At 41.3% G+C, this 115,343-nt stretch carries 101 protein-coding genes and 7 pseudogenes (1 of these 108 cut by a window edge); 52 read left to right on the top strand and 56 right to left on the bottom strand.

Going from position 1 to position 115,343, the window contains the following annotated elements; all coding sequences use genetic code 11:
• The first annotated feature begins 888 nt into the window (after positions 1–888).
• The 3 genes and pseudogenes from NSP_RS08585 to NSP_RS08575 form a co-directional block, all read left to right on the top strand.
• A pseudogene (locus NSP_RS08585) lies at positions 889–1,361 on the top strand (tetratricopeptide repeat protein).
• 237 nt (positions 1,362–1,598) lie between these two features.
• A complete protein-coding gene (locus NSP_RS08580; RefSeq protein WP_006197064.1) occupies positions 1,599–2,939 on the top strand; it encodes an FAD-binding oxidoreductase in 1,341 nt (446 codons plus the stop codon).
• Between the two features lie 11 nt (positions 2,940–2,950).
• Positions 2,951–3,214 (top strand): annotated as a pseudogene (locus NSP_RS08575) (RNA 3'-terminal phosphate cyclase); the annotation flags it as partial.
• A gap of 19 nt (positions 3,215–3,233) precedes the next feature.
• Here NSP_RS08575 and NSP_RS26785 read toward each other — a convergent pair.
• The 7 genes from NSP_RS26785 to NSP_RS08545 all read right to left on the bottom strand — a co-directional run bounded on the left by NSP_RS26785 (position 3,234) and on the right by NSP_RS08545 (position 9,833).
• The gene (locus NSP_RS26785; RefSeq protein ID WP_231859591.1) at positions 3,234–3,320 is read right to left on the bottom strand and encodes a BsuBI/PstI family type II restriction endonuclease; all 87 of its coding nucleotides are present in this window, start codon (positions 3,318–3,320) and stop codon (positions 3,234–3,236) included.
• Between the two features lie 17 nt (positions 3,321–3,337).
• On the bottom strand, positions 3,338–3,676 hold the full coding sequence (locus NSP_RS08570) for a BsuBI/PstI family type II restriction endonuclease (RefSeq protein ID WP_006197066.1): 339 nt from the start codon (positions 3,674–3,676) through the stop codon (positions 3,338–3,340).
• Positions 3,666–4,781 (bottom strand): DNA cytosine methyltransferase, encoded by a 1,116-nt coding sequence (locus tag NSP_RS08565; protein WP_006197067.1) that lies wholly within the window; start codon positions 4,779–4,781, stop codon positions 3,666–3,668. The genes NSP_RS08570 and NSP_RS08565 overlap by 11 nt, the downstream gene beginning before the upstream one ends.
• A 128-nt stretch (positions 4,782–4,909) precedes the next feature.
• A complete protein-coding gene (locus NSP_RS08560; RefSeq protein ID WP_006197068.1) occupies positions 4,910–5,950 on the bottom strand; it encodes an ABC transporter ATP-binding protein in 1,041 nt (346 codons plus the stop codon).
• A 34-nt stretch (positions 5,951–5,984) separates the two neighbouring features.
• Positions 5,985–7,604, bottom strand: a complete 1,620-nt coding sequence (locus tag NSP_RS08555; RefSeq protein WP_006197069.1) for an ABC transporter permease — start codon at positions 7,602–7,604, stop codon at positions 5,985–5,987.
• A gap of 3 nt (positions 7,605–7,607) precedes the next feature.
• Entirely contained in the window at positions 7,608–8,600 is a 993-nt protein-coding gene (locus NSP_RS08550) for an iron ABC transporter substrate-binding protein (protein WP_006197070.1), read from the bottom strand.
• Between the two features lie 183 nt (positions 8,601–8,783).
• Entirely contained in the window at positions 8,784–9,833 is a 1,050-nt protein-coding gene (locus tag NSP_RS08545) for an iron ABC transporter substrate-binding protein (protein WP_006197071.1), read from the bottom strand.
• Between the two features lie 615 nt (positions 9,834–10,448).
• Between NSP_RS08545 and NSP_RS23985 the strand changes: the two genes are divergently transcribed.
• The 4 genes from NSP_RS23985 to NSP_RS08525 all read left to right on the top strand — a co-directional run bounded on the left by NSP_RS23985 (position 10,449) and on the right by NSP_RS08525 (position 14,438).
• Positions 10,449–11,069, top strand: coding sequence for an alpha/beta hydrolase (locus NSP_RS23985; RefSeq protein WP_071839285.1), 621 nt, complete (start codon positions 10,449–10,451; stop codon positions 11,067–11,069).
• A 215-nt stretch (positions 11,070–11,284) separates the two neighbouring features.
• Positions 11,285–11,497, top strand: a complete 213-nt coding sequence (gene isiD / locus NSP_RS08535) for a protein IsiD (RefSeq protein WP_006197073.1) — start codon at positions 11,285–11,287, stop codon at positions 11,495–11,497.
• A gap of 67 nt (positions 11,498–11,564) precedes the next feature.
• Complete coding sequence (gene coaBC, locus NSP_RS08530; RefSeq protein WP_006197074.1) at positions 11,565–12,818, top strand: bifunctional phosphopantothenoylcysteine decarboxylase/phosphopantothenate--cysteine ligase CoaBC; 1,254 nt, start codon at positions 11,565–11,567, stop codon at positions 12,816–12,818.
• Positions 12,819–12,950: 132 nt separating this feature from the next.
• Positions 12,951–14,438, top strand: a complete 1,488-nt coding sequence (locus tag NSP_RS08525; RefSeq protein WP_042202381.1) for a site-2 protease family protein — start codon at positions 12,951–12,953, stop codon at positions 14,436–14,438.
• A 196-nt stretch (positions 14,439–14,634) separates the two neighbouring features.
• Here the strand turns inward: NSP_RS08525 and NSP_RS08520 are convergent, their stop codons facing one another.
• Positions 14,635–15,873 carry a glycoside hydrolase family 10-like protein gene (locus tag NSP_RS08520; RefSeq protein WP_373567420.1) on the bottom strand — a complete coding sequence of 413 codons (1,239 nt, stop codon included), beginning with the start codon at positions 15,871–15,873 and terminating at the stop codon, positions 14,635–14,637.
• A 362-nt stretch (positions 15,874–16,235) separates the two neighbouring features.
• Between NSP_RS08520 and NSP_RS08515 the strand changes: the two genes are divergently transcribed.
• Positions 16,236–16,958 (top strand): hypothetical protein, encoded by a 723-nt coding sequence (locus NSP_RS08515; protein ID WP_006197077.1) that lies wholly within the window; start codon positions 16,236–16,238, stop codon positions 16,956–16,958.
• A 210-nt stretch (positions 16,959–17,168) separates the two neighbouring features.
• A complete protein-coding gene (locus NSP_RS08510; RefSeq protein ID WP_006197078.1) occupies positions 17,169–17,783 on the top strand; it encodes a gamma-glutamylcyclotransferase family protein in 615 nt (204 codons plus the stop codon).
• Positions 17,784–18,234: 451 nt separating this feature from the next.
• Here NSP_RS08510 and NSP_RS08505 read toward each other — a convergent pair whose 3' ends face one another.
• On the bottom strand, positions 18,235–18,543 hold the full coding sequence (locus tag NSP_RS08505) for an RNA recognition motif domain-containing protein (protein ID WP_006197079.1): 309 nt from the start codon (positions 18,541–18,543) through the stop codon (positions 18,235–18,237).
• Positions 18,544–18,876: 333 nt separating this feature from the next.
• Between NSP_RS08505 and NSP_RS08500 the strand changes: the two genes are divergently transcribed.
• On the top strand, positions 18,877–20,163 hold the full coding sequence (locus NSP_RS08500) for an FAD-binding oxidoreductase (protein WP_006197080.1): 1,287 nt from the start codon (positions 18,877–18,879) through the stop codon (positions 20,161–20,163).
• Between the two features lie 290 nt (positions 20,164–20,453).
• Positions 20,454–21,809 carry a (Fe-S)-binding protein gene (locus NSP_RS08495; protein WP_006197081.1) on the top strand — a complete coding sequence of 452 codons (1,356 nt, stop codon included), beginning with the start codon at positions 20,454–20,456 and terminating at the stop codon, positions 21,807–21,809.
• Between the two features lie 269 nt (positions 21,810–22,078).
• Here the strand turns inward: NSP_RS08495 and NSP_RS08490 are convergent, their stop codons facing one another.
• From NSP_RS08490 to NSP_RS08480, 3 genes are all read right to left on the bottom strand, one after another.
• Complete coding sequence (locus NSP_RS08490; protein ID WP_006197082.1) at positions 22,079–24,226, bottom strand: pentapeptide repeat-containing protein; 2,148 nt, start codon at positions 24,224–24,226, stop codon at positions 22,079–22,081.
• 657 nt (positions 24,227–24,883) lie between these two features.
• Complete coding sequence (locus NSP_RS08485) at positions 24,884–26,299, bottom strand: alkaline phosphatase PhoX (RefSeq protein ID WP_006197083.1); 1,416 nt, start codon at positions 26,297–26,299, stop codon at positions 24,884–24,886.
• Positions 26,300–26,384: 85 nt separating this feature from the next.
• Entirely contained in the window at positions 26,385–26,516 is a 132-nt protein-coding gene (locus NSP_RS08480) for a hypothetical protein (RefSeq protein WP_006197084.1), read from the bottom strand.
• A gap of 306 nt (positions 26,517–26,822) precedes the next feature.
• Here NSP_RS08480 and NSP_RS08475 point away from each other — a divergent pair, with 306 nt between their 5' ends.
• On the top strand, positions 26,823–27,575 hold the full coding sequence (locus NSP_RS08475) for a response regulator transcription factor (protein WP_006197085.1): 753 nt from the start codon (positions 26,823–26,825) through the stop codon (positions 27,573–27,575).
• A gap of 250 nt (positions 27,576–27,825) precedes the next feature.
• On the opposite strand, the gene NSP_RS08470 is transcribed toward NSP_RS08475, so the two are convergent.
• From NSP_RS08470 to thrC, 8 genes are all read right to left on the bottom strand, one after another.
• Positions 27,826–28,779, bottom strand: a complete 954-nt coding sequence (locus NSP_RS08470) for a DNA polymerase III subunit delta' (protein ID WP_006197086.1) — start codon at positions 28,777–28,779, stop codon at positions 27,826–27,828.
• A gap of 205 nt (positions 28,780–28,984) precedes the next feature.
• Positions 28,985–30,160: a DNA double-strand break repair nuclease NurA gene (locus NSP_RS08465; protein ID WP_006197087.1), complete on the bottom strand. Its 1,176-nt coding sequence runs from the start codon at positions 30,158–30,160 to the stop codon at positions 28,985–28,987.
• Between the two features lie 427 nt (positions 30,161–30,587).
• The gene (locus tag NSP_RS08460) at positions 30,588–31,373 is read right to left on the bottom strand and encodes an HAD family hydrolase (RefSeq protein ID WP_006197088.1); all 786 of its coding nucleotides are present in this window, start codon (positions 31,371–31,373) and stop codon (positions 30,588–30,590) included.
• 540 nt (positions 31,374–31,913) lie between these two features.
• Positions 31,914–33,014: an RNA-guided endonuclease InsQ/TnpB family protein gene (locus NSP_RS08450; protein WP_017803983.1), complete on the bottom strand. Its 1,101-nt coding sequence runs from the start codon at positions 33,012–33,014 to the stop codon at positions 31,914–31,916.
• A complete protein-coding gene (locus NSP_RS08445) occupies positions 32,998–33,600 on the bottom strand; it encodes an IS607 family transposase (RefSeq protein ID WP_006195580.1) in 603 nt (200 codons plus the stop codon). The genes NSP_RS08450 and NSP_RS08445 overlap by 17 nt, the downstream gene beginning before the upstream one ends.
• 55 nt (positions 33,601–33,655) lie before the next feature.
• Positions 33,656–37,381 carry an nSTAND1 domain-containing NTPase gene (locus NSP_RS08440; RefSeq protein WP_006195581.1) on the bottom strand — a complete coding sequence of 1,242 codons (3,726 nt, stop codon included), beginning with the start codon at positions 37,379–37,381 and terminating at the stop codon, positions 33,656–33,658.
• 104 nt (positions 37,382–37,485) lie between these two features.
• Entirely contained in the window at positions 37,486–38,796 is a 1,311-nt protein-coding gene (locus NSP_RS08435) for an ATP-binding protein (protein WP_006195582.1), read from the bottom strand.
• 237 nt (positions 38,797–39,033) lie between these two features.
• Positions 39,034–40,125: a threonine synthase gene (thrC, locus tag NSP_RS08430; protein ID WP_006195583.1), complete on the bottom strand. Its 1,092-nt coding sequence runs from the start codon at positions 40,123–40,125 to the stop codon at positions 39,034–39,036.
• Between the two features lie 430 nt (positions 40,126–40,555).
• On the opposite strand from thrC, the gene NSP_RS08425 reads away from it, so the two are divergent.
• Positions 40,556–40,744, top strand: coding sequence for a hypothetical protein (locus NSP_RS08425; protein ID WP_006195584.1), 189 nt, complete (start codon positions 40,556–40,558; stop codon positions 40,742–40,744).
• A gap of 51 nt (positions 40,745–40,795) precedes the next feature.
• Here the strand turns inward: NSP_RS08425 and NSP_RS08420 are convergent, their stop codons facing one another.
• The gene (locus NSP_RS08420; protein ID WP_017803981.1) at positions 40,796–43,135 is read right to left on the bottom strand and encodes a hypothetical protein; all 2,340 of its coding nucleotides are present in this window, start codon (positions 43,133–43,135) and stop codon (positions 40,796–40,798) included.
• 1,561 nt (positions 43,136–44,696) lie between these two features.
• On the opposite strand from NSP_RS08420, the gene NSP_RS08415 reads away from it, so the two are divergent.
• The gene (locus tag NSP_RS08415) at positions 44,697–45,539 is read left to right on the top strand and encodes a lysophospholipid acyltransferase family protein (protein ID WP_006195590.1); all 843 of its coding nucleotides are present in this window, start codon (positions 44,697–44,699) and stop codon (positions 45,537–45,539) included.
• 252 nt (positions 45,540–45,791) lie between these two features.
• On the opposite strand, the gene NSP_RS08410 is transcribed toward NSP_RS08415, so the two are convergent.
• From NSP_RS08410 to NSP_RS08400, 3 genes are all read right to left on the bottom strand, one after another.
• The gene (locus NSP_RS08410) at positions 45,792–46,013 is read right to left on the bottom strand and encodes a BrnT family toxin (protein ID WP_006195591.1); all 222 of its coding nucleotides are present in this window, start codon (positions 46,011–46,013) and stop codon (positions 45,792–45,794) included.
• 102 nt (positions 46,014–46,115) lie between these two features.
• The gene (miaB, locus tag NSP_RS08405) at positions 46,116–47,480 is read right to left on the bottom strand and encodes a tRNA (N6-isopentenyl adenosine(37)-C2)-methylthiotransferase MiaB (protein ID WP_006195593.1); all 1,365 of its coding nucleotides are present in this window, start codon (positions 47,478–47,480) and stop codon (positions 46,116–46,118) included.
• 176 nt (positions 47,481–47,656) lie between these two features.
• On the bottom strand, positions 47,657–49,237 hold the full coding sequence (locus NSP_RS08400) for an energy transducer TonB (RefSeq protein ID WP_006195594.1): 1,581 nt from the start codon (positions 49,235–49,237) through the stop codon (positions 47,657–47,659).
• A 976-nt stretch (positions 49,238–50,213) separates the two neighbouring features.
• Here NSP_RS08400 and argZ point away from each other — a divergent pair.
• Entirely contained in the window at positions 50,214–52,325 is a 2,112-nt protein-coding gene (gene argZ, locus NSP_RS08395; RefSeq protein WP_006195596.1) for a bifunctional arginine dihydrolase/ornithine cyclodeaminase, read from the top strand.
• Positions 52,326–52,363: 38 nt separating this feature from the next.
• Positions 52,364–52,867, top strand: a complete 504-nt coding sequence (locus NSP_RS08390; RefSeq protein WP_006195597.1) for a DUF2085 domain-containing protein — start codon at positions 52,364–52,366, stop codon at positions 52,865–52,867.
• A 361-nt stretch (positions 52,868–53,228) separates the two neighbouring features.
• On the opposite strand, the pseudogene NSP_RS08385 reads toward NSP_RS08390, so the two are convergent.
• Together NSP_RS08385 and NSP_RS08380 are read right to left on the bottom strand one after the other, a co-directional pair.
• Positions 53,229–54,221: pseudogene (locus tag NSP_RS08385) on the bottom strand (SH3 domain-containing protein); the annotation flags it as partial.
• 120 nt (positions 54,222–54,341) lie between these two features.
• Positions 54,342–56,165 (bottom strand): N-acetylmuramoyl-L-alanine amidase, encoded by a 1,824-nt coding sequence (locus tag NSP_RS08380; protein ID WP_173403270.1) that lies wholly within the window; start codon positions 56,163–56,165, stop codon positions 54,342–54,344.
• A 90-nt stretch (positions 56,166–56,255) separates the two neighbouring features.
• Here NSP_RS08380 and NSP_RS08375 point away from each other — a divergent pair, with 90 nt between their 5' ends.
• Entirely contained in the window at positions 56,256–57,893 is a 1,638-nt protein-coding gene (locus NSP_RS08375) for a CTP synthase (RefSeq protein WP_006195601.1), read from the top strand.
• Between the two features lie 101 nt (positions 57,894–57,994).
• On the opposite strand, the gene NSP_RS08370 is transcribed toward NSP_RS08375, so the two are convergent.
• From NSP_RS08370 to NSP_RS08355, 4 genes are all read right to left on the bottom strand, one after another.
• Positions 57,995–58,399 carry a hypothetical protein gene (locus NSP_RS08370; RefSeq protein WP_006195604.1) on the bottom strand — a complete coding sequence of 135 codons (405 nt, stop codon included), beginning with the start codon at positions 58,397–58,399 and terminating at the stop codon, positions 57,995–57,997.
• Positions 58,400–58,409: 10 nt separating this feature from the next.
• Positions 58,410–59,294 carry an ROK family protein gene (locus NSP_RS08365; protein WP_006195605.1) on the bottom strand — a complete coding sequence of 295 codons (885 nt, stop codon included), beginning with the start codon at positions 59,292–59,294 and terminating at the stop codon, positions 58,410–58,412.
• Between the two features lie 102 nt (positions 59,295–59,396).
• Positions 59,397–59,600, bottom strand: a complete 204-nt coding sequence (locus tag NSP_RS08360; RefSeq protein ID WP_006195606.1) for a hypothetical protein — start codon at positions 59,598–59,600, stop codon at positions 59,397–59,399.
• 127 nt (positions 59,601–59,727) lie between these two features.
• Positions 59,728–60,624, bottom strand: coding sequence for an ABC transporter permease (locus NSP_RS08355; protein ID WP_006195608.1), 897 nt, complete (start codon positions 60,622–60,624; stop codon positions 59,728–59,730).
• Positions 60,625–60,681: 57 nt separating this feature from the next.
• Between NSP_RS08355 and NSP_RS08350 the strand changes: the two genes are divergently transcribed.
• The 3 genes from NSP_RS08350 to NSP_RS08340 all read left to right on the top strand — a co-directional run bounded on the left by NSP_RS08350 (position 60,682) and on the right by NSP_RS08340 (position 61,760).
• Positions 60,682–61,017, top strand: a complete 336-nt coding sequence (locus NSP_RS08350) for a XisI protein (protein WP_006195609.1) — start codon at positions 60,682–60,684, stop codon at positions 61,015–61,017.
• A gap of 93 nt (positions 61,018–61,110) precedes the next feature.
• A complete protein-coding gene (locus NSP_RS08345) occupies positions 61,111–61,350 on the top strand; it encodes a hypothetical protein (RefSeq protein ID WP_006195610.1) in 240 nt (79 codons plus the stop codon).
• Positions 61,347–61,760, top strand: coding sequence for a putative toxin-antitoxin system toxin component, PIN family (locus NSP_RS08340; RefSeq protein WP_006195612.1), 414 nt, complete (start codon positions 61,347–61,349; stop codon positions 61,758–61,760). The genes NSP_RS08345 and NSP_RS08340 overlap by 4 nt, the downstream gene beginning before the upstream one ends.
• 38 nt (positions 61,761–61,798) lie before the next feature.
• Here NSP_RS08340 and trxB read toward each other — a convergent pair whose 3' ends face one another.
• Both trxB and NSP_RS08330 read right to left on the bottom strand, forming a co-directional pair.
• Positions 61,799–63,166 (bottom strand): thioredoxin-disulfide reductase, encoded by a 1,368-nt coding sequence (gene trxB, locus NSP_RS08335; protein WP_006195613.1) that lies wholly within the window; start codon positions 63,164–63,166, stop codon positions 61,799–61,801.
• 254 nt (positions 63,167–63,420) lie between these two features.
• A complete protein-coding gene (locus tag NSP_RS08330) occupies positions 63,421–64,206 on the bottom strand; it encodes an Rpn family recombination-promoting nuclease/putative transposase (RefSeq protein WP_006195614.1) in 786 nt (261 codons plus the stop codon).
• A 296-nt stretch (positions 64,207–64,502) separates the two neighbouring features.
• On the opposite strand from NSP_RS08330, the gene NSP_RS08325 reads away from it, so the two are divergent.
• From NSP_RS08325 to NSP_RS08300, 7 genes are all read left to right on the top strand, one after another.
• Positions 64,503–65,828, top strand: coding sequence for a class I SAM-dependent methyltransferase (locus NSP_RS08325; protein WP_006195616.1), 1,326 nt, complete (start codon positions 64,503–64,505; stop codon positions 65,826–65,828).
• A 122-nt stretch (positions 65,829–65,950) separates the two neighbouring features.
• On the top strand, positions 65,951–67,273 hold the full coding sequence (locus NSP_RS08320; RefSeq protein ID WP_006195617.1) for a class I SAM-dependent methyltransferase: 1,323 nt from the start codon (positions 65,951–65,953) through the stop codon (positions 67,271–67,273).
• A 1,779-nt stretch (positions 67,274–69,052) separates the two neighbouring features.
• Positions 69,053–69,214 (top strand): hypothetical protein, encoded by a 162-nt coding sequence (locus tag NSP_RS26780; RefSeq protein ID WP_157133646.1) that lies wholly within the window; start codon positions 69,053–69,055, stop codon positions 69,212–69,214.
• A gap of 98 nt (positions 69,215–69,312) precedes the next feature.
• Complete coding sequence (locus tag NSP_RS08315; RefSeq protein WP_006195618.1) at positions 69,313–69,840, top strand: type IV pilin-like G/H family protein; 528 nt, start codon at positions 69,313–69,315, stop codon at positions 69,838–69,840.
• Positions 69,841–70,028: 188 nt separating this feature from the next.
• The gene (locus tag NSP_RS08310; RefSeq protein WP_006195619.1) at positions 70,029–72,218 is read left to right on the top strand and encodes an O-linked N-acetylglucosamine transferase, SPINDLY family protein; all 2,190 of its coding nucleotides are present in this window, start codon (positions 70,029–70,031) and stop codon (positions 72,216–72,218) included.
• 480 nt (positions 72,219–72,698) lie between these two features.
• Positions 72,699–72,884: a hypothetical protein gene (locus tag NSP_RS08305; RefSeq protein WP_017803979.1), complete on the top strand. Its 186-nt coding sequence runs from the start codon at positions 72,699–72,701 to the stop codon at positions 72,882–72,884.
• Positions 72,884–75,115: an O-linked N-acetylglucosamine transferase, SPINDLY family protein gene (locus NSP_RS08300; protein ID WP_006195621.1), complete on the top strand. Its 2,232-nt coding sequence runs from the start codon at positions 72,884–72,886 to the stop codon at positions 75,113–75,115. Before NSP_RS08305 ends, NSP_RS08300 begins: the two co-directional genes overlap by 1 nt.
• A 177-nt stretch (positions 75,116–75,292) precedes the next feature.
• Here the strand turns inward: NSP_RS08300 and NSP_RS08295 are convergent, their stop codons facing one another.
• The 3 genes from NSP_RS08295 to NSP_RS08285 all read right to left on the bottom strand — a co-directional run bounded on the left by NSP_RS08295 (position 75,293) and on the right by NSP_RS08285 (position 79,928).
• Positions 75,293–78,451: an FkbM family methyltransferase gene (locus NSP_RS08295; protein WP_006195622.1), complete on the bottom strand. Its 3,159-nt coding sequence runs from the start codon at positions 78,449–78,451 to the stop codon at positions 75,293–75,295.
• A 14-nt stretch (positions 78,452–78,465) separates the two neighbouring features.
• Entirely contained in the window at positions 78,466–79,407 is a 942-nt protein-coding gene (locus tag NSP_RS08290) for a class I SAM-dependent methyltransferase (RefSeq protein WP_006195623.1), read from the bottom strand.
• Positions 79,408–79,520: 113 nt separating this feature from the next.
• Entirely contained in the window at positions 79,521–79,928 is a 408-nt protein-coding gene (locus NSP_RS08285; RefSeq protein WP_017803978.1) for a tetratricopeptide repeat protein, read from the bottom strand.
• A 434-nt stretch (positions 79,929–80,362) separates the two neighbouring features.
• Between NSP_RS08285 and psb28 the strand changes: the two genes are divergently transcribed.
• Positions 80,363–80,701 (top strand): photosystem II reaction center protein Psb28, encoded by a 339-nt coding sequence (gene psb28 / locus NSP_RS08280; protein ID WP_017803977.1) that lies wholly within the window; start codon positions 80,363–80,365, stop codon positions 80,699–80,701.
• A 100-nt stretch (positions 80,702–80,801) separates the two neighbouring features.
• Positions 80,802–81,305 carry a MogA/MoaB family molybdenum cofactor biosynthesis protein gene (locus NSP_RS08275; protein WP_017803976.1) on the top strand — a complete coding sequence of 168 codons (504 nt, stop codon included), beginning with the start codon at positions 80,802–80,804 and terminating at the stop codon, positions 81,303–81,305.
• A 348-nt stretch (positions 81,306–81,653) separates the two neighbouring features.
• Here the strand turns inward: NSP_RS08275 and mraY are convergent, their stop codons facing one another.
• Positions 81,654–82,751 carry a phospho-N-acetylmuramoyl-pentapeptide-transferase gene (mraY, locus tag NSP_RS08270; protein WP_042201697.1) on the bottom strand — a complete coding sequence of 366 codons (1,098 nt, stop codon included), beginning with the start codon at positions 82,749–82,751 and terminating at the stop codon, positions 81,654–81,656.
• A gap of 117 nt (positions 82,752–82,868) precedes the next feature.
• Complete coding sequence (locus NSP_RS08265) at positions 82,869–83,108, bottom strand: DUF3134 domain-containing protein (RefSeq protein WP_006194697.1); 240 nt, start codon at positions 83,106–83,108, stop codon at positions 82,869–82,871.
• A 230-nt stretch (positions 83,109–83,338) separates the two neighbouring features.
• Here NSP_RS08265 and NSP_RS08260 point away from each other — a divergent pair, with 230 nt between their 5' ends.
• The 4 genes from NSP_RS08260 (at position 83,339) to ndhO (ending at position 85,816) form a co-directional block, all read left to right on the top strand.
• Entirely contained in the window at positions 83,339–83,923 is a 585-nt protein-coding gene (locus tag NSP_RS08260) for a PAP/fibrillin family protein (protein WP_006194699.1), read from the top strand.
• A gap of 244 nt (positions 83,924–84,167) precedes the next feature.
• A complete protein-coding gene (locus NSP_RS08255; protein WP_006194700.1) occupies positions 84,168–84,380 on the top strand; it encodes a photosystem I reaction center subunit IV in 213 nt (70 codons plus the stop codon).
• A 90-nt stretch (positions 84,381–84,470) separates the two neighbouring features.
• Positions 84,471–85,313, top strand: coding sequence for a DNA-formamidopyrimidine glycosylase (locus NSP_RS08250; RefSeq protein ID WP_006194701.1), 843 nt, complete (start codon positions 84,471–84,473; stop codon positions 85,311–85,313).
• Positions 85,314–85,600: 287 nt separating this feature from the next.
• Positions 85,601–85,816, top strand: coding sequence for an NAD(P)H-quinone oxidoreductase subunit O (ndhO, locus tag NSP_RS08245; RefSeq protein ID WP_006194702.1), 216 nt, complete (start codon positions 85,601–85,603; stop codon positions 85,814–85,816).
• A gap of 117 nt (positions 85,817–85,933) precedes the next feature.
• Here the strand turns inward: ndhO and NSP_RS08240 are convergent, their stop codons facing one another.
• Positions 85,934–86,161: a PIN domain-containing protein gene (locus NSP_RS08240; protein WP_006194703.1), complete on the bottom strand. Its 228-nt coding sequence runs from the start codon at positions 86,159–86,161 to the stop codon at positions 85,934–85,936.
• Positions 86,162–86,244: 83 nt separating this feature from the next.
• Here NSP_RS08240 and mdh point away from each other — a divergent pair, with 83 nt between their 5' ends.
• Positions 86,245–87,201, top strand: a complete 957-nt coding sequence (gene mdh, locus NSP_RS08235; RefSeq protein WP_006194704.1) for a malate dehydrogenase — start codon at positions 86,245–86,247, stop codon at positions 87,199–87,201.
• On the opposite strand, the gene phnE is transcribed toward mdh, so the two are convergent.
• From phnE to NSP_RS08220, 3 genes are all read right to left on the bottom strand, one after another.
• Positions 87,193–87,987 (bottom strand): phosphonate ABC transporter, permease protein PhnE, encoded by a 795-nt coding sequence (gene phnE / locus NSP_RS08230; RefSeq protein ID WP_006194705.1) that lies wholly within the window; start codon positions 87,985–87,987, stop codon positions 87,193–87,195. The two genes, mdh and phnE, sit on opposite strands and share 9 nt — an antisense overlap.
• Before the next feature lie 33 nt (positions 87,988–88,020).
• On the bottom strand, positions 88,021–88,764 hold the full coding sequence (locus tag NSP_RS08225) for a phosphonate ABC transporter ATP-binding protein (protein ID WP_006194706.1): 744 nt from the start codon (positions 88,762–88,764) through the stop codon (positions 88,021–88,023).
• Between the two features lie 323 nt (positions 88,765–89,087).
• Positions 89,088–90,062 carry a phosphate/phosphite/phosphonate ABC transporter substrate-binding protein gene (locus NSP_RS08220; protein WP_006194707.1) on the bottom strand — a complete coding sequence of 325 codons (975 nt, stop codon included), beginning with the start codon at positions 90,060–90,062 and terminating at the stop codon, positions 89,088–89,090.
• A gap of 288 nt (positions 90,063–90,350) precedes the next feature.
• Here NSP_RS08220 and NSP_RS08215 point away from each other — a divergent pair.
• The 4 genes and pseudogenes from NSP_RS08215 to NSP_RS23980 all read left to right on the top strand — a co-directional run.
• A pseudogene (locus NSP_RS08215) lies at positions 90,351–90,650 on the top strand (hypothetical protein); the annotation flags it as partial.
• A gap of 1 nt (position 90,651) precedes the next feature.
• Positions 90,652–91,098: pseudogene (locus NSP_RS08210) on the top strand (malate dehydrogenase); the annotation flags it as partial.
• 237 nt (positions 91,099–91,335) lie between these two features.
• Positions 91,336–91,593, top strand: coding sequence for a hypothetical protein (locus tag NSP_RS08205; RefSeq protein ID WP_231859555.1), 258 nt, complete (start codon positions 91,336–91,338; stop codon positions 91,591–91,593).
• 230 nt (positions 91,594–91,823) lie between these two features.
• Positions 91,824–92,009, top strand: a pseudogene (locus NSP_RS23980) (hypothetical protein); the annotation flags it as partial.
• A 50-nt stretch (positions 92,010–92,059) separates the two neighbouring features.
• On the opposite strand, the gene NSP_RS08195 reads toward NSP_RS23980, so the two are convergent.
• The 5 genes from NSP_RS08195 to NSP_RS08175 form a co-directional block, all read right to left on the bottom strand.
• Entirely contained in the window at positions 92,060–92,422 is a 363-nt protein-coding gene (locus NSP_RS08195) for a hypothetical protein (RefSeq protein WP_006194713.1), read from the bottom strand.
• On the bottom strand, positions 92,419–92,751 hold the full coding sequence (locus NSP_RS08190; protein WP_017803974.1) for a hypothetical protein: 333 nt from the start codon (positions 92,749–92,751) through the stop codon (positions 92,419–92,421). Before NSP_RS08190 ends, NSP_RS08195 begins: the two co-directional genes overlap by 4 nt.
• 184 nt (positions 92,752–92,935) lie before the next feature.
• Positions 92,936–94,522: a glucose-6-phosphate isomerase gene (locus NSP_RS08185; RefSeq protein ID WP_017803973.1), complete on the bottom strand. Its 1,587-nt coding sequence runs from the start codon at positions 94,520–94,522 to the stop codon at positions 92,936–92,938.
• A 144-nt stretch (positions 94,523–94,666) separates the two neighbouring features.
• Positions 94,667–94,924, bottom strand: coding sequence for a hypothetical protein (locus tag NSP_RS08180; RefSeq protein ID WP_006194716.1), 258 nt, complete (start codon positions 94,922–94,924; stop codon positions 94,667–94,669).
• Positions 94,925–94,985: 61 nt separating this feature from the next.
• Positions 94,986–95,183 (bottom strand): hypothetical protein, encoded by a 198-nt coding sequence (locus NSP_RS08175; protein ID WP_006194718.1) that lies wholly within the window; start codon positions 95,181–95,183, stop codon positions 94,986–94,988.
• A gap of 320 nt (positions 95,184–95,503) precedes the next feature.
• Here NSP_RS08175 and NSP_RS08170 point away from each other — a divergent pair, with 320 nt between their 5' ends.
• The 5 genes and pseudogenes from NSP_RS08170 to NSP_RS08150 all read left to right on the top strand — a co-directional run bounded on the left by NSP_RS08170 (position 95,504) and on the right by NSP_RS08150 (position 98,720).
• Positions 95,504–96,640: a branched-chain amino acid ABC transporter permease gene (locus NSP_RS08170; protein WP_006194719.1), complete on the top strand. Its 1,137-nt coding sequence runs from the start codon at positions 95,504–95,506 to the stop codon at positions 96,638–96,640.
• 151 nt (positions 96,641–96,791) lie between these two features.
• Positions 96,792–97,574: an ABC transporter ATP-binding protein gene (locus NSP_RS08165; protein WP_006194720.1), complete on the top strand. Its 783-nt coding sequence runs from the start codon at positions 96,792–96,794 to the stop codon at positions 97,572–97,574.
• Positions 97,575–97,736: 162 nt separating this feature from the next.
• Positions 97,737–97,928: pseudogene (locus NSP_RS08160) on the top strand (hypothetical protein); the annotation flags it as partial.
• Between the two features lie 94 nt (positions 97,929–98,022).
• Positions 98,023–98,340 (top strand): hypothetical protein, encoded by a 318-nt coding sequence (locus tag NSP_RS08155; protein ID WP_006194722.1) that lies wholly within the window; start codon positions 98,023–98,025, stop codon positions 98,338–98,340.
• On the top strand, positions 98,337–98,720 hold the full coding sequence (locus tag NSP_RS08150; protein ID WP_006194723.1) for a hypothetical protein: 384 nt from the start codon (positions 98,337–98,339) through the stop codon (positions 98,718–98,720). The genes NSP_RS08155 and NSP_RS08150 overlap by 4 nt, the downstream gene beginning before the upstream one ends.
• A 425-nt stretch (positions 98,721–99,145) precedes the next feature.
• Here NSP_RS08150 and NSP_RS08145 read toward each other — a convergent pair whose 3' ends face one another.
• Positions 99,146–99,682: a rhodanese-like domain-containing protein gene (locus NSP_RS08145; protein WP_006194724.1), complete on the bottom strand. Its 537-nt coding sequence runs from the start codon at positions 99,680–99,682 to the stop codon at positions 99,146–99,148.
• 239 nt (positions 99,683–99,921) lie between these two features.
• On the opposite strand from NSP_RS08145, the gene NSP_RS08140 reads away from it, so the two are divergent.
• Entirely contained in the window at positions 99,922–100,275 is a 354-nt protein-coding gene (locus tag NSP_RS08140; RefSeq protein WP_006194725.1) for an ArsR/SmtB family transcription factor, read from the top strand.
• Positions 100,276–100,302: 27 nt separating this feature from the next.
• Here NSP_RS08140 and NSP_RS08135 read toward each other — a convergent pair whose 3' ends face one another.
• Positions 100,303–101,589, bottom strand: coding sequence for a glutamyl-tRNA reductase (locus NSP_RS08135; protein ID WP_006194726.1), 1,287 nt, complete (start codon positions 101,587–101,589; stop codon positions 100,303–100,305).
• A 221-nt stretch (positions 101,590–101,810) separates the two neighbouring features.
• Complete coding sequence (glpX, locus tag NSP_RS08130) at positions 101,811–102,851, bottom strand: class II fructose-bisphosphatase (protein ID WP_006194727.1); 1,041 nt, start codon at positions 102,849–102,851, stop codon at positions 101,811–101,813.
• A gap of 299 nt (positions 102,852–103,150) precedes the next feature.
• Here glpX and grxC point away from each other — a divergent pair, with 299 nt between their 5' ends.
• The 3 genes from grxC to NSP_RS08115 all read left to right on the top strand — a co-directional run bounded on the left by grxC (position 103,151) and on the right by NSP_RS08115 (position 105,078).
• On the top strand, positions 103,151–103,465 hold the full coding sequence (grxC, locus tag NSP_RS08125) for a glutaredoxin 3 (RefSeq protein ID WP_006194728.1): 315 nt from the start codon (positions 103,151–103,153) through the stop codon (positions 103,463–103,465).
• A gap of 269 nt (positions 103,466–103,734) precedes the next feature.
• Positions 103,735–104,229, top strand: a complete 495-nt coding sequence (gene tadA, locus NSP_RS08120; protein ID WP_017803972.1) for a tRNA adenosine(34) deaminase TadA — start codon at positions 103,735–103,737, stop codon at positions 104,227–104,229.
• A gap of 96 nt (positions 104,230–104,325) precedes the next feature.
• Positions 104,326–105,078 (top strand): lysophospholipid acyltransferase family protein, encoded by a 753-nt coding sequence (locus tag NSP_RS08115; protein WP_006194731.1) that lies wholly within the window; start codon positions 104,326–104,328, stop codon positions 105,076–105,078.
• 307 nt (positions 105,079–105,385) lie between these two features.
• On the opposite strand, the gene NSP_RS08110 is transcribed toward NSP_RS08115, so the two are convergent.
• A complete protein-coding gene (locus NSP_RS08110; RefSeq protein ID WP_006194732.1) occupies positions 105,386–107,488 on the bottom strand; it encodes a S8 family serine peptidase in 2,103 nt (700 codons plus the stop codon).
• Between the two features lie 175 nt (positions 107,489–107,663).
• On the opposite strand from NSP_RS08110, the gene NSP_RS08105 reads away from it, so the two are divergent.
• The 3 genes from NSP_RS08105 (at position 107,664) to grxD (ending at position 109,179) form a co-directional block, all read left to right on the top strand.
• Positions 107,664–108,260 carry a hypothetical protein gene (locus tag NSP_RS08105; protein ID WP_006194733.1) on the top strand — a complete coding sequence of 199 codons (597 nt, stop codon included), beginning with the start codon at positions 107,664–107,666 and terminating at the stop codon, positions 108,258–108,260.
• 287 nt (positions 108,261–108,547) lie between these two features.
• Positions 108,548–108,805: a BolA family protein gene (locus tag NSP_RS08100; RefSeq protein WP_042201703.1), complete on the top strand. Its 258-nt coding sequence runs from the start codon at positions 108,548–108,550 to the stop codon at positions 108,803–108,805.
• Between the two features lie 50 nt (positions 108,806–108,855).
• Positions 108,856–109,179 (top strand): Grx4 family monothiol glutaredoxin, encoded by a 324-nt coding sequence (gene grxD / locus NSP_RS08095; protein ID WP_006194735.1) that lies wholly within the window; start codon positions 108,856–108,858, stop codon positions 109,177–109,179.
• 218 nt (positions 109,180–109,397) lie between these two features.
• On the opposite strand, the gene NSP_RS08090 is transcribed toward grxD, so the two are convergent.
• Positions 109,398–109,646: a DUF6761 family protein gene (locus NSP_RS08090; protein WP_006194736.1), complete on the bottom strand. Its 249-nt coding sequence runs from the start codon at positions 109,644–109,646 to the stop codon at positions 109,398–109,400.
• Between the two features lie 653 nt (positions 109,647–110,299).
• Between NSP_RS08090 and NSP_RS08085 the strand changes: the two genes are divergently transcribed.
• On the top strand, positions 110,300–111,070 hold the full coding sequence (locus tag NSP_RS08085; RefSeq protein ID WP_042201686.1) for a response regulator transcription factor: 771 nt from the start codon (positions 110,300–110,302) through the stop codon (positions 111,068–111,070).
• Between the two features lie 80 nt (positions 111,071–111,150).
• Here NSP_RS08085 and NSP_RS08080 read toward each other — a convergent pair whose 3' ends face one another.
• The 5 genes from NSP_RS08080 to NSP_RS08060 form a co-directional block, all read right to left on the bottom strand.
• A complete protein-coding gene (locus NSP_RS08080) occupies positions 111,151–111,921 on the bottom strand; it encodes an ABC transporter ATP-binding protein (protein WP_006194738.1) in 771 nt (256 codons plus the stop codon).
• 107 nt (positions 111,922–112,028) lie between these two features.
• Positions 112,029–112,589 carry a hypothetical protein gene (locus NSP_RS08075; RefSeq protein ID WP_006194740.1) on the bottom strand — a complete coding sequence of 187 codons (561 nt, stop codon included), beginning with the start codon at positions 112,587–112,589 and terminating at the stop codon, positions 112,029–112,031.
• A 234-nt stretch (positions 112,590–112,823) separates the two neighbouring features.
• Positions 112,824–113,594, bottom strand: coding sequence for a 1-(5-phosphoribosyl)-5-[(5-phosphoribosylamino)methylideneamino]imidazole-4-carboxamide isomerase (hisA, locus tag NSP_RS08070; RefSeq protein ID WP_006194741.1), 771 nt, complete (start codon positions 113,592–113,594; stop codon positions 112,824–112,826).
• A 121-nt stretch (positions 113,595–113,715) separates the two neighbouring features.
• Complete coding sequence (locus NSP_RS08065) at positions 113,716–114,009, bottom strand: DUF3593 domain-containing protein (protein ID WP_006194743.1); 294 nt, start codon at positions 114,007–114,009, stop codon at positions 113,716–113,718.
• Entirely contained in the window at positions 114,006–114,353 is a 348-nt protein-coding gene (locus NSP_RS08060) for a DUF2499 domain-containing protein (RefSeq protein WP_006194744.1), read from the bottom strand. The genes NSP_RS08065 and NSP_RS08060 overlap by 4 nt, the downstream gene beginning before the upstream one ends.
• A 35-nt stretch (positions 114,354–114,388) precedes the next feature.
• On the opposite strand from NSP_RS08060, the gene csaB reads away from it, so the two are divergent.
• On the top strand, positions 114,389–115,343 hold the 5' portion of the coding sequence (csaB, locus tag NSP_RS08055; protein ID WP_006194745.1) for a polysaccharide pyruvyl transferase CsaB. 68 nt of this gene lie beyond the right edge of the window; only the first 955 of its 1,023 coding nucleotides appear in the window; it begins with the start codon at positions 114,389–114,391; the stop codon falls past the right edge of the window.

Genomic DNA, 115,343 nt, shown 5'->3' with positions numbered 1-115,343 from the left:
GAGATTATAAAGTATGCAATTAGACTCGCCATTTTGACAGTAAAATATTGAGATAACGCTGTTTAAAACAATAGCATTATGTCTATTGGGATATTGATATATCAAAGGAAGTAGAAATAAGTCAAATATTTAGCTATTTAAATATTTTTTATACAATCAAATAATAATCAGTTCAAATTAATAATAAAAAAAATATTTTGAAAAACAAGTAAATTTAAGCAGTAAGGAAGAGCAAATTTAAAATAATTTTTAATTGATTTTCTGTGAAATGTATTTATAATATATCAAAAAAGTTTGAGTTTTTATCTCACTTAATGGCGATAGCGCAAGCGCTGACTTGTCAGTTCGCATATGCTATTAAGATTCGTCTCGCCAAAGACAGAGAAAAACCCAGAAGATTGCAGAGATATCTCTGGGTACATCTGCGTTAAATAATACATCTGTTATTTATACCAAATGATTGCGTACCACACAAGCGATCGCCTGCATTTTCTCATGCCCAAATCATATAGTCTTTAAGAGCTACAGTATATACGGCACAAAATGCCTAGAAGTGATCACAATATGCCTGAAAATGCTGTTTCGCTTTGGCATAGTCTTTGGTTGTTTTGTGATGTTTTTATGAACTATGAGTTACCAAGTATTTATCAACTGCTAATAGTTCCTTTTTGGTTTTAAAAGTTTGGTATCCTCATGATCAATCTCCGATAAATCTATAGATTTTTTGGCTACAGTATTGTTAATACAATTAATTTTACAGAAGTTGCTTAATACTTAATGAGGATGGCAAAAAATTAAAGATGTCTTTAAAAAAAGCAACGGAGATTTCCGGCAAAAGTTGATATTTTAAAACAAAGATATAAACAGATAATCACCCATCGGAAATTCATGGATTCTTTATCTATCAACTCGTTGCTTGAAGACTTGAAAAACCCGGAAGTAACAGTCAGAGAGCAAGCCACAAAGAAATTGTGGCGGATCTGGTTTCAGCAGAAGGGAATTTACGGGCTGGAAAGAATTGACCAGAGTCAAAAATTAGTGGATGCTGGGCAAATGACTGAAGCCGAAGCAATATTGACAGAACTGATAAAAGACCAACCAGATTTTGCCGAGGATCCTGGAATCGACGTGCTTTTCTCTACTACAGCATGGGTGAGTATAAACAATCTCTAGCAGACTGTCGGATGGTGATTCAGATTAACCCAGTACATTTTGGCGCACTTCATGGCATGGGCTTGTGTTACGCCGCGCTAAAACAGTATAGTCAAGCAATCACAGCTTTTAAACGGGCTTTAGAAATTCAGCCATTTTCCTTGGTAAATCAAAAATTAATTTTAGAATGTACACTCAGACTCAGCTAAATCAGTAGTAATACGAATTGATAATTTTAGATTTGAGATTTTGGATTCAAATTCCTGAAGACAAAGCGGTTCCAAAAATCCCCAAAAATATTATTTATATTAGGTAAATGGCATGACAGCGCTGTCAAAGACAAAAACTCAAGATGAAAAACGCAAAGGGGCGCGGAGGTTAGCGCAAAGGAGCGCAGAGTTAATATATCTTTGGCGTGTGTTTATTTAAAAAACAGGATGTGAACTATGGCGAAAGCATTAGAGACTCTGATTAACTCTCTCGCAGGCATAGAAATTATAACTGAACCCACTCAGGTGGCTAAATTATCCCAGGATTATCATACCTTTAGCCCGGTTCTAGTACCTAAGCTGGAGGGGAAAGTGGGGGATATTGTGGTGCGTCCTGCTAACGAGGATGAAGTAATCAAGGTTGCGGCGGCTTGTGTACAATGCAAAATACCTGTGACTGTAAGGGGTGCGGGTACTGGTAATTATGGGCAGTGTGTGCCTTTACATGGCGGCGTAATTTTAGATATGTCGAAGATGCAGGGGATACCTTGGGTAAAGCCAGGGGTGGCGCGGGTAGAAGCTGGGGTGAAGTTGGCAGCTATCGATAAAAAAGCGAGAGAAATCGGGTGGGAAATCCGTATGGCTCCTTCTACATACCGCACAGCGACAATTGGGGGATTTATTGCTGGTGGAAGTGGTGGTATTGGGTCAATACAATATGGGTTATTAGGCGATCGCGGTAATATTTTAGCCCTGCGAGTGGTAACTTTAGAAGATGAACCCCGTGCGATCGAATTACGTGGCGACGATGTACATAAAGTTACTCATGCTTGGGGAATTAATGGCATTATCACTGAAGCCGAAATTCCTTTAGGGCCTGCTTACCCTTGGGCAGAAGTTATTGTCACTTTTGAAGATTTTATGGCAGCAGCCAAGTTTGGGCAAGCCCTTGGTAATGCTGACGGCATGATTAAAAAACTGATTGCGGTATTCGCATCGCCTATTTCCCAATACTTTCATCCTCTGCAACAGTATATTCCTGAAGGTAGTCACTCAGTCTTGTTAATGCTGGCTGAACCCAGTTTACAGTTATTACCGGGTTTAGTGCAGCAATACGGTGGACAGATTACATATCAAAAACCAGTTGCAGAAAAAAGTATCAATTTGGGAGAATTTACTTGGAACCACACCACGCTTCACGCTCGGACTGTAGATACTTCAATTACTTATTTGCAAAGTATGTTTCCGGCTGATGCTAGTTTAGAACTGATAGAGCATATGTATCATTATTTTGGTGATGAAGTGATGATGCATTTAGAATTTTTTCGCGTCAATGGTCGGGTAATTCCTGGTGCTTTACAACTTGTGCGTTACAGCACAGAAGAACGCCTGAATGAAATTATTCGCTATCACGAAGCTAAGGGTGTATCTATTGCTAATCCCCACACATATATTATTGAAGATGGGGGTAGAAAAGTTATTGACCCTGAGCAGTTAAAGTTTAAAGAGATGGTTGACCCTTATGGGTTAATGAATCCTGGTAAGAGTAAGGTTTTAGAATTTGAAATTCCCAATTAAGAAATCACATTTTATACATAACCTCCGAAAACGTTGCAGAAATTGCCTGCAAACAGCTGTTAAGATTTCATCAAACTGGCGCACCAGTGGATGAACATTTAGCGGATCAATTATTATTGCCAGCAGTTTTAGCATCAGATGAAAGTCAGTATAGAGTGGCTGAGGTGAGTACAAATTTGACGACAAATGGCGCTATCATTGCACAGTTTGGGCTGGCGCAAATCACATTAGATGAAGAAGAAAAGATCGTGGTGGTTAAGCCTGGGGATAGGTAATCGCCAGGGATATATTTTTTTAGTATGGCCCTAGAAATCGTTCACAGTTGAAGTGAATTATATGAGTTGGTGCTTCTGCTACCCAAACTTCTGTCTCCCAAGAAATTTCGTTAATATTAGGACTTACGCAAGAACTCTCTGAAACCTTCTTAACTTCGTGTCCTTCGTGTCCTTCGTGGTTCGTTTTTCCATAATTTTGCGTAAGTCCTGAATATATCTTGCCATGTCACTGCGACGATCAAAAGCGGTGACGAATACAAGTCCTGCCGTGGAATTTCCAAATATGGCTTTTAGTTCATTGCGGCGTTTAGGATTTATCGGACCATGACTGGTAGTTGCTTCAATCAGTACCAGCCAATTCTTCTCTACAAAGTGAACCACAACATCAGGCATCTTTCCGTGTGCTTCAACTATTTTTTGCAGGGCTAGGATAGAATCAGGTGAATTGAGGTTATCCGGCATCCTTCACCACTCCTCGTTTACTTAACTTGCGGTTATTTCTGGCTGTGTTCTCCACAGCATTTATTCCCAGTTCTAGAGATAGCTGTACGTATTGAGTTGGTTGATGAAACTCTTGTGATAAATTCTGTTGATTCCTCTCTAAATAAGTTTTTACAGAATGCGCCAAAGCCTTTGCTAATAAAGGAGGCACAGCATTACCAATCTGGTTAAATTGATGATTTTCAGAACCTTGAAATTGGAACCAATCAGGAAAACTTTGCAGACGCGCACCCTCACGAACTGTGAGCCTTCTTCTCCGTCCATCTGGTAAACGTATTCGTAACATATCACCAGTGGGACTGGATAAATTTCTACAGGTTACTGTTCTAGCAGGTGTATCCAAATTAATATCTCTGGGATTAATACATTTAGAGGCTATCTCATACTTTTTAATATATTCATCCATGCTAGGAGTTAGAATTTTGGAATTAGGTGGTGCTAAATACGCTGATTTACCCAAAGCTTCACCAGCAGTATAAGGTGAATAAAAATGTGTTTTTTCAGGCCACTGCCAACTGCCTTTATGTGCAACACAAAACAGGCGTTCTCGTTTTTGAGGTACACCATAGTGGGCAGCATTTAAAATTTCCCATTCAACAATATAACCAATCTCTTGTAGAGCTAAAACTATTTCTTCAAAATATTTTTTATTACGAAACAGCATTCCCCGTACATTTTCAAATAAAGCTATTTGAGGACGATAACGCTCAACAGCAGAAATAAAAGTCGGAAAGCCATCACGGCTATCTTTTAAGCCTAATTGATGCCCACTGACACTAAAAGGTTGACAAGGTGGCCCACCAATTATCACTGCTGCTCCTTCAACTAAATTAGAGAATGGTGTTAAATTAACCTGATTACATACACCAAGCAGATTATGCTCATAGGTTGCGCGGGAATCTGCTAGAATTTCGTAACCAATTGTTTGAAAACCTGTAGCTTCAAAGCCCAGCGCCAGCCCACCACAACCACCAAATAAATCGATGACTAAATATTCACTATGATTTTTTTCAGGCAGTTGTAGTTCTGTTTCAATGAAATTAAGGTAAGGCAGTCTAAATTTCAAGGTTTCAATTAAGTTATCAAATAACCAGTATATAAGATAAATTTGTGGAAATTTGTTTCTCTCAGAAAGGACTTCAGATATCGAAGTAGGGCTGAAGCCCTAACTACAAACCTTTAATGTCCCAGAATCTATTGGGTAAAAACCTTCACAGTGTTACCTGGAACAGATACTTGAACTCGTGCGCCTATAGGTAGAGGGATATCATCTCTTGTGCGAGCATGAATTTCTTTCCCAGAGGCCGTTTTTAAACAATATAAATACTCGCGTCCTAAAAATCTGCGACTGTGGATAAATACAGGCGAATCCCTAGCTGCTTCTAATTTTAAACCTTCCTGGCGGATCATGATTTCGCCAGTATCGTTTGTGTAGTTAACTGGTAACTCAAAATTACCTACTTCGGTTTCCCAGATATTACCTTGACGACGGGCGGGAAGAAAGTTAGCCTGAGTCACAAATTCAGCAACAAATCTGGATGCTGGATGAGTGTAAATTTCTTCTGGTGTGCCTAATTGTTCTAAGTGTCCCTGCTTCATTACACCGACTATATCGGAAATAGCTAACGCTTCTTCTTGGTCATGGGTAACAAAAATAGCTGAAGTACCCGCCGCTTTCAGGATGTCTCGAATTTCTTCGCGCAACCGCAACCGCACTTGAATATCAAGGTTGCTTAAGGGTTCATCCAACAGCATCAATTGCGGTTGGGGTGCTAAGGCGCGGGCGAGGGCGACTCGTTGCTGTTGTCCACCTGAGAGTTCGTAAGGGTAACGCTTTTCTAAGCCTTGGAGGTTTACTAATTCAATGACTTCGCTAATACGTTTTTGGATTTGCTGTTTTGTGGAATGTCTCAACCCAAAGGCGACATTTTCGGCGACGTTCAAATGGGGAAACAAGGCGTAATCTTGAAAAACAATACCGATGTCACGCTGTTCGGCTGGAACAGAAACAGAACCCTGGGAAACTATTCTACCGCCAATTTCAATTTTTCCTGATTGCACGTTCTCAAAACCCGCAATCATTCGCAACAGCGTGGTTTTACCGCAACCAGATGGGCCGAGCAATCCCAATATATCCCCTTGTTGCAGCGTTAAGGAGACGTTCTCGACGGCGGGGGCGACATTTTGGGAAAACTGCTTGGTGACATTCTCTAATTGGACAATTGCTTGTTGCATAGTAGATAACAGGGGAAATAAGGCGATGAGTAAATTAAAATTTTGGTTGGGTTTCAGCGTTAGGTGTGACTTTCTCTTTTTTAACGTTTTCTTGAGATAACACCAATAAGGTGGAACCCATAGAAACGAGCAACATTGCTAGAGAAGAAGCCGCAGCGTCGGCAAAATCAACGTTTTCTGTGGCTTGCCAAATTTGTGTTGCTAAGGTGTTAAAGCCTATGGGTGCTAACAGCATTGTTGCAGGTAGTTCTTTAATGGCTGTGAGAAAGACCAAGACTGCACCACTAATTACACCAGGTCTGACGAGGGGTAAAGTCACTTCTCTGAGGGCTTGCCAAGGATTTCTGCCTAAGCTGCGTGCTGATTCTTCTAGCTGGGGGTTGACTTGTAAAAGGCTGGTGCGTATCGCTCCCACTGATTGGGGCAGAAATAAGACTAAATACGCAAATACCAACATTGGTAATGTTTGATATAGGAATGGTAAGTAGTTAGCACCAAAAAAGACTAAGGATAAAGCTACTACAATTCCTGGTACTCCAAAACTTATGTAAGAGCAGCGTTCTATGATGGCGGTGATTTTAGTGGGGAACCTGACTGATAAAATTGCTACTGGTAATGCAAATATTGTAGCGGCGATCGCAGCTAATCCGGCTCCCGAAATTGAGTTGAGTATACTGGGTAACAAGTTGGGGAAACTGTACCCTGTATTTAGTCCCCGAATTAGCCAAAATAAGGTAATTCCTACTGGTAACACTACACCGAAGCTAGTGATCAGTAAACAAAAGCCCAGCGCTGGCCATTTCCAAATTCCTAATTTAACAATTTTGGGCGGACGCAAAGACGCAGAACCACGACTGTAATATGCAGCACGCGATCGCACTCGATACTCTAACCATAAAATTAACAGTACCAGTGTCACTAACATTAAAGCTAACACTGCGGCTGTATTGCGGTTAAAGCTAGCTTTATATTGGATAAAAATTACTCGTGTAAAGGTATCAAACCGCATCAGCGACGGTGTGCCAAAGTCCCGCAACGAATACAAAGCTACCAACAACCCCCCGGCAATCATTGAGGGTTTCAATTGGGGTAAAACTACCTTAAAGAAGGTTTCCTTACTGCTATAACCCAAACTGCGCCCAGCTTCCTCTATCGAAGGGTCTATACCTTGTAACCCAGAACGGACACTGAGTAAGAGATAAGGATAAGTAAACAAGGTGATGGCTAAAACAGCCCCTGGAAAACCATAAATTGAAGGTAACTCTTCTACCCCCAAAGGTTGGAGCAATAACTGTAAAAAACTCCCCCTTGGTGCTAAGGTGGCAATTAAAGCAAAACTGCCCACATAGCTAGGAACGGCTAAGGGTAATGTTGTGGCGACTAACCAAAATTTACGTCCGGGTAAGTCTGTCCGCACAGTTAAAAATGCTAATGGTACAGCAATCAGTGTAGAAAATAAAGTCACTGTGGCCGCCATCGCCGCACTATTCAAGAAAACACCGATATTGCGGGGACGAGAAATTAATGCCCAAAACTCATCCCCACCAATACCTACTGCACGGATAACTAAGTATACTAACGGCAGGGTAATAGCCACTGCTACTACCGCCGCCGCTAAAATTAGAAATAATGGAGGGCGAACCGATGATTTCAACTCTTACAAAACTCCTGCCTGTTGTAGCAATTCTAACGTTCCTGGCAGATCATTCAAATTTGTCAGGTTAACGTTGGGTGTTTTAATCTGGTTCAGTGGTACTTGATTTACTGGCGCTGCTACTCCTGAAACTACGGGGTATTCATTAGTTTCTTTAGCAAAGTATGCTTGTGAACTCGGTCTGAGGAGGTAGCCAATAAATTTTTCTACTTCCGGTTTTTGCTTGGTGGAGTTCATAATTGCCACACCAGCAATGTTAAACATTGATGCTGCGTCTTGATTAGTGTAGTGAGCAGCTACAGGGAAGTTAGGATCAGTTTTTTTAAAGTTAGCTAAATAATAGTTATTTACCAAACCGATTTGAGCTTCTCCGCGTCCTAGGGCTTCTACTATCGCCGTGTTGTTGCGTAAATCTTTGACTCCATTAGCTTTCATCGCTTTCAGCCATTGCAGAGTTCTGGGTTCTCCCTCTAGTACCCGCATGGCGGTAACAAATGACTGAAATGAGCCGTTAGTTGGGGCCCAAGCTACTTTACCACGCCATTGTGGTTTTACTAAGTCCCAAACTGATTTTGGCAGTTGTTCCTTTTTGACTAAATTAGTGTTGTAATTAAGTGTCCGCGCCCGACCAGAAATACCTAGCCATTTGCCTTGGGGAGAGCGAAAGCGAGGATCTACTTGGTTGAGCAAGTTAGATGAAATTGGTAGGGTAAGATTTCGTCTTTCTAGCAAGCCTAAAGCGCCTGCATCTTGAGCAAAGTATAAGTCGGCGCGGCTATTTTTGCCTTCTTCCACTAGAGCGATCGCTAACTCAGCAGTATCACCATAACGCACTTGGATATTCATACCCAAGTCTTTCTTGGCTTGTTCGAGCAACGGCCCAATCAGTTTTTCCCCTCTACCTGAATAGATAGTCAGAGTTTTTGTTTGTGCATTTACACTTAGACCGATTCCCGAAGTGAGCATGAAAGCTAAAGCTCCAGCTGTTGCTTTCATTAATGACAATGGTTTCAATTTTACAGTCTGCATTTTTCTTTAATCAGGAATATTTAGCGATAGTTTCGCTATTTTTAATTATTACCATTAAGTGTTAGTAGTAAGCAAGAAAACTTCTCAAACTTTTCCAGATTTTGAAGTTTTGCCTGCATTACCTGACTAAGCTATACTGTTGATAGCAACTTAAATGATTGCTACTTCCTGCAATAATTTCAGTGTATTATCCAAATCATCGAGGTTACTCAAATCAATTTGTTTGTCTTGTTTGCGAATTTCGCTGAGTGATTTCAAACTCCCTTTGGGAGCAACTCCAGAAGCTAGAGGATACTCAAAGGTTTCACTAGCAAAGTAGTTTTGAGCATCTTCATTGAGCAAAAATTCGGCAAATCTTTGAGCAATATTTGGATTTTTCGCACTATTAAGAATTGCTACGCCTGCGACATTAACTAAAGATCCAATATCTTCAGTGAAATGATGCGCCACTGGAACATCAGGATTATCTTGTTTGATGCGTTCCAGATAGTAATGATTCACAAATCCTACAGCTATCTCACCACGGCTTAAAGCTTCTACTATTGATGTGTTGTTAGGATAAACCTTGGCATTATTAGCTTTGATACCTTCTAACCATTCCTTGGCTCTCTCCTCTCCCTCAGCAACTCTTAAGGCTGTGACAAAGGATTGAAACGAGCCATTTGTTGGGGCCCAACCAATTTTACCTTGCCATTTTGGGTCAGTAAAACCAAAAATAGATGATGGTAATTCCTCGGCTTTGACTAAATTTGTGTTGTAATCTACTGTACGCACTCTGCCTGTAACACCTACCCATTGTCCCTCTGGAGAACGGTAAGCACTATCTACCTTATTCAGCAGTGAGGTTGGTAACTCTACAGTTCTACCTGCTTTTTGTATAGCTCCGAGAGCGCCTGCATCTTGAGCAAAAAATACATCTGCGGGACTATTTGTACCTTCTTCCAAAATTGCTGATGCTAATTCAGCCGTATCACCATAACGGACTTGAACTTTAGTATTCGCTTGGGTCTCAAACTGCTTAATTAATTCACCGATTAGTTTCTCGTTGCGTCCTGAGTAAATTACTAATTCTTTTTCCAACTCTGTGGCGGTTTGTCCTAAATCTGTGGCGGTTGGATTAGAATTAGCATCACAAGCAACGGCTAACCCACCGCTAGCAGTTGCTATTCCTACTAAATAAACAAATTGGCGACGCTTCATACTTTTCTCCAAACAAAAACGCTGACATAATCTATTTGAGAAATAGATTTCCATGAACGGATAAACTGGCGTAATCACACAATTAGATAACAAGTGTGATTTTCTTACCAGTTTGATAATGTAAAAATCATTAATTTTGTGGTATTATTGATAATTTTTATAAATTAATTCCCAATATATACTTGACAGTAATTTCCATTAAATCAGAATTCTTGTGTAAAAGCAACAAAACCTAGATAAGTAAGTCGGCGATAAAAATTCAATGTACATGAAGAAATATAAATTGTTCGTAGGGTGTGTTATGCCGAAGGCTAACGCACCTTGAATTGTTGACACAAAAAGCCGAAGTTTTGACGGTGCGTTGCGCTGCGCGACAACACACCCTACATTAAAAGTTCTTAATATAGCTTGAAATATTAGTGCCGACTTACTTAATAATTTTTTTGTATTTAAAGTCTCTTATGGAACATTTGGTGACGAAAATATAGAGCCGTTGTATGCAACGGTGGTGTCAGACGCATATTTAATACCAAAACACAAAGACACAAAGAAGATTTTAGATGAGCTTTGTAGAGTTAAAATCTACTCTAAGAGCATAATTTTAGGAGTAGAACCCTGTCGTTACAATTTATTTCCCTTCCCCCTTCTAATTCTCAACCGCCCGCAGGTTTAATTGTCTGTTTACATGGTTGGGGATCTAATGCTGAAGATGCAGCATCTTTATCACCGTTTTTTAATTTACCTAATTACCAGTTTTTATTTCCCAATGCACCTTTTCCTTTTCCCCATTCCCCCACAGGTAGGGCATGGTATGACCTGAGACAGGAAAATATCTATGAAGGTTTGGCAGAAAGTCAGCAATTGCTGATAGATTGGTTGCAATCTTTGGAGAGTACTACTGGTGTGCCGATGTCGCGCACTATTTTGAGTGGTTTTTCTCAAGGTGGGGCGATGACCTTGGATGTCGGGTTAAAATTGCCTCTAGCCGGATTAGTTGTCATGAGTGGATATTTGCATCCTGATATAGTTACAACAACTCAGGGTGATTTTCCCCCGATGTTAATTATGCATGGTATATCCGATGAAGTTGTGCCACTGCAAGCTGCCTTAAAAACACGGGAATTTACAGAATCTTTGGGAATTACGGTAGATTACCATGAATTTCATCTGGGTCATGAAATTCGCCCAGAAATGTTAGATGTGCTACGCAATTTCGTGATAAATCTTATTGTCTAGGACAACAGGGCATAAAAGGCTTTTTTATGGCTTCTCCCCTGCGCCCGTTTTTCTTTTCTAGTCTGAAGTCCAAATGTTTTGCAAATTATGGTAAAAAAAATCCAAGTTTTTCGGAAATGTGCGCCCTCTAATGAGTAAGATAGATTGGGTGGCAGCGTCAAGCGCAACTCAAATCGTGCTGGGTGAGAATTCTGCATATGGGAGGGGCAAGGATTATGACAACTTTAAGCATTTCTAAGAAAGACATTTCTGCTATGACTACGGCAGATGTCCAAGAGTTGGCTAATCGTCTGGAAGAAGATGATTATAGCAATGCTTTTGAGGGTTTAAATGATTGGCATCTGTTGCGTGCGATCGCTTTTCAACGTCCTGAGTTAGTTGAACCCTATATCTATCTCTTGGATTTAGAAGCCTACGACGAAGCATAAGAATTTTAATTTTAACATTAGGAGTGAAAAGTTATTATTTTTAACTATTTACTCCTAACTTTTAACTATGTTGCATCTCCCACCCCAAACCCCAAACCGCAAAACCAGGGTGATTATTGCTGTCGGTGGTGGTATCGCCGCCTACAAGGTTTGTGAATTAGTTTCCACGCTGTTTAAAACTGGGGTAGAAATTCGCGTCATCCTCACCCCAGCAGCCCAACAATTTATCACGCCTTTAACTTTAGCTACCCTGTCTCGCCATTGTGCATACACAGATGATGATTTTTGGCAAGCAACTCATTCACGTCCCTTACATATTGAGTTGGGCGAATGGGCTGATTTGTTGGTAATTGCCCCTTTGACGGCTCATACATTAGCTAAGTTAGCTTATGGTATGGCTGACAATTTACTCACAAACACTGTGCTGGCTTCTACTTGTCCGGTGTTGTTAGCTCCCGCTATGAATACAGATATGTGGTTACAGTTGGCTGTGCAGCGCAATTGGCGACAACTGTTAACAGATAGCAGATATCATGGTATGATGACAGCATCGGGGTTATTGGCGTGCGATCGCATCGGTGCTGGGAGAATGGCAGAACCCCCGGAAATTTTAACTTATATTCAATCACTTTTACACACTGGCGGTAAACGAGATTTAATCGGTAAGAATGTATTAATTAGCGCTGGGGGAACCAGAGAATATCTTGATCCAGTGCGGTTTATTGGCAATCCTTCCACGGGGAAAATGGGACTGGCTTTAGCCCAAGCAGCACTGCATCGAGGCGCAAATGTGACGTTAGTGCATGGTTCAGCGACTTGGGATGTACCATTAGGAGTGCAAGCTATACCTGTGGTAAGTGCTGAAGAAATGCAGCAGGCAATGCAGTCATATTTACATAACGCTGATGTGATTATTATGTCTGCGGCTGTGGCAGATGTCAAGCCTAGAGACTATAGTACAGAAAAATTACCCAAGCGATCGCTTCCCCAATCTTTACCTTTAGAACCAGTAGCAGATATCATTGCTCAATTAGCACAACTCAAACAACCCCATCAGTTTTTAGTTGGGTTTGCAGCACAGACAGGGGATATTGTCACCCCAGCTATGGCTAAGTTGCAGAATAAGAATTTGGATATGATTGTTGCTAATCCTATTGATAAACCTGAGAGTGGTTTTGGTAGTGACAATAATCAGGCGATATTTTTAGATAAACTAGGAAATCAACGGGAAATTGCTTCTTGTTCTAAGTTGCAAATGGCGCATTATTTATTTGATTTTGTGGGTTTATCTCACGCAGAGGCGCAGAGGCGCGGAGTTTGAGAGTTTGAGAGTTTCGATGTTTTGCTCAGTGTCAAGGGACGGGTTTTGGGCAACGGAGTGTCTAGGATTAGGAGATAATGTCTGTAATACCTGACTATTCGGGCTTTGTTTTTCACAGCGAAGGGTTTGGAAATGTTTACCTCGTCAGAGATTCCCGTGATTGGGATAATTTTGTTAATTGCTTTGGGTATTTTAGGTTGGGGCTTTTATCGCGCTAGACCTTTTGGGAAACTGGGAATCTTAGCCTGGTTACAGTCGGTGGTATTAATTACTCCCTGGCTGCTATTTTTTGGTTTGTTTGCGGCAGGTATTTACATCAACATAGCTGGTATATTAATTTTAGTGCTGACATCTGCTGCTTTGTATGTCTTTTTAGGCAGACAGTTACGCGCCGCCGGACAAGATGCAATTATTAAGCAAAAAGCTACAGAAAGGCTAGCGGCTGATTCTTCACCAGCAGCAGACAATACTCCGCAAGTCGTATTGGCAGAACTGAAAGTTGAAGCATTACCAATTCCTGAAGAAGACTTAAGCGCTATTAAAAGTATTTTCGGGATTGATACGTTTTTTACCACAGAAACTATCTCCTATCAAGAAGGGGCGATTTTTAAAGGTAATATGCGGGGGGAACCAGAAGAGATTCACAACCGCTTAACTGCAAGTTTGCAAGCAAAATTAGGTGATAAATATCGACTGTTTTTAGTGGATAGCACAGAGGGTAAACCTGTAGTGATTGTTTTACCTAGCCGTAATGATCCACGTCCAATGTCATTACAGCAAAAATCCTTTGCGGTGATTCTGCTGATAGCAACTATCGCCACTTGTTTAGAAACTGCGGGATTATTGCTGAATTTTGATTTATTTTCCAATCCAGAGCGATTTGCAGCTGCTGTACCCATAGCTACTGGGATATTGGCAATTTTGGCAACTCATGAAATTGGACATTGGTTGCTGGCTCGTCGTCACCAAATCCGCCTCAGCTGGCCTTTCTTTTTACCGGCTGTGCAAATCGGTTCTTTTGGTGCAATTACTCGCTTTGAGTCTCTGTTACCCAACCGCAAGGTATTATTTGATATTGCTTTGGCAGGGCCAGCAGCAGGTGGTATCCTTTCTTTGTTAATGCTGCTCGTTGGTTTGCTACTTTCCCACCCAGGTAGTTTATTTCAATTACCCAATCAGTTTTTCCAAGGTTCAATTTTAGTCGGTAGCTTGGCGCGGGTTGTTCTGGGTTCAGCTTTACAATCATCTGTTGTCAGTGTCCATCCCCTGGTGGTGATTGGTTGGCTAGGTTTAGTGATTAATGCTTTGAATTTGATGCCAGCTGGACAATTAGATGGTGGTCGTATTGTACAGGCAATTTATGGCCGCAAAACCGCAGGACGAGCCACTGCTGCTACTTTAATTTTGCTGGGGTTAATTTCTCTGGGTAATTCTCTGGCTATTTATTGGGCGGTGGTGATTTTCTTTTTACAACGAGATTTAGAACGCCCGACTTTAAATGAAATCAGCGAACCTGATGATGCTAGGGCTGCTTTAGGTTTATTGGCGCTATTCTTAATGATTTCTACTCTCTTACCTTTAACTCCCGGTGTGGCGGGAAGGTTGGGAATTGGCGGATAAGTAGGGCGCTGGGGGGAAGAGGTTTCTATATCTTGATTACTGTATTAAGTTCTTTTTTTTAACGAACCGCCAAGTACGCCAAGTACGCCAAGTGAAGAAAGGGAAGGAAGAAATGCTTCAGTTAATTTTAGCTCTACTCCCCACTCCCCTGCTTCTTGACTCCCCCCTGCCCCCTGCCCCCTGCCCCCCTGCCTCTTTAAGGTTTCCAGCCTGTGAGTAAGTTGGGATAATTTGTTGGTGTGGGGAATATCTTTTTTAAGCCTGTTTGACGTTTTACGGGCTGTTCTTGGCTCAGGTTCCACAGGGTTTCGTAGAAGAAGAAGGAAACTCCGGCAAATTTGCGATCGCGTACTTTTTCTACTTGTGTTTTAATTTGTTCTATGGGGACGGTACGATTTTTTAACCCGGATAAAATGCCGATACTCACAGGAATATGGCTGCGGGCGGCTTTGACTTCTGGATACTCTAGTTCTTTGATAAATACGTTCAAATCATTGCGATATATCTGCAATACTAAGTCTTCTACCAGTCCCATTCTTTCCCATCTCTGCCAATCTGCTAGATAATATTCGTAGGAGAAACGCTGAGGGTTAGGCGCGACGGAAACTATACAATCTTTTTGATTGGCTTTGATGGCTGTAAATACCTGCTTCATAAAGTCGGTAATTTTGTTGGCTCTCCATCTCACCCATGCAGGATTTTTGGGGTCTTGTGGGGGCGCTTGTCCGCGATGTTCTTTTTTGTACAGGGCTACTGTATAGGCATCGTAGCCTAATTCTGATGGTAAGCCAAAATGATCATCAAATTGAATGCCGTCAATGTCGTAGTTGCTGACGATTTCAACGATTAAATCTTGGATAAATTTCTGTGCTTCTGGGTGAAAGGGATTTAACCACACCCGTTCATGTATGCCTTCTTTGACTATTTTACTACCATCGCTGCGACTGGTGAGCCATTGGGGACGATTTTTAGCTAAGAGGGAATCAGCTGGAGCCATGAAGCCAAATTCAAACCAGGGAATCACTTTTAAACCTTTTTCATGTCCCTCGGTGACAATTTCTTTGAGTATATCTCTCCCTTGTAGTCCGGGTTCGGGGTCGAGCGATCGCCCAATCACTTTGGCTGCTACTTTGCTAGGATATAATGTATATCCCCAATTCCACACTACAGGATATACTGTATTAAAGTTTAATTCATCTAAGCGTTGCAAGGCATTTTTTAGGCGATCGCGTTCAAATAATACGTTACTATCAATATTTGTTAACCACACGCCTCTTAATTCTGACTTTGGTATAGTCTGAGCGTTCAGGGGCAGCGATAGCATGACTGTAACGATCATACTCAAGGAAACTATCACGGCAAATAACGCCTGCTTTTGGCGGTGAACAAATTCACCCCCCATCAACTCCATACACCACTGGATCAATTTTTTCATAATCTGCTATGGATAGCCTAAAACATAATTCATGAATAGTGTATTAAAATATAAGTTCTATTATTCTGTGCTAGTAAGAATACTGGCTATTTTTTTGTTGATTTTTGTAATATCTGCTTTGTTGAGTTTAGGCTTTGATCTGCGAACTGACAAGCCAGCGCTGGCGCTATAGCGATTCCCACTTCAATAGGTACTACAAGAATTATTCGACCACAGATGAACACAGATGAACACAGATAAATCCGGATCTTTTGCAGACTAGTAAACGCTATATTGCTCTGTATAATTGCTGTGAAAATTTAGGAACAAATAACTAGTATACTAGGGTCTATCTAAACACTCATCACTATGGGAATTTTCTGATGAAGAGGACTCTAAAAAAGTATCCTATTACCTATCAAGGCAAAATGCTCACGGCTTTGATTTTGACTAGCATTTTATCTGTCGGTGGTGGGTTGACAATGACCAAAAGTGCCACGGCTGGTTTTCCAAACTTCACACTACAAAATCCTTTCGTAATCAATAACCAAAACAGTTTACCAGCTCAGGTAGCTAGCGCGGTGCGGCGAGATGTATTCATTCGCGAGAGAATTTCACCTAGCACACTAAAAATTGTTGATTATAGTCCAGAAACTTGGAGCAATGGTTGCTTGGACTTACCTCAACCCGATGAATTTTGCACCCAAGCTTTAGTTCCTGGTTGGCGAGTTGTAGTGTCTAATGGCGAAACAAACTGGATATATCACACCAATAGCAATGGGCGTTTGTTACGGTTAGCTGAAAAAAATACCGCCACAAATCCATCAACAAATCTACCTCAATCGGTAAAAAATGCGGTTTTGCAAGAGGCCTCTCAACGTTTAAATTTACCACCTTCTCAGTTAAACATCATCGCAGCTGAACAACGAACTTGGTCTGATGGCTGTTTGGGCTTAGGTGGTCCGGCTGAAATCTGTCTCCAAGCTTTAGTTGAAGGTTGGCGAGTCACGGTGGGTGCTGGTAACCAAACTTTGGTGTATCACACTAATGACACTGGTTCGGTAATCAGGTTAAATGAAGAAGCTAGTACAATTACTGGCAACTAATTACCCAAAGAATGTAGCGATCGCTCAATCAAGGTTAGTTAATCACTGATGAAAATTCGTCGGTGAAATTGTCGGTGCTGCTGTAACCACCTTTCAAACGAGGGTATTGCGGTTCTCAGACTTTAAACTACAGTTTATCTATCGGAATAGAGTTGTATTTTTGGGGAATTGGTGGTACAATACCTTTTATATAAATACTTCTAAAGATAGATGAGTCATCAAAGCGATCGCTCACACCATAATTGGGTACAATCTCAGAATCCTCCCAAGCCAGTTTTAAAACTGCAACAACAGCTACAAAAAGAGCCAACGTTTTACTATTTTGCTTATGGCTCTTGTATGTGTCCGGTAGATTTAAAGCGATCGCTTGGTGAAAGCACTCATCCTTATATTATCGGCCCAGCAATTTTAAAGAATTATCGCTTAGGGTTTTATTCCTATTCTCCCACTCGTCACTGTGGGGTTTTAGATGTGTTACCAGATCCCAACGCCAGCGTCAAAGGTGTACTGTATCAGCTACCCTGGCGATTGAGCGCATATCTGGATAAACGCGAAGGTGTTTCCCAAAGTTTATATCGTCGAGAAACAGTAGATATTCACTGCGAAAATCAGGTATACACAGCCGCTCGTACCTATATAGTAGTGAACAAGCTCGCAGAAGAACTCGCGCCTAATGACTGGTATTTTAACGTTGTCCTGCGGGGTGCTGTTACCTGTGGACTACCAGAGGAATATTGCTGGAACTTGTTTGATCATATGTACAAATTACAACAGCGTCATCAACAACAGCAAATTATGCGAACTGCTGAGCAAGTCCTAAGTTGACAATTTCATAGACAAAACTATACTTATATTGACAAAAATCAATATATATTTTAGGAAAAAATCAACTACTTGATATATAATACGGTGATATCAAGTATTGAATTGAGACTATTGCCGACGCGAAAACCAAGCAATGATGGTGGTAGTCTTTTTCAGAAACTTAATTGGAACACAATCGCGTCTGGCTAAGGCGTGAAAGTCTACTGAGGGATAACTGCTCCCATGCTCCCGTTGAAGTAGAAAGTAAAGTCTAGTTTTGTCTAGGTTTTATATAGCAGAAACCGCTATTACAACTTAGTCCTACGCTAAAAATCACATCCCACTCCTAGCACTGGCGTGAAGTTAAAAGGCTCATAAAAAAAACCTCAAACCGAGTCTGGCTTGAGGTTTTGAGATTATGACCTTTTTTAGTTCCAATATTTAGGAGATGAAAAAGTCTAATCTAGATTATTTAGTAACGGCTACGGAAATTACCGCCACCACCACTGCGATTACCACCGCCAAAGGAACCTCTATCTTCTCTGGGTTTCGCCTTATTTACTTTCAAGTCGCGTCCCATCCATTCAGCACCATCAAGAGCTTCGATAGCTGCTGTTTCTTCGTCATCTGTACCCATTTCTACAAAGCCAAAACCGCGCAGTTGTCCTGTTTCACGGTTAGTAGGTAGCTGTACGCGCTTTACAGAACCATATTCTGCAAACACAGCACTAAGAGTGTCTTGTGTAACTTCGTAAGATAGATTGCCTACGTAAACTGACATAGATTTTCTCCAAAATCGTAAGAGTGTAGAGATTTCGATTTCGGGGAAAAGTCTGTAAATACCAAAAGGAAGGAGCCTGTCAATACTAAAAACAAAAGCTGATCGCCGAATAAATTCTCACCCCCCCACTATGACACAAAGAAAAAGTGTCGGGGGGGAATGAATAAAAATTGTTATGAAAAGTCATAGAAGCAATTCAGAATTAAGTATGACATATTGCGCGATCGCCTGGGAACTTTTTTTTAATAGGAAAAAATAGACATCCCGTAAAGATGCAGCGCCTTTAGTGAAATTAACCAGTAAATTAGAATTAGGGACTCAAAAAAGAAACTGATGAACGCGATCGCCTCTTGTCTTGCATCTACGATTAACGAAGAAAATGCTATCTATCCTTGGGAAAACCTCGAACTCAGTCAGCAAAAACAGATCCAACAGGCGATCGCCTCTGCAAAACCGCCCAATTGTATCGTCTATCCCCGCACCCAAGCCCAACTAGCCGCCGTCATCGCCGAGGCGCACCGTCAGAACTGGCGCGTCCTCCCCTGTGGCAAAAGCAGTAAAATCAACTGGGGTGGTTTAGTCAAAAGCGCTGATATCGTAGTCAGCACAGAACGCATCAATCAACTAATCCAACACGCCGTTGGTGATTTAACCGTCACAGTCGAAGCCGGGATGCAGTTCTCCCATCTCCAGGAAATTTTAGCAAAATCGCGCCAATTTATCGCCCTTGACCCCAGCCGACCCGAATTAGCAACTATTGGCGGTATTGTCGCCACAGCAGATACAAATTCCCTCAGACAACGTTATGGTAGTGTCCGCGACCAGTTACTAGGGATTACTTTCGTCCGTGCTGATGGACAAATTGCCAAGGCTGGAGGGCGCGTTGTCAAAAATGTTGCCGGATACGATTTGATGAAGTTATTTACAGGGTCTTACAGCACACTAGGAGTAATTAGTCAAGTAACTTTCCGCGTGTATCCTCTAGCGGAAACATCTGGGACGGTAGTATTAACTGGTACAGCAGAAGCTATATCCCAAGCTGCAAATACTCTCCGCAGTTCCGCGTTAACACCCACCCAGGCTGATTTGCTCTCCACGCAACTAACTTCTAAGTTAGGCTTAAATCAGGGGTTGGGATTAATGGCGCGTTTCCAAAGTATTGGTGAAAGTGTCAAGGAACAGTCAAATCGATTGTTAGCCGTAGGAGAAAAGTTGGGTTTAGATGGGACAATTTATGTGAATGAACATGAAGGCTCTCTATGGCAAAGATTGCGAGAATTAATGGATGATTCGGTTACAGATTCTACAATTACCTGCAAAATAGGAGTATTACCGACTGCGGCTGTGGAGGTTTTGACTGAGGCGGAAATGGGTTTGATTCACCTGGCTAGTGGTTTGGGTTGGTTGCAATTTGAGGATAAAAATCAGGTTTTGAAAATGCGCGAGCAGTGTGAATCTAATAGAGGATTTTTAAGTATTTTAACAGCACCAAATCCGGTTAAGGAAGCAATGGATGTTTGGGGTTATTCTGGTAATTCTTTGCAGGTGATGCGCCAAATTAAGGCTCAGTTTGATAGTAAGAATATTTTAAGTAATGGTCGCTTTGTGGGTGGGATTTAAGATAATGTTTGAAAAGTCCTATTGTCGGGAGCAAAATATTATAGATCCCCCTAAATCCCCCTTAGAAAGGGGGACTTTGATTCCTGTTCCCCCCTTCTTAAGGGGGGCTAGGGGGGATCAAAACGTTATGACGCAACTTGAAAATACTTGTGTGTACACCGTAGCCTTCTTAAGGGGGGCTAGGGGGGATCAATAAGTGCTTAAAACACAGCCGACTACTTTTAAAAAAATTCTAAGAAACGAACCGCAAAGGACACGAAGGACACGAAGGAAGAGGGGAAGAGAATAAAATGCAAGTTTCTGATAGTTCTGTGAATGATACTGCTAAGATTAAGAATTTAAAGGGTTTTGATGTTAGTCAGCCACCTGATCCGAAGTTGATTGATAGTTGTGTACATTGTGGTTTTTGTCTGGCTACTTGTCCCAGTTATCGGGTAATTGGTAAGGAGATGGATTCTCCCAGGGGACGCATCTATTTAATGGATGCTATTAATAATGGTGAAATTGCTCTGAATACGGCAACTGTTCAACATTTTGATTCTTGTTTGGGTTGTCTGGCTTGTGTGAGTACTTGTCCTTCTGGTGTGCAGTATGATAAGTTGATTTCTGCGACTCGTCACCAAGTTGAACGCAATTATTCTCGCAGTTTACCAGATACGTTGATTCGGAAACTGATATTTTCTTTGTTTCCTAATCCTGATTTATTACGATTGTTTTTGTTTCCTTTGCTGGTTTATCAAAGGTTGGGTTTACCAAAGTTGGTGCGGGCTACAGGGTTACTGAAAAAAGTATCTCCCCGTTTGGCTGCAATGGAATCTATTTTACCAAAAATTACTCTTCAATCTTTTCAAGATAATTTACCTGATGTTATTCCCGCCCAAGGTGAGAAGCGTTACCGAGTTGGGGTAATTTTGGGATGTGTGCAACGGTTGTTTTTCTCTCCGATTAATGAAGCAACTGTACGGGTTTTAACTGCTAATGGTTGTGAGGTGGTAATTCCGAAGTCTCAAGGTTGTTGTGCTGCGCTTCCTGAACATCAAGGACAAACAGAACAGGCGAAAACTTTAGCTAGACAAATGATTGATAGTTTTGCTAATACCGATGTCGATTTTGTGATTATCAATGCGGCTGGTTGCGGTCATACTTTAAAAGAATACGGTCACATTTTACAAGATGACCCAGAATATAAAGAAAAGGCTGAGGCTTTTGCGGCTAAGGTCAAAGATGCTCAAGAGTTTTTAGTCAATGTAGGAATGACCGCCAAACTATCACCATTAACTGATAAACCTTTAAATTTAGTTTATCAAGATGCTTGTCATTTATTACATGGTCAAAAGATTAGTGTGCAACCGCGTCAGATGTTACGCCAAATTCCCGGAGTCAAGTTAAGCGAACCTCTAGACGCAGCTTTGTGTTGTGGTAGTGCTGGGGTTTATAATATGCTGCAACCAGAAGTTGCTGAGGAATTAGGACAGCAAAAGGTGCAGAATTTATTAAATACTGGTGCTGAGTTAATTGCTTCGGCTAATCCTGGTTGTACTTTGCAAATTACTAAACATCTGCAATTGCAAGGGAAAAGTATTTCAGTTATGCACCCAATGGAATTATTAGATTATTCAATTCGGGGCGTGAAATTGGATAAATAATCAACGCAATACCCATATTGTAGAGACGCGATGAATCGCGTCTTCATTCATCTTTAATAGGTATACTTGAACCCCACCCCCAACCCCCTCCCCGCAAGCGAGGCTACCGTGTACACACAAGTAGTGTCTGCAAGGGTTTCAAGCCTTTTAAACCCTTTAAATTGTCATTACGAGTGCAGCGATAGCGGAACGAAGTAATCGCATTGTCCTTGAGTTTTTGCGATTGCTTCGTCGTTCCTCCTCCCAATGACAGGTTTTCCGGTGCAATCCTAACTTAAGCCCAAAAGCTGAGAAATCAACGGCAAAAGCTTACTACATTCTTCAACTAACTTAGTTGCACTGGGTAAACTAGCAACTGTACCCTTCAAAATCTTCAAAGCCGTTTTCGCCGCCTTTTGCATAGCCCCCTCAACTTGCGGACTTTTCCCGGCTTCCGCCAAAGTCTTCACCTGTTCTAACGCCTCAGCTTTATCTTCTTCAGGTAAATTTTTCTCAGCCTCAATTGCTGCTTGCAATTGCGCCAACAATTCCTTAACTCCCGGTTTATCAGGTTTAGATGAACTTGGCAACTCATTAATAGTATTTGTGACAGTACCACTAATTTCACCTAAATTCAAAGCTTGTCCACTAGCATTAAAATCACCGCCAACACTGCCAATGTTAATCTTACGGCTGGCATCATTACTGTTAGTCATAGGTTTATTTTCTATTTTATTGTCAACTTTAACATTCATAGATTGATTCGCTAACGACATAATCATCTCTGGAATTTTTGCATTTTGTTTCCGAAGAAAATCTATATCCTCTTTTTGCATATTTAATAATGCCTTATATTTTTCCTCTGCTGCTTGCAGTCCCAATTGATAATAGTGTGTAAAATCACTATGAATCTTTTCTTTATCAGCACCATCAGGGACACCAACCTTAACAACGACTACCCCATCACCTTTATTTTCAATACTTTGTAAGCCTAATTTTGTGTCTTCATTTTGGTTCTGCACATTTTGAAAAGCATTAACAAAAGCCTTCCAATCAATGCCATCACGGAAAATCAAATCAACTGTATTTAAAACTTCTTCAAATAGCTTAGTAAATTCTCCTGGTTGAAAGTCGCCACTACTGGGACGGCGTTCGCGGTCATCGGTTCCAGGTTTGGGGTTTTCTAGAAGATAGACAAAGCGACAATCTACATTATTTAATTGAGTTGTACTTTCAATATTCCAAGCTTCTACACAAGCACCAGTCATTTTGGCGTTGGTGAAATTAGTACCCACAGCTTGAGCCAGAGTTAAATTTGCCCCATCTAAACAAGCTCCTTGGAAGGTGGTTTCCGTAATATCAACATCTTTAAGATTAGCATTGGTTAAGTCTGCACCTATAAGGTTTGCTCCTTTCAGGTTAGCGCCAAGATATGATTTATTTCTACCATTGCAGCTGACGAGTAAATTAAGAACATCTCGTTTAGCTAATATTGAATCTCCAACTCTGGCAAGATCGAGTTTTTTGACTTCATAAAACCGAGTGCGTGTGAGGTTGGCTTTTCTAAAATCTGTATTTCTGAGAATTGCACCACTAAAATCAGCATCAGTTAAATCAGCACTACGAAAGCTAGTTCCACCTGTCGCTGCAAAAGCTACAGCAAATGAGCGAACCCAAGCTTCTTTTCCATTTCCAGTGAGACTACGCCAGCCAATGTAAGCACTAAATAATGTAAAGGCTCCGGCTCCGGCTACGGCTACGGCTAGGGCTACGGCTCCGGCTACGGCTAGGGCTACGGCTACGGCTAGGGCTACGGCTCCGGCTACGGCTAGGGCTACGGCTCCGGCTACGGCTCCGGCTACGGCTACGGCTACGGCTACGGCTACGGCTACGGCTACGGCTACGGCTCCGGCTACGGCTCCGGCTCCGGCTACGGCTCCGGCTACGGCTAGGGCTACGGCTACGGCTCCGGCTCCGGCTACGGCTAGGGCTACGGCTACGGCTCCGGCTACGGCTACGGCTAGGGCTACGGCTCCGGCTAGGGCTACGGCTCCGGCTACGGCTACGGCTACGGCTACGGCTCCGGCTGTTAAACCCTTACGAAGGGTAATAAAACAAAAAACCAGCAGCACAATTAGGCAGACTATCCCCGCGATGAAGTCTTGAGTATTATCAGGGTGAAAAATATATGCTACCAATGCACCGAGGACGATGGAGAACAGCCCTGAAACTGCCGATAGCAGCCATGAGGCTATGAGCAACCCAATTGTCCAACGTCGCTGTAGTCCGGCTTTAGCATCAGTAAAATCCGCATTTTTAAGAGTCGCGTTGGTAAAATCTGCCCCGCGAATATCCGCCTTGCTAAAGTTGGCTCCAGTCAGGTCTTGACCTTTAAAAGAGTGACCTCGGAGATTTTGACCGGCATAGTTTGGCGGCATAATCTGGTCAGTATGAGGTTATTACTGAGATTATATACAACTTTGCTCTCTAATATTCTAGATTTTGTGAATATTTGCTGAAATAAACCAGATCCCCCACTTATCAAAGAAGTCGGGGATCTTTAGAGGATATCCAATACGGTTCGGTTAGCGTTTTAATCTTTTGAAGATCCCCCCAACCCCCCTTAAAAAGGGGGGCTTAGAACTCTTTTACCCCCTTTTTAAGGGGGTCGCCGTAGGCGGGGGGATCTTAACCGAACCGCATTTAGGGCTGGCTGAATAAATACGAAAACCTTACAGGTAAAGGATTTCAGGGAATTTGAAATTGAAAAAGTGCAAGCCTTTAGGCTGTGAGAACTTAAAAACCTTGCATTTAAATTTGATTCAAAGGAAAAATCGCTCCTATCCAACTCTTGAAACTGTTCCCTGTTCCCTGTTCCCTGTCTCCACCACAAGACTTTTTCAGCAAGCCCTATTTAGAGGACATCCAAGATCATCCAAAATTTTCTTGTGGTGCAGGCATATTGCCCGCTACGCTAGGGAAAAACCGGGTTATTGGAGATAAAAACCCGGCGTTTTAACTTCTTATTTAAGCTGGAATCGGTGTTTGAGGATTGTTAAAAACCACTTTGGGTTTCTCCTGTTTCCGATTTCATCCTATCTACGACGATTCCAGGGGCCAAAGATAGCAACTGTAATGCCGGGATTTTGAAGGTTCACAAACATTGTTCTACCGTCAGCAGAGAAGCAAGCACCAGCCAACTCACCGCTAGTGATATTGTTCATGGCAAACTGATAGACTTCACCCTTTTTGTTAACGCCTACAATATAGTCTGTTCCACTACCATCTTCGCAAAGGAAGAGGTCTCCAAAGGGAGCAACAGTGATGTTATCTGGAGCCTGTAAAAATGCCCCACTGGGAGAAGCTTCAACTACAAGTGTGATTTCTTCTCTAGCTGGGTTATAAGCCCAAACTTGACCATTACCTCTGGCGTTATCAGCAGAAGATACTGGCGGACCACCTTGAGAAGCAACAAAGTATACTAGTCCATTACCATACCAAGCTCCCTCACCTCGGAAGAAGATGGCTGCTCCCTTGCTTTGAGCTTCGTAGCGAACACCAACACCTGCGCTACTACTTTCTTCGTCTGGGTCGGGATTATCAATTTTGACCCACTCTACTGGCAATGTTTGACCAACCTTAACCAGTCCTGGCTGACCACCAAAATTAGGATTATTGATCGTATTGAGGGCAAAATTGTTCATACCTATCACCTTCAAGGCATACAAACTACCACCTTTCTCCAAATCACCGACTTTGGTAGGTCTAACGTTAGGCACAAACCGATAGAAGCAGCTATCACCACGGTCTTCGGTTTCGTAGACATAGCCAGTTTTGGGGTCTACAGCTACGGCTTCATGATTGAAGCGTCCCATTTCTCTCAGGGGAACTGGGTTGACTAAACCGCTATTGGGGTCGGCTATAACTTCAAAGTTGTAACCATGTCTGATGCTGCCGTTCAATGTTGTAGAGAAGGTTTCTTCGCAACTAATCCATGTGCGCCAGGGTGTAGGACCACCTGCACAGTTACGAATAGTTCCAGCCAAGGAGTTAAAGTGCTTGATGAGTCTACGGTCGGCTCCCACTACTAGTGTGCTGGTTCCACCTACAGCCTCTGTAGAGTATTTAATACCGCCTTGAACAGGATCTGAGGAGGAAGTACGTAACTCATGGTTGCGAACCAGGATTGTGGTGTTGTTGGCTCCTGGAAATGCAGCCATGCCATCATGACCTCTGGCTACTGTGAAGCCGTCGTCCATTGGCTGACCAGTAATTGAGAATGCGGTGTATTTAAAGGCACGAGGCAATTTCAAAATGGGTATTCCGCTTAAGTCAGCCGGAAGTTCAGCAGTGTTTAAAGGCAGTTTTTCCTGAAGTGACCCGTAGCCAGTGCTGGTAGGCATTTCACCACGGGCGACTTTTGCATAAAATGCTTCCAATGGTGACAGCATGGTCACGGTGGCTGCACTTGTGCCAGCTAAAGTTAAAAATTTACGTCTTGAGACTTCCATTGTGTTGCTTCCTTCTCTTTACGTGAATATGCGATCGCACGCTCAGAGATTATTAGACCAACGTTAATTATGGATAATCATTGGTTTAAGTTTCGGTTAGTGGAATTCCTAAGAGTCTCAAAAACCTTTCTTGCTCTAGATCACCTGTAATACCATTAGTGGCAATAATTGTATTATGAGCATTTTTGGGTATGGCAACCAAACTAAAAATTGGCATACCTGCCCACCAATCATAACTGCTTTATGATATGGCGGCTCTGAATGTGGAGTATGTTTCCCATAACGTTAACCCCACAAAGCAGCCTCAACAGTCATTGCCATCCCATTTTTGCGAAACAGGGGCGGATTGTAGGCAGAATAACACAACATATATGGAATTTAGAGTACCTTAGTTCTGGTTCCACCATCCTTTAGCTTTAAATTTATGCTAGATTTAAATGTTTTTTATAATCAAGATAGAAATCTTTGTATCTATCCAAGGTTCTTATTTATCCTTAATTAAGTAGTAATAATTTTTTAAATAATGCCCAGGATTCTTGTTATAGACGATGACGCGGCAATTTCAGAACTCGTTGCTGTGAATTTAGAAATGGCTGGCTACGATGTCAGCCAAGCTGAAGATGGTATCAAAGGTCAAGCGCTGGCGCTTCAGCTACAACCTGACTTGATTATGCTTGACCTGATGTTGCCCAGAGTAGACGGTTTTACAGTTTGCCAACGCCTACGGAGGGATGACCGCACAGCCGAGATTCCGGTGTTGATGCTGACGGCTTTAAGCCAAACTCAGAATAAAGTCGAAGGTTTCAATGCTGGTGCTGATGATTACCTCACCAAGCCTTTTGAAGTGGAAGAGATGTTAGCACGGGTGCGGGCATTGTTGCGACGTACTGACCGCATCCCCCAAGCTGCAAAACACAGTGAAATTCTCAACTATGGGAATTTGACTCTGGTTCCAGAACGTTTTGAGGCTATATGGTTCAATGAAACGGTGAAACTGACTCACCTGGAATTTGAGCTACTCCATTGTTTACTGCAACGCCACGGTCAGACAGTTTCCCCCAGCGAAATTCTGCGCGAAGTTTGGGGCTATGATCCAGATGATGACATTGAAACCATTCGAGTGCATATCCGCCACTTGAGAACTAAACTAGAACCAGACCCCCGTCACCCTCGCTATATCAAAACAGTCTATGGTGCGGGATATTGTTTAGAATTGCCCAGCTTACCTCAATCAAATGAGGGGGCTTCTGCATCATCATCATCCGTGGTTGAGTGAAATTTATCCGGGATTTCAGACATTTTTCAGGTAATCTACGCATCTGTACTTTGTTTCGCCACGTACCCTATGAGAAGGCCCCTACTCTACGAGAAGCAGCCTTTCAGAGTCCAGTGCGTTATCTCAAGTTACCATGAATAATGGTCAGTGATGAATCGAACATGATATGAATGGCCATCGACGGAATTCAAATATGCTTTTTCGGTAAACTTTTGTAGAGACGTTGTATGTAACGTCTCTACATTCTTTTTCAACTCAGATGCATCAACAAGGCGATGAATGTGCATTCCCACACTAGACGTGGTTGGGCGTAACAAAGTAAGGATTTCCGAGCTTTTTCTAATTTGTGTATAATTTCTGCTTTATGCCACTGTTGCCAGTAGGATTGTTGAAGATAATCGACTAACCATAGTTGTGCTTCTGTATCTAACTCTTGAGCAATTGTCTTGGCTAACTCTAAGGCTTGGCGGTAGGATGAAGGCACTTTGGTGACATCTTGGAGTAAGGTTTCAGGAATTATTTGTAATTGCTCATAGGATGCGATCGCACTGCCTGGGCTACCAGCTGCTATGCTCAATACTGCCGGATGCTGCAAAATTTCCTCATGTCCGGCTTGGGTGAGTACCTGAGTTAAAGACTGTGTGTCTAAGCGATAAAAAGGAATACGTTGACAGCGTGACACTAATGTGGGCAAAACCGACTCAGGAGATGGTGCAATCAAAATTACGGTGGCCTGTCCGGGTTCTTCTAAAGTTTTCAGCAAAGCATTAGCGGCTGATTCTGCCATTGTTTGGGCTGACTCCAGCACTACCACATTTCGCGGTGCTTCCAAGGGGGGACGGCCGAGAAACTCAGTAATTTCCCGTATCTGCTCTAGTCTAATTACAGGCGGTGCTTTCCGCTTGAGTTTTTTCTCTGCTGCTTCTGCTGCTGTGAGGCGTTTTCCCTCGTGTTGATATGTTGGTTGTACCCACCACAAATCAGGATGATTACCTTGACGCAAACGACTTTGTAAAGAAGCGATATTCCGTGTTTGGGCGGAAAATAACAATTCGACAAAACACCGCGCGGCTAGAGTTTTTCCCACACCATCTATCCCCACAAATAAATAAGCCGGGGCGACTCGGTTTTGTTTGACAGCTTGAGTGAGTAATTCTATGGCTTGTGACTGCCCTAAAAGTGGAGAAAATGGATCAATCGTCATTGGTCAATTGTAGATTGGCTTGTGCCTTGTGAGTGTTATTACTGTTGACAATCTCCGGAAGCCAAGATAATGAGATTATTGGTTGAACGAGTAGGGGCGGGTTTATAGATATGAGTAAACCCGCCCCTACAAAATTACTAAAGTGGCGGTTTTAAATCCCCCACCATACGCCTTGATAACTGATAACTGATAACTGTTCACTGATTTAAGCGATACTGCCGCGTTTTCTGGTTTCTTTGTAAGAAGTTCCCACATTTTTCAAGCCGGCTTTAATCATTTGTCTTTCTAATAGGGCGAAGAAACGAGTTTTATCACCCCCTCGTACTACTGCTTGATTATGGGCTTCGGCTATAGCTACAGGATAACCATAGCCTTTCTGTACTTGTGCTAGCATTAATCCCAATGCTTGGTTAAACATGGCTGTATCCTCAGCTACCCATGCAGGTACTTCTATCCGCGCAATTTCACTACCTACATGGACATGGCAAAAGTAGATGATTTGCTGTTCATAAAGTTCTAAAATCCGGTTATTACTCCGCCACAGTGGTCCCCGTTGTCCTGGTTGCAGTTGGTTTCCCCAAAGGGTAGTATCTCGTAAAGTGTCAAAAAGCTTACAAGGTACTTTGTCTAATTGATCTGGACAATAACTTTTACAATCGGGGGCGGGATGGGGACAAGCTAACAACCGTAGGAAGTTGGTACAATCAATGTTGCGAGAGGCGCTCAGATATCCCATCACGGGAATTTTCGCCTGGTTCAACTGTTGCCAAGCTTCGAGGATGGGGGGTAAAATGCGATCGCGTGCATCCATCGGCAGCTGTTCCAAAAACCAGTAAATTAAGGAACCATCTACCATTGCTAAAGCTGGTGCTTCCCCTTTCGCTGCACAAGCCAATTCTGCTAAAACTGTAGTTTCGGAAGCAGTGCGGCGATAACCCATCCATTCTTCGGTTTTAATTCCCCATTGCCGAGACACATATAAATCTTCTGGGCGATAAAATACCTCTGGTAAACTATCAAGTAGTGGTTGGCGATTTTGTCCATAGTGTAAAACGACTCTGCCAATATTCAACAGATAGCAATAAGCAATTTCATGATGGTTGGGCGCAATTTGAGAACCGTCGGTAGCGATGACTGTATGCACTTTCGGCGGGACGGGGATATCAATACAGGTTTCTAGTGGCTCAATTGGTGTAGCATTAGCAAAGAGAATGCGATCGCGCCATTGTTCCTGAGTATTAATTAAATCTTCTTGACGCTCATAAGCCTTTTGCAGGTGTTGTTGCGCCAATTCCAAACGCTGACGACTCGCAGCAGCTTCTAAGGTAAGATGCTCACTTAAACCCTGCATTTGTCTCGCCAATTTTGTTAAATCAAGCATAATTAAAACGCTAATTTATTGGTAATTTTTCTGTACGGGAATTGTATATTTAAAAATATTCAATTTGTTGGATGTATTAGGAAGGTATTTAAATACACTATAAATTTCAGGACTTACGCAAAAACCCTCTCAAACCCTTATTCCTCTGTGTCCTCTGCGTCTGGTGTGGTTCGTTATTCCGTAATTTGTGCGTAAGTCCTAAATTTTATAAATGATGGTGGGTTACGCTGATGCTAACCCACCCTACTGGCGTGACAAGCTTAAAATGTTGCAATATGTTTCTCTTGTGGAACAGGCAAGATGCCTGTTCTGGGGGGACCAGTAGCCCACCCCACAATATTTATGCTTATGCACTATTTTAGCCTTGTCACGCCACTACGTTCTTTGTGGTAGATGTCTAATATGTTCGCAATTTATTAGGGGTAAATTACAGCCACCCAGTGAAATCTTTAGTAAACTTAGGTAGATTTATTACCTGAATTCCTGGATCATCTTGGGCAGCTTTTCTTTCTGTTTGGGTATTATAGCCCCAGTCTGCCAAGAAAAGTTTGACATTTTCCAGGTCTGTTTGCTGTTGAACTAACTGTAATGTCTTGATTCTGTCTTCTACAAACCACAGACTAACTGGTTTTTTCTCGGCCTTCTGAATTAATTCTCGCAGAGTTTGGTATTTAGGGCGCTTAACTTCTTTGCCAAAAATCGCTGCTGGTGGTAAATTTACCCCTTCTCGTTGTAATAACTGCTGCACGAAGCGCCCTTCTTTGGTGGTGACAATGTATAATTTTGTTTCACTAGCAATGGTGAGTTTAATTTTTTCCAATACACCCGGATAAAATTTATGCAGACTTAGCCAACCGTCTAAATCTGTGGTAATCCATTCATCCCGCAAATTGTCTAGTGCTGTACCAATTGTTGGGGACTGGAGATTATGTTCTAATAAAATTTGCGGTGTAATTGTCGCCCACTCTTGAAGAATTTTTTCTTCAGAAATTTGATCTACCAAGGCTTTGATTAATACTGGCATTTCCCAGCCTGTTTCAATCACAGGTCTGAGACGATAAAATCTTAAGGGTAAATCATCTGGTGGTGTATCGTCTACGGGCGACCAAATTTGACAGTATGTGCGCCAGGCGACTTCAAAATATTCAATTAGTCCATCGCAAATTACTCCATCAAAGTCTAGGGCTAAAATTGTGGGACTACTGGCGGTCATTATGTTGCGGAATAAACTGCTTTTGTTAGATTAGCTGAGAAATTCACACGACGCAGTATTTTTTGTGAGGATTTTATAATTTATCCGTTGAGAAAAAAGTATGGTGACGTTACCCAAACTGATTTATTAATGGACTACAGACAAGCTTACCCAGTACCTCAATTTTTACCTAGTACAAGACGGCGTAAATAAACAGACCATTCAAAATCCCTGAAAAGCCCATTTTATAAGCTTTTTGACTTTTGACTTTTGACTTTTGACTTCCGCCTTGCGGTACTAGTTCCTGCGGACGAACAATTATAATGTCTGGCATCAGTCTAAAATCACTCGGATTAAAGGTGAGAATATGTGTAATTCCATGTGCTAGCATGACAGCAATTATACGAGCATCATGAGTCCGCTTCCGTTACATAAAACTTACTCAAACTTACCTATTTAGACTTTTCTATAATAGATAACTTGTACTAGATGGGGTTTGAAGTTTACTTTCTGCTTCATCCTGGTAATGTCGGCATTATCCAGTCCACAGACTAACACTGTCTAACTGACAGCTTTTGACAAATCAATTTTTGATAAATTGATAGCTGCGTTTAAATCTCTATCACACTCAAAACCGCAATTTTCACATTGAAAAACTCTTTCGTTAAGTGTGAGATTTTCTTTTTTAGTTCCGCAATTAGAACAAGTTTTAGAACTGGGATACCATCTATCAACCACGACAAGTTCAGAACTATACAATTCACACTTGTAGGTTAGTTGACGACGAAACTCATGAAATCCCATATCGGAGATTGCTTTTGCTAATTTCCTGTTTGCCAACATTCCAGATACGTTTAAATCTTCGATTACCACTTTGCCGTGGTTCTTGGCTAATAAAGTAGTAAGTTTGTGTAATGTATCTTTACGAATGTTGGCAATCTTCAGATGCAATTTAGCAATTTTTAGTTGTGCTTTTCTCCAATTGTTTGAATTGATAACTTTATTTCTGTTTAACCATTGCAACCTGCTTAATTTAGATTCATATTTTTTGTAAGACTTTGCACCTTCTATAATTTCACCTGTTGATAGAGTAGCTAAATTTTTTACACCTAAGTCTACTCCCACAACTTTGAGGTTTTTATTATCTTGTTTTTCTACATCAAATCTAAAACTAATAAACCATCTATTAGCCTTACGACTAATGGTTACTGATTTAATTTCTTTTTGAGGTAGTCTTTCATAACTTTGGAGAACTCCTATCTTCGGTACTTGTATTTTATTTGACTCTAAATTTTTGACACTACCCTCTAAGGTAAAGCTATCATGTTTACCCTTTCTCTTAAATTTAGGCACTCCTGATATTTTTTTAAAGCACCTATCCCATGCTGTTTTTAAAGCTCGTAGAGCTTCTTGTGGTGCTGATTTTGAACATTCGTAATACCAGGGATTTTCACTTTTTACTAATGCTACTAACCATTTATGTAAATCAATAGCAGTAGGAAATTTTATTTTGGAATTAGGATTTAACTTATTGTGCTCTAATATCTGTTTGGTAAGAGCTAATCCCCAATTCCAAGCATGACGAGCAACACCACAATGTTGAAGTAGTTGGGTACGCTGATGGTTATTGATTTTTAACTCAGTTTTAAAGCCGAACAGCAACTTCTTTCAACTCCTCTATAATTTTCTTGTTTTTGTGACTTCTAGATCCATACAGTCTGGCACTAAAAACTGTAATTATTTCTAAAACATCTTGAGCTAAGTCTTCTTCAAAAGTTGAGTCTTCAGTTCTATTGATAATTACTATTTCTGTTCCAAAATGTTCACACAAACTAAAAATTAATTCACTACCAAATCTCAATAGTCTATCTTTATGGGTTAAAACAAGACGTTCAAGTTTACTATCAACAATTAATCGGATTAATCTCTTTAATCCTTTTTTGCTGTAGTTTAAGCCTGAACCTAAGTCTTCTATAATTTCAAATTGCCAACCATTTTGAGCGCAAAATAATTCAACAACTTGCTTTTGTCTTTCTAGGTCTTCTTTTTGGTCATGGCTAGAAACTCGACAGTAACCAATGGTGTAAGATAAATCAGGCTTGATTCCTAACAATTGAGCTAAATCATATCTTCTATGACCACTAGCTGTTCTTTCGGGAATTAATTTACCTTCTGTTTCCCATCTTCTGAGTGTGGAAACACTTACACCTTTTAACTTTGCTGCTTCAGATATAGATAACTTACTCATATAACTACTATAGCATAGCATTTAAGTAGTTATGAGTAAGTATGGATAAATATTTCTAATCAGTTCCCAACCCTTTGAATTCTTGTAACAGTTGCCCCTCTAGAGTCCACAACCGCGCTGTCCGGTCATCGGATGCGGTGGCGATGGTTTTGCCGTCCGGGCTGAAACTCACACTCCTGACACCGCCCTGATGCCCATGAAATTGGTTACGTTCTTTAATATCACCCAGAATAGTATGCAACGCATAAATCGGGCTAATAGCTGGGTATTCATCCAGAGGGCGATTATCTTTAACTAAAGTTTTCAACTCTTTACCAGTTTTAACTGCTGTAACTAGCCCTGCTAACTGGGTAAACTCAAACTGTCTAATGGCATTAACTCCCGCCCGTTCTAATTCTGTTCCCTTTAGCGCTTCTTGTTGGGCTTCTTGCGCTAATTGTGCGGCTTGCTTTGCTGCTTGTTGTTCTAATTGCGCTTGTTGCAGAGTAATTTCTGCCTGTTTAATTTGAGATTCCGCTTGCTGTTGTTGTTGCTGTGCTTGTTGTGCTTTCTCATCAGCAGTTTTTACTCTGTCAGTAGCCGTTTTAATTCTGGCTTCCGCTTCGGCATTTTTCGCTTCTAATGCTGCGGCTTGCTGATTTACCTTATCTAAATCTGTTTTAGCAGCAGCTAGGTTTTGGGTAGCTTGGATATTTTCTTTTTGTGCGTCCTTAAACTTTGCTTCTGCATCCTTCTTCTTCAGTTCTAAATCTCGCGCTGTTCTTTGTAATTCTGCCTGTTTTCTTTCCGTCTCTTGCAAACTTTTAGTTGTTCGCTGATAATCACCTTCAGTTTTGGTTAACTTTCGTTCCGCCTCTTGTTGATTTTCATTAGCTTTCCTAGCTGCACTAACTTGATTAACTGCATAAACAGAAGCCATCCCTGCCAATACTAATAAAACCACTGACAAGCCAGAACTTCTGACTAATCTCTTCCGCCCTTCTCTAATCTTTGCTTCAGCTTCCAGGTTAGCAGCAGCTAATATTTGTTTAGCTTTTTGTTCCTGTTGTAAATTTGCTTCAGCTTGCAGACGCTGTTCCCGTTCCCTTGCCAATTCTGCTAAGATTTCATTCCCCTGTTGTTGACGAATAAAATAAACCAGATAATCATGCACCAATTGATATCTATCAGCCGGTGATTCTGGTAATAGAAACACTAAACCAGATTGCACAAAAATATCTAAGACCAAATCTAATCTCTTGGTTTCTCCGGCTAACTCTGCTGTTAACTCAGCCCTAGTTTTCAAAGGACGAGTGCCATTTTCATCAGTGAGTAAATATAAAATAAATCTGGCAGCACGTTCATTTTCTGCCCCACAATCTTTAATAACCGATTCTAAAAATCCTTCAACCAGATTTTCTTTAGTCCCAAAATCTTGATACTGTTTTAAAGTTGTAATTTTCTCAGTTTGCAACTGCATCCCCACAAGTTGCAACTCAATTGGGCGTACCTCTCCAATATTCCCCGCTAAATCCTGCACTAATTGCTCAATTAAAGCAGCTTCTAAAGAATATTGATTTCTTATTTCCTCTGCAATCAAACTTTCTGACCCAACCCCACCAGTTACAACAGTATTTTCATCCCTACTACTCCCCATTTTTAAGGGTGAAATTTGTCTTGAAGTCCCCCTTTCTAAGGGGGATTTAGGGGGATCAGATGCTTTACTTGTATACGGTAGCTTCGTAGAAGAGAGGTTTTGCTGAGTCAAAGTTTGAATAACAGTCTTAGCATCTTCTGGTGAAAAATTACCCAAATAATAGCGAATATTTTTAGCTAGAATATTATTATTAATTACCTTTAAATCAAACAGCCGTTCTAACTCTAATAAATAATGTAAATAATCTTCTCGTAAAGACAGAATCACCTTCAAAAAAGGAATATCTAAACAAATACGCAGAAACTCATAAAAACTGCGTCTATCACCTTGGTCTGGATAAACAAAGAAAAACTCTTCAAATTGGTCAAACATTAACACCGTTAACAGATTGCGTTCAGCATTTTTTCGTAACTCTGCCACAATAGCTGCTGAAGAATTTAGAGAACTAGCATTTAACGACTGAATATTTGATTTCAAGCACTGTCCCAACATTCCCACCCAATCTGTATAAACTCGCAACAAAATAGGTAAAACATCACGTCCCTCAATTGGTTTTTGTTGCAATGCAGGTATTAAACCACCTTGTAAAATTGAACTTTTCCCCACACCTGACTGACCATGAATTACAGTTAATTTATGCTCAGTCCCGCTAATTCTGTCCCGTAACCGCATCACATCTTGACTCCGACCAGAAGCGGCGATTTCTTGAGCCACACTACCTGTATTTTCTATTTGTAACTGTGCCGGATTTATGGCTTGTCGCTGGGGATTTAAATAAGACGCACCCACAAAAGCCCGAAACCCATATTGATGTTCAATTTGTAATTGTTCTTGCTTGAGATTAAAAGCTAAACGATATTCAGTTTTATCAAAATAGAGTAAACGCAATCTTTCTAAAATAGAGATATATAATTGCGGGTCATATTGCGGATTACTTGCAGATTTGGCAATTTCTAAATGCTCAATTGCGGCTGTAATTTCACCTAAACCCTGATCAGCACAAGCTAAAATAAATTGATATAAACTAAGTTCATAAGGTGCTAAACTAGAGATATCATTTAATATTTGCAGCCCTGTTTCTGCCAATTGTCTCGCATTTTGCCAGCGTGACTCTTGTACTGCTACCTCTGCCAAAAAGCCATAATCTTGTGCCAATTGTCGGGGAGTACCATATTCTTCATGTAGAGGCAGAGATTTATCAGCGAGAGTTTGTAAATCTGACCATGCTGTTAAATTCCGCAGCACTTCACCCAAATGATTAATATATTTTGCAACTAAATCTAGACGCTGTATTTGTGTAAAAATAAGTAAAGAATTTTGCAGATAATTTTTCGCAGTTTCCCAAGATATTTGATTATCTAAGGGATTAATTACAGCTTGCCGAGAATAAACAAAAGCAATATGAACTAAAACTATACCTTGGCGTTCTTTGAAATCATCACTTTCTTGCCATCCAGCCAAACTTTGCTGATAATATTTTAAAGCTGAATCAAGTTTGTCATAAAGATAATCATAAAACCCCAATACAAATTTTAGACTAGCGGTAATAGCAAAACTTAAAACTTCCCCACGCGTTTCTAAATCCTGAAGAGCAGATTTTAATTCCTGGCAAATTTGCGAAGTGGGACGCACATCATCAGTAAATACTTCATTAGTTTTTTGGTGTAAGAAATTAAATAACTCAGGGGTAGGAGTTTCAAATTCAATAATACTCGCCCAATTTTCTAAATCTGCGGCTAATCGAATCAACTTTTGCAGAGTTTGGTCATTCACCCACAACAAAATGGGGAAAGGAAATTGTTTTCTAAATTGCTCCCGCACTCGGTTAGCCGCAGTCAGAACCGTATCAATATCTTTAACTGATTCCAACCCAAAAACCATTAAAGCTGGTGGTTGTTCATCTCCCAGTTGTTCTTTAATAGCTGTGTAAAGAGTTTTGACGGATGTAGGTAAAGTAATTTCGCGAATTTGTACAGGAGATAATTGGTGCAGACTTTCAACCATCGTCTGACGCAAAACTGCATAATTACAGCGCAGTAAAATCAGTGAAAATTCACCCTCAGATAAGGTAATTGCTCTAACCAAAGTTTGCAATGATTGCTCATTCTTAACTTCTAAATTTTCCGGTTCATACTGATTACTCATATAATTCGTAATGCCTCTTTCAGAGGAGCTTCGCTAACGTAATTCGTAATTCGTATTTAGATCCCCGACTTCTCTAAGAAGTCGGGGATCTGGGTAACACGCGACTACTCTGATTTACCCTCCTCATTCGCTACCAAAATCGGATTGATATCAAACCAGGAACCATCCTCATTGCGATATTCAAATACAAACATACTGCGGAGCAAAAGTTCATATCTTTCATCACCTCTAAAGCTTTTGCATTCAGTCACCTCACTGAGTAATTCCCACTCATCTTCAGTAATAGCCAAACTTAGCTCATTACATCGTTGTTTAATTACACTTTCCACACACTTACGCGACAGGGGAGGGTCTTCTCTTTGCACACAGCGAAATAATAACATCAATAAGTTACGCAGATGACCCCCGCTAACTCGGCAAAGTCGCTCTAAACTATCAGCCTCTTCAAATACCTCAGTAATTAAATGCTGGCTTTGTTCCCAACTCACTCCAGGAAATGCTCTAGCCATGACCATCTCTTGCAGCAGTGTAATTCCTGGGAGAAAATCAGCCCCATCTGGTAACTTCACCGGTACCATTGGCAAAACTTTCGGGTCTACTCCAAACCGATTTGTTAACCTTCCTAAAGCGTTGGAAAAAATTAATACTAGGGGAATTGTGTACACAACATGACAATTTAACTGGTTTAGCTGTTCGCCACGTTCCACAAACAGATATTCTGGCTGGTAAAAGGAACCCCCTGGTTTTAAAGAATTATCTATGCGGTCAAGGTTATCAACTATCACCACCAGTCCTTCTTTACCTTGCTGCTTCAGTCGTTCTATGGCAGGTTTGAGCAATTCTTGGTTAATTGATTCTAAAATGCCGTTGGTGCGCGGTTCTAAATATTGCCGTAATTGCGATCGCAGTTTCGGACTATCTTTAGTTTTAGCTGTAATTTTGCCAATACCCACAGATAACTCGGCTTCTACGCCAATATCTAACGGAGTTTGGAGAATATCAACAATTTCTTTAAATAAATTTTGAAAATATCCCGGTTTGAGCTTAATTGTGACTGCTTCCAGACTGAGACTGACTTCTCTGGCTATGGCTAATAAAATATCTGTAATATCCACATCCGCCATATCCAGGCTATGGCTAGATTCAAAATAAACTACATGAAACCCCTGCTTTTCTAATTCTGTTTTCAGTCGCAGCAGTTCAGTAGATTTACCACAACCGATATGTCCTGTAAATAATTGACAGGTAGGTTCATCAGGTGAGAGACGGGTGATAGTCCGCCCTAGTTCTTCAATAATCTTGGCACCACGTACCTCAGAAAAATCAATATAATACTGTCTATCTTCAGGTTTGCTGACTACCAGTGTTTTGGCAGGGTTGCACGCCTTAAAAAATCTAGTTACATTCAGTTTCATGACAATTTAGCCGAATTCAGCCTGATACTACTGCCTTTTTCGTGATTATACAGTTGCTCAAGCTGATATTTCGGAATTTATCACCAAACTCGCAGATGTAAGCAGCAAAAAGTGATTAAAAATGTTAAGGGCGGGTTTATAGACATCATTCATCATTAACGGGGATATTGGTAAACCCGCCCCTACTTCCACTTTGTTTAAACCAATCTACTAAAACAGGGAACGAATTACGAATTATCAAAATCCCATTGCTTTGGCTACTGCACCCAATTCAGCATCAATGCCTTGTTTAAATTGGCTGTGACTGTGTTTAATTGCAGTATCTGGGTCTTTTAAACCATTACCTGTAAGGACACATACCACTGTCGCGCCTGTGGGAACTTGGTCTTTAACTTGCAATAAACCGGCTACAGATGCAGCGCTGGCGGGTTCACAGAAAATACCTTCTGATGATGCCAAAAGTCTATAAGCATCTAGAATTTCTTCGTCTGTAACGGCTTTGAAGCAACCAAGACTTGCAGATTGGGCGGCCATAGCTTTATCCCAACTCGCAGGGTTCCCAATGCGGATAGCGGTGGCGATGGTTTCAGGATGAGAAATTGGGTGTCCATTGACTAAGGGGGCTGCACCGGCGGCTTGGAATCCCATCATTCTAGGCAAGCGATCGCACTTTCCGGATTGATGGTATTGACAAAACCCCATCCAATATGCTGTGATATTTCCGGCATTACCCACGGGGATACACAACCAGTCGGGAGCATTACCCAAGGCATCGACAACTTCAAATGCTCCGGTTTTTTGCCCTTCCAAACGGTAGGGATTCACGGAATTAACTAAAGTAATAGGATAGCTTTCTGCCATTTCGCGGACAATTTCCAGCGCCCGGTCAAAATTGCCTTTAATTGCTAAAACTTCTGCACCATACAACAAAGCCTGTGCTAATTTACCCAGCGCCACATAACCATCGGGTATGAGTACAAAGGGCTTCATTCCACCACGTTTAGCATAAGCCGCAGCTGCTGCCGAGGTGTTGCCTGTACTGGCACAAATGACTGCTTTCGCCCCAGCTTCCTTCGCCTTGGTGATTGCCATCGTCATTCCCCGGTCTTTGAAGCTACCAGTAGGGTTAAGACCATCGTATTTTACAAAAACTTTGACTTGTCTGCCAATACGTTGTGCGATCGCCGGTACCGGAATCAAGGGAGTATTACCCTCTAATAAGGTGACAACAGGCGTTTTTTCGCTAACAGGCAAATACTCACGATAGGCTTCTATCAGTCCGGGCCAGGGTTGGCTATAAGATTTAGCAACAGACAAACTCACAGTCACAGGCTTTAAAAGTTTTTTAACTAAGGATTGGGGATGAGGGAGCGCTGCATTGACCAGGAAAAAAACTTAATTTCTCCTTTTTAGGTCTATTTTCTAGATTTTCCATTCTAGAAGAATATTATCTATCTTTAATGCTAACGTCTCACTGATAATTTTTATTTTATGTGGAATGCCAGCTTATGATCACTATTAACAGGAGTCAATGCTCCAACACATCATACCATCTTTTGGTCAATTCACCCTAGTCTGAGAGGGAACAAAGTATAAATTTCACGATGGAACACAGCCCACACAATTACCGTCACTTATGAATACACCAGTAACCTATGAGGTTATATGATTAAAAATATACAACTTTTTAACAAACCTTAAACATACATTAGTATAGTATTTACTATTGTGTGAGTTGAGTTGTGGAATTTAGTTAACAATGCCTACCTATTCATCTAGTGTTTCTGAACGCCACTCCCAGACTCTCTGGGTTAGCGATGTCACAAAGTCTTATTATCAAGATGACCAGCAAGCGAAACTTCAGCACCTGCAAGCAGAGGTAGATTCTCTATTGCAGCAATTGCAAAATCTCAAACAACAAAGGCTCTCGGATAATCACCCAGAATAATTAAATAATCGAGATTATGGCGATCGCCTGTAGTTGACATCAATTAGACTACTACTCAAAGCGTTGATTTTGATCTGACCAACGCTTGATACTGTAGTTATGGGCATTCTCTACTAACAATGCGAGAGATTGACTATCAGAAAGCCAGGCGATCGCTGTCAAGGATTGTTGAGAATAATTTTTAAAGTCCGTATAAATAACCTTACCACTATCCGATAAGATTAGGGTACGAGGACGGAACTGTTTTGGCTGTGATTTCTGGGTATCCAAAATGATATCCTGTAAAGAAGCGATCGCATCGGCTGAAATAGTCACCACCATTTCTGGCTGGGTATCATTGGTTAAATCAATCATTTGTAGAGGCCAGTTACCCAGTTGTGCTTGAATTTGCCAGAAGCTAGGAACATCACCAACCGGAAGCTGACCAGTTTCTTGTAAAGAACGCCACAAAATCGGCAGCATAGCCTCCACAGCACCGGGATTTTGTTGATACAGTGTGGAGAGGGTAATGGGAGAGGGTTGCACCCATTCCAGGGCGCTCTGGGTAACAGCTAAAGGTTTAGGTTGGAGAGGATGATTGTCATCATCAGGAATTTTGGGACTAGCCGCCAATAGCTGCAAAACCCCATTTTGCCACAGTACAGCTTTGATAGTCGCAGAAGTAATTTGCTGTTCTCCTTGTGAATTCCAGACAATAATCTGAATCTCTGAGTTGAGATTTATCCCCAAAGTTGTCCAAAAAAACTCGGCGGAGGAAGTATTGGGAGGTTGCAAATTCCTAAAAGGAGAACTCAACCAGCTTTTACCATCATGAAAAGCACTCACCTCTACCCGATACCAAACTTGGTTGTCTGTGAGAGTCAGGTCGGCGTTGCTATCTGGTTGCAACCATTCCGAAGAATTAATTTCAGTAATTGGTTGTACCGCACCTATAATTTGACTAGAATGATTCAGCGCTATTTCCGGCTTCACCACCTCCCCCTTCAGTTGTGGTAACAAACCTTGAACATAGCTAAGATGAGATGGAGTAATTTGTGGTTGAGACTTTAACCAAGAATTAGCACGTTCTTCTCCCCTCTGGGCTGCTAAAATTAAAGTTGCCCAAACTTGCACATCTTGTCGAGTGGGATTAACTCGCAACGCCGCCACTGTGCGATTCCACAAACGCCCTGTATCTGCTTTCAGTAGGCTGGCGATTTCTTGGGCATTTTGCAGCGATGCTTCAAATACCTGTAAAGCTTTTGCCCAACGACCATCAATTAATTCTGCCAATACTTGTTCACTAGGGCTAGCCGAACTCATATCTGCTTGGGCTTTGGTTAATTGGGAATGCAAGCGAATCACATCTAGTTGCGCTTGGGCTGCTGCGGGGAAATCTCCTTGATGCTGTTTTTGGATAAATTGCAGCCATTCAAAAGCAGGTGTCCATAATCCATTACGAGCGATTAATAAAGCATCTTGATAACCAGAATCCTCGAATGCTGGTGATTTTAGGGATATTTCAGCCAGTTGAATGGGGTTGAGATAAAAATTAGTCTCTTGGACTTGGTAAACGGTTAACTGGGGTTCTAAATCCACTGTTTGATCAATAACCAGTTCTTTCGCACCCCCACCAGTCACCTGCTCCCATTTGGGTAGTTGTCCATTGGGATTCTGCCAAGACAATAATTGTAGCAGGTTTTGGCGTTGAGGATTGTAATAGATAATATAACCGTAAGCGATCGCATTAGTTTCTTGTTGACGCTGACCCCACAAAGCCAACCACACCCCAGGTGAGACAACATCAGTCCCCAAAGATTGAATTTTAGTTAAGGGTAGACTAATATTATCATCTCGGTATAATAATGCCGCATTGATCAAGGATTCATCTGGCGCAGTGATGGATAGTTGAGTCGCTAGATAATAAGACTTTTCTGGTTGTGATTGAAATTCTACATCTTCTGCGCGCTGGTAAACTCTCAGTTCCACAATTTCTTGACAATCAGACTGACAATTGACACGCTGCTGAAAAATTGGTAATAAAAATGAGCCTTCCTCATTATCTAAGGGAATTGATTCCCCGGCTGTTTGTTGTGTACTCAGACCATCTTGAATTTGTTGGAGGCTTTGGGGATTTTCGCTTTTATTTAGAGGAATTTGCCCCCATTCTGGCAAAAATTCATTCATCCAGCCTAACTGTGCAGGATTGAATATGAAAAGAATGCTGAACCAGGTAAAAGCAATAATTAATCCAGCGCTGCTCAATAATAGCGCGATCGCTAGCGTTGACCACAGCCAACTGCGATATTGAGACTTTGGCCTGGGTTTTGCACAGACGCGTTTGTTCCCATTTCCATGAGACTGATTTCCTTGAGAAGATGGTGGCGTTGGCTTACGCGAGCGATTTGCCATTTTAGTTCTTAGTTAAGCCAGAAAAGACATTTGTGTGGAATATTGTTTCTTTTATAGTCCAGCTTTGCCAATCTTGCCTAAAATTTTTACATTACTTAGGTTACAGAATCCCATGAGCAGGGTTTGCTATTTAGAAAATAGTTATGCATTAGCAATATGTTATTTATTCTCATTATTGATGATTTGTAAAACTATTTTTATAGCTAAAAATAATAAAAGAGGTTTGGCTGATCACCAAACCTCACTATAAATCCAGTGCATAACAACATCCCGGATTAATTTACCTATTATCTTCCTACTTAGTCATCTTCCTATGGGATGTGTCCAAATGTCCTAAAAGCTGATAAGGCTGGATTTTGGTATTCCCAAATACATGAGCAAAACCAATCATATATCTGAAGATGGGGATATCTCAAAGTGTTGGTATTACTAGGAATTTTCTGTGATCCAGCAGTCATACAAAAGCATTTCTTCCAAATAATCAGCAAAATAAAAGACGGGTTTTATCCCGTCGATATAGCTTGAAAGAGGCAATACACCTTGGTATTTAGAATAGTCACAAAAATTAAATTTAATAGGTTGTTAGGAAAGCAGATTATCTCAACAAAAGAAACAGCTAATTAAGCTGAATTCCGTATTTTAATCATATTCAATCTCTGCACTGATCATGAATATATCACATAATAAATTTAATCACTTGCCATTTTGGCAGATAGTCAACAATAAAATTGGCGAATCAGCTCTTGTTATAAGTATAAGAATTAGAAGCTTTTTGATAATTTAGGCAATTTCACCAAATTTTTGGGGATAAAATTGTCAAAATCACATATTGTCAAAAATATGACAAAATTCTGGGCATATCTGTCATATAACCAAGCTCAGGGGTATATGTATGAAAAAAAAACTTAAATATAGTTATAATTTAGCTATAAGCCGAATAGAACAACCGTAGTTCGACCGAAATCAATTTTCTAGTCCAGACTATTGACCGAAAAACGAGACGCAAGCCCCTGACTTTAGGCATGGGGAGAAGGCGGTAAGAACTTTTAAGTTCCGTCAAACGATTGCGTGGCTTTAGCCACAGTGTTAAAATAGATTAGCGAGAAAACAAGTAGGAATAACCTTCAGCGCATTGAAGTATCCTAGTACGGAGCAATCCCGGCAACGGACATATCCGACTCGATTCGGAATAGTTAAAGGGCGAATAATGGCAGGATATGGAGCGTTCATCTTTAAAATATGAAGGACTCAGAAAGTATGCGCGAATGAGAGCAAAAGCTCTTTGAGTGAGTAGAGGGATACTTGAATGTCCCGTTGTCGCCTTTTTCAGGTAGGCAAGAATCCCCTGGCTTTAGACGTGGGGAGGTTCAAGGCTATATTTCGGGTTTGTGCAATTCCACTCTCCCTTTGTAGGTGAGGGCGGAAAAATCTGGCAATTTTACGCAAATTTCAATTTAAAGATGTTACCTAGACAAAGTAACATCTATGTGTTAATACTTTGCTACCTTAACTGGAACAAGCGCAATAGTCACATTTTAACTAATTCTGTTAATATTTTTAGATGTTACAAAAGAAACATAAAAGCGGAAAAAAACTCGGTTGGTCTTTAGATGAACGAGATCCCCAGTTCATCGAATCTCTGATGCCGTTTTTGAGCTTTTTATATCATTACTACTTTCGAGTTCAAACTAGTGGTTGGCATCATATACAACCCGACAAAAAAGTTCTCTTCGTTGGTTCTCACAATGGGGGACTAGCGGCTCCTGATATGTCAATGATCATGTACGACTGGTTCGGAAAATTTGGGGTTGAGAAACCTGTCTACGGTCTCATGCATCCCCATGTTTGGAAATTTACCCCAGAAATAGCCCAAATGGCGGCTAAGAGTGGAGCCGTAATCGCTCATCCAAAAATGGCTTACGCCGCTTTGCGTTCTGGGGCCAGCGTACTGGTGTATCCTGGGGGAGCAGAAGATGTCTTTCGACCGCATCATTTACGGAATCAAATTTATTTTGCCGGACGGCAAGGATTTATTAAGCTAGCGCTACGGGAAAATGTCCCGATTGTACCTGTAATTTCTACTGGCGCTCATGATACTCTGTTTGTGTTGGCTGACTTCTATAAAATTTTAAAGCAATTCCATGAATGGGGAATGCCGTGGTTATTTGGGATTGACCCGGTAGTTTTTCCGGTTTATTTGGGATTACCGTGGGGATTAGCAATTGGACCTCTTCCTAATATCCCATTGCCAATGCCTATTCAAACACGGGTATGTAAACCCATTGTATTTGAACGCTACGGTCGGGAGGCGGCAAGCGATCGCCATTATGTCCATGAATGCTATGAATTAGTTGCAAATCAGATGCAGGAAGAGTTAGACGAATTAGTTAAACTCAGTGCTTAGAGGATGTTTGAAAAGTCTGATTGTTGGTAGCAAAACATTCTAGATACCCCTAAATCCCCCTTAAAAAGGGGGACTTTGATTCTATAGCAACCGCCAAGGTTGTTAGGACATGGCAAAAGCCTAAAACCCAGTCACAGCGAGTCTTTCACTTTTGACTTTTGACTTTTGCTATAATTCCCCCCTTGAAAAGGGGAGGCTCAAGGGGATCTGCGAGTGCCTAAAATCACAGCCAACCACTTTTGAAACAGCCTCTTAGAGAATTTTATGAAAAAGGTGGATCAGTATTAACACTGCTTTCACCGTAACTAATTTATATAATCTACTGAAGCTAGTTTTTAGCGATCGCTCTTTAAGTAGGGTCATTTCACAAAATCGCGTTGCTCCCTTATCAAAGACAGTTTTAGCTTCTTCAAAACTGACATTGTGCTTCTTCAGGTTTATGGCTGCTTTTGACTCATCCCACTTGAACTCCATACCCAGATCATCTATAAGTCGTTAATTCAAACACTACGACTAAAGCAAGACTAATCCAATTTAAGGGTTCTAAGAACTGAAATAAACTTGCTTAATCTCAGATTACACTGGTACTGCTTGGCGCACTTCTACGGGTTCACCTGTTAAACTAAAAGCCCGAACTTCAGTAATTTTAACCTTGACAATTTGCCCTTTTAATTGGCTGATGTCGCCAGTAAAGAAAGTCAAACGATTACCGCCAGTGCGTCCCATGACTTGGGTGGGATCTTTGGAGTTTTGGTCTTCTACTAAGACATCTTCGATACGTCCCATGTAACGCTGCGATCGCTCGGATGCTTTGACGTTGACTAAATGGTTTAATCTTTGTAGGCGATCGCTTTTAACTTCTTCACTGAGTTGATTAGACCACAAAGCTGCTGGTGTACCAGGGCGCGGAGAATATGCGGCTGTATTCAACAAATCAAAGCCAATATCTTCTACCAACTTCAGAGTATTTTCAAACTGTGCTTCCGTCTCTCCAGGAAAGCCCACAATTGCATCCCCACTAATTGACGCATCAGGCATATAACGCCGAATGGTATCAATAATCCGGCGATATTTCTCGTGAGTATAACCCCGTGACATTGCTTTCAATAATTCATTATCCCCTGATTGAAACGGAATGTGAAAGTGTTCACACACCTTCGGCAACTCAGCACAAGCCTTAATTAATCTCTCCGTAAAATAACGGGGATGACTCGTGGCAAATCTTAACCGTTCAATCCCTGGAATATCATGGACATAATAAAGTAAATCAGTGAAATTATGCAAATGGCGACCTTCTGGAGTTGTCCCCGGCAAATCTCGACCGTAAGCGTCAATATTTTGACCGAGTAGGGTAATTTCTTTGTAACCTTGTCGCCCCAGTTCTTCCATTTCGGCACGTATGGCTTCTGGCGTGCGAGATTGTTCTACACCACGCACATTAGGAACCACACAATAGGTGCAGCGTTCATTACAGCCATAAATGATATTCACCCAAGCAGTCACACTGCTATCTCGTCGCGGTTGGGTGATATCTTCCATGATGTGAACCGACTCAGTAGCCACAACTTGATTACCATTTAAAACTGATGTCAGCAAATCTTGAAGACGGTTGGCGTGTTGTGGTCCCATTACCAAGTCTAATTCTGGCACGCGTCGTAACAGGGCTTCTCCTTCCTGTTGGGCAACACAACCAGCAACAATCAGCGTTAAACCAGGCTCTTCTTGCTTGCGTTTGGCTTGTCTACCGAGATAAGAATACACCTTGTGTTCGGCATTATCCCGAATCGTGCAAGTATTGTAGAGAATCAAATCTGCATCATTGGGGTCTTCCGACCATTCAAAGCCCATGTCTTCTAAAATGCCAGCCATGCGCTCTGAGTCGGCTTTATTCATTTGGCAACCGAAAGTAATAATGTGGTAGTGGCGATTAGAAGTGATCATGGGCGATTATGCTGAGTTAGCGTCACGTATATAAACTTTATTTCTATTCTATAACTCAGTTATCAGTTATCAGTTATCAGTTACCAGTTATCAGTTACTCAGGGCTACTAAAAGCCCCCGCATTTATGCGTGGGGAATGCGTTACCCCTATTTCCCCAGGTTGCATAACAGCTTATTTATTCCTCACTTGCTGGCTCAGATGGAGCTGCTTCGCGACTACGGCGTAATGAATTCCGCAACTGATTTTGACTAGAAGATGAAGTATTCGCTGGTGCTGCTGGTGCTGGTGCTGGTGCTGGTGTACTTGCTGTGGGACGCGGCCGCCGATTTGTGCTGGGTTGCGCTACTGGTGCTGGTTTTGGTGCTGGTGCAGAATTAGTAGAGGTTCTCTGACGCTGCACATTACGCAAAGAATTTCTGACTTTTGACTGGCTAGGAGTAGGAGTGGTCCTTGTTCCAGATGATGAACCTGTGGCGGTGTTTTGCTGGCGTGGTTGTCTAACTGGTGTTGCTGCTGCGGGTCTGGTGATTGGTGCTGCTGGCGCTGTTGGTGTAATTTCTCTTCTGGCTCTGACTGTAGGTTTGCTGGTGGTGTTGGTAGCAGGAGTATTTGGACTCGGTGTGGGTGTAGAACTAGATGCCGCTCTCTCGCGGCTTCTCTGTCTTGCTTGCTCTTGTTCTTTCTTTTTCCGTTCTTGGAGTTGGCGGTGTCGCCGTGAACCTTCAAGAGCAAAGTTTGTGGATATTGATACTCCCTGTCTGCCATTTTCTGAGGGTTTCAATTTCCAGTTACGGGCTTGTCTTAAGGTTTCTTTGTCTAATCTGCTGTTACCACTAGAGTTAACAATCCGCACATTAGTAACATTACCTTTTGCATCCGTATCAACAGCTACTTCTACTCTGCCTTCAATTCCTCGGCGTTTGGCAAACTCTGGATAGCTGGCACTGCACTGGGTACAAGCTGCACGACCATCACCTGAACCTCTGGAATTACCACCACTATTATTTTGTGGCTGTGTTTTAATCTGTGGTGTGCTGGGTGCAGTGGGTGCGACGGCTACAGGCGATCGCTGTACTCTTGTATTATTACTTATATTATTACTTATATTATTATTTGTTCCCGTACCTGAAGCTACTGTATTACTGCTTTGAGTGACTCTGGAATCTCTTAATCCACTTAAAGTTCCTCTGAGTCGTTCACTAGCTTGATTCGTCTGAGGAACTGCAATTGGTGATTCTGATGATCTTGTTGTTGAAGTCAACAGAGATTCTAACTTAGCTACAGATTCCTGGCGTGGGGGAGTTGTTGGTGGGGGTGGCTGAGAAACCGTTGGTTGAGTTGGCTGGGGAACCGGAGGAGCTTTCACACTCTCAACCTTTGGTGCTGGTGGAGTTACAGTTGGCTGCTGTTGTTGTGGCGCTACAGCAGGCTGGGAAAATGTTGGCTCAATTTTCACCGGTGTTATTGGTGTGACTCTACTCGTAACAATCTTGGTAGGTTCGGGTATTTTAATTTTTTCGGGAATTATTTCCGGCGGTTTTTCTGGTTTTTCCTCTGGAGGGTCTACCGGATCTAAAATTACTAACTCTATTGGTTCGTATTGTTCCTTCGGCACTCTCACCAACAAACTACCTATACCCGAAGCTAGTAAGGCGATGTGTAGCGTTAACGAGCTAATCAGACTATACATCAAGAAAGTCTTGAGAGCTTCAACTTCTTGGGAACGATGTTTGACGGTAATGCCGGAAAAGCTCATAGTCTATTGCTACCTATTCTCACTTATTTAGTTATACTAGAACGCATAAGCTAAAAATATCAAGTAAAAAATTTAAATTCTTTCGGTAATCCTACGAAAACCTGTTTTAGCCCACACTTCCCAGTCCATTCCTGAGCATCAGGCTTGTGTGCATATAGATTGTTTAGTTGAAATTATTTGTTATGTCATGAAATATAGATAATAATTATTCTTTTTTATAGACTGATATTTTATTTTAATTCCAGGACTTACGCAAAATCATGAAAAAACGAACCACAAAGAACGCGTTGGCGCTAGCCTCTCCCCTTCTCCCAAAGGGAGAGGCTAGCGCCAAGGGAGAAGGACACGAAGGAAAGAGGGTTGCAGAGAGTTATTGCGTAAGTCCTAAATTCTTCGCGAAGAAATATCAATTATTGTGATTTATCCTAAATTTACCAAAAAAATGGAAAAGCTAACGCGAAACCTAACCCCCTAACCCCCTTCCCTACCAGGGAAGGGGGAAAATTTAACGCCTCTCTCCTTGCAGGTTAAGGTGTATGCACAAGTCTAAAACCTTTGATTTGGGTAGGGTGCGTTATGGACTTTAGTCCTAACGCACCGAGAATCTAAGATGGTGCGTTGCGCTACGCGACAACACACCCTACACAAATGGAGTAATTCAATCATTTGTGTGTACACCGTGCTTCCTTGCAGGAGAGAGGAATGGAAGCTGGGTTTTCCAGTTACCGTTAAAATTGAGGTACACACAAGTCTAAAAACGTTTATTTGCATAGGTGCGTTAACCCATGCCATATTGACACATTAATATCTTTGGTATGCTTTATTTGTTTTAAGATAAGAATACAGAAGCACTGTCAATTGCAATAGTAAAGTTGAGTATTTTATCTAGCGGTTAATAGCTGGATACAAAAAATTAGCACCACAAAAAACTGTCTTTGAAGTAGGCTTGTAGCATCTCAACGCTTGTAATATTTTTATGACTTCCTTGATTCGCTTCTTGATGTGCGCCCCTGACCACTATGATGTAGACTATGTAATTAATCCCTGGATGGAAGGGAATATTCACAAGTCTTCGCGCGATCGCGCCGTAGAACAGTGGGAAAAACTCTACCACATCCTCAAACAACACGCCATTGTCGATTTAGTACCGCCCCAGATTGGTTGGCCTGACATGGTATTTACCGCCAACGCGGGTTTAGTCTTGGGACAAAATGTTGTCCTGAGTCGATTTCTCCACAAAGAACGTCAGGGAGAAGAACCTTTCTTCCAAAACTGGTTTGAGGAAAACGGTTACACGGTTAATTTACTCCCGAAAGATTTACCCTTTGAAGGTGCTGGAGATGCACTTTTAGATCGGGAAGGACGTTGGTTATGGGCTGGATATGGTTTTCGCTCAGAATTAGATTCTCACCCTTATTTAGCTAAATGGCTAGATATTGAGGTGCTATCCCTGCGGTTAATTGATGAGCGCTTCTATCACTTAGATACCTGCTTCTGTCCTTTAGCTAACGGCTATTTATTGTATTATCCCGGCGCTTTTGATGCTTATTCTAACCGCTTAATAGAAATGCGAGTTGCGCCAGAAAAGCGGATCGCAATTACCGAAGCTGATGCTGTCAACTTCGCCTGTAATACGGTGAATGTGGAAAGCATCGTGATTATGAACAAAGCCAGCAATGCTTTAAAAGCACGTTTAGCAGATGTTGGTTTCCAAGTCATTGAAACCCCACTGACAGAATTCCTCAAAGCCGGTGGTGCTGCTAAATGTCTCACACTGCGAGTCACAGAACCACTAGACGCAGAAATTCATGCTAATGTCTCGGTAGAAAGCCGCGTGATTCGCATGGAAGGTCATTTACTGGACTCTGGCTTGATTAACCGTGCTTTAGACTTGATTGTGGATACTGGCGGTAGTTTCCAAGTCATGAATTTTAACTTGGGAGAACAACGCCAAAGTACATCTGCGGCTGAGGTGCGAGTTTCAGCGCCTTCTCATGAGGTGATGGAAGAAATCATCTCGCAGTTAATTGATTTGGGTGCTGTCGATTTACCCCAAGATGAACGAGATGCTAAATTACAGCCTGTAATTCAAGCTGGGGTGGCTCCTGATGATTTCTATGTGAGTACGATTTATCCTACGGAAGTGCGGATTAATGGTGAATGGGTGCGGGTACAGAATCAGCGCATGGATGGCGCGATCGCCATTACTCAAACTCCCAATGGTTTAGTAGCTAAGTGTAAACTGTTACGTGACTTAGAAGTGGGCGACAAAGTAATTGTTGATGTACTCGGTATCCGTACTATCCGCAAAACTGAATCCCGCGAACATCGTAATGCTCAAGAATTTAGCTTTATGTCCTCTGGGGTTTCCAGTGAAAGACGTGTGGAACTTGTGGTGGAGCAAGTCGCTTGGGAATTACGTAAAATTAGGGATGCTGGCGGTAAAGTAGTTGTCACGGCGGGACCTGTAGTGATTCACACAGGCGGCGGCGAACATTTGGCGCAACTGATTCGGGAAGGATATGTACAGGCGCTCTTGGGTGGTAATGCGATCGCCGTCCATGACATAGAGCAAAATATGATGGGGACTTCCCTCGGTGTAGACATGAAGCGGGGTGTAGCCGTCCGTGGTGGGCATCGCCATCACCTCAAAGCCATCAATATTATCCGTCGTTATGGCAGCATTGCTAAGGCTGTGGAAGCGGGAGTAATTAAAAATGGCGTGATGTATGAGTGTGTCTCTAACAATGTGCCTTTTAGCCTGGCTGGTTCCATTCGGGATGATGGTCCTTTACCTGATACCCAAACGGATTTGATTAAGGCACAGGAGGAATACGCTAAACTAATTGAGGGTGCGGAGATGATTTTGATGTTGTCTTCCATGTTACACTCCATTGGGGTGGGAAATATGACTCCGGCAGGGGTGAAGATGGTCTGTGTAGATATTAATCCAGCTGTAGTTACTAAGTTAAGCGATCGCGGTTCTGTGGAATCGGTGGGTGTGGTGACTGATGTCGGTTTGTTCCTCAGTCTGTTGATTCAGCAGTTGGAAAAGTTGACAAGTCCATACATTGCTAGTGTAGGTTAAGAAATATTGCACGCAGAGGCGCAGAGGCGCAGAGAAGAATGAAGAGAGTAGTTTTTCAGGTTAATTGGGTGAGTTTTATTGCTGATTTCCTGTTGGTGGGGATGGTTTTTGGCCCCCCTATTGCTCCTTTTTTGGCTGCGTCTCATGTGTCTTTGCTGAGTAGGATTGCGGACATTATTTATTTCATGGGTAATCATGTCTGTCCGCAACCTAATATGGGTTTGGATTTAGCATCCCCGTTTATTATGGCTGTTTGTATGCGCTGCTATGGTACTGTTACGGGGTTGCTAGTTACTCGGTTGTTATATGGGGTAACTGGTGGTAAGGGTTTTTACTGGTTAAGTCAATATGGCTGGAATGGTGCAGCTTTGGCTAGTGTGTTAATGATGGCTTATCCTTTGGAATTGGCTGCTCAGGTTTTCGGGTTATGGGATTTTAATAATTATTTGGTGACACCCTTTGGGTTAATTACGGGTTTGGCTTGGGGTTTATTTACTATGCCGATTTTACACGGTTGGCAACAAGGTAAAATTGCTAACTAACTGTTTAGTTTGAACAACAACAGGCGATCGCATGGAAAGGGATATGAATATTCATGGAGAAAAATCACAAAAACAATAACAGATGTTGAATTTTTACCAACTTCAGAAGGTTTCTTAACCTGTAGAAATAGTCAAACTGTATTTGTAATATCTCACCATCCTGTAGCTCCTGGCTTAAAAAACGAATACTTCCATAACATTGGTAAATTAATAGCTACTAACCCAGCCTAAAATCCCAACTCTCTTACTCTCTGCGCCTCTGCGCCTCTGCGTGATAAAAATCATTTATTAAACCACTCCACAACACCCTCAGCCAAAACCCTCGCTAACCTCCTTTGTTCCTCAACATCCATCGCCAACTCAAAATCAGGGTAAAAGTTTTATCCCCCTGTTCTACCGTTACAGGTACAGGAACTTGCAGAGGAAAGACGATTTCTGTCGCTGTCGGTAATTCCCGCGAAATTATACTGCGAATCTTGGAGTGTGGTGGAATTGCGCCTGGAATCATCCGAGTTTCTTGACTATGAATCCAGCCTCCATAGTCTAAACGTAACCAATCACCTTCTTTTGCTGTCACAGATGCTCTCACACCTTGGGGTAAAGGCGTTAACCGTGAATCAGTGGTACTGGGGCCTGTGCGCGCCACACCAGCCTCGGCTATGATTTCTACTACTGGGAGTTTGGCTGGTGACAGGGTTTGAATCTGACCAGAACTGAATTGAGTTATTGTTTGATTATTGAGAGTTAATTGAAATTCCGGTTTTTCCCCATCTGATAATATTCCTAATGTCGTGCATCCCTGATATTTACCTGGGACAATTTGAGTGATGGGTTGATTTTTACCATCTATATATATGGCTGAATTACTGGGTAGAGATATTTGTTTTGGTTGCGGTGATAGCTTAACAGTTCGCTCTCCCAATCTTACGCTTAAATTAGCATTAGGAGAGGCGATGGCACTAAAACAAATCTTTTCTCCTGGTAGTCGAGAAATATCAAGTTTAGGAGTCAGGGAATCTTCGACAAAGGCTAATCCTTGGGGTATTTGTGGTTGATGATCAACTCTAGTTACCTGCATCTGAATTTCTTGATTTTGGTAACGTACAGTAAACAGATTTTCTCCCACTTCCAAAGGAAAGCTAGGGGCGAAATGTCCAGATTTACTGCGCTGAATGGGTTGATTATTAATTAAAACTTGTCCCGTTGGTGGTGCAGTCCCCAGGAGGAATATTTTATCTGTATTAGTTTCATGATTAGCTGGCGGATAAACCACCTTCAGCGTGTTTTCTTGCGCCCAAGCTACTGTGGGAGTTGTGAGAGAACCGAGAATGATTAATCCTAAAAGCGATCGCATGATTGGGGAATGGGGAGTGGGGAGTGGGGAGTAAAGAATTTTAGATTTTGGATTTGCAATTTTAGATTGCAGTCTAATCTAAAATCTAAAATCTAAAATCTAAAATTGATTGACCAATGACTACTGACTAATTTTAAACCACTCTACAACACCATCAGCCAAGGCTTTTGCTAACTTTTTCTGTTCTTGAGGATTTGTTAACCATTCAAATTCTTGGGGGTTAATCATAAAACCCAATTCCAATAAAACCGATGGTGCAGCTGTTGGACGTGTGAGGGCGAGATTATTCCAAAATACCCCATAAGAAGGTCTATTTAATTTTTGCACTAAATAATTGTGCATAAATATAGCTAGGCTATGAGCTTGGGGATGATACCAGAAAGTGCCGATTCCCTTGGTATTCTCCGCATCACCACTATCAGGTAAAGCATTGTAATGTATGGAAAGTGCGATCGCCGGTGCTTCTCGATCTATCATGGCCATGCGATCGCCTAGAGAAACATCAATATCAGTCTCCCTAGTCATGACTACTGTCGCCCCTAAATTCAGCAATTCATCGCGGAATAACTTGGATACGACTAAATTGACTTCTTTTTCTGTATATCCATTCGGACCCACTGCACCGGATTCTTTGCCACCATGTCCGGGATCGAGTAGAATCTTCATATCAGATAGTGGTTTTCCTCTTTCTCGCCCCATTGTTGGCGGATGACGCAAAGCTAAAACCAGGGCTGTATTCTCGTATCTCAGCTTATATCCCCACTGTTGAGCTTTTTTGAGGTTAAAGGTGTATTGTACCTGCCCTGGAGCTACCTGCTGCCAATCTAGACGAGAAATTAAAGGGTCATCATCTAAACGAATAGTATCTGTTTGGGCAGTAGTGTTGTAAAGTGTGAGAGTGAAATGATTATCGCTTTGTTGCACACTGACGGGTACTGGAACCTGTAGAGGGAAAACTATCTCTGTGGCACTAGGAAGTCGGCGATATCCGACACTGCGAATCGTTGTGCGTGGCGGAATAGCACCTGGTAAAACGCGAGTTTCCTGACTATTAATCCAACCGCCATAGTCAAGGCGCAACCATTCACCTTCACTCCCTGTCACCGAAGCCTGTGTACCTTTGGGTAGTGGGGTGAGTCGGGAATAATCGGTACTGGGGCCTGTACGCCCTACCCCTGCATCTACTATCACTTCCACAACTTGTAAGTTTGCAGGTGAGAGAATTTCAATTTTGCCAGTTCCTGGTTGAGTTATCGTCTTTCCGTTGAGTCTCAGTTGAAATTCCGGTTTCCCCAAATCTATGGTTTTAGCACCAGAAATGATGTTGTTACCCAAGTTGGGCGAAATAGGTTGTTGAACTGTGGTGCAACCTTGATACTTTCCTGGGATAAACTGGGCAGTAGGCTGGTTGTTTCCTGTGAGAGCCGCCGAATTACTTGGTAGACTTACTGTTTGAGGTTGGGGTGCAAGAGAAATAGTTTGATTTGCCAGTTTGACAGATACACTGGCATTAGGGGGTGCGATCGCACTAAAACAAATTAATTCTCCCGGTAGTCTGGCAATGTCGGCAGCTGGAGTGAGAGAATCTTTGCCAAAGGCTAACCCTTGAGGTAACTCAGGTTGTGTAGCCAGCCTTGTAACTTGAATTTCTAGTTGTTGATTTTGGTGACGGACAGTAAAGAGATTTTCTCCCAACTGCAAAGGAAAACTTGGAGCAAAATGGCCTGCTTGACTGCGGTTAATTGCCTTACCATTGATGAGAACCTTTCCATCGGGTGGCGCTGTACCAATCAAGAAGATTTTTTCTGCCCTTGTCTGGTGGCTGTTTCGAGGATAAACAACCAAAAGTGATGATAGCTCGCGTGGCGTAGCCATTCCTGCCCATGCTACTACAGAGGAGGTAACGATAAACCCTAATATTACTAATCCTAGAAGTTTTTTCACGACAACAGCACAAAAGATTTCACCACAGAAACTGTGGCACAATTACGGGATGTTTTTTGAGAAGTTGCTAAAAATTCAAATTACTATACTATGACTAAGTTTATTTTTGTAACTGGAGGTGTAGTTTCCAGTATTGGCAAGGGCATTGTAGCAGCAAGTCTGGGACGTTTACTCAAATCGCGCGATTATTCGGTGTCGATTTTGAAACTCGACCCTTATATTAATATCGATCCAGGTACAATGAGTCCTTTTCAGCATGGGGAAGTTTTTGTTACCGAAGACGGTGCTGAAACCGATTTGGACTTGGGACATTACGAACGCTTTACTGATACATCAATGTCGCGGTTAAACAGTGTTACCACTGGTTCAATTTACCAAGCGGTAATTAATAAAGAGCGACGCGGAGACTATAATGGCGGGACAGTACAGGTTATCCCCCATATCACTAACGAAATTAAAGAACGAATTCTCAGAGTTGCCCAAGATACGAATCCATCTGTATTAATTACGGAAATTGGCGGCACGGTGGGCGATATTGAATCACTGCCGTTTTTGGAAGCTATTCGCCAATTACGCAAGGAAGTGGGACGGCAAAATGTATTGTATATGCACGTTACCCTCATACCTTGGATAGCTTCGGCTGGGGAAATGAAAACCAAGCCCACTCAGCATTCTGTGAAGGAATTGAGATCAATTGGCATTCAACCAGATATTTTAGTCTGTCGGTGCGATCGCGCGATCCCTCTGGGCTTAAAACGCAAGTTATCAGAATTTTGCGATGTTCCCCAAGAATGTGTGATCACTGCCCAAGATGCCAGCAGTATTTATGAAGTACCCCTGATTGTAGAACGGGAAGGACTGGCAGAACAAGCATTAGATTTGCTGCAAATGGAACAACGCCAACCGAATTTGGTACAGTGGCAAACAATGGTAGAACGTTTATACAGTCCGAAATACACTGTAGAAATTGCCATTGTTGGGAAATATGTGCGATTAAGTGATGCTTATCTCTCTGTAGTTGAAGCCCTGCGTCATGCGGCTATTTCTACCTACGGGGATTTACGTTTGCGGTGGGTGAACTCCGAAGATTTAGAAAATGAATCAGCTGAAACTTATTTGGCCGGTGTTGATGGTATTTTAGTACCGGGAGGTTTTGGCATTCGGGGAGTCGATGGCAAAATTGCTGCGATTAAATATGCACGCGATCGCCAAATTCCCTTCTTAGGTTTATGCTTAGGAATGCAATGTTCCGTAATTGAATGGGCGAGAAACGTTGAAGGCTTAAACGGTGCGAACAGTGCCGAATTTGACCCGGAAACCAAGTATCCAGTCATTAACTTGTTACCAGAACAGCAGGATGTAGTTGATTTAGGCGGAACCATGCGATTAGGACTCTATCCTTGTCATCTTCTCCCTAACACTCTGGCTGCTAATCTTTATCAACAAGAAGTAGTTGACGAACGCCATCGGCATCGCTATGAGTTTAACAATAATTACCGTAATCTGTTGTTAGAGTCGGGTTATGTGATTAGTGGAACTTCTCCCGATGGACGTTTAGTGGAAATTGTGGAATTTCCCCAACATCCGTTCTTTTTAGCTTGTCAATTTCATCCAGAGTTCCATTCTCGTCCTAGCACTCCTCATCCTTTATTTAAAGGATTTATGGAAGCTTCGATTAACCGGACTCATTCAATATCTAACTTACCAACACCCGTGGAGGTTTCTTAAGCAATTCAAAACTCAAGAAGGTCGCTTTTTTGAGTTTTGAAACAGTACTAAGCAACATTAACTTAGGACTTGAGGATATTTTCCCTTATATATAGGGTGCATCATTGGGGAGTGTGGGAGGTTTGGGGAGTGTGGGAGGTTTGGGGAGTGTGGGAGGTTTGGGGAGAAGAGCGTAACTTCCCAATGACCAATGACCAATGACCAATGACTAATGACCAATGACCAATGACCAATGACCAATGACTAATGACTAATGACCAATGACCAATGACCAATGACCAATGACTAATGACCAATGACCAATGACCAATGACCAATGACCAATGACCAATGACCAATGACCAATGACCAATGACCAATGACCAATGACCAATGACCAATGACCAATGACCAATGACCAATGACCAATGACCAATGACCAATGACCAATGACCAATGACCAATGACCAATGACCAATGACCAATGACCAATGACCAATGACCAATGACCAATGACCAATGACCAATGACTAATGACTAATGACTAATGACTAATTTTGCTGCACCCACCATTCCCGCCGAATTGCCTAATTGTGCTGGTAAAATTTGTAAGCCGGCGCGAGATGTAAACATAACTCGCTGCTCAATTTCTGCTTTGACTGCGGGGAAAAAAAACTCAAAGCTAGCACTGATACCACCACCGAGAATAATGGCTTGGGGTGTTAATACATAAATCAAACTAGCTAAACCAATACCCAAATCCTTACCATATTCTTGCCAAAAAGTCAACGCCTTTATATCTCCGGCGGCGGCGAGTGCGCCTAATTCCGAGGGTTCCTTACCTGTGCGGCGACGAATTGCCGAAATTGAAGCATACTGTTCCAAAGAACCGGAATTGCCACTTTTACACATAAGTCCATCCGGGTTCAAGGTAATTAAACCCAGTTCCCCAGCAGCGCCTTGATGTCCCACAAACAGTTTACCATCCAAAATAATCGCACCACCAACCCCAGTTCCTAAAGTCAACAAAATCAGGTTATGAAAGTGGCGACCAGCACCCAACCAAGCTTCTGCTAAACCTGCACAATTGGCATCATTAGCAATAACCGTCGGTTTACCTGTTTTCGCTTCTAACCAGTCTGCTAAAGGCACATTTTGCCATCCCGGTAAGTTGATGGCAATTTGGGCAATGCGTCCGGTTTTATCAGCCGGACCAGGAGTACCCACACCAATAGCCACAGCTTGATTATATGGGTCAACTTGAGCGATCGCATCCACCATGACAGCTAGAACTGCTTCTGGTGTCGATGGTTGGGGAGTTGCTACAGTCAAACATTGTAAGCAAGAACCATCTTGTTTGAACCGTCCGAGCTTAATTGCGGTTCCCCCGACATCAATACCAATTACTTGTGAATTAACCACCTGAAAACATATAAAACAGACCTAACCGCTTCACTAAATCAAATACAGAACCTCACCCCCAACCCCTCTCCTTACCAAGGAGAGGGGAGAATACAAATTGTATTAGCTTTTTTGGGTTTTATTGCCCAAAAAATCTGATTTTTCTGATTCTTTGACAACAACCTGTGAACTCGTCGCCATTGCAGAATGAACACTCAATGGTAACTGCCAAGCTGTCATCGGTGTACCCCGTAACAAGCCGGACAACGCGACAGATAACATAAACCCGCCAGTAGCAGCCGCAATTAAAGAAATATTATCTTTCACTCTACTCTGTGTGTAATAACTTCAAACATATTTAAACGCAAAAACAGCCATTTTGATGCAATTAATGGCAAGTCTCAATCACCCACCATACACCTTGATAACTGATAACTGATAACTGTTCCCTGATTTATTTCCGCATTCTATTTTCGCGCCGTAATCGAGGATTGACAAACTCATTTAGCCCTTCACCCAGTAGTGATAACCCTACTACCATGAATGTCATTGCTAACCCAGGGAAGAGGGTAGTCCACCAAATACCTGTAGGTAAGGCTTCTAAAGCTTGTCTTAAATCATGTCCCCATTCTGGCACTTCTTCGGGAAGTCCTAGCCCCAAAAAGCCTAAACCGCCTAATACTAAAATTGCGTCGGCGGCGTTGAGGGTAAATAAGACGGGTACGCTTTGAATGACGTTAAAAAATAGATAGCGCGATAGTACCACCCAAGTAGAAGCACCCATTGCTTGAGCCGCTTCAATAAATACCTCAGTTTTAACGCTTACCGTGTGATTACGGACAACACGATAATATTGGGGAACGTAGGCAATGCTAATGGCGATCGCCGCATTGAAAATTCCTCTACCTACTACAAAAGCCAGTGTAACAGAAAGCAGAAGCCCTGGTAAGGTGTAGATGCTATCCATAATAAACAGCAACAGCTTATCTAATTTACCGCCGAGATAACCACTGACCATTCCCAACGGCACACCAATAAACATACTGAGTGATGTAGCTAAAATTACTACCTGCAATGCAGCCTGAGCGCCAAACAAAGTGCGAGAAAATACATCATGTCCCAAGCGACTCGTACCAAACCAATATTTAGCTGAGGGTGGTTCTTGAATGGGGTTAGACAGGAACTCTCTGGGGTTTTGCAACCATCCCCAAGCTTGTAACACGGGAGCGAAAAATGCCAGAAAGAGGAAAAATAGAGTAATGACTATCCCTATCAGCATTAATCTTTGGGAAAGATTAGGATTTTGGGCAAAACGTAAAAATTTCGGTAGCTGACGTTTAGTCATGGCCATGAGCGATCGCCTGCATAAAGCAAGATACAATTTTAATCGAAGCAGAGAATCTAAACGATGGATATCTTAGATAATTATCAACGCATCATCAAAGAGGTATTAGTACCCTACACACAAATTCCTTATTCCCATGCAGCCATTGAATGTAAAACAGTGTTTGATAGTGAGAATAACAGCTATTTACTGATAACTTTAGGCTGGGATGGTGTCAAACGCATTCACGGTTGCTTAGTTCATATTGACATAATTGATGGCAAAATTTGGGTGCAAAGGGATGATACAGAAGATGGTGTTACCTACGAATTAGTAGCCGCAGGTATTCCCAAAGATAAAATTGTCTTAGGATTTCACCCACCAAACGTGAGACAACATACCGGATATGCTGTGGCTTAAATTGCTCTCGTTGCTGCTTTGCGGTGAATACAGAGCTAGACTGAGAAAGAGGTGGGATTATGCCTAATTTTTTTTGGACTTAAGAGAAGAATTATGAACGCTTACAAAAAATACATCACCATAACAGATCCAAGGCAAGTAATATTATCTGATTTACCTTTTCAAGCAGGGCAGAGAGTAGAAATAATTATTTTAGCTGAGGATAACCCAAAAGCGGAAATCAGTAAGAAATTGAAAGATTTGTTTGATAAAACACAATCTAGCCCAGGACTACAAGATATTACAGAAACAGAAATAGAAGCAGAAATAGAAGCTTACAGACGAGGAGAATGAAAGTTGTTGTTGATACAAATGTTTTAGTTTCCGCCATTCTTAAAGGTAGAGTACCAAGAGCCGTTATTCAGTTTATTGTTGCTCATCCTGATTGGGAGTGGATAGTTTCTCAAGAAATTGTCAGGGAATATAAAGAAGTTTTAAGTCGCCGGAAGTTTAAGTTGACAGATGAAGTGATATCTGAATGGTTTGAAATCATCGATACCTTCATAACGCTCATTGATGTGAATGTAGAAATTGATTTTCCTAGAGATAGAAAAGATGCAAAGTTTTTAGCTTGTGCTGTAGCCGCAGAGGCGGATTTTTTGATTACTGGTGATTCTGATTTTAATCAGGCACAAACTTTGCTAAATACTACGATTATTTCTGTGTCTTTATTTAACAGCTTAGTTTGCCAAGAGGGAAAGTGAGTATGTAGTGCTATAGAGACAACCCACCTTCCCAACCTCTAAAGATAACGCTCAATTATCTGACGATACTCGCTTTTTTGCTTCACACCTTTGACTTCGTGCAGCAATTCCTGATTTTTAAAGAATTGCACCGTCGGTGTTCCTGTGACATTAGCATTTTCCGCAATATCTCGGTCTTGGTCGATATCAATTTCTACAAAGTGGATTTTACCCTCAAATTCATCTATGACTTTATTTAATATCGGCTTCAGGGTATGACAAGGACCACAACCAGGGGAAATGTATTTGACTATGATTAGGCGATCGCTTTCATGGAATAATTTTCTTAAAGCATAACCCCCCTCATGGCGAGTTCCCTGCAAATTAAATCCAGCCTCTGCTTCCGCTTCAGTTTTCTTCGCTGGGTGGGTTTCCAATTCATTCACAGATGTAGCTAACTGATGAAATTCCGTAATTAAACTCCTAGCAGATAACCAGCGTTCAGCCAACATCGCCGCCATACAGCCAGAACCAGCAGCCGTAACAGCTTGACGAAACTCATGATCCTGCACATCCCCAGCCGCAAACACACCTTCTACACTCGTTTCTACAGAATTATTTTTCGTGACAACGTAACCCACCTCATCCAATTCTAGTTGTCCTTGAAATAACCTAGTATTGGGAGTGTTACCAATAGCGTAAAATAAACCCTTAGCGTGGAGTTTACTTTCCTCCCCAGTTTGATTATTCCGCACCTTCACCCCAGCCATTTGACCATTACCGAAGATATCCACAGCTTCAGTATGCCAATGTACTTGAATTTTAGGATTACTTAAAACCCGGTCTTGCATAGCTTTAGAAGCCCGCATTTGTTCAGAACGCACCAGCAGATTTACCTTAGAACCGTATTTAGTCAAGTAAATAGACTCTTCCGCCGCCGAGTCCCCAGCACCAATAACAGCTAATTCTGCACCGTGAAAAATGGGAGTTGCACCGTCGCAAATTGCACAAGCAGAGATACCCCGACTCCAGAATTGATGTTCACTGGGTAAACCCAAACGCTTCGCAGTTGCACCAGTAGCTATAACTATACTATGGGTTTTGATTTCTCTTTCTTCAGAACGAACAATAAAAGGACGCTGACTCAAATCAACAGCAGTCACATCCTCAGTATATAACTCCGCCCCCCAGCGTTCAGCTTGCGCCTTCATATTATCCATCAGTTCCGGTCCCGTAATCCCTTGGGGGAACCCCGGAAAATTTTCCACCTCCGTCGTTGTCATCAATTGACCACCCGGTAAACCCCCCATTTCAAAACCTTCAAACACCACAGGTTTTAAATTTGCTCGTCCCGCATAGATAGCCGCCGTATAGCCTGCTGGACCAGAGCCAATAATTACTAAATTTTCTACAGTCGGGTTAGTCATAATAATTAATTGAACTCATAATGACTACGGTTAATATAGCATAATCAGCTCAGGAATGCGACAGAACCTCACCCCCAGCCCCTCTCCTTACTAAGGAGAGGGGAGCATGAGAAAACATGAGCTAAATTTTGTAGGGTGGGTTAGCGCAGCGTAACCCACCATTAATTATGACCAGGGGTGAGGTGGCACATATAAAGAACCTCACCCCCAGCCCCTCTGGTTGCTCAGGAGAAGGGAATACGAGAAAACATTCTCTATGACTGTTGTTGCAGATGTTTTCTAATGATTTCAGCATCTACTTCTAAAAATTCCGCTATTTCTTGAATGCTCATTCCTCTCTCAACACATTTTGAGGTTAATTTTAATTTTGTTTCTACTTCTGTCTTTTGTAAAAGACTTTGGTACAGTCGAGTATTTTTGAATTCATCTAAATCAAGCATGGCTTCAATTTCCTCTAAAGCGAGAGTGGGAAACTTATAAAATACAATGGCTTGGATAAATGCTAGCACTTTCTTTTGTAGATTTTCATCAGGTAAATTCTCCCTAGCCTGAGTGATTAGCTGTTGGGCTAAGTCAGGAGCTTTTTTAGGTGTTTCTACAAATAGTTTAGCAATTCCTATCCCCAAAGAAGATTCAGCTTGAGTAGAAAGTTCATTCAGATAAATGCAGCGTAGATGTTGTTCTATTAAAACCCGATAACGGGGATGAGGTGGGCTTTCATGAATGCGTTTATCGTAAATTACAATTGCATACCAATCTGAGTTAGCTGGTTGATATTGCCGAAAATAAACAAAAATTTCCCCAAAAAGCCGTTCGTAGAATTCTTCATCTTTGTAGGTTTGCAACTCCACAAAATATAAAGGTTCATTTTCAAATCCCTCCCGTGGGGAAAATACCCCATCTAACCGAAATGATTGTTGTTTCACTTCCGGTGCAGTGAATGTGTAAATATTAGGATTAGTATCAGGTTTTTCAATAAGTTCAAAAAATATTTGAGGTAGTTCCTTAATCAGTTCATAAAAGATTACATCTGTTTTCATTGATGCTAGTAATGGTCAACTTTGCAGCTTCTTCTATTTCAATACAAAATACAGGACTTTGCAAGTAAATAAAGCATACACCTTAATATCATAAATCTTGTGGGGTGGGCATCTTGCCCGCCCTTATGTACGTAGGCGGGGTTCATTCCTTTGTGATTCCCCGCATTATCTTCACCTATTGCTGTTGTGCTGTGTTAAAAATCTGAAATTTTGGGAATACTAAAACTGGTGTAAGCACCTAGCCCCGGCGAAAAATTAAATTCACACCCCAAAATTGAGCATCAGGAGAAAATCTCATGGTAAATATAGCATCTGACTTATTAGAAATCATGCGCCAGCGCTTTGATAGTTCTCCCTATCCCCGTCAACCTCTGGAGAAATCACCGAAAAATGAAACCGATAAACTGTATATTCATAGTTTAGTCAATGCTTATTACTTAAGAAACCAAAAAGTTATTGATACTCAAGGTAAACTGATTTTAGATGCTGGCTGTGGCAGTGGTTATAAATCTTTAATGTTGGCAGAAGCTAACCCAGGGGCGAAAATTGTCGGCTTTGATATTTCCCCAGAGTCCGTAAAATTAGCCAGAGAACGGTTAGATTATCATGGCTTTGACAATGCAGAATTTCATGTTTTAGCTTTGGAAGAATTGCCCAGCCTCAATCAACAATTTGATTATATTAACTGTGATGAGTTGTTGTATTTACTGCCTGATATAAATGTTGGTTTAAAAGCTATGCAAGCAGTTTTAAAACCAGATGGCATTATCCGCACTAATTTACATAGTGTATTCGGCAGAACTAATGTTTTCCGCGCCCAAAAAGCCTTCACACTCATGGGATTAATGGGGGGAACTCCCGGAGAATTGGAAGTGGAAATTGTCCGAGAAACCATCATGGCTTTGAAAAATGATGTGCAATTGAAAGCGAGAACTTGGCAACCTTTCTATGCTACCCCAGAGGGGGAAGAAAAGATTTTAATGAATTATTTATTGCAGGGAGATAAAGGTTACACCGTCCCGGAAATGTTCTCGGCTTTAGTAGACTCTCACCTAGAGTTTATCAGTATGCTCAACTGGCGACAGTGGCAATTACTCGATTTATTTCAACAACCAGATAATTTACCCAGTTTTCTGGCTATGAGTTTACCTGATATCTCTCAAGAAGAAAGCTTACATTTGTATGAACTGTTAAATCCTGTTAATCGACTGTTGGATTTTTGGTGTGGTCATCCTCAGCCGCCTTTAGATATTTTACCAGTTACAGAATGGACTGATGCCGATTGGCAAGGTGCTACAGTCCATCTTTGTCCCCAGTTAAAAACTCCCCAGTTTCAAGAACAACTCATTGCTTGTGTGCGAGAAGTTCGGCCATTTCCCCTTAGTCAACATTTATCCCTTGTCCCAGGGTCAATTAATATAGATAGTTCCACAGCATCTTGCTTAATACCATTGTTAGAGCAACCCCAGCCGATGATGGCTCTGGTAGAGCGTTGGCGACAATTTCGCCCCCTCGACCCTGTGACTTTACAGCCTACAGAGTTAGAAACAGCTTTTGAGATAGTGCAACAGCTGGTCATCCAGCTAGAAAGTTTTGGTTATCTCATGTTAGAGCGTGCATAATTCCTAATTTCTCCTTGACTGTGTTCAAAATTGCCACAGTAGGGAACAATACAACTATAACCACTGAGCTACAGCTAAAAATTCCATTCATCACCCATATTTGAGTATCAGGAGAACATCTCATGGTAGATATCGCATCTGATTTATTTGAAAAAATTCGCCAGCAGTTTGATAGTTCCCCCTATCCCCGCATTCCCCTGGAAAAATCACCTAAAACGCAACCTAAGCAACTTTATATTCATAGCTTAGTTAATGCTTATTACTTAAGAAACCAAAAAGTTATTGATAGTCCAGGCAAAGTGATTTTAGATGCTGGCTGTGGCAGTGGTTATAAATCTTTGATGTTGGCAGAAGCTAACCCAGGGGCGAAAATTTTCGGCGTGGATATCTCAGCCGAATCTGTAAAATTAGCGAGACAACGGTTAGAATATTATGGATTAGATAATGCAGAGTTTCATGTTTTATCTCTGGAAGATTTACCAAAACTCAATCAAAAATTTGATTATATTAACTGTGATGAACTGCTGTATCTTCTCCCTGATATAACTGTTGGTTTGAAAGCCATGCAAGCAGTTTTAAAGCCAGATGGGATTATTCGCACTAATTTACATAGCTCACTTCAGAGAGGCAATTATTTCCGCGCTCAAAAACTCTTCGCCATGATGGGATTAACGGAAGGAAACCCAGGAGAAATGGAAGTGGAAATTGTTAGCGAAACCATGAAGGCGTTGAAAGATAATGTGGAACTCAAAGCTAAAACATGGAAATCTAATTTTGAAAAGGAGGAGGGCGAAGAAATAATTTTAATGAATTATTTATTGCAAGGAGATAAAGGTTACACCGTCCCGGAAATGTTCTCGGCTTTGGCAGACTCTGACTTAGAGTTTATCAGTATGGTCAACTGGCGACAGTGGCAATTACTCGACTTATTCCAACAACCAGATAATTTACCCAGTTTTCTGGCTATGAGTTTACCTGATATCTCTCAAGAAGAAAGCTTACATTTGTATGAACTGTTCAATCCTGTTCATCGACTGTTGGATTTTTGGTGTGGTCATCCTCAGCCGCCTTTAGATATTCTACCAGTTACAGAATGGACTGATGCCGATTGGCAAGGTGCTACAGTCCATCTTTGTCCCCAGTTAAAAACTCCCCAATTTCAAGAACAACTCATTGCTTGTGTGCGAGAAGTTCGGGCATTTTCCATCAGTGAACATTTATCCCTTGTCTCAGGGTCAATTAATATAGATAGCTCCACAGCATCTTGCTTAATACCTTTATTAGAGCAACCCCAACCGATGATGTCTCTAGTAGAGCGTTGGCGACAATTTCGCCCCCTCGACCCTGTGACTTTACAGCCTACAGAGTTAGAAGTAGACTTCAATATAGTCAAACAGTTGCTCACCAGCTTAGAAAGCCTTGGTTATCTCATGTTAGAGCGTTAGGGATTTCCCAGAAATCAATTAACTATCCATATTGTGGGGTGGGCTTCTAGTCCCCCCTGATGTATTAACGAACATAAAGAACCTCACCCCCAGCCCCTCTCCTTAGCAAGGAGAGGGGAGCATGAGAAAACATGAGCTAAATTTTGTAGGGTGGGTTAGCGGAGCGTAACCCACCATTAATTATGACTGGGGGAAACCTGCTATATAAAACCTAGACAAAACTAGACTTTACTTTCTACTTCAACGGGAGCATGAGAGCAGTTATCCCTCAGTAGACTTTCACGCCTTAGCCAGACGCGATTGTGTTCCAATTAAGTTTCTGAAAAAGACTACCACCATCATTGCTTGGTTTTCGCGTCGGCAATAGTCTCAATTCAATACTTGATATCACCGTATTATATATCAAGTAGTTGATTTTTTCCTAAAATATATATTGATTTTTGTCAATATAAGTATAGTTTTGTCTATGAAATTGTCAACTTAGGACTTGCTCACCCAGCCCTTTACAATCACCCCTATCCTGAGTTTCCCCTGAAAAACTCCCCGCTCCTAAATTTTCCCTGAAAAACTCCCCGCTCCTAAATTTTCCCTGAAAATCACCCCGCTCCTAAATTTTCCCTGAAAAACTCCCCTCTCCTAAGTTTCCCCTGAAAAACTCCCCGCTCCTAAGTTTCCCCTGAAAAACTCCCCGCTCCTAAGTTTCCCCTGAAAAACTCCCCTCTCCTAAGTTTCCCCTGAAAAACTCCCCTCTCCTAAGTTTCCCCTGAAAAACTCCCCTCTCCTAAGTTTCCCCTGAAAATCACCCCGCTCCTAAGTTTCCCCTGAAAATCACCCCGCTCCTAAGTTTCCCCTGAAAAACTCCCCTCTCCTAAGTTTCCCCTGAAAAACTCCCCTCTCCTAAGTTTCCCCTGAAAAACTCCCCTCTCCTAAGTTTCCCCTGAAAAACTCCCCTCTCCTAAGTTTCCCCTGAAAATCACCCCTCTCCTAAGTTTCCCCTGAAAATCACCCCTCTCCTAAGTTTCCCCTGAAAAACTCCCCTCTCCTAAGTTTCCCCTGAAAATCACCCCTCTCCTAAGTTTCCCCTGAAAAACTCCCCGCTCCTAAGTTTCCCCTGAAAAACTCCCCGCTCCTAAGTTTCCCCTGAAAAACTCCCCGCTCCTAAGTTTCCCCTGAAAAACTCCCCGCTCCTAAGTTTCCCCTGAAAAACTCCCCGCTCCTAAGTTTCCCCTGAAAAACTCCCCTCTCCTAAGTTTCCCCTGAAAAACTCCCCTCTCCTAAGTTTCCCCTGAAAAACTCCCCTCTCCTAAGTTTCCCCTGAAAAACTCCCCTCTCCTTACTAAGGAGAGGGGCTGGGGGTGAGGTTCTTTATCTGTGTAGTTCTGAAAACATGGGAATAGGAAGCACCTAGCACCAACAAAATGGTAAATGTTGAGGTTATGGGAAACCCAACTTCTGATCTCCGATACAAAAAAGCTAACTAATGCTAACAAGAGCCAACTTTTTCTTCCTGCTTCACCCTAGAAGTGTCGGCACTGTCTAGTCCACAGGCTTTAAGATTGGGTGTATCTCACCCTACTATTGGTGTATTTAGGCTTGGTTATCACCTAAAATATGTATCAATAATAGCACTGCTTAGGGGCTGAAAGTCTGAAAATTTTCTAGAGACAGGCAGGTTTTTCAGTGAATCAGCATCTGTTATCTTTTGTTAGTAAAACACTAACTAGCTGTTAACCCCCTGAGAAAGGGAGAATTAAGGGGGGTAATTCCAGGATCTAAATATTGCTTGACGCACTACCCCCCATAACGGCGGCTTTACGCATCACGACTCGTCAAGTTGGGTTTCCTTCCTTGCTCCGCAACGCTGACGCGAAGAACCCAACCGACATTCATTGGTTTTGGCGGAAATTATTGAGCATTTCACTGCTGGAAACTGGAACCTAAAAAAAAATTTTTGCTGGGGGTGATATGAAATTGTTCAAGTGTGGGTAAGTTATATCTAGAAAGGGAAAACACTTTACATCACCGGGAAACTACCTACTATGAAAACTGAATTAAAAGCCAAGTTCCTCCAACACATCCTCAACAAAAAGAAAGACGAATCAGGTTTTACTCTGATTGAATTGTTGGTTGTAATCATCATCATTGGTATTCTTTCCGCTATCGCTCTACCTTCTTTCTTGAACCAAGCTGCAAAAGCTAAACAATCTGAAGCTAAGAGCTACGTTGGTGCAGTCAACAGAGCGCAACAAGCTTACCGAATTGAATATCCCACCTTTGCTTCTGATCTGGTGACTCTAGAGATTGGTACTCCTTCAGAGACTGTTAACTATAAGTATGCGATCGATGCACCAGTAGCAACCAATAGCGAAAAAGCTCTATTCACTGCACAAACTAAGGATACACAGTCTCTCAAGAGCTTTTCTGGTGGTGTTGTAATTCTCACCTCTGGACAAACTTCTGCTGCTGCTTGTCAGACAAAAGCCGTTGGTGATGCTCCTCCTACTGTAGACCTAGTGGGTGGTACAACCCCTGCTGCGTGTACTGGTGAATCCGAACCAATGAAGTAACATCTCATTCTTTGTTATTAAAAATGCTGGATGAATTGAAAAGCATTTGGCATTTTATATATAATTTTTTAGATAAAGTAGGGGTTAACAAGAGTTAATCCCTACATTGCTGTTTATTTTCAGCTTCTTTCAATTCAGGTTCACACTTCCTTGGTAATAAATTGTCAACAAGTTCCAGGTTTTTAATCATGACTACCCAGTTAGATAATCAAATTTCTGCAACTCAAACCTTATTAACTATTGAAGAATATGAACAAAATATTACTAAAAATCCCCAAGAACTTACTAATTATTGGTATTTAGGATTAGCCTTCTTATTAGAGAACAGAGAAGAAGAAGCCCAAATTACATGGATGACTCCATTTCTGGAACTAGGAGAACCAGAGTCAGAACAATGGTTGCAACAATTAACAGAAATTTTATTAAATGCGGCTCAAGAACAAGAGTCAAATTCTCACTATCAACTAGGCTGGGTAATTCGTCAACACCTCAGAGAATTTATCCCTGATGATATTAATAATCTTTTAAAAATAATCGAGCTAGATATTGACTTAAACATTGAGGATCTAGAACCAAATATTTATCAATTAATTGAAATTATATCTCAACTCACAGAACCCCCTGTTTTTGAGGAAAATTTATTAATTCTAGTGATTGAAAAGTTAGTTCATCTTAATCCAGTTAGTCCTCCACCTATTGTCGAGCAACTGGTAAAAGTATTTATTCCTTATTTATCAACTTCTCAAACTATTATTAAATTAATTACAGGAAAAGCAGAAGCCTATTATCGATGTTCTCAGTATCATATTTCCATTTATTTTGCTAAACTCGCCCTTGATTTAGAACCAGATAATTTAGAGCATATCAGCAAAATTATCCCGGCGCTGCAAAGTCTCAGAGGAGATTATCTCAAAGAGTCTATTGATTGGGCTGAAAAATATTTAGCACTTAGTCAAGAATCAATAGATCAAGTTATTGGTAGTCAACATTTACTGGAAGCATTATTAACTGCTTGTCAGAGTTGGGAAAAATCAAGAGAAATTTACCAAAAATATAAACTATTTTTATCTAAAGTTGTTACCAGTCAAAAAACCAGTGAAAAATTACTAGGAGTTTTATCAGTTGGTTCTTTTTTACTATACATGGAAGATAATCCACGAGAAAATAGATTAATTCGCAATGGATTAGCTGCTTTATGTCAACAACTGCTCTGGAAAAATTTTTCCACAGAAGTTAATACCTATCAAAAACGTTTTAACTCACCTCGTCCGTCTTTGAGTGAACGTCCTTTAAGAATAGGCTATTTATCAGAATGTTTTCGGAGTCATTCTGTGGGTTTCTTAGCTTGGTGGTTATTAAAGTATCATAATCGGCAGAAATTTGATATTTATTTATATTCTTTGCGCGAAAGTTCCCAAGATCCTTTACAACAAGCTTATCAAAGAGAATTTGCAGATCATTATCATCAAGAATCTCTCTCTATGCTAGGAACAGCAGACAAAATTAATCAAGATGAAATAGATATTTTAGTTGATTTAGATAGTTTAACTTCCTATGGTAGTTGTTGTATTCTAGCCTTTAAACCCGCCCCCATTCAAGTGAGTTGGTTAGGGTATGATGCAACAGGTTTCCCCACAGTTGATTATTTTATTGCTGATAACTATGTTTTACCAGAGTCAGCACAAGATTATTACACCGAAAAGATTTGGCGACTACCGCAAAACTATATTGGTATTGATGGTTTTGTTGTGGGAACACCAACTATCAGCAGAGAATCGTTAGATATTCCTGAAGATGCAATTGTTTATTTTAGTTCCCAAACCGGATTAAAACGTAATCCTCAGAATATCCGGTTACAAATGCAAATTATCAAACAAGTCCCTAATAGTTATTTTCTGCTCAAAAGTCATCGAACTAATCATCAAGATTTAAAAGACTTTATTACCCCAATAGCTGAAGCCGAAGGTGTAGACTTAGAATGTTTCAGATTTTTACCTTCTGTACCAACAGACACCGAACATCGCGCCAACTTAGCCATTGCAGATGTAGTATTAGATACCTATCCCTACAATGGTGCAACCACCACCCTAGAAACATTATGGATGGGTATCCCCTTAGTCACCAGAGTGGGAGAGCAATTTGCAGCCCGGAATAGTTATACCATGATGATGAATGTAGGAGTTACAGAAGGTTTAGCTAGGAGTGATGAGGAATATGTTGAGTGGGGTGTGAGGTTGGGTAAAGATGAAAAATTAAGACAACAAATAGCTTGGAAACTGCGACAGTCAAGACAAACCTCACCTTTATGGAATGGTAAGCAGTTTGCGCGGGAGATGGAGAAAGCATATCAGCAGATGTGGGAAAAATATGTTACGTGAATTACCTCACCCCCAACCCCTCTCCTTGTGAAGGAGAGGGGAGTTGATTTTCCGGTTTCCCTGCTTACTAAGGGGGGATTAAGGGGGGTTTTCTTTTCTTGTCTCCCTCCTTACTAAGGGGGGATTAAGGGGGGTTGATTTTCTTGTCTCCCTCCTTACTAAGGGGGGATTAAGGGGGGTAAAATTTCATGTAAATTACCGCTTACCACTTTAGATAAAAGTCATATTTCAATGTGTTTACCAGAGTCTATTACCTCACCCCCAACCCCTCTCCTTGTGAAGGAGAGGGGAGTTGATTTTCTTGTCTCCCTCCTTACTAAGGGGGGATTAAGGGGGGTTTTCTTTTCTTGTCTCCCTCCTTACTAAGGGGGGATTAAGGGGGGTAAAATTTCATGTAAATTACCGCTTACCACTTTAGATAAAAGTCATATTTCAATGTGTTTACCAGAGTCTATTACCTCACCCCCAACCCCTCTCCTTATGAAGGAGAGGGGAGTTGATTTTCCGGTTTCCCTCCTTACTAAGGGGGGATTAAGGGGGGTTGATTTTCCGGTTTCCCCTGAATGTGAAGATGAAGAGGATATTAAAGATGCAATAGCAGAATTAGAAGATGCAAAAATTAATGGTACTCTGACTTGGGAACAGTACAAACAAGAATTAAAATAATGAATCATCAATCTGTGAAAGTTGAACAAGGCTATCAATATATTCTCCAAGGTGATTATCTCACAGCAGCGAGTTACTTTGAAGAAGCCATTGCCACAGAACCACAAATTAAGGTTTATTATTGGTATTTGGGTTTATGTCTGCTGTTACAAGGTGAGGAAGAACAAGCGCCCCTCACCTGGTTGTTAGGTATGGGTGAAACTGATGATTTCCAGCAGATTGATTTGTGGACATGGGAACTGAGTCAAATATTGCTATCAGAAGCACAACGCCAAGAGCAATTACAGCAAAAGCAATTAGCTTGGACAATTCGCCAACATCTCAGAAGCATCAACCCCACAGATATTAATAATTTATTAGCTATTTTTCATTTAGCCCTGCAATTAGAAATATTAGATGATGAAGATTTTGTAGAGTTAAATATTCAGGAAGTTCTAGAATTAACTACTGAGAGTCAGGAAATCGAAGTTAATTTAATTGTCCAAGTTACACAAGATATTTTAGAATTTACACCCTTTGCCGACTATACCTTAGATTTACTGCAAATCTTCACCGATATCATCAAAAAACGCGGTGTTCAGGTGAGTGAGTTTCTTTATATTGTTATTTCTGGTGCTGTAAAAATCATGACTGTTTTTTCTGGAAATAGTTATGCAGCCCAGGTACTGAAAATTTTATTATCCATAGCTCCTGAAGAAGCAGAGATATGGTTGCAATTAACTACAGCATACAACAGGTCTAGACAATATGCTGAAGAAATTAATGCCGCCAGAAAGTTGATTTTATGTTCGGAAACTTTACCCAAACAAATATTTGCTAATGGCATATTAATTAGATCATTAATGAATTCTACAGGATATTGGGATGAAGCTTGTACAGCTATAAACAAACAGCAAGAACTGATTACGGAGGTGATTAAACAATTTCCTGTAATTCAGCAAAAAATTTCTGTGTTACGTCTGTTTAATTCTATCTTCTTTTTTCCCTATTTTCGAGACGAACCTGCTACCATCCGCCCTTTGCAAAATGATTTAATGAAGTTATATCGGCAAAATATAGAAATTTATGCCGAAAATATAATTAATCAATATCGTTGTCCGCCCGGTCATAATGCAGTAGCAAAGAAAGTTTTGAAAATTGGCTATATTTCTCATTGTTTGAGAGAGCATTCAGTAGGTTGGATTGCTCGCTGGTTATTTAATTATCATAATCGGGAAGAATTTCAAATTTATACTTATATACTTTTACCGACTGAAAATAACCATAATTTGCAAGAGTGGTTTAGAGAAAAATCTGACCAATCCTATAGTTATCAATTGTCACAAAAGTATGAAGCTGTGCAACAAATTCATGCAGATGGTATTGATATTTTAGTGGATTTAGATAGTTTAACTTTTGATTTTGTTGGGGAAATATTAGCCATTAAACCTGCGCCCATTCAAGTTACTTGGTTGGGTTGGGATGCTACGGGTTTATCAACTATTGACTATTTTATTGCTGACGAGTATGTGCTTCCCGAAAATGCTCAAGACTACTACCAAGAGAAAATTTGGCGTTTACCTCAAACCTACGTCGCTGTTGATGGCTTTGAGGTGAATACCCCAACCCTCAGAAGAGAACAATTAGATATACCTGAAGACGCTGTTGTTTATTTTGTGACTCAAAAAGGTTATAAACGTCACTTAGACCATGCAAAATTACAAATTGCAATTATCAAGGAAGTACCGAATAGTTATTTGCTGATTAAAGGAGAAGCTGATGAACAAGCTTCTGAGAAATTTTATCTCGATTTGGCAAAATCTCAAAATGTGGATTTTAATCGTTTCCGGTTTTTACCTTTGGTGTCATCAGAAGCCATTCATAGAGCCAATCTGAGCCTTGCGGATGTGGTGTTAGATACGTATCCCTATAATGGAGCCACCACCACTTTAGAAACGCTGTGGCGAGAAATTCCCTTAGTTACGAAAGTCGGACAACAATTTGCAGCCCGTAATAGTTATACCATGATGATTAATGCTGGGATTACAGAAGGTATAGCGTGGAGTGATGAGGAATATGTGGAATGGGGAGTACGTTTGGGTAAGGATGAAAATTTACGACAACAAATTTCTTGGAAATTAAGACAAGGTAAAAAAACTGCTCCTTTATGGAATGGTGAACAGTTTACCCGTGAGATGGAAAACGCATATCGCCAGATGTGGGAAATATATGTGAACGAGCATTCGGGATGAATTACCCCACCCCCAACCCCTCCCCTTGTAAAGGAGAGGGGAGTTAATTTTCTAGTTTCCCTCCTGACTAAGGAGGGATTAAGGGGGATTAAGGGGGGTAAAATGTCATGTAAATTACCCCACCCCCAACCCCTCACCTTGTCAAGGAGAGGGGAGTTAAAAGTATAGGTTTTTGTATCAGGATGGGATGAGGTTATCTATTGGCAAATTGTTTAAATTGCTAACTGGTGCTGATTTGAATGCAGTTGCATCTTCATGATTTAAAATTATTTTGCTATGAATGCGAGGTAATAAACATTGCCATTGCATATTTGCTAATTCTGGAATGAGGGAAATATTGATACTATCACTAATATCTAAATCTTCCATCATTAATAAATTCATGGCGACACTAGATAAAAACATTTCTGCATCCTCGGTAGCAATATTACCTACGTTAATAATCAGGGTAATTTTTTCACTTTCAGGATGAGTGGCTAATGTTTGAATTACCTGTTGTAACTCTAAGCCCAGTTCATCCTCTGGTTGCGTCCAATCTGGGAAAATGATATAGTTAATGTCCCTGAGATTCAAATACAGCAAAGTTGCATCAACTAAAGCTGTACTGACAATTTCCGCCATGTTTGTCCATGAGAACTTTTTAGCCTGTGCTAATCCGGCATTAATTAAAACATTTCTTAAACTGGGCTTTTGTACTTCACATAAAGCATCAGCTAATGCTATGACATCATCATCATTGACATATATTACTGCTTCTCCTCCAACTTCGGGAATTGAGGCGTTAGGACAAGTAATTACAGGACAAGCACAAGCCATTGCTTCAATTATCGGCATTCCAAACCCTTCATATTTGGAAGGATAAACCAGGGCTACAGCACCAGAATAAGCTAGTCTTAATTCTTCATCGGTTAATTGCAAGCTATGAAAAGTACAGCCTGCTGTATATTGTCGCCATTCTGGAGGTAATTGGCTACCTGCACCTGTGGCGACTATATCAAAACCTTGTTTATTGGCTAATTGGCTGAAGGCTTGGAAAAAGAGAATTGAGTTTTTATATCCTCGTAAACCACCTAAGAGAAAATAGGGTTTACTGATGCCATATTTATGTTTAAAGGTGTTGATTTCGTTTTGGGAAGCAGGAGAAAAATGATCAGCTACACCACAATGAGCAACATTAATTGATTCTAAGGGTATATCAGAGAAAAGTTTACTTAAGTCTTTAGCTGTATGTTCAGAAATAGAAATATAAGCAGAGGCGTGTTTAATTGCGTTATGTTTTTCACGCCACATAGGTTCATTTAAGTTACCTCCTAAGACTTCGGGTATCATGTCATAAGCCATGAATACGGAAGGGGTATCAATGGGGGTGGTGTAGTAGGTGGAAATAAATAATTTTGCTTGTTCTTCTTCACAGATTTGTTGAAGTATCTGTTTATCAGCTTCGCTATTATTATAGTCGTAGGGGTGAATTGTCCGATAGCGAATACCAGGAATTTTGGGTGCAGTATTGGCTCTATCTAAGACTAATATATGTTGAGCAAAATCGGTGTTTGCCCATTGTTCTAAGAGACTGCGCCAAACTCTAGCAATTCCTGTATTATATAGTTGGAAAAATACACCATCAATGAGAATAGTTGGTTTCAAGAAATTTATATTCTCTGACTGAACCGACTGAAGATTAGTAGTCTGAATCGTTGGTATTGAATTATTTTTTGAATTTAGTATTCTATTTAATTCATTGATTTGCCTTTGTTGTTCTACAAATCTATAATTTACATAAAAATCTAAAATATTGACTGGGTAAGCAAAATGCTTTGCCAAATTTTCTGATTCTGCGGCTATATAATAATCATTAATTCCATCAAAAAATACGTGTTTATAACCTTTGTCTGTTAAAATCTGAGGAATATTATTTTTACAACGAATGTTAGTGTTTGGTTGAGTTGTTTCTATTACTAATACCGTTGGTCTAAATATTTCCCAGTTACCACTTAAAATCACATCTTCTTCTAAACCTTCAACATCAATTTTGAGAAAATCAATTTTCTGATTAACGTACTCTTTGCAAATTGACGCTAAAGTTTTTACAGAAACTGTATATTGAGAAACATCTAAATCTTTTTCTTTCGCTATTTCATAAGCTATTTCTTTATTTAAAGTAGAGTTCCCAGGTTGTCCTACTACTTGAAAAAAATCTAGTTTGCCTTCTAAATTACTGAGAGCAATATTCAGATTAATATCTCTTGGGCGTTGTTGCTGAAATAAATTATGGTATTCTTTGATTGGCTCTATATTTATTCCTGACCATCCACGATCATAAAAAGCTTTGGTTACTGAATCAAAAGTTGGATGTAAAGCTCCAACATCAATATAAAAACCTCGCGTTTTATATTTAAATACACGATTTAGTAAAACATCTTCAAAATTTTGAGCATAGGAAATAAAGGTAAGTTTAGAATTTTTACTACCTCCACTAAAGATATATTGTTCTGTAAAATCATCAGCCTCTATATTTCTAGTTACAGTAGGAGGATGTTTAAGAGGAAACTTTATTGGTTCTGCTTTCATATTTGCCAGAGGACTGGACGTATCTTTACAATTCTCTGCATTTGCCCCAAAGCCGATATTTGAAACTAAATTTACTTCAGGTAAAATACATAATCCTTCATTAATCCACAGACTAAAAAGTAAACTGTAATCCCATGTATTAAACCCATTTAAAACATGATCAAATCTCCTTGACCAGTACATAGTTGCTTGTTCATTCTGCAAAAAGTTATGAAGCCAAGAGCTTTCTTTTAAAGAATCCCATATTTCTATTGAAACGTCATATTTATTCCATGCTCTGCGCCAAGTTGCCCAACCCCAAATATGACTATAGCGAGAAAAATAATAACTATCTTCGGTTCTTTTTCTACCAAATTGTAAGTTATTACCAGAAATAATCATGATATTTTCATTATCACGATATTTTTCTAATAATTCTTCACAGTAACGAAAAAAAGTAGGATGAGGTAAACAATCATGTTCTAGGATAATAGCCTCTTCTACCTGCTCAAAAACCCAATCTATTCCACTACTAATTCGTTTCCGTGGACCCAAATTAACATCAGAGTAATTAGTTAAAACTTCACATTCCCAGTCAACTTGATTAATAATTGCTCTAGTAGCCGCACATTTTTCTGCTTCTCCTTCTTTATCAGTTCTTGGAGCATCACAAATAACTAATAATGTCGGTGGTTGTGCTTCACGAATAGCTTCAAATATTCTCTGAGTGGTATCAGTGCGATGGAAAAAAATAAGGGCGACGGGGATGCTTAATTGCCATGTACTCATAAAATTTTACTTTTTTAATGATGCGGAATAGATAAACCAGATATATCAAGAGGATTATTACTTAATTCTGCTAAATTACAAAAAGGTAAATTTCCTAATCCTATTTGTTTAATGAATTCTTGGTTTTCACCCTCGAAAACAATTCTAGAGGACAAAACTGGTAACAAACCTTTATATTCTTCCAATGAGCTTACGTTTAATAAATTAAATTCTGGGGAATTATTATCATTGGCTGCTATATTTTTCTTATAGCAAAGATTTAATAAGACATCTGCTAGTAAAAATTGTGCATCTTCTATATTTGTATTGTGGGTATCGATTAGTAAGGTGATATCTTTATTTTTAGGATGATCAATTATGGTTTGACATACATTTACCAACTGTTTAAATATTACTTCCATAGATTGATTCCAATCTGGGAGTATAATTAAATTAATATTTGTTAAATTTAGCGGATAATTACTTTCATCTGATTTAATTGCTCTCAACAAGGTATACACTTGGACTTGATCAAGGTTTCTTTCATCTTTAATGTCAATAATATTATACTCTCCTTTAAATCCATAGGTTTTACAAAGGTTCAAATACGCTGGATGCTGATTGGAGTAATACATAAAAGAATTGACATTCCAAAAACTTACATGGGTAGGATCTTGAAATGCTCCCCTTCCATCGGTTGATGGTACACTAATATCAACTATTCCACCTGGTTTTAAAATTCTCCATATTTCGTTCATGGTATGTATTCTATCAGGCAAATGTTCAATTATATTATGAGCTTTTACTAGATCAATACTATTATCAGGAAATGGAAAATGCCCATTAAGATCCGCAACGACATCAACATTATCAATAGCAAAAACATCTACACCTATAAAACCTTCGGTTTTATGAATTCCACAACCTAAGTCTACACAAATAAATTTTGATGATGTCGATGATTTAGAATTATCCATAGTGTTAATTTGTTATTTTATGTTATCAAGTTTGTGTTGATCAGACTTAATTAAATTTTTGTCTTCTTTTTTATTAGAGATAATCGTGTTTCTATTGAAAGCAGTAGATAACTCTAAGGGCGATCGCTCTCCATCTGCCATTTCTTAACCTTCTCTAACATCACCTGATAATCTTGCCGTTCAGGGTGCAAACTTGTCAACTTCTCCAACGGTTCCATCGCACCGGGAAGATCCTGCAATTGTATCCGCAATAAAGACAGTTTCTCTAGTGCAACTTGATTTTCTGGTTCTCGTTGTAATACCAACTCATAACCACGGGCTTGTTCTTGCAATGAAGACTCAACAGGTATGGTTGCTGCTGGCTGAGGCTGGGGAGCTTGGATAGCTTGTTGTATCGTACTAAATGCCCCAAACAGTATAGAACCACCAAATCCAATCAGCGATATTATTGATATAATTTTCTTTTTCCGTTCGGTTTTCTGCTGACGGACAATGAAATAATCTTCCCCTGAACTAGCCATGTGTTCTTACTTCCTGTAGAAAATACTTAGGTAATTTCAGCCCCTACTAAAGAGCATACCCACAATACCGCAGAAACTAACACAACATCTCGACATTTTTTGTGGGAGATTTAACCGAAATTTGAGCAATTTGAATGCAGAGATAGATGATAAGCTGTTAGTAACATGGGCGGGCATCTTTGCCCTCCCCACAAGAGTTGGAATTAATTTAAATATGCAACCTAGATATTTTTTAGCTTAATATGGTTCCTTTTTGCTTACACCCCAAGGGGAATTTTTTTGAGTTTATTCATTGCATTATTGAGTAACTTGTGCTATGCCAAGCAGATGAGCAAGGGATATGAGCTAAAAATATCAGGGTTTTCAGCATTTCCCAAAAAATGAGAGAATAAAAAGTTAAGCATTACAATGACAAAATTTTAAATACATAGATCATGGTCAAAATTCAGTTTTCTAAGGGTAAAGACGAAGAAGTAACTCCAGAAGTCCGCTTGACGCGATCGCGCACTGGGGACAGTGGTACAGCAACGTTTATCTTTACCAATCCCCAAATATTGGCCGAAGGTAGCAGCGACGAAGTTACCGGGATGTACCTGATTGACGAAGAAGGCGAAATAGTTACCCGCGAAGTTAAGGGTAAATTTGTCAACGGTAAGCCAGAAGGACTAGAAGCAGTTCATGTGATGAAGTCCGCCGAAGAATGGGATCGCTTTATGCGTTTCATGGAACGGTATGCTGAACAAAACGATTTGGGATTTAACAAAGCTGAATAGATATCGACGGTATTCCAATATGCCTCTGATATCACTTTTGTAGAGACGTTACATCCAACGTCTCTATCTTCTTTGTCTTTCCCCCTACTCCCTAATCGTCGTGTCACCACAACCACACCCCGACTCACCAGGAAACACCGTCACCTGTGCTGTAATTACAGTCAGTGATACTCGTAACCCAGAAACTGATAAAAGTGGTCAAATTATCCAGCAATTGCTGATGGCGGCTGACCATGTTGTGGGAGTATACAAAATCATCAAGGACGAGCCAACCCAGATTCAAGCACAAATCGAATTGCTGGGTAATAATACTAATTTAGATGTAGTCATATGCAATGGTGGTACTGGTATCGCTCCCAGAGATACCACCTATGATGCGATTGAGAAATTATTAGAGAAAACTTTACCCGGATTTGGGGAGTTGTTTCGATTTTTAAGTTATCAGGAAATTGGTTCACGGGCGATCGCCTCTCGCGCTGTGGCTGGAGTTTATCACAATAAGTTAATTTTCTCTCTTCCCGGTTCTAGTAATGCGGTGCGATTGGGGATGGAAAAGCTGATTTTGCCAGAAATGGCTCATTTGGTGAGTCAGATGCGGATGTAGAAGAACCTCACCCTGGTTTTGCTATGCAAAACCTGTCCCTCTCCTTGGTAAGGAGAGGGAGTAGGAACAATATTAAATATTTAACGAATTGGGTTGAGGCGAGGCTTCAGTTTTACCCTATTCTTTCCCGGCGGAAATCCAGTTCCCCTCCTCGCTTGCACCGGAGGGGTTAGGGGTGGGGTGTTATAGCAAAAGTCAAAAGTCAAAAGTCAAAAGTCAAAATTGAAATACTTGCTGTGACTGGCTTTGAGACTTTTGCCATGTCCTAACCACCTTGGCGGTTGCTATATTTTTAAATTATGTTTTCAAAAGTGCAATATTTAAAACAGGTGCGATCGCTATGGAGTGCTAGGCGATCGCATAACAAATGACAGCTAAAATAGCAGCGATTATGTAAAACACAGCTACTACTTGTAATTCTGACCAGCCGCTCAATTCTAAATGATGGTGTAAAGGAGCCATTTTAAATAAACGCTTACCTTTACCATCGGGTCCCTTCGTGGCTTTGTAATAACCTACCTGGGCGATCACAGAAAGGGTTTCTACAAAGAAAATCCCACTGAGAATAAACAGCGCGACCAAAGTATTAGTCAATAATGCTACAGCAGCTAAAGCCCCACCCAGTGCTAAGGAACCAGTATCACCCATGAATACACGGGCTGGGTTGCGGTTATGGGCTAAGAAACCTAAGCAACCGCCACTTAATGCAGCACAAAAAACCATCAATCCAGGGTAAGCTGGGGCAATTATCGCACCTAACGCTAGTAAGGCGATCGCCACTGTTCCGGCTGCTAAACCATCAATACCGTCAGTTAAATTAGTTGCGTTACTTTCTGCTACTAGCACAAAGCCAGCCAAAGGCCAGAATAAAAATCCTAAAGGTATGGCAAAGCTTACCCCAGGTAAAGCGATATTTGTAATATTAGAATCCTGAGTAGTCATCAGCCATAGACAAAACAATGCTGCAAATCCAATTTGCAACGCCAGTTTCATCTTCGGGGAGATGCCTTTATTTGATTTGCGGCGCAAAATTTGCCAATCGTCAAGCCAGCCGATAAATCCATAACTGAGAGTTAAAGCGGAGACGGCAAGTACATCTGTGGCAAAATGAGAACATATACAGGCGATCGCCACAGCCACCGGGACGAAAAATATACCCCCCATCGTTGGTGTCCCAGCTTTTTTTAAATGGGCTTGGGGGCCATCTTCGCGGATGATTTGCCCAGTTTTCAGCGCTTGCAGCAGTGGTATAATTACAAAACCCAGAGCGGCTGAACTCAGCGCACACACCAAGAATGGTAATGTCAGTGACATCCCTTGCCAGGGCATTCTATGACCCAGCCAATCCAATGCCAATGCTACTATACTCAGGGCTACCATTAAACCAGAGGCTAAGGTAATACCCGAAATATTTGTTCCTTGATTAGGAGATAATTTAGCGTCCACAAAAATTCCCTTCACTCCACACTTTTACAATTCCACAATGAAGACAATGGATCTTACCTCATACAGCACAGATCAAATCAACTTGGCGCTGCGGTAATCGTCCCCAGCCTCAATAGGCTAATCTTCATCTATACTCACATCACTGTCATCATCCATATCGTAATCCTCGATTCCTTCTTCTGAACTCAAGAATTCCGATATTTCTGCTTCTTGTTGTGAAAACTCTGTTTCCTGAATATTACGCGCTACCAGCCGACCTTGAGTTTGCAACCAGTCCATCATGGAGGACTCTTGCTTTAATGGAATTACTGGGGCGCGTTGGTTGCGGGGTTCTTCACTTAAAGGAGAATTCAACATATCTACGAAAACACAAAAAGGTTCATGTAACTAGACATTAAGAAGTCTATCATTGAGAAGGGATAATTAAATTATCCATTCATGTCTTGATTAATAAATCCGTAAACTGACAGAAATATTTTATTTAATAGTGGTAAAACAACCTCCAATAAATTATTAGTGTTTTGTAAGCCTCTATACATATGACATTAAAATCGAGTTCAGGTAGATGATTTTTGAGGTGACAGACGATGATCGGTAAAGCAAATCTCATTGATGCGATCGCTGGGACAAATCGCGGTTTACTCGCCAGTGAACCACAAAAACAGGCTATCTTAGCGGCGATCGCTAACCTGGAAGACTTGAATCCTACGCCTCGTCCCCTAGAAGCGAGCAATTTGCTCGATGGTGATTGGCGCTTAATATATACCAGCAGCAAAGCACTTTTAAACCTAGATCGCATCCCCTTATGTAAACTTGGTCAAATTTATCAGTGTATCCGGGTCAACACTACCAGCGTTTATAACATAGCCGAGATTTATGGCTTACCTTATCTCGAAGGATTAGTTAGTGTAGCTGCGAAATTTGAACCAGTTTCCGAAAGACGTGTCCAAGTAAAATTTCAGCGCTCAATTCTGGGTTTAAAACGTTTAATAGATTACAAATCGCCCGCCGAATTTATCCAGCAAATTGAGTCTGGTAAAAAATTTCCGGCTATTGATACACCCTTAAACAGTGATAAACAGCAAGGCTGGTTGGACATCACTTATATAGACAGCGATTTGCGAATAGGCAGGGGTAACGAGGGTAGCGTGTTTGTTTTGAGTAAAACATAAATTTTCTTTAATTGGTGTATTATCCGAATGAAATTACGCTATCATCTCGCTTTTGTCAAGGGGGGTGTGACACCTATATTAAATTTGGGTTTTGCAATTAGTAAGTCCTCAAAGGAAGAGATCAGGCAGGATCATGGTATCAGATAAATAACTTAACAAAGCCTCTAGGCGAGACCTAGACGATGTAAAGTGAAATCAATTAGCCCCATATATTGGCAATCAATAATTAAAAGGGAAGATACTCATGGTTCAACGTGGTTCTAAAGTACGTATTCTCCGCCCCGAATCCTACTGGTTTCAAGAAGTAGGCACTGTGGCTACTATCGACCAAAGCGGCATCAAATACGCAGCAATTGTCCGGTTTGATAAAGTCAACTACTCTGGTATCAACACCAACAACTTTGCCATAGACGAATTAGTTGAGGTCGAACCACCAAAGGCGAAAGCGAAAAAATAAGCGCTTGTAGCACTTGTAGGGTGGGTTAGGACGATAATCCTTAACCCACCATCATCCATTACCTAAAACTTGCCTGTTTAATCAGCTTAAATGCCTGAACTGCCTGAAGTCGAAACAATCCGCAGGGGTCTGAATCAATTGACCCTGCACCAAAAAATTACGGGTGGAGATGTGTTGCTAGACCGTACCATCGCCTACCCGCTTTCTGTAGATAAGTTTACTCCTAAAATTATCGGCAGTGCGATCGCTTCTTGGCATCGTCGTGGTAAATATCTTTTAGCTGAACTCACACCCTCACCCCAAACCCACTGGCTGGGTGTTCATTTACGAATGACCGGTCAACTGCTGTGGGTAAATCAAAATGAACCATTACACAAGCACACCAGGGTAAGATTATTCTTTGGGGACGAGCAAGAATTACGCTTTGTAGACCAGCGCACCTTCGGTCAAATGTGGTGGGTTCCCCCAGGAGTCGCAGTAGAAACCATCATGACTGGTTTAGCAAAACTGGCTGTAGACCCTTTTTCACCAGAATTCACCGTTGAGTATCTCGCCAGTAAATTACAAAATCGCCGTCGTCCCATCAAAACCGCACTATTAGATCAATCAGTGGTGGCAGGATTAGGTAATATTTATGCTGACGAAGCATTATTTAAAAGTGGAATTTTACCAGTTACCCTCTGTATAGATTTGCAGTTAGAGCAAATTCAGAGTTTACATACAACCATCATTCAAGTCTTAGAAACCAGTATTGCCGCAGGGGGTACAACCTTTAGTAACTTCCTCAACGTGCAGGGGGTTAACGGTAATTATGGCGGTGTGGCTTGGGTTTATAACCGCAGTGGCGAACCTTGCCGAGTTTGCAGTACTCCCATACAGCGCATTAAATTAGCCGGGCGTTCTAGTCATTTCTGCCCCCAATGTCAACATTGAGGGGAGTGGGGAGTGGGGAATGGGGAGTGGAATATTTGCCTTGTTCCTTTGTCGCCAAGATATTCTTAACGCGAGTTCGACAAGTCTTTTTGACCTCTCCCCCAACCCCTCTCCGACGCGGAGAGGGGAGTAAAAAGCCGAATTTTCCGTTGCTCCTCCCTTTCCTTGCAGGAGAGGGAGGTTGGGAGGGAGAGGTTCCTTTGTGTTCAAGATATTCTTAAGTGAAATTGCATCTGGCTACAAGTTAAAATCCTCATAAAACGATCCACAAATTCAAGAGGCAATTTATGGCAGTCAAAAAGGGAGACATGGTTCGCGCTGTCCGCGAGAAGTTGGAAAACAGTCTGGAAGCAAAAGCCAGTGATACCCGCTTTCCTTCCTATTTGTTTGACAGCCAGGGCGAAATTGTCGATATGAAAGGTGATTACGCTCTGGTCAAATTCGGGAAAGTGCCAACACCAAATATTTGGTTACGCTTAGATCAACTTGAAGAATTTAACTAACTCTCAAATTTTGGTCTGAACCTACACAAACAAAACCTGCTTCGGCAGGTTTCAATATTTTATTTTATACCCAATACGGTTAAGTTATTATTGGTCTAGAATATCAACCAAAAACAATTAATCAAAAATAGAAACTACTTTAAGACTAGATACTCTAAACATCGGCTTGGTTTTTTTCTCCCTTGTCACAAATTCCTCTGCGCCAACTGACAACGCCGCAGCTACATGAAGCGCGTCCATAGCGGCTAAACCATCTCTTGTTTGTCTTGCGGAAGGGAACGCCACTTGGTTAATAAGTCTTGTTCTGCACTCATTTTGACTACCTACCTTTGATAATTTAGCCAAAGTAATATTAATCTATAATATGTCTGATGCTTCAAGAATTGGCTCAAGCCAATAGAGTTTAACTTTCTTAATTACAAATTATTATGATTTCTTCTATTCTATGCCGTTCACCTCGTGTCACCATCGTTGGTGCTGGTAAGGTTGGTAGTAGTCTCGCCCAACGCGTGGCTGAGAAAAATCTTGCAGATGTGGTGTTGCTGGATATTGTGGAGGGAATGCCTCAAGGTTTAGCATTGGATTTGATGGAGGCTAGGGGTATTGAGTTACATCATCGGCAGATTATGGGGACGAATAATTATGCTGATACAACTGATTCCGAAATTGTGGTAATTACTGCGGGTATTCCTCGCAAACCTGGGATGAGTCGGGATGATTTGCTGAAAATTAATACCAAAATTGTAGTAGACGCTGCTAAGAGTGCGATCGCCTATTCTCCCAATGCTATTTTTATAGTAGTCACTAATCCCTTAGATGTGATGACTTATTTAGCTTGGGAAGCGACAGGTTTACCACGTCACCGAGTTATGGGTATGGCTGGGGTGTTGGACTCAGCCCGATTTGAAACTTTTATTGCTTTAGAATTAGGGGTATTACCGGCTGATGTCAAGGCGATGGTATTAGGTAGCCACGGTGATTTAATGGTTCCTTTGTCGCGTTATGCGACGGTTAACGGCATTCCCATTACAGAATTACTCGATTCAGCCACAATTGCTCGTTTGGTAGAGAGAACCCGCAACGGGGGCGCGGAAATTGTGGAATTGATGCGGACTGGTGGGGCATTTTTTGCCCCTGCTTCGGCTGCGAGTGTGATGGTGGAATCAATTTTGTTGAATCAGTCGCGGTTGTTACCTGTGGCGACTTATTTACAGGGTGAATATGGTTTAGATGATATTGTGATTGGCGTTCCCTGTCGTTTGGGTTGCGGTGGAGTTGAGAAGATTTTGGAATTGTCTCTCACTGATGGAGAAAGAGAAGCTTTGCAGATTTCGGCGCAATCTGTGCGGGATAATATTAATCGGGCGCTGGAAATTTTAAATTGACTCAAGGCGGCGACGCAACTTGCTGCTGAAACCATCTATCACTGTTACTACTACTAAAAGTACTAACATCATGGTTGTGGCTTTGTTATATTCAAACCCATCAATATAACTTTTTAACTGAAAACCAATACCTCCTGCACCTACTACACCCAACACAGAAGCAGCACGAATATTGTATTCAAACATCCATAAGGTGTAACCTAAACTCAGGGGTAGCACTTGCGGTAAAATTCCATACTGAGCAATTTGGAGTCGAGATGCGCCTATAACTTCTAAAGATTCTAAAGAGCGAGGCTCAACTGCTTCAATGGCTTGTTGATAAAACTTGGCTAGATAGCCGATAGTATATATACTTAAAGCCAGAGTGCCTGCTGGTGCGCCTAAACCTGTGGCGGCAACGAAAATTAGTCCTAAAATAATTGAAGGGACAGAACGCACAGCATTTTGCAGCAAATTAGCTAGCCATTGCAGCCAAGTAGGAGCAACATTACGGGCGCTAGCAACTGCTATGGGTACAGAGATAATCGCCCCAATGGTTGTTCCCCAAAGAGACATCTGTACAGTTTCAATCAGTGCTTTGATGGCAATATCAAGAACTCTAAAATCGGGAGGAAATAAGCGGGAAATAAAATCAACAATGTAGGGGGCGCTAGATGTCAGCAGTTCAAAATTCAGCTGAAGTCCTTGCAAAGCCCAAGCATAAATTATAACAACAATTAATAAAATGACTAAGGGACTTACCCAAGAGTAACGGCGGAGAAATTTAGAAATTGGTAGATAACTCATTATCAGTAGGTCGGTGCAAATAAATTTATTTAATTAGTGTGGGCTTTGACTATTGACCACAAATTGGGCTTGCAAGTTATCGCAAGGTCCCTCGTAAACGATGCACCCGGAATCGAGAACGATCGCACGTTGGGCATATTTGGCGGCTATTCCTAAGTCGTGTAGAACTGTGACAATGGTCATACCTTGCTCGGTGTGTAATTTGGCTAAAGCTTCCATTACTTGTTGGGTAGCCATAACATCTAAGCCGGTGGTGGGTTCGTCTGCTAGAAGGACTTTTGGTGATTGAATTAAAGCACGAGCGATCGCTACTCTTTGTTGCTGACCACCACTAAGTTTGCTAGTCTTTTGATAGGCTAAGTCTCTTAAACCCAACTGTTCGAGTAATTCTAATGCTAGGAGGCGATCGCGTTTAGGAAAGCCGAATAGTGTTTGCCAAGTTGTTCTTGTGCCAAGCCTACCGCATAATACATTTTCAATTGCTGATAACTGGGGAATTAACCCACCGCCTTGAAATAACATTCCTAGATCACGGCGTATTTGGGGAAGTGTGCGGTTATTTATGGCCACGCCATTAATGCAAACTTCTCCCCTGACTAATGGTACTAATCCTACAAGCGATCGCAGTAATGTAGATTTACCAGCACCATTGAGTCCTAGCAGTACAACAAATTCACCTTGCTTAATTTGACAGTTAATATTGTTGAGGATCGGACGATTCAAAGAGCCAACATAAGCCGTCTCTAAGTTGTGACATTCAATTACGTAATCACTCATCCTTTGCCTCGGTCAATTTGATCAATTTACAGATATAAAAGTTAAGAGTTCAGAATAATAATCATAACTCTTGTAAGAGGATGTTTTAAAAGTCCTATTGTTGGTAGCAAAACATTCTAGATCCCCCTAAATCCCCCTAAACCCCTTCGGGGATGCGCCTTCGGCGTAGAAGAAGGGGGACTTTGATTCTAATTCCCCCCTTGAAAAGGGGGGCTAGGGGGGATCTGCGAGTGCCTAAAATCACAGACAACCACTTTTCAAACACCCTCTAAGGGCAGGTTTAGCAAAAATTCTATCCTACCCCTACGTATACAGGAATAATTCTAAGGTTCCATCCCCACACGCTGGAGAGCTTGACGAACTGGTGATAGGTGACGATTGTGATCCACTCTCACCAATTCGGTAGAGTTATACAAGCCACGTAACAGTTGGTTATTTTCTGATTGATTTAACTTAAGTAGAGCGTTAATCAATTTTTCTCTTTGATCTGCGGGAACTTTATCATCAATGACGATACCATGAGCAGGTACACCAGAAATTTTATACAGGACTCGCAACTGTTTCCTTTCTTCTTCTGTAATATAAGGTGGTAACAGAGCATATTCTGAAACAGCAGCTACTTCTGCTTGACCGCGCACTACCGCTTGTAAGGCTTTGCTGTAGCTACCACCATAAGCAACTTGACCAAAGAAAGTATCAACGCGATCGCGATTGGGGACAAATCCCTGTTTTACTAATTCACTCACAGGAAAAATAAACCCAGAGCCTGAAGTAGGAGATGTAAATGCCATTCTTCTACCTCTTAGTTGTTCTAGGGTTGTTTTGGCATTACTTCCACTCCTCAAGGGGCTATTGTTGCGGACAACAAATATTGAATCATAAGTAAATCTACCGGAGTAGTTATCGCGTACCTCTGCTAGATACAAACGAGCATTTGCCAATTCTTCAGCTTTCAAGGCTGGACGACTGCTTAAAAAAGCTACCTCAGCCCGATTTGCTCTCAAAGCTTCCACCGCAGCTGTATCATCACCTATCTGTGCTTTGACAGGTATTCCCATTTCTTTAGTTAAAAAAGTGGCTACAGCATTTGCCTTAGATTGCAAATCTGTTGAATCAGCACGACTAGGAAAAACTATGGTTAAATTTCTCAGTTTGCTTGCGATTAAGCGCGGTGCTTGCTGATTAGAAACGGAATTAGCTGTTGTCGCTTGGATTCCAGTAACAGTGGTAACTGCTACACCCATTAGTGCTATTAATGCTGCGCCAGCACTTAATAAGCTTTTTTGGCTTAGACTCATTTGCCCCTCTTGATTAAGAACTCTTTGCAAAAATATCGTTAATTATTGTCAATTATCCCAATAAAAGAATTTAGAGCTTTTAAGAATTAAAGTCAAGAGGAAATGTATAAGAAATACTTGGGGTAGATATAAATTACACACCATTGGTCAATTCGGGAAATGCTTCCCTAGAGTAGCTATGAAGCGCCCCACCTCTGAGTTAGATTTGGGCGTACCGATTTTTGTTTTCTAGCCAAACACATCAAATAACATTATGATTATAAATATTAGTCAAATAGGAAACACGGTATGGGTGCGGGACAAAATCTTTTACAGGCTACCCAAGCTAAAACACGTCTGCTGCTGGCTTTGTGGGATTTGGGAGCAATAAAGCAGGAAGTAAAGAAGGGTCAACTAACGAAGCGCATTATATCTAAGGGTAAGAAGGTAGCAGATTTTAAGGATATATTCGCGGAATTACAGGCTGAAGGGGCGATCGCAATTTCCAAAACTGGATACTCTTTAACTTCTCCCAAGGGTTTGGAGGTTCTAGGTGAGAGTTTGAGGAGTGGTGATTTTAAGTTTGAAGGGACTATTGTTGGTACTTGGTGATGTCAAGGCGATGGTATTGCGTAGGCATGGTGATTTAATGCTTCCTTTATCGCGTTATGCTACTGTTAACGGCATTCCCATCACATAATTATTGGATACAGCCACAATTGCCCGTTTGGGAGAGAGAACCCGCAACGGGGGCGCGGAAATTGTGGAATTGATGCGGACTGGTGGAGCATTTTTTGCCCCTGCTTCTGCTGCGAGTGTGATGGTGGAATCAATTTTGTTGAATCAGTCGCGGTTGTTACCTGTGGCGACTTGTTTACAAGGCGAATATGGTTTAAATGATGTTGTGATTGGCGTTCCCTGTCGTTTGGGTTGCGCTGGAGTTGAGAATATTTTGGAATTGCATCTCACTGATGGGGAAAGAGAAGCTGTGCAGATTTCGGCGCAATCTGTGCGGGATCAATATGATCCCGCGCAGAAAATTTTGGCAATGAATTAAGCATTTTTCCAGGCGACTAGAAATCGCGTATACAAAAACTATCACCACTGTTTTGTTTATGTGTGACAGTTGAGGATGTGGAATATGGGTGATAAATTGGCAAATTAAATAATATCAGGACTTACGCAAAATTATGAAAAAACGAACCACGAAGGACACAAAGGACACGAAGTCAAGAGGGTTTCAGAGAGTTCTTGCGTAAGTCCTAAATATAAGTTGCAATATCGCATAAACGTTATGAGCGTCAAAATAATGACAAAAATGTTGGTGTTGGAATTGTTAGCGGTGGGATCTCTGGTGTTAACTATTTTAGGTAGTAAAGCGATAATAGAGCAAGCAAACACGAAAAGACAGTTTGGTTGGTTTATTTTTATTGCATTTATGTTGGTATTAATCGTTGCAGTAATCACAGGAAAACTAGAAATTGTCACGGCAATTTTCGGTACAGCTATTTTTGGACTTTGCAGCATGTTTTGGGGACGAAATTTTTCTTAATGTATTCACATTAGGACAAGGGTTTCAGATTCTCATACCATCTCTTTGTGAGGTTGCGCCGAATTTTTAAACCCTTTTTCTCTCTGTGTCCTCTGCGTCTCTGCGGTTTGTTTCTCTTAATTCATTGCATCTTCATACAGAATTGGTATCAGTTACCTTTTACTCGAAACGTTGATGTACACTTATTTTTGCCTATTTTGCCAAAAATTATCAAGGCTCTTGTTTTGGCTGTTGATGCTCTACGGGTAGCTTATATTCAGTCAAAACCACCGCAACCGCTAACAACAGAAGAAATGCACGAAATCTTAATAGAACTTTCCTCACCCCTTACAGGCTATTTAGGAAGAGAAAAAGGAAAAGATTGGAAGAGCGATCGCTTTTACTTTCTCCGCGACCTACCAACCACCCCCAAATAACACAATTCTCTTACCTCTGCGTTCTCTGCGCCTCTGCGGTTAGTTAAATCTTAACCCAAACTCAAAATACCAGCCTGATAATTCACCACCAAAGGCAAAATTTTCAGCCACTCTGAACCTAATAAAACCTCTGTGATTTCATCCCCCGCACAAACAGGAATCTCATACTCCTGTCCATCCAATAAAACCTGACCTGAATAAATATTAAATCTTGCCTCTCCCTGTGCAGTCCGCAGTGGTTCATTACCAAGATAAGACCAATCAAGACCCTCTAAATCTTGGATATTAATTGCCATAAAGCCTGTGAAACCCGTATCTAAAAGGGCATCCACAGGCAAATTTAATCCATCAGAGGTAATCAAATCAAGTTCAAAAAAAAGTTGCCCTCTACTGCCAAAAATACCCTGAATCATATTGTGCCAGTGGTTCCTGTTTCATTCAGACCAAAAACGTAATGTATAGCATCTGGGTACTTTTGCAAGGCTTTTTTATGAGCTTGTTCTTTATCTTGATCAACGAAATAATCACCACTATTTGGATCTATAGCAATATACCAGCCATAGTGTTCTGTAATTAATTCAGGACACACACGGTCAAATACAGCGCGACAACGGCGATAAACTACTTCATCTTCAGCTTTACGCCTAGCCCGTTCCTCTGGTGTTGAAGTCAGTTCAGGAAAAATTCTTCCTCGCCTTAAGGATCGTTTCGGCGTTGATTGCGTCACATTATTAACCCTCATGATCAAGACTGCATTAACTCAATTGTACGCCAATAACATCTTTATTTATTAACTTACGAATAGAAAGATCCCCGACTTCTTCAAGAAGTCGGGGATCTGAGTCTCTCGTGTTTGCCAATCAGATAGTATTGCTATATTCTTGCCAACAATTGACTAACGCAAACTGGTTTTTCAGCTAAAATTATTAACCCACAGAAACCTTCAAACTACCGGGTTTACCCAGTTCACCTTGTAACACTACACCGCGCCCATTAGCGTGTAAATGCCGCAAAATCTTGTAAATTGCCTCAACTTCCTCAGCAGCACCCGCTTTTTGGGCGACTTCTTCCAGAGAAAGGGCGGTTTTTTCCTTTTGCAATACAGCCATTACCTTTGATTGCAATTCCAGAATTACCGCAGCAGCTTTTTTACCAGCTTCTACCCCTGGTTGATGGTAGGCGTTGACATTCACCAAACTGGCGTATAAACCAACAGCGCGTTCATACAAAGCAATTAATGCACCCACAGTTTTAGGATTGACTTGGGGAATAGTCACAGTAATGGAATCGCGCTGATTTTCGTAAAGCGCTTGTCGAGTTCCTAAAAGGAAACCAGAGAGAAAATCGCCCGAAGTTACTCCAGGTTCAATTTCTAAAGATTTACCCTCACGGTCTTCTAACACTTCAATGAAAGTAGCAAAGAAATTTGGGATACCCTCACGTAATTGCTGTACGTAAGCGTGTTGGTCTGTAGAACCTTTGTTACCGTAAACAGCGATACCTTGATAAACAGTATTGCCATCTAGGTCTTTTTCTTTACCTATAGATTCCATTACCAGCTGTTGTAAATACCGACTAAACAACAGCAAGCTGTCCTTGTAAGGTAGGACAACCATATCTTTCTCACCCTTACCATTACCGGAAAAATACCAACCCAAAGCTAACAAAGCCGCCGGGTTATTTTCCAAATTGGGGACGCGGGTAGCATCATCCATTTCTTTCGCACCTTCAATCATGGCGCGAATATCAATACCTTGTAATGCGGCTGGTACTAGCCCCACAGCAGATAATTCTGAGGTGCGTCCTCCCACCCAGTCATACATGGGAAATCTCGCTAGCCAGCCTTCTTTTTGGGCGACTTTATCCAAATTGCTATCAACGCTAGTAATGGCTACAGCTTGTTTAGCAAAGTCTAATTTTTTACTAGCATAGGCAGCTTTAACTTCAATCATGCCATTACGGGGTTCTGGTGTGCCTCCAGATTTGGAAATCACTAAAACCAAGGTGCTGGCTAGATTGTCTTGCAGTTGATTGAGAGTGCGGTCAATTCCGGCGGGGTCACTATTGTCGATAAAGTGAATTTTCAGAGAAGGGAAATCAGGCGCAAGGGCTTCAGCCACAAATTCCGGCCCTAGTGCAGAACCACCAATACCAATGGATATTATATCGGTAAAGCGGCTGGCTTTGGGTGGATGAATCGCACCTGTGTGGACTTTTTCGGCAAAGGCTTCGATTTGTTCGAGAGTTTGGACTATCTCTTGTGTAAGTTCTGGTGTGGGTGCTAAATCAGGATTTCGCAGCCAGTAATGTCCCACCATGCGGCCTTCGTCAGGATTGGCGATCGCACCCTTCTCTAATTCCGCCATATCCGCAAACGCTTTGTCAAACTTCGGCCGCAACGAGTCCACGAAAGCGTGATCAAAACCCATCCGACTTATGTCCAGGTAAAGTCCTAATCCCTCGTGGAAATATAACCAATTTTGGTATCGTTGCCAAAGTGCCTTTGCATCCATAGGGAAATCTCAAATAAAGTATTGCTTCAAAAACCAGTTTAATGTATGGTTAGAGCCATCCCTGCCTAGCCTTATACAGTTTTAAGTGTTGGGTATTGAGCATCAGTCACAGATTCACCCATAATCTAACAGTCACTACTTAATTTAAACATCTGGCATAGGTATGACACGCAGAAATTTCACAATTTCACCCCTAATTTCAATCCCAACTAGATAATTATCGATGGTGAAACGGTGAAAAATGCCCTCAGTATCAAGACACCGCAGATCTGGGAGACTATGCAGAGGCATATTTTCAGTAAACTCGAAAAATACAAAATCGTATACCCGTTGATAGATAACAGGTTCTAAATTCTTCAGGTCTACCAAAAAAGACCAGGCGTAGCGCACTTCCAAACTCACTAGACGTTACCTTAACAAAACTTTAGGTGTTCTGACATTAGCTCGAAAGCGTTTCTAAATTTTACAAATACACTAACATTCGTTTCGCTTCTTCATGGGTGAGAATATCCCACGGTTGCTGCAATTGCTTGGCTTTTTGGATCGCTTGCGACATATAAGAGTCACAATGCAACGCATGGAGATTATCCCAGACACTTTGCAATTGTTCATCACTTAATTGCTCGATTAAATGATGGATTCTAATTCTCAGCAAGTTCATAAACTATAATATTACCCAAAACACAAAACTATTATTCCCGAAAATTGACAATGCTTAACGACAGGATAAGATTATCCTGGGGCTATGCCTAGTTTTTTGGGAATGGACTCAGTATATACAGCAGTTTGCTCGTGAGTATAGTATTTCAAACAATAATCAACCACAGATGCAAACAGATGCACACAGATGAATATGGATCAGTCTGTACTTTATCTGTGTGAAAACTGCTATATATAATTTTGGCGGGGTGGGGTTCTGGGTTTTACTATGTCTTTACAAGCTTTCTGGATAACGCATATTTGCACTTAAACTAATTTAATATGGTTGAATATCTCATCTTTTTGGCAACTTCTACAACAATCTTTGCTCTGTTCGCTTTAGGGCTGAATTTGCAGTGGGGTTATACCGGGTTAATTAATTTTGGTCATATTGCTTTTATGACTCTGGGTGCTTATACCACTGTTCTGTTAAGCTTTCAGGGAGTTCCCTTATTTGTTTCGGCAGTTATGGGGGCAATTGTAGCAGCTTTTCTGGGTTTAATTATTGGTTTTGCTACTCTGCGCTTACGGGAAGATTATCTCTCAATTGTTACCATTGGGGTGGGTGAATTAATTCGCTTGGTGGTGAATAATCAAGAGTTACCTGTGAAGGATTCCTGGATATCTGGGACTTTTGGTGTCCAAAGTTATCCGATTCCTTTATCTACAACGCCCAATTTGTTCGTCAGAGTGGGGATGATGGGATTGCTGACGCTTCTGGCTATTCTAACTTTGTTTGGTTTGTGGCGATGGATTCGCACCGCCCAAAAATCTCTGGTGACTGATTTGGGTAAAAAACTCAGTCGCAAACAAGAGTTAGTTTCCCGTTTGGGAGTAGGAATTATTTTCGCTTTATTGACAGTCGCCATTTATATTTCTGGCGTTATTGGTTTGTATGACTATAAACCCAAAGCAGGTTTGATGTTATTGTCGCTGTTGGTTTTAGCTTTTATCTTTTGGCGGTTAGAAATTTTGGTGCGATCGCCTTGGGGTCGTGTGCTAAAAGCTATCCGTGAGGATGAGGAAGTACCGAAGGCTTTGGGTAAAAATGTTTTTTGGTATAAAGTACAATCACTGATGTTAGGGGGTGCGATCGCCGGGATTGCTGGGGCTTTCTTTGCTTGGCAACTCAGCGCCATTTACCCGGATAATTTCCAACCACAACTGACTTTTGACGCTTGGATTATGGTAATTTTAGGCGGTTCTGGAAATAACATTGGCACAATCTTAGGGGCTGTGATTTTCTTTACTTACGATGCAGCCACCAGAGAATTTTTACCGAAAATTTTTACCAATTTATCTTCTGACCAATTAGGTGCATTTCGCATCATGGTTATTGGTCTAATTTTAATGATCCTCATGGTTTGGCGACCTCAAGGTATTTTAGGTAAAAAGGAGGAACTCACTCTTGGTAAGTGATTGGTCATTTGTCATTGGTCATTTGTCATTAGTCATTGGGAAGTTACCGTCTTCTCCCCCCTGCTCCGGTGCTCCCTGCTCCCCTGCCTCTTCTCATTGGTCATTTGTCATTTGTCATTGGTAAACGTAAAAACAGTTGTAATGGATTTTTATGGTAAATACGCAGTCACCCCCACTTCCTTTGTTAGCCGCTACTGGACTTTGTAAAAGCTTTGGCGGTATTAAAGCAGTCCAAGATGCCACAATTGAGGTGAATAAAGGTAGCATTACTGGCTTAATTGGTCCCAATGGTGCTGGTAAAACTACTTTATTTAATCTCCTCTCTAGCTTTATTCGCCCAGATAAGGGACGCGTGATTTTTGACGGTGAACCCATTCAACACCTACAACCGTATCAAATCGCCCAGCAGGGTTTAGTCCGGACTTTTCAGGTGGCGCGGACTCTCTCGCGGTTGTCGGTGTTAGATAATATGCTGCTAGCGGCGCAAAAACAAACAGGTGAGAATTTTTGGCAAGTACAGTTACAACCCCACATTGTCGCTAAGGAAGAAAAGCAACTCAAAGAACAAGCAATGTTATTGTTAGAGTCTGTGGGATTGGCACAAAAAGCACAGGATTATGCTGGTGGGTTGTCTGGTGGACAACGCAAGTTACTGGAAATGGGGCGGGCTTTAATGACAAATCCCAAGTTAATTTTATTAGATGAACCAGCAGCTGGGGTGAATCCCAAACTAATTGATGATATATGCGATCGCATTCTCAGATGGAACCGCCAAGATGGTATGACCTTCCTAATTATTGAACATAACATGGATGTGATCATGTCTTTGTGCGATCGCGTTTGGGTCATGGCTGAAGGTCAAAATTTAGCTGAAGGAACTCCCGCCGAAATTCAAACCAATACCCAAGTTTTAAAAGCTTATTTAGGACAATAAATCAGATTCATTGCCCAAATAATTTCGGTAAAATTAGAGAAACAACTTTACTTCAACCAAATTTCTGATTCCTGAAAAGTATACTGCTAGAATTAAAGAGGTATTAAATTATGGATTTAATTGGTGGAGATAATTTCAGGATAAACAAAATACTTTCACAAAATGTTAGCAGCACAGTTGTTTAATGAACTGGAAGGTAACGAAATAAAAACAATTTCTGGTGCGGTGACAACAGGAGATATTTGGAAGTTTTTAAAGTTAGAAGGAACAGAGATATTTATTGATTTGAATAATTATTATATTAAGGAGTTGAATAAGATTTTAGGTATTTTATGTCAAGGTGTATTGGGTTGAAATTTGACCTCCTCTGGTGCTGCACTCCACGCTCTAAAATAATGAGGATGTTTTATAATAGTGTAGAGACAATAATTATATTGAGGTAAAAAATATGGCTCAAAGTCCATCAGAGAGAATTGTCAGACGTGGCCGAGTATTTCCCGAAATTCAATGGACAGAAGAACAAAAAGCTCAAGATAGAGCGAGAAGAAAGGCATTTTCGGATCGTTGTTGGGTGATTTTTGAGCGTTTAAAACCAGAAATACTCGATAAATACTATGGTTGGTACATTGCTATTGAACCTGATAGTGGTGATTATTTTATTGATGAGGATAAGGAAGTAGCTAGTAAAATGGCTAGGGAAAAGTATCCTCATTTAATTCATCATATTTATGGCATTAATGAAACGGGAGTTAGTGGCAGAATATGATTGAAGGAATATTTGGAGAAAATGGGCAAATTTATTTTGAAATTGATTTAATTGGTGGAGATAATTTCAGTTTTCCTGTAGAAACAATGTTAGATACAGGATTTACTGAATATTTAGCTATGAATAAACAAGATGTCCAAAGTCTTGATTGGACTTTTTTAGGTCAAGATAAATTAAGAACTGCTCAGGGTGAAACTGAATTTGATGTTTATAACGGTAGGGTAATCATAGATGGTCAAGATTTTGAAGTTCCTGTATTTGCTGGAGATGAAATACAGGAAATTTTACTGGGTTCTCGATGGTTGAAGTTATTTATTTTATTTGCTAATTATGCGGAAAATACAGTTAAATTAGAGTTAATACAATTATATGGTGGTTAGAAGTTTTACTTCCAATCATGAACGAATATTTTTTATGGAAAGATATGACAATTTACATTTTTAAATGTTAACCTTGATGTATGTGCAATCAATTTGAACCTCAATCACCAATTAAGTGAATTGACAACTCTAGGACTTACGCACTGTACAAATTAATCATGGTATGCAGTCACCAAAATAGCCAATTTCCGGCTTTGAACAATGATTATGTTGATAGTAAATATACCCGTGTGGTAAGGGTTTAGCATTGCTAAACCCTTACGAAATATGTACTTTTTAGTGTGATACATATTTGGGCTTTATTGTCAATGCGTAAGTCCTAAACTCAAAGATTTTGCGATTTATTTTACAAGGTTGATTAAATAACTCCCTCTTTTCTCTTGTATGAGAATTATTAAAAACTAAGAAGCTATTAAAGAGGTCAATCATTTAACACGCTGATTGTAGGGTAATTTCGCCAATAACATTCCCATAGCACAAGTGTTACTCACTCCAGCAAATACTAAACCTGCGCCAACAAAACCACTTAAAATTAAAAACCAAGGCGAAACAAAAGCACCTAAAATAGTTCCGGTAAATACTAATGAACCAGCCACAATTTGCACTTGTCTCATTAAACTAATGGGAGCATCTTTATTAATTTTAGTGGGATAATTTAACTGTTTCCAGGATATAATTCCCCCTTGTAGTTGAGCAAAATCTGAAAATCCCGCATTAATCAATTTTTGCGCGGCTTGATTAGAGCGATTTCCCGATTGGCAATAAAGCACCACTTTCGTATTACGCTGGAAAGGTACTTGTTCTGGTTGGAATTGAGAAAGGGGTAAAAGTTTAGCACCTGGAATATGTTCTGCTGCATATTCGGAAGGTTCGCGCACATCTATCAGATGCACTTTTTCTGTTTCAGTCCAGCCTTTGACAGTCGAAGCTTCAACCAATTCTAACTTAGTTTCTGAAGTCATACAATTTTAGATTTTAGATTTTAGATTTTGGATTTTGGATTTTTAATTAAAGGTTTGTAGTCAGGACTTTAGTCCTCAAATAGATGCTCAAGCCTGACTGCTAAATGAATTGCAATAATGTTACATTGCTTAACATAGTTGAATTTACTCCCGCCTACTTACTATATAACTTAACTTATTTAGTATATTCCTATATAGTAGAATAATCAACATAAAAGCCAAACAATATTTACCGTTCGATGTCAGAGATATTTCCAGCCGCACTCAGCCAAGTTGCAAATTATTTCAAAGTTTTGTCAGAAGTCAGCCGGCTACAAGTATTATGTTGTTTAAAAACAGGTGCTAAAAATGTTACTGAAATTATTACTGAGACTGGACTAGGACAAGCCAACGTATCCAAGCATCTCAAAGTTTTAGCCCAGGCGGGGATTGTTAAAAGAACACCAGAGGGAGTCAGTGTAATTTATGAAATCGCTGATCCGATTTTATTTCAGTTGTGTGATTTAGTATGCGATCGCCTGTCCGTCCGACTGCAAGAACAAACCCAACAGTTGTCACAATTGGAAAGTAGAAATTGGGGGACAAAGGGATAGTTAATTTGATTCCCCATGTCCCATAATTTAGCTAAATTGCTCGCCTGCATCTAAATTAAACAAAGTTTGCAGGGTTTGCATACAGTGTCGTCTCGCCTCAACATCTTGCTGCGCTCGTAACTGTACCATTGGATCATGTAAAATTTTATTTACAATGCCTCGTGTTAAAGCCTCAATGACTTCTTGATGTTTTTCGGCGAATTCCGAACCCAATCGAGATAAAGCTTTTTCTAATTCTTGTTCGCGGATGGTTTCTACTTTATTTCTCAGACAACTAATTGTAGAGACAGTTTCGAGCGATCGCCACCAAATATCAAAAGCTTCCACTTCTTCATCTAGAAGTTTCTCGGCTTCCTGCGCCATTTTACGGCGACTTTCGTGGTTTTGCGCCACCACAGCCTTCAAATCGTCCACATTAAAAGCTTGGACATTTGCCAATTCATTGACATTACTGTGGACATTACGCGGCACAGAAATATCAAATAACATCAAAGAGCGACTAGACTCTAAAACTGTTTCTAACGTGCTGCGTTCAAGTATTGGCTCAGTTGCAGAAGTGCTAGTAAATACTAAATCGCTTTCGGCAATTACTGCCATCATTTCTGATAAAGTGTGAGTATGTATAGGCTGCTCAGGATAAAGTTTTGCCAATTGCTGGGCGCGTTCTTGAGAGCGATTGACAATACTGATTTGGGCAGCACCTTTAGAAATCAGGTGTTGTACCAACAAACGTGACATTTTGCCAGCACCGATAATTGCGACTCGACAAGCCGCTAAATTAGCCGCCTTCATTTGTGCCAACTCCACAGCCGCCGAACTAATAGAAACCGCACCAGTACCAATGTTAGTTTCAGTCCGCACACGCTTACCAGCTGTCAGCGCTTGTTTAAATAATCGATTTAAAACTGTTTTTATACCATTATATTGCTGTCCCAGTTTGTGAGTATTTTTCACCTGAGCCAGAATTTGACCTTCTCCGAGAACTAAGCTATCTAACCCAGCAGCTACGCGCATCATGTGCATCACAGCATCATCATGGAGCAACATAAACAAGTGTTGACGCAGAGACTGTACAGGCAATTTGCTGTGTTCTGAAAGAAACTGAGTAACTTCCCTGATGCCTTGCTCTGTTTCGCTAGTAACAATGTAAATTTCCAGGCGGTTGCAGGTGCTAAGTATTGCTACTTCGTCAATATGGGGATAGCTATTCAGATGAGCGATCGCACTTTCAGTTTGTGGTTCTGGAATACTCAGCTTTTCCCGGATTTCAACTGGGGCTGTTTTATGGCTTAACCCCACCACTGCAATATTCATTATTTATCGTTTATTGGTAATGGATTATTGATTATTGATTATTGATTATTTTCCATAGGTATCAGGGATGGGGTATCAGGGATGAGGAAAATTCTTCCCCAGTCCCGATGTCCCCAATTCCCAATCCATCTATTTTGGATTTTGGACTTGCGATTTTAGATTGAAGTTCAATCCAAAATCCAAAATCTAAAATCTAAAATTCCCTACTCCCTACTCCCTAATTACTGATGCAATTGCAGATTCTGGGGATCGTCAAACAAATGGATAGTATCAACAAAACGGGCTGTTTTGGACTGGTTGGAAATAACCAAACTTTGAGTCCTTGCACCACCCTTGAAGAAGCGGACACCTTCCATCAGAGTGCCGGGGGTAATACCGCAAGCAGCAAATAGAACAGTTTCGCCAGAGGCTAATTCGTCAGCATCATAAACCTTATCGGGGTCATTGATGCCCATTTCCTTCAACCGTGCCAGATTGCCTTCTCTGCTTTCGCCAATCAAGCCTGTTTGCACAACTTCTGGGTCATAGATCAACTGCCCTTGGAAATGTCCTCCCAAGCAGCGCATAGCCGCAGCCGAGATGACTCCTTCAGGTGCTGCACCGATACCCATCAAAGCATGGATATTAGTACCACCAAAGGCGCAGGAGATGGCAGCAGAAACGTCACCATCACTGATTAGTCGGACTCTCGCGCCGGCAGTGCGAATTTCCTTAATGAGTCCTTCGTGGCGGGGACGATCCATCACCACAACTACCAATTCTTCTACAGAACGGTTTAAGCACTCAGAGAGGATTTTCAGGTTTTCGGTAGCAGACTTGTTAATGTCTACCAAACCTTTGGCTGGGGCTGGTGCTGCCAGTTTCTTCATGTAGAAGTCAGGCGCAGCAAATAAACCACCTTTTTCGGAAATTGCCAAAACTGCCATTGAACCATTTTGACCGTAGGCAACCAAGTTTGTGCCTTCGCAAGGGTCAACAGCAATGTCAATTTCAATTAATTCATCAGGGTTACAGAAGTTTTTGGCATCTGGTTGGGTACAAATACCCACTTCTTCCCCAATGTAGAGCATCGGCGCTTCGTCGCGTTCGCCTTCACCAATCACAATGCGTCCGCGCATATAGATTTTGTTCATCCGCTCCCGCATGGCTTCCACTGCTACTTGGTCAGCAATGTTCTTTTCGCCTTTACCCATCCACTTTGAGGAAGCGATCGCAGCTTGCTCTACTACTTCAATAATCTCTAATCCAAGTGTATTTTCCACAGAGTCACCCTCTAAACTGCTTGACTTATGTCTTTTTATCTGGCTATTTCAGTCTTCAAGTCTACCAAAGGGCGTATACACCTGGGAAATACTATCTACTAACAGATGTGTTAAGATTTGCTGCTTAATGCCAATCACCGCCCCATAATGACAATTAAACTCATGTTTTTGCCCATAAATACAGTCATATTAAATCTAGTTTACTATTACTCCATTACTGTGATTGCCGCAATTGGCGGGTATAGGCATCGGCGATCATTTACCCTAGAGATAATTAACAAAACTCCATAAGAAAAAATATGCAGAATTTCCTCAACCCCCTTTTTGGTCGCCATCCAGAACAAGTCAAAGCCAATGTGGAAATCTACACCTGGCAAACCTGTCCTTATTGCATCCGTGCCAAGATGTTGCTGTGGTGGAAAGGTGTAAGATTCACAGAGTACAAAATCGATGGCGACGAAGCAGCCAGAGCCAAAATGGCCGAACGTGCCAATGGTCGCCGTTCAGTACCACAGATTTTCATCAATCATCAGCACATTGGTGGTTGTGATGACCTTTATCAGCTAGATACAAAAGCTCAACTCGACTCACTTCTAGCCCAACCCGCTATTTAACTTCAGTTAATAAATACAGCAGGTTGCAGGTTGCAGGTAAATGAAGTACAAATTTTTGTATTAAAACTCTTGTGGGGGAGGGCAAGGATTGCCCGCCCTAGTGTACTTCACCCAAATGAAATATGCTGTAAATATCTCCGAAAAAGAATCTAGGGACAATACTCTTCAACAAGCCTATGGCTACATGAATTGTCCCTACGAAATTTGGGGAAAAGCATATTTAAATTCACTCCATATCCAATAGCCCGTTTCTGAATAGCGATGGGAAAATGTTAATTGAATATCCAGAATATCTTATACATCGGCAATGGATGAGTCGCGCCCTAGACTTAGCACAAATCGCAGGCGATGCAGGTGAAGTCCCCGTTGGTGCTGTGATTATTGATGCGGGTGGAAATATGATTGCTGAAGGCGAAAACCGAAAAGAACGTGACCAAGATCCCACAGCTCACGCAGAAATCATCGCTCTGCGAGCTGCTGCTAACAGTTTACACAATTGGCGCTTAAATCAATGCACCCTGTACGTCACCCTAGAACCTTGTCCGATGTGTGCCGGTGCTATTGTCCAAGCACGTTTACAACAGCTTGTCTATGGAGTGGACGATACTAAAACTGGCGCAATTCGTACTGTTACTAATATCCCTGATGGTGCTGCTTCTAACCATCGTCTGCGAGTCATGGGAGGCGTTTTAGAGTCAACTTGTCGTCAACAATTACAAACCTGGTTTGCCAATCGTCGTCAGAGAAATAACGGACAGAGATAAAACTGTCCAGTCGCTTTAACACAATGCACAAAAGAAAAACTACGGTGTAACTAATCAAGGGTTCCTTGTATTTTAGGGCAACCAGCAGCTACCAACATGGAAATTTATACTTCCCACCAGACGAGCCAAGAAACACCAGCTAGTAACAAAGCAAATACTAAGGTAGCTCATACTACTTCACGGGTGTCTCCTTGGTTAAGTCCTTTATTGTATCTATTAGGGCAGCATCTTCTTTTACCGTTCTTTTTTCGACAAATTGAAATCACTGGACAAGAAAATATTCCCTTAACTGGCCCTGTGATTCTGGCTCCTACCCATCGGTCACGTTGGGATTCATTGCTTCTCCCCTATGCCACCGGTCGCTGTGTGACAGGGCGAGACCTGCGATTTATGGTAACTATCAATGAGTGTCAAGGACTGCAAGGCTGGTTAGTTAGAAGTATGGGAGGGTTTCCTGTAAATCCTCAACGTCCAGCCATTACTACTCTCCGTCATGCTGTGGAATTACTTCAACAAGGTGAAATATTAGTTATTTATCCAGAAGGTAATATTTATCGCGATGGCAAACTTCACCCGTTAAAACCAGGAATTGCTCGTTTGTCTTTGACTGCTGAATCTAGTCACCCAGGATTGGATGTCAAAATTCTCCCCGTTAGTATCAACTACAGCCAACCTTATCCTCAGTGGGGTACTAGTGTAAAAATCTCTATTGGAACCACATTAAATGTAGCAGATTACACTGGAGGTAAAGTCAAACAAAATGCCCAAAACCTGACATCAGATTTATCATTAGTTCTACAACAATTAAGCCCTCAAGAATCAGTAATCCCGGAAAATGTTAACAGTTAATAGTCAGTAAACAGACCAATGACCAATGACCAATGACCAATGAGAAGAGGCAGGGGAGCACCGGAGCACCGGAGCAGGGGGGAGAAGACGGTAACTTCCCAATGACTAATAACCAATGACCAATGACCAATGACCAATGACCAATGACCAATGAGAAGAGGCAGGGGAGCACCGGAGCACCGGAGCAGGGGGGAGAAGACGGTAACTTCCCAATGACTAATAACCAATGACCAATGACCAATGACCAATGACCAATGACCAATGACCAATGACCAATGACCAATAACCAATGACTAATAACCAATGACTAATAACCAATGACTAATGACCAATTATTGAGTTTTCCCACATCTTCTGGGGCGTAGTCGATTAACCATAACTGCCAACTTCCTTTAGCTGAAAGAGAAAGTAACTGTTTGAGCGACGGGCGCGATCGCATGGTATATGTTGTTTGTAAATTAGTGCGGCGGCCTAATGTGCGGTTTTGCAACAACACCCGTTGATTATTCGGAGCTATTAAATAAATTTCTACATCGCCTAAAAAATCATGGGTGATATTAACTGTTATTTGAATATCTTTAATGGTGCGGGATTCAACAATGGCGATCGCACTTTTGATTCCCTGTTGAGCATTATCTGGAATCCTCAACTCACGGGAATTCTCTCCCTTGACGTATTGACTCGCAGCTAACACAGAAGTGCGTAGTTTCTGGGCGGCTTGCACTGCCTTCGCTGCATTTACTTTGCCATAACCAAACCATTGAGAATGTCCGTTACTGTCATAAGTACCTTCTCGCATCCCCAACTGGGGGTCTGGGTCATAATCCACAATTTTATCAGCAGTTTCTTCCAAAATCAACTTTACCTGTTGAGCCGTTAAGTCAGGATTTGCTGACAAAACTAATGCCGCCACACCTGCGACGATAGGAGTAGCGCTAGAAGTACCACCGAAACTATTGGTAAAATCAGTAGGATCGAAACCTGCATCTCCTACTTGGTCAGTAGTCAAAATTCTTCGTCCCTGAAGAGAAGTAGCGATCGCCGGTTGTGTATTCAGAAAACCCCTACCCTCAAATGTCAATCCTGGAGGAGCATTATTACTAGGCGCACACAGAGCAACATTAGTACCCCAGTTACTGTAAGCAGCTTTCTTGTTCAAGCTAGTACAAGCAGCAACAGCAATCACATCTGGATGTAGTGGAAATCCACTTAACCAATCCGTATTTCCTTGTAACAGATTTTCTGGCCAATTCCGTTCATAGACAGTACCCTTAATCGGGCGGTTAGCATTTCCCGCAGCAAACAAAACCACGCAACCTTTACCATTGCGTCCTGTAGTCACAGCCCGACTAATAGCAGCCTTTTGGCGCAAAGACAAAGGAAAATAGACAGCAGAAGCTCCCCAGCTACAAGAAATTACACTAGCGCCCTGCTCCAGAGCATGGTTAAACATATCCTCAATGGATTGGTCATCCAAAAAACCAGTACTACGAATCGGCATCAATGCACAACCAGGAGCAACACCCACAATTCCCGTACCATTTTCTTCAGCAATAGCTAACCCTGCACAAGCAGTGCCATGACTGGTTTCTTTCTCACCAGGTATAGGTAAAAAGCCATTATTTCTTAAATCTCTAGGGGCGACAATTTTGCCACTACCTTGCAAATCTGGATGGTTCAAATCAAAAGAATCATCCACTACCGCCACAATTACAGAACGCACACCGCGAGTCATATCCCAAGCCTGTTCCACAGAAATATGAGAACCGGCTACCAACTGGTTACCACCATTGTGGTCAAGATACCATTGCTGAGGATACATTGTATCACGGGGTTTGTAATGCAATTCACTTTTAACCAAAATATTTGGTTCAGCAGCTAATACCTCTGAGAACCCTTGCAACTGATTCGTGATTTTCAGGGGATTTTCTGTGGCTTGTTTGCTCACGAGAAACACAAAAGTATGCGGAAGACCTGGGACGGTTTTTTGTTTAACCAAGCCAAATCTAGAAGCGATCGCCTCCATTCTGGCAAAATCTACCCAAGAAGCAAATTGAATAGTCACTTGGTCATTCAAGTAAACGAAAGTTCCAGGATGATCTTTAATTGTGTAAACATGACCAGCAAAAGCCACATTTTCAGCACCCCGTGCTTGGGACATCGCCGACTCTAACTGCTCAGGTACAACTGTAAAAACTTCTAAATCTGCTTGGGGAATACGACTTTGCCAAATGCCCCAAATAACCTCAGATAATTGTTGGGAAGTAAATTCGGTACTCGGACGGACGGTGAAACGGTCTAAAACCTGTTCTAAAATTAATTCTTCACCACCGCGTTGTAAAATCATTCCCAAACTGCTTGCTGGTACACCTGTCTTGGGAAAATCAGAGGAATTAGCTTGATTGTTCATAGAGGCGATTGTAGTTAGTTAGTATGCAGGAGCAATGGGAACTCTATTAAACCGATGTTCAGTCTAAATCACAGAAACCTAAGTATGTAACTTTGTTTTCTCAAAGACAAAAACAGAGTTAAGATACCCGAAGTTTCCACTCCTTTTCTATATAGTTGTCGCACTACTTGACCCCATGAACTCTGCCGCCGTTCCTCCTTTCATTAGCTTCACTGCGTTATCATTCATAGCAGTTCTCAGCCTGCTATCACCTGTCAATGCTCAAGTAAAAAATCTACCCAGCATTTATAGTCAAGTCCAAATCATTGACCCCAACGATCCCAATACTCTGCGTCCTACAGCCCAAAATAATAGCATTTTGAGTATGGCAGGAGGTCAACGGCTCATGGAAGAGGCAGATCAAGCCGTTTCTGCTCAAAACTATGCTTTAGCGGTTAAGAAGCTCCAAGATGCACGACAAGTTTATAATCAATTATCTAATTTCTATCAAGAATTAAACGCTAGCTTTACGGGAATTGATACACAAGTTTCCGATTCCCAGCGTCAAAAAGCCTTAGAAACCGCCCAAAAGCGCGACGAAGCCACCTATCAGTTAGCACTAGTACATCGGGCGCAAAATCAGCCAGAATTAGCCGTCCCGTTGTTAATTCAGATTATTAAGAGTCAAAACCCCACACGGGATTTAGGCAAAAAAGCCTATCAGCAGTTATTTGAATTGGGTTTTGTGGATACACCATTTCCCAGACAAGGTGGTAGTTCATCCCCAAAATGATCAATTCTGCACATCTGCCTGGAAAGCCCAAATGCTAAGATGGAATTAGCTACCCAAGGTTAGTTTTACCACCTTATGGGCAGGGCGTTGTTCATTGGGCGAGGCGATATCAGGTGGGCTACGCCTGCAATTGCTGTTTGAACGCAGAATCCCCCGTATTTATGCGGAGGAGTATGTCAATTCTCTACTTGCCCAAACCCGAAAGGGGAACGGCATTTAAAAGTGCCGAGTTGTGTTTCCTCCCACCGCTTAAAGCCGTGGGTTTCTATATTACGCGCAAGGTTTTTATGATTAATCCGCAGCAAGTTGAGGCAATGATTAAGGCGGAAATGCCAGATGCCCAAATTCAGGTGCAAGACTTGACTGGTGGCGGCGACCACTATCAAGTGACAGTAGTTTCATCGCAGTTTGCCGATAAGGGACTGGTACAACAACACCAGTTAGTTTATGGTGCTTTGCGGCAAGCTATGTCAACCGAAGCGATTCATGCCTTGGCTGTAAAAACATATACACCCGAAGCTTGGCAAGCAACAGCAGCTTCTTAAAAATCAATAAGTCTAAAGTTCAACTGATAAAACTAGGAAACAAAAAGTCCATGACTCCAGAAACCAAAGAAAAAATTGATAATTTGGTACAACAAAACAAAATTATGGTTTTCATGAAGGGAAACAAATTGATGCCTCAGTGCGGTTTCTCTAACAACGTTGTGCAGATTCTCAACACCTTGGCAGTTCCTTTTGAAACAGTTGACGTTCTCTCCGACGCGGAAATTCGTCAGGGGATTAAAGAATATTCCAACTGGCCGACAATTCCCCAAGTGTATATTGACGGTCAATTCGTTGGCGGTTCCGATATCCTGATTGAACTTTACCAAAAAGGTGAATTGCAGCAACTTGTAGAAGTGGCTCTGGCTTCCTAATCTCTGATTCATCGCGTCTGATTCATCGCCTCTGATGAAATTGAAAAATCCCCTCCTCCGAGTTGGCAAAACCAAAACCGGAGAGAGGGGATACTTTTATTTGATAAAATATCTCCAAAATTTCACGCCACTAAACCCTTGACCTAGCCAAAGAATATGCTATAATCATCAGCGTTAGTCAAATGGTTATTGTAAATAATTGACCAAAGTAAAAGACATTAATAGTAATCTAGTTGCGCCTCTGGTTGAGTCATCACAAAATTTGATGAATCGTACAGGTAGCGACCAGCTTCTTCTTCTAAGCGATGAATCAGTATAGGCTCAATAGCGTTACTTTGTCTGAGTGCGGCTAAATACCCATCCAAATACATCCGCATATCGTCCGTCCGATAACCGCGATTCCATAACTCGACGAAGGCGTCAGTAATTCGTTGGTAATAGCGGATGGTTTGTGTGTCTTGGAGCATAACTGCTATATTAATCTCTTTAGAATGAGAATTGTAAATGATTCACGCTCAAATGTGAAGTGTTACTTTCACCTTCTTCGCTTCAACTCAGGGGCAAAATATCTACCGTAGGCTAGATCCTCTTGCAGGTACAACGTAATCCTATCCTATTCTATAAAACTTGGAATAGCATAGTTTGGTAAGCTATTTTTATGATTCTTTGTCTAAACTTGGCCAATTTATCTTTGAAGAAAAAGGTCTGATATCCTTACAGTTAAGGAACTCCAAGGAGATAGGTCTACAGGTAGCTCTTGTTTCATTTGGGGTTCAATTTTAAATTTTTTTGCGCGCAGCGTCTATCAAATTTCATCCGACAGCAGAATAAAGCTAAAATATAGCTGAGTAAAGCTCACCCTGTAATGTTCCTTGGTCAGACGCACCCATCTGAGGGATGATGTTTTAGCAAAGGGAACTTTTGATAAGTCTAACAAAAATTTAAGAATAAATTAAAGAATACTACTAACTTAGCTTTGGGCAAGGCATCAGTTAGGACTGCTGATGCTTTTCATCTGAAAAAATGTCAAGCTAATAGCAATGGAAGTAACAAAGGCTACAAAACCTTCGGCATGGGCTTGTTACTTTGAAATTCATCGACGCTAAGGGGTCTTGCCGCTGTGGGTTCGGTTTGTATTGAAATCGTTGAGGGAAATCCCCATCTAAGGTCGTTGCTGGGATGGCACTTGCAACAGTTGGAATACCGTGTGCATCAAGCCGCCAGCATTTATCAAGCTAGGGAAGTGTTTTTAAGTCAGCAACCAACACTGGTAATTCTTGATGCTGATTTGCCTGATGGTGATGGGATTGAGTTTTGCCGTTGGTTGCATCGTCAGCAACAACCTTTAATTTTGATGTTATCGGCTCGTAGTAATGAAGCTGATATTGTCGCAGGTTTAAAGGCGGGGGCTGATGACTATTTAAGCAAACCGTTCGGAATGCAAGAGTTTCTCGCTAGGGTAGAAGCACTAATTCGCCGCCAGCGCACGCCTACTGCACCAGCTTATTTGGATTATGGCAGTTTGCAAATTGATTTAGTACAGCGCCGAGTTCGATTCCAAGGCGAGTTCATTGATTTAACGCCTCAAGAGTTTAGTTTACTCTATGTTTTGGCACAAGCTGGAGGAGCAGCTCTAAGTAGATCAGAATTACTGCGTCGTGCTTGGCCTGACGCGATTGATAATCCCCGGACTATTGATACTCATGTTTTATCGTTACGGAAAAAGGTTGAACTTGACCCCCGTCAACCGAGTTTGATTCAAACTATCCGGAATGTGGGATATAGATTTAACATGGAAAGTTTGAAACCTACTGTTCCGCAGTCACCAGCCAAGTTGACAAAAGAAAGAATCAGTCATCAGCGCTCTACAGTTAGTACTCAACGGTCTTAAAATGAGCAGAGTTAATTAACATTCAAAATGCCAAATTCACTTAGTTGATGATTCTGTTTGAATCTTAATTTTCAATTAGACTAAATCCATTCTTCGGCGGCTTGGGTTTGGGCTTGTATTAAGCGTTCTCGTAAGTTAATCCAATTAACTTGGGAGGCTGTTTGATTTGTGAATAACTGACCCTGCTGTAAATATAATAACCGGGTGCAGAATACCTGGGCTAAGTCAAGCTGGTTATTTATCATCAAAATTGTGGTTTGATGAGTTTGTGTTAGCTGGGTTAAGATTTGCATGACATTGGCAGCTGTACCAGCATCTAAGGCTGATGTTGGTTCATCTAATAATAAAACTTTTGGTTGGATAATTAAAGCACGAGCGATCGCTACTAATTGTCGTTGTCCCGCAGAAAGTTGTAATTCGGTTCTTCCCAACCATTCACCAGGAATGTGCAGTTTTTCTATCCAGTGGTCAATTCTTTGTTGAATTGTCTGTTGAGACACACCACGTAAAACTAAAGGATAAGCTAAAGCTTGCTGGACTGTCATCCCTAACAGTTTGGATTCTTGTAATACCAGTGTCATTTCCCGGCGTAGCTGTAGAGTCGGAATTTGGCTATAGTCCTGATTTTCTAGGTAAATTTTGCCTCTGGTGGGTTCACTGAGGCGGTTAATCAGGCGGAGTAAGGAGGTTTTACCAGCACCTGAAGGACCTACAATGACAATGCGATCGCCTGGAAATACCTCAAAGGAGATATCCTGTAATATGGGGTATCCCTGAAGCTGGGTTTTCAGCTTGGCGGATAAGTTAACTTGTTCTAGCCTGAGTTGGGCTGTTTTAGTGTGATTCTCCAATTCTTATCTGGGAGTAGGGAGTGGGGAATGGGGGAAGAGGCAGGGGAGCAGGGGGCAGGGCGCAGGGGGGAGAAGACGGTAACTTCCCAATGACCAATGACTAATGACTAATGACTAATGACTAATGCTGTGGTGATAGTCCAAGCATCTATTAATAACAGCAGCAGGGTAAATCCTAACAAAATTAAGTACATCCACGGTTGTGCTAATGGACGTACATCTGTTGTATTTATGCCTGTTTTGGTTTCGACTATTTTCACTAACCGGGAAAAGCCGGCTACACGCATTGGTAATAAATACGCTTTACCATCCTGACTGAGAAAATAATACACGAGTCCGCCTTGACCAGTGGAACGCGGTTTTAATTCTTTAACATCTAACCAAGGTAATGTCCAACCTTTGCGAAAAAAGCCGGGAACCCAGGTGGGGTAAGTTACTTGAATTCCTTGGTCATCTACAATTACTCGCTCAGTTAAGACTGCATATAAGCCGATAAAGCCTATACTAATTCCTATCCACAAGAATTTCGGCGGTACTGGTGCGTCTGTTGCTTGGGCTAAAAATGGTAATGGGACTGTGAGTGCTATATATAGACTCAGTAGTGTGATCCGAATTAACGGAGACAGACGAAAAACCGATGTGGGAATGTTGGTTGGTGTTGCTGTCACGGCTGTATTATCCAATGAAGAGAAACGAACCACACAGACGCAGAGGACGCAGAGAAATGAGGAACAGAGGGGTTTTATGGCGTTTTTAGTATGAAATGCCAAAATAACCTTTCTTCTTGATACCTTTGCGCCTACCCTTCGGGAACGGCTTCGCCGAATGCGCCTTTGCGTGTTAGCGTAGCGGGGCGTAGCCCAACAAATCTATATCTTAATTCAGCAACGCCTAGAAGCGCCTTAAGCAAAGCTGGAGTCGAGGTTTGGGGGAATATCTTGAATGCGTCCGGGACCGATGGCGCGGAGTGCTTCTTTGAGAGAAATATCGCCAGTGTATAAGGCTTTTCCGACTATTACACCTTTTACTCCTTGCATTTCTAAGCCTAATAAACTCAATAAATCGGTGACAGAACTGACTCCCCCAGAAGCTATTATGGGGATGGATATTGCACTCGCAAGTTCTCTTAAGGCTTCTAAGTTGGGACCGATGAGTGTACCATCACGGTGAATATCTGTGTAGATGATGGCTGCTGCACCTAATTCTTGCATTTGTACGGCTAGTTGGGTGGCTAAAACTTCGGAGGTTTCTAACCAACCACGAGTTGCGACTAATCCGTTACGCGCGTCTATCCCTATGATAATCTTTTCGGGAAATTCTTGACAGAGTTCTTGGACTAATTGGGGTTGTTCTACGGCTATAGTCCCCAGAATTGCCCACTGTACTCCTATATTAAATACTTGTTCTACGCTGGTGCGATCGCGCAACCCGCCACCAATTTCAATGGGTATGGATATCGCTTGAGCGATCGCTTCAATTGCTTTTAAGTTTACTACTTTACCTGCTTTTGCACCATCTAGATCAACTAAATGTAATCTAGTAGCACCTTGATCAACCCACTGTTTGGCAATTTCTACTGGGTTTTCACTAAAAACTTGCGCTCGCTCGTAATCTCCCTGATATAGTCTGACACAGCGACCTTCTAATAAATCAATAGCTGGAATCACATCCATTTATTTATTCCTAATACTACAAAACCCCAAAAAAATCAACCAAAAAAATTAAAAATCTCAATTTATCCGCGTTTATCGGCGTACATCGGCGTTTAAAACTCTTACCCAGAAACATAGAAACTTAATTTTTCATTTTTAATTCTCTAATGGCTTGGGCGAAACCCACTACTAGGACAATGTTAGCAAGGGTTAAAAACACTTCTGCACCCCCGTGTAGCCAATCTATGTCAGCTAACGCAGCACCATAATGTAATTGAGCGTAAATTGCCGCCGGGATGGTAATGGCAACAAATACCAGCGTGCCGTAAAATCCATATAGGGCTAAACGTGGCATTTGCGGACTACGGCTAATAAACCACAAGAAACCCAAGTAGGGAAATAAGGAAAGGGCAAATAGGGTTTCTTTAGATATCATGATTTTGATTCCATAGGTTGGGCTGTAACGGTATTGGTTGTGGTATCCTCTGGTTTAGTCGAACGCCAAATCAATACCGCAGCCGCCCAAAGTGTAAAATTACCAATTAATGTCATCGCAGCTTGGAGTGTTACCAGCCATTCTAGAGATGCAGCATTGTCGAAATAATGCCAGGTACAGGCACACATGGCACTGACTAAAGCTGGTAACATGGCTAGAGATAATCCCCACCATGTGCGATTACCAGTGAGTTCGCCGTAAGTCCAGATTATCCAAATGGCGACAATCCACTCAATAACGCTAGAAACGTGAATAATCCAGGTGGGAATGGAAAGGGCGTGCATAAGTAATACAAAGTTATAAATTTAAAATGGCAAAGATGCGGGCGTTATTGTCTGGGTATTACGGTAAAGGTAATGGTGGTGACGAGGCTTTATTGGCGACGCTTTTGCAAATGTTACCACCTGATGTGACTCCTGTGGTGCTTTCGGGCAATCCAGAACAAACGCGCGATCGCTATGGGGTGGAATCTCACAACCGCATGAAGATTTTACCTGTACTCCAAGCTCTGCGTTCTTGCGATGCTTTCATTTGGGGCGGAGGAAGTTTAATTCAAGATGTCACCAGTACCATTAGTCCATTTTATTATGGGGGGCTGATGATATTGGCTCAGAAAATGGGTTTGAAAACTGTAGCTTGGGCGCAAGGTATCGGTCCCTTAGTTCGTCCCCAAACTCGCAAGTTGGCACAACACTCCTTCGGATATTGTAGCAGAGTTAGTGTGCGCGATCGCTCTAGCGCTGCTTTATTAAATGATTGGCAAATTCCTTGTTTGCTTGCGCCTGACCCAGTTTGGGCGTTAGAAAGCAAGCCAGTACCAGGACTTTGGGATTTACCAGCGCCGAGAGTTGCTGTGACTCTGAGGAATCATCCCCAATTGACTCCCCAACGTTTAGCAAACTTGACTCGCGCCTTAGTAGACTTTCAGAAAGCTACCCAAGCCTTTATTTTGCTGTTACCATTTCAAAAGAGTGAAGATTTAGCGATCGCCCAAGCAATTCAACCCCAATTAAAAGATGTCAGCAAAATTCTGCTTTTAGAAGACCCGCAATTATTAAAAGGTGTCTATAAAGGTGTAGAAATGGCAATTGGGATGCGTTTGCACAGCTTAATTATGGCTGCTGCTGAAGGTTGTCGCTGTTTCGCCCTCAGTTATGACCCTAAAGTAAATCGGCTCATGGAAGATTTACAAATGCCAGGATGGGATTTAGCCAGTTTACCAGATGACCCTAATATAATTAGTAGAACTTGGATAGAACATTATGCCAATGGTG

Source organism: Nodularia spumigena CCY9414, assembly GCF_000340565.2.
Classification (GTDB): domain Bacteria; phylum Cyanobacteriota; class Cyanobacteriia; order Cyanobacteriales; family Nostocaceae; genus Nodularia; species Nodularia spumigena.
Note: the sequence above shows the minus strand (reverse complement) of the source record. Positions and strands in the feature narration are given on the sequence as shown.

Coding starts and splice junctions, on each gene's coding strand:
- NSP_RS08580 (WP_006197064.1), top strand. CDS start 1,599: ATGGCGAAAGCATTAGAGACTCTGATTAACTCTCTCGCAGGCATAGAA.
- NSP_RS08570 (WP_006197066.1), bottom strand. CDS start 3,676: ATGCCGGATAACCTCAATTCACCTGATTCTATCCTAGCCCTGCAAAAA.
- NSP_RS08560 (WP_006197068.1), bottom strand. CDS start 5,950: ATGCAACAAGCAATTGTCCAATTAGAGAATGTCACCAAGCAGTTTTCC.
- NSP_RS08550 (WP_006197070.1), bottom strand. CDS start 8,600: ATGAAAGCAACAGCTGGAGCTTTAGCTTTCATGCTCACTTCGGGAATC.
- NSP_RS08545 (WP_006197071.1), bottom strand. CDS start 9,833: ATGAAGCGTCGCCAATTTGTTTATTTAGTAGGAATAGCAACTGCTAGC.
- isiD (WP_006197073.1), top strand. CDS start 11,285: ATGACAACTTTAAGCATTTCTAAGAAAGACATTTCTGCTATGACTACG.
- coaBC (WP_006197074.1), top strand. CDS start 11,565: ATGTTGCATCTCCCACCCCAAACCCCAAACCGCAAAACCAGGGTGATT.
- NSP_RS08525 (WP_042202381.1), top strand. CDS start 12,951: ATGTTTACCTCGTCAGAGATTCCCGTGATTGGGATAATTTTGTTAATT.
- NSP_RS08520 (WP_373567420.1), bottom strand. CDS start 15,873: ATGAAAAAATTGATCCAGTGGTGTATGGAGTTGATGGGGGGTGAATTT.
- NSP_RS08515 (WP_006197077.1), top strand. CDS start 16,236: ATGAAGAGGACTCTAAAAAAGTATCCTATTACCTATCAAGGCAAAATG.
- NSP_RS08510 (WP_006197078.1), top strand. CDS start 17,169: ATGAGTCATCAAAGCGATCGCTCACACCATAATTGGGTACAATCTCAG.
- NSP_RS08505 (WP_006197079.1), bottom strand. CDS start 18,543: ATGTCAGTTTACGTAGGCAATCTATCTTACGAAGTTACACAAGACACT.
- NSP_RS08500 (WP_006197080.1), top strand. CDS start 18,877: ATGAACGCGATCGCCTCTTGTCTTGCATCTACGATTAACGAAGAAAAT.
- NSP_RS08495 (WP_006197081.1), top strand. CDS start 20,454: ATGCAAGTTTCTGATAGTTCTGTGAATGATACTGCTAAGATTAAGAAT.
- NSP_RS08490 (WP_006197082.1), bottom strand. CDS start 24,226: ATGCCGCCAAACTATGCCGGTCAAAATCTCCGAGGTCACTCTTTTAAA.
- NSP_RS08485 (WP_006197083.1), bottom strand. CDS start 26,299: ATGGAAGTCTCAAGACGTAAATTTTTAACTTTAGCTGGCACAAGTGCA.
- NSP_RS08480 (WP_006197084.1), bottom strand. CDS start 26,516: ATGCCAATTTTTAGTTTGGTTGCCATACCCAAAAATGCTCATAATACA.
- NSP_RS08475 (WP_006197085.1), top strand. CDS start 26,823: ATGCCCAGGATTCTTGTTATAGACGATGACGCGGCAATTTCAGAACTC.
- NSP_RS08470 (WP_006197086.1), bottom strand. CDS start 28,779: ATGACGATTGATCCATTTTCTCCACTTTTAGGGCAGTCACAAGCCATA.
- NSP_RS08465 (WP_006197087.1), bottom strand. CDS start 30,160: ATGCTTGATTTAACAAAATTGGCGAGACAAATGCAGGGTTTAAGTGAG.
- NSP_RS08460 (WP_006197088.1), bottom strand. CDS start 31,373: ATGACCGCCAGTAGTCCCACAATTTTAGCCCTAGACTTTGATGGAGTA.
- NSP_RS08445 (WP_006195580.1), bottom strand. CDS start 33,600: ATGAGTAAGTTATCTATATCTGAAGCAGCAAAGTTAAAAGGTGTAAGT.
- NSP_RS08440 (WP_006195581.1), bottom strand. CDS start 37,381: ATGAGTAATCAGTATGAACCGGAAAATTTAGAAGTTAAGAATGAGCAA.
- NSP_RS08435 (WP_006195582.1), bottom strand. CDS start 38,796: ATGAAACTGAATGTAACTAGATTTTTTAAGGCGTGCAACCCTGCCAAA.
- NSP_RS08425 (WP_006195584.1), top strand. CDS start 40,556: ATGCCTACCTATTCATCTAGTGTTTCTGAACGCCACTCCCAGACTCTC.
- NSP_RS08420 (WP_017803981.1), bottom strand. CDS start 43,135: ATGGCAAATCGCTCGCGTAAGCCAACGCCACCATCTTCTCAAGGAAAT.
- NSP_RS08415 (WP_006195590.1), top strand. CDS start 44,697: ATGTTACAAAAGAAACATAAAAGCGGAAAAAAACTCGGTTGGTCTTTA.
- NSP_RS08410 (WP_006195591.1), bottom strand. CDS start 46,013: ATGGAGTTCAAGTGGGATGAGTCAAAAGCAGCCATAAACCTGAAGAAG.
- miaB (WP_006195593.1), bottom strand. CDS start 47,480: ATGATCACTTCTAATCGCCACTACCACATTATTACTTTCGGTTGCCAA.
- NSP_RS08400 (WP_006195594.1), bottom strand. CDS start 49,237: ATGAGCTTTTCCGGCATTACCGTCAAACATCGTTCCCAAGAAGTTGAA.
- argZ (WP_006195596.1), top strand. CDS start 50,214: ATGACTTCCTTGATTCGCTTCTTGATGTGCGCCCCTGACCACTATGAT.
- NSP_RS08390 (WP_006195597.1), top strand. CDS start 52,364: ATGAAGAGAGTAGTTTTTCAGGTTAATTGGGTGAGTTTTATTGCTGAT.
- NSP_RS08375 (WP_006195601.1), top strand. CDS start 56,256: ATGACTAAGTTTATTTTTGTAACTGGAGGTGTAGTTTCCAGTATTGGC.
- NSP_RS08355 (WP_006195608.1), bottom strand. CDS start 60,624: ATGGCCATGACTAAACGTCAGCTACCGAAATTTTTACGTTTTGCCCAA.
- NSP_RS08350 (WP_006195609.1), top strand. CDS start 60,682: ATGGATATCTTAGATAATTATCAACGCATCATCAAAGAGGTATTAGTA.
- NSP_RS08345 (WP_006195610.1), top strand. CDS start 61,111: ATGAACGCTTACAAAAAATACATCACCATAACAGATCCAAGGCAAGTA.
- NSP_RS08340 (WP_006195612.1), top strand. CDS start 61,347: ATGAAAGTTGTTGTTGATACAAATGTTTTAGTTTCCGCCATTCTTAAA.
- trxB (WP_006195613.1), bottom strand. CDS start 63,166: ATGACTAACCCGACTGTAGAAAATTTAGTAATTATTGGCTCTGGTCCA.
- NSP_RS08330 (WP_006195614.1), bottom strand. CDS start 64,206: ATGAAAACAGATGTAATCTTTTATGAACTGATTAAGGAACTACCTCAA.
- NSP_RS08325 (WP_006195616.1), top strand. CDS start 64,503: ATGGTAAATATAGCATCTGACTTATTAGAAATCATGCGCCAGCGCTTT.
- NSP_RS08320 (WP_006195617.1), top strand. CDS start 65,951: ATGGTAGATATCGCATCTGATTTATTTGAAAAAATTCGCCAGCAGTTT.
- NSP_RS08315 (WP_006195618.1), top strand. CDS start 69,313: ATGAAAACTGAATTAAAAGCCAAGTTCCTCCAACACATCCTCAACAAA.
- NSP_RS08310 (WP_006195619.1), top strand. CDS start 70,029: ATGACTACCCAGTTAGATAATCAAATTTCTGCAACTCAAACCTTATTA.
- NSP_RS08305 (WP_017803979.1), top strand. CDS start 72,699: ATGAAGGAGAGGGGAGTTGATTTTCCGGTTTCCCTCCTTACTAAGGGG.
- NSP_RS08300 (WP_006195621.1), top strand. CDS start 72,884: ATGAATCATCAATCTGTGAAAGTTGAACAAGGCTATCAATATATTCTC.
- NSP_RS08295 (WP_006195622.1), bottom strand. CDS start 78,451: ATGAGTACATGGCAATTAAGCATCCCCGTCGCCCTTATTTTTTTCCAT.
- NSP_RS08290 (WP_006195623.1), bottom strand. CDS start 79,407: ATGGATAATTCTAAATCATCGACATCATCAAAATTTATTTGTGTAGAC.
- NSP_RS08285 (WP_017803978.1), bottom strand. CDS start 79,928: ATGGCTAGTTCAGGGGAAGATTATTTCATTGTCCGTCAGCAGAAAACC.
- psb28 (WP_017803977.1), top strand. CDS start 80,363: ATGGTCAAAATTCAGTTTTCTAAGGGTAAAGACGAAGAAGTAACTCCA.
- NSP_RS08265 (WP_006194697.1), bottom strand. CDS start 83,108: ATGTTGAATTCTCCTTTAAGTGAAGAACCCCGCAACCAACGCGCCCCA.
- NSP_RS08260 (WP_006194699.1), top strand. CDS start 83,339: ATGATCGGTAAAGCAAATCTCATTGATGCGATCGCTGGGACAAATCGC.
- NSP_RS08255 (WP_006194700.1), top strand. CDS start 84,168: ATGGTTCAACGTGGTTCTAAAGTACGTATTCTCCGCCCCGAATCCTAC.
- NSP_RS08250 (WP_006194701.1), top strand. CDS start 84,471: ATGCCTGAACTGCCTGAAGTCGAAACAATCCGCAGGGGTCTGAATCAA.
- ndhO (WP_006194702.1), top strand. CDS start 85,601: ATGGCAGTCAAAAAGGGAGACATGGTTCGCGCTGTCCGCGAGAAGTTG.
- mdh (WP_006194704.1), top strand. CDS start 86,245: ATGATTTCTTCTATTCTATGCCGTTCACCTCGTGTCACCATCGTTGGT.
- phnE (WP_006194705.1), bottom strand. CDS start 87,987: ATGAGTTATCTACCAATTTCTAAATTTCTCCGCCGTTACTCTTGGGTA.
- NSP_RS08225 (WP_006194706.1), bottom strand. CDS start 88,764: ATGAGTGATTACGTAATTGAATGTCACAACTTAGAGACGGCTTATGTT.
- NSP_RS08220 (WP_006194707.1), bottom strand. CDS start 90,062: ATGAGTCTAAGCCAAAAAAGCTTATTAAGTGCTGGCGCAGCATTAATA.
- NSP_RS08205 (WP_231859555.1), top strand. CDS start 91,336: ATGAGCGTCAAAATAATGACAAAAATGTTGGTGTTGGAATTGTTAGCG.
- NSP_RS08195 (WP_006194713.1), bottom strand. CDS start 92,422: ATGATTCAGGGTATTTTTGGCAGTAGAGGGCAACTTTTTTTTGAACTT.
- NSP_RS08190 (WP_017803974.1), bottom strand. CDS start 92,751: ATGAGGGTTAATAATGTGACGCAATCAACGCCGAAACGATCCTTAAGG.
- NSP_RS08185 (WP_017803973.1), bottom strand. CDS start 94,522: ATGGATGCAAAGGCACTTTGGCAACGATACCAAAATTGGTTATATTTC.
- NSP_RS08175 (WP_006194718.1), bottom strand. CDS start 95,183: ATGAACTTGCTGAGAATTAGAATCCATCATTTAATCGAGCAATTAAGT.
- NSP_RS08170 (WP_006194719.1), top strand. CDS start 95,504: ATGGTTGAATATCTCATCTTTTTGGCAACTTCTACAACAATCTTTGCT.
- NSP_RS08165 (WP_006194720.1), top strand. CDS start 96,792: ATGGTAAATACGCAGTCACCCCCACTTCCTTTGTTAGCCGCTACTGGA.
- NSP_RS08155 (WP_006194722.1), top strand. CDS start 98,023: ATGGCTCAAAGTCCATCAGAGAGAATTGTCAGACGTGGCCGAGTATTT.
- NSP_RS08150 (WP_006194723.1), top strand. CDS start 98,337: ATGATTGAAGGAATATTTGGAGAAAATGGGCAAATTTATTTTGAAATT.
- NSP_RS08145 (WP_006194724.1), bottom strand. CDS start 99,682: ATGACTTCAGAAACTAAGTTAGAATTGGTTGAAGCTTCGACTGTCAAA.
- NSP_RS08140 (WP_006194725.1), top strand. CDS start 99,922: ATGTCAGAGATATTTCCAGCCGCACTCAGCCAAGTTGCAAATTATTTC.
- NSP_RS08135 (WP_006194726.1), bottom strand. CDS start 101,589: ATGAATATTGCAGTGGTGGGGTTAAGCCATAAAACAGCCCCAGTTGAA.
- grxC (WP_006194728.1), top strand. CDS start 103,151: ATGCAGAATTTCCTCAACCCCCTTTTTGGTCGCCATCCAGAACAAGTC.
- tadA (WP_017803972.1), top strand. CDS start 103,735: ATGTTAATTGAATATCCAGAATATCTTATACATCGGCAATGGATGAGT.
- NSP_RS08115 (WP_006194731.1), top strand. CDS start 104,326: ATGGAAATTTATACTTCCCACCAGACGAGCCAAGAAACACCAGCTAGT.
- NSP_RS08110 (WP_006194732.1), bottom strand. CDS start 107,488: ATGAACAATCAAGCTAATTCCTCTGATTTTCCCAAGACAGGTGTACCA.
- NSP_RS08105 (WP_006194733.1), top strand. CDS start 107,664: ATGAACTCTGCCGCCGTTCCTCCTTTCATTAGCTTCACTGCGTTATCA.
- NSP_RS08100 (WP_042201703.1), top strand. CDS start 108,548: ATGATTAATCCGCAGCAAGTTGAGGCAATGATTAAGGCGGAAATGCCA.
- grxD (WP_006194735.1), top strand. CDS start 108,856: ATGACTCCAGAAACCAAAGAAAAAATTGATAATTTGGTACAACAAAAC.
- NSP_RS08090 (WP_006194736.1), bottom strand. CDS start 109,646: ATGCTCCAAGACACACAAACCATCCGCTATTACCAACGAATTACTGAC.
- hisA (WP_006194741.1), bottom strand. CDS start 113,594: ATGGATGTGATTCCAGCTATTGATTTATTAGAAGGTCGCTGTGTCAGA.
- NSP_RS08065 (WP_006194743.1), bottom strand. CDS start 114,009: ATGATATCTAAAGAAACCCTATTTGCCCTTTCCTTATTTCCCTACTTG.
- NSP_RS08060 (WP_006194744.1), bottom strand. CDS start 114,353: ATGCACGCCCTTTCCATTCCCACCTGGATTATTCACGTTTCTAGCGTT.